The sequence below is a fragment of the Streptomyces sp. NPDC034086 genome (assembly GCF_055575515.1).
Genome location: NZ_JBVISM010000003.1, coordinates 113,843 through 225,167, shown reverse-complemented (window position 1 = coordinate 225,167; position 111,325 = coordinate 113,843). Strand labels below are relative to the sequence as shown.

General features: G+C 72.8%; 103 protein-coding genes, 1 tRNA gene and 2 pseudogenes (2 of these 106 cut by a window edge). 62 read left to right on the top strand and 44 right to left on the bottom strand.

Going from position 1 to position 111,325, the window contains the following annotated elements:
- Both ACZ514_RS10925 and ACZ514_RS10920 read right to left on the bottom strand, forming a co-directional pair.
- Window positions 1-437 (bottom strand): annotated as a pseudogene (locus tag ACZ514_RS10925) (heterodisulfide reductase-related iron-sulfur binding cluster) (its annotated part extends 1,780 nt beyond the left edge of the window); the annotation flags it as partial.
- A 110-nt stretch (window positions 438-547) separates the two neighbouring features.
- Window positions 548-1,111 (bottom strand): sugar transferase, encoded by a 564-nt coding sequence (locus ACZ514_RS10920; RefSeq protein ID WP_468163701.1) that lies wholly within the window; start codon window positions 1,109-1,111, stop codon window positions 548-550.
- 249 nt (window positions 1,112-1,360) lie between these two features.
- Between ACZ514_RS10920 and dnaK the strand changes: the two genes are divergently transcribed.
- From dnaK to ACZ514_RS10900, 4 genes are read left to right on the top strand one after another with little or no spacing between them, the layout of a single operon-like run.
- Window positions 1,361-3,205 carry a molecular chaperone DnaK gene (gene dnaK / locus ACZ514_RS10915; protein WP_468163699.1) on the top strand — a complete coding sequence of 615 codons (1,845 nt, stop codon included), beginning with the start codon at window positions 1,361-1,363 and terminating at the stop codon, window positions 3,203-3,205.
- The gene (gene grpE / locus ACZ514_RS10910) at window positions 3,205-3,867 is read left to right on the top strand and encodes a nucleotide exchange factor GrpE (RefSeq protein ID WP_388933285.1); all 663 of its coding nucleotides are present in this window, start codon (window positions 3,205-3,207) and stop codon (window positions 3,865-3,867) included. Before dnaK ends, grpE begins: the two co-directional genes overlap by 1 nt.
- Window positions 3,868-3,906: 39 nt before the next feature.
- Window positions 3,907-5,082, top strand: a complete 1,176-nt coding sequence (gene dnaJ, locus ACZ514_RS10905) for a molecular chaperone DnaJ (protein WP_468163695.1) — start codon at window positions 3,907-3,909, stop codon at window positions 5,080-5,082.
- 1 nt (window position 5,083) lies between these two features.
- Entirely contained in the window at window positions 5,084-5,548 is a 465-nt protein-coding gene (locus ACZ514_RS10900) for a heat shock protein transcriptional repressor HspR (RefSeq protein ID WP_467890142.1), read from the top strand.
- Between the two features lie 106 nt (window positions 5,549-5,654).
- On the opposite strand, the gene ACZ514_RS10895 is transcribed toward ACZ514_RS10900, so the two are convergent.
- Window positions 5,655-6,686, bottom strand: a complete 1,032-nt coding sequence (locus ACZ514_RS10895) for a helix-turn-helix transcriptional regulator (RefSeq protein ID WP_468163693.1) — start codon at window positions 6,684-6,686, stop codon at window positions 5,655-5,657.
- 282 nt (window positions 6,687-6,968) lie between these two features.
- On the opposite strand from ACZ514_RS10895, the gene ACZ514_RS10890 reads away from it, so the two are divergent.
- Window positions 6,969-7,283, top strand: a complete 315-nt coding sequence (locus ACZ514_RS10890) for a Rieske (2Fe-2S) protein (protein ID WP_030228709.1) — start codon at window positions 6,969-6,971, stop codon at window positions 7,281-7,283.
- A gap of 174 nt (window positions 7,284-7,457) precedes the next feature.
- Here the strand turns inward: ACZ514_RS10890 and ACZ514_RS10885 are convergent, their stop codons facing one another.
- Window positions 7,458-7,862: a pyridoxamine 5'-phosphate oxidase family protein gene (locus tag ACZ514_RS10885; RefSeq protein WP_468163691.1), complete on the bottom strand. Its 405-nt coding sequence runs from the start codon at window positions 7,860-7,862 to the stop codon at window positions 7,458-7,460.
- A gap of 159 nt (window positions 7,863-8,021) precedes the next feature.
- Here ACZ514_RS10885 and clpB point away from each other — a divergent pair, with 159 nt between their 5' ends.
- Both clpB and ACZ514_RS10875 read left to right on the top strand, forming a co-directional pair.
- Window positions 8,022-10,628, top strand: a complete 2,607-nt coding sequence (clpB, locus tag ACZ514_RS10880; protein WP_468699444.1) for an ATP-dependent chaperone ClpB — start codon at window positions 8,022-8,024, stop codon at window positions 10,626-10,628.
- Between the two features lie 142 nt (window positions 10,629-10,770).
- Window positions 10,771-11,310, top strand: a complete 540-nt coding sequence (locus ACZ514_RS10875; protein WP_467890155.1) for a type III secretion system chaperone family protein — start codon at window positions 10,771-10,773, stop codon at window positions 11,308-11,310.
- A gap of 12 nt (window positions 11,311-11,322) precedes the next feature.
- Here the strand turns inward: ACZ514_RS10875 and ACZ514_RS10870 are convergent, their stop codons facing one another.
- Both ACZ514_RS10870 and ACZ514_RS10865 read right to left on the bottom strand, forming a co-directional pair.
- Window positions 11,323-12,474, bottom strand: a complete 1,152-nt coding sequence (locus ACZ514_RS10870) for a hypothetical protein (RefSeq protein WP_468699445.1) — start codon at window positions 12,472-12,474, stop codon at window positions 11,323-11,325.
- Window positions 12,475-12,482: 8 nt separating this feature from the next.
- A complete protein-coding gene (locus tag ACZ514_RS10865; protein WP_469124554.1) occupies window positions 12,483-13,670 on the bottom strand; it encodes a pyridoxal phosphate-dependent aminotransferase in 1,188 nt (395 codons plus the stop codon).
- A gap of 737 nt (window positions 13,671-14,407) precedes the next feature.
- Here ACZ514_RS10865 and ACZ514_RS10860 point away from each other — a divergent pair.
- From ACZ514_RS10860 to ACZ514_RS10820, 9 genes are all read left to right on the top strand, one after another.
- The gene (locus ACZ514_RS10860; RefSeq protein WP_388933309.1) at window positions 14,408-14,926 is read left to right on the top strand and encodes a DUF2617 family protein; all 519 of its coding nucleotides are present in this window, start codon (window positions 14,408-14,410) and stop codon (window positions 14,924-14,926) included.
- A 200-nt stretch (window positions 14,927-15,126) separates the two neighbouring features.
- Complete coding sequence (locus ACZ514_RS10855) at window positions 15,127-16,767, top strand: polyamine aminopropyltransferase (protein ID WP_468163681.1); 1,641 nt, start codon at window positions 15,127-15,129, stop codon at window positions 16,765-16,767.
- Between the two features lie 54 nt (window positions 16,768-16,821).
- Complete coding sequence (locus ACZ514_RS10850) at window positions 16,822-17,670, top strand: SRPBCC family protein (protein WP_469124553.1); 849 nt, start codon at window positions 16,822-16,824, stop codon at window positions 17,668-17,670.
- 19 nt (window positions 17,671-17,689) lie between these two features.
- On the top strand, window positions 17,690-18,478 hold the full coding sequence (locus ACZ514_RS10845) for an aldose epimerase family protein (RefSeq protein WP_468163677.1): 789 nt from the start codon (window positions 17,690-17,692) through the stop codon (window positions 18,476-18,478).
- Window positions 18,479-18,499: 21 nt separating this feature from the next.
- The gene (pyrE, locus tag ACZ514_RS10840; RefSeq protein ID WP_467890173.1) at window positions 18,500-19,063 is read left to right on the top strand and encodes an orotate phosphoribosyltransferase; all 564 of its coding nucleotides are present in this window, start codon (window positions 18,500-18,502) and stop codon (window positions 19,061-19,063) included.
- A 301-nt stretch (window positions 19,064-19,364) separates the two neighbouring features.
- Window positions 19,365-20,387 carry a class II fructose-bisphosphate aldolase gene (gene fbaA, locus ACZ514_RS10835; protein WP_388933322.1) on the top strand — a complete coding sequence of 341 codons (1,023 nt, stop codon included), beginning with the start codon at window positions 19,365-19,367 and terminating at the stop codon, window positions 20,385-20,387.
- Window positions 20,388-20,665: 278 nt separating this feature from the next.
- Window positions 20,666-21,544: a ScbR family autoregulator-binding transcription factor gene (locus ACZ514_RS10830; RefSeq protein WP_469124552.1), complete on the top strand. Its 879-nt coding sequence runs from the start codon at window positions 20,666-20,668 to the stop codon at window positions 21,542-21,544.
- Between the two features lie 77 nt (window positions 21,545-21,621).
- Window positions 21,622-22,329 carry an AfsR/SARP family transcriptional regulator gene (locus ACZ514_RS10825; RefSeq protein ID WP_468163673.1) on the top strand — a complete coding sequence of 236 codons (708 nt, stop codon included), beginning with the start codon at window positions 21,622-21,624 and terminating at the stop codon, window positions 22,327-22,329.
- Between the two features lie 103 nt (window positions 22,330-22,432).
- Window positions 22,433-24,352 (top strand): helix-turn-helix domain-containing protein, encoded by a 1,920-nt coding sequence (locus ACZ514_RS10820; protein ID WP_468163671.1) that lies wholly within the window; start codon window positions 22,433-22,435, stop codon window positions 24,350-24,352.
- Window positions 24,353-24,397: 45 nt separating this feature from the next.
- On the opposite strand, the gene ACZ514_RS10815 is transcribed toward ACZ514_RS10820, so the two are convergent.
- Window positions 24,398-25,606, bottom strand: a complete 1,209-nt coding sequence (locus ACZ514_RS10815; protein ID WP_468163669.1) for an IS701 family transposase — start codon at window positions 25,604-25,606, stop codon at window positions 24,398-24,400.
- Window positions 25,607-25,881: 275 nt separating this feature from the next.
- On the opposite strand from ACZ514_RS10815, the gene ACZ514_RS10810 reads away from it, so the two are divergent.
- The 5 genes from ACZ514_RS10810 to ACZ514_RS10790 all read left to right on the top strand — a co-directional run bounded on the left by ACZ514_RS10810 (window position 25,882) and on the right by ACZ514_RS10790 (window position 30,816).
- The gene (locus tag ACZ514_RS10810) at window positions 25,882-27,033 is read left to right on the top strand and encodes a CE1758 family FMN-dependent luciferase-like monooxygenase (protein WP_469124551.1); all 1,152 of its coding nucleotides are present in this window, start codon (window positions 25,882-25,884) and stop codon (window positions 27,031-27,033) included.
- A 128-nt stretch (window positions 27,034-27,161) separates the two neighbouring features.
- Window positions 27,162-27,575 carry a DUF3151 domain-containing protein gene (locus ACZ514_RS10805; RefSeq protein WP_468163665.1) on the top strand — a complete coding sequence of 138 codons (414 nt, stop codon included), beginning with the start codon at window positions 27,162-27,164 and terminating at the stop codon, window positions 27,573-27,575.
- Between the two features lie 129 nt (window positions 27,576-27,704).
- On the top strand, window positions 27,705-28,553 hold the full coding sequence (locus ACZ514_RS10800) for a tryptophan 2,3-dioxygenase family protein (RefSeq protein WP_388933342.1): 849 nt from the start codon (window positions 27,705-27,707) through the stop codon (window positions 28,551-28,553).
- A complete protein-coding gene (gene kynU, locus ACZ514_RS10795) occupies window positions 28,546-29,766 on the top strand; it encodes a kynureninase (RefSeq protein WP_468163663.1) in 1,221 nt (406 codons plus the stop codon). The genes ACZ514_RS10800 and kynU overlap by 8 nt, the downstream gene beginning before the upstream one ends.
- A 171-nt stretch (window positions 29,767-29,937) precedes the next feature.
- Entirely contained in the window at window positions 29,938-30,816 is an 879-nt protein-coding gene (locus ACZ514_RS10790; protein WP_468163661.1) for an alpha/beta hydrolase family protein, read from the top strand.
- 24 nt (window positions 30,817-30,840) lie between these two features.
- Here ACZ514_RS10790 and ACZ514_RS10785 read toward each other — a convergent pair whose 3' ends face one another.
- Window positions 30,841-31,518 (bottom strand): macro domain-containing protein, encoded by a 678-nt coding sequence (locus tag ACZ514_RS10785; RefSeq protein ID WP_468699451.1) that lies wholly within the window; start codon window positions 31,516-31,518, stop codon window positions 30,841-30,843.
- Window positions 31,519-31,689: 171 nt separating this feature from the next.
- Here ACZ514_RS10785 and ACZ514_RS10780 point away from each other — a divergent pair, with 171 nt between their 5' ends.
- Window positions 31,690-33,324 (top strand): ADP-ribosyltransferase domain-containing protein, encoded by a 1,635-nt coding sequence (locus tag ACZ514_RS10780; RefSeq protein WP_469124550.1) that lies wholly within the window; start codon window positions 31,690-31,692, stop codon window positions 33,322-33,324.
- Between the two features lie 21 nt (window positions 33,325-33,345).
- On the opposite strand, the pseudogene ACZ514_RS10775 reads toward ACZ514_RS10780, so the two are convergent.
- The 3 genes and pseudogenes from ACZ514_RS10775 to ACZ514_RS10765 form a co-directional block, all read right to left on the bottom strand.
- Window positions 33,346-33,573 (bottom strand): annotated as a pseudogene (locus tag ACZ514_RS10775) (carboxymuconolactone decarboxylase family protein); the annotation flags it as partial.
- 153 nt (window positions 33,574-33,726) lie between these two features.
- Window positions 33,727-34,356 carry a DUF6879 family protein gene (locus ACZ514_RS10770; RefSeq protein ID WP_469124549.1) on the bottom strand — a complete coding sequence of 210 codons (630 nt, stop codon included), beginning with the start codon at window positions 34,354-34,356 and terminating at the stop codon, window positions 33,727-33,729.
- 213 nt (window positions 34,357-34,569) lie between these two features.
- Window positions 34,570-35,853, bottom strand: a complete 1,284-nt coding sequence (locus tag ACZ514_RS10765) for an adenylosuccinate synthase (RefSeq protein ID WP_388933359.1) — start codon at window positions 35,851-35,853, stop codon at window positions 34,570-34,572.
- Between the two features lie 184 nt (window positions 35,854-36,037).
- On the opposite strand from ACZ514_RS10765, the gene ACZ514_RS10760 reads away from it, so the two are divergent.
- Window positions 36,038-36,856: a diacylglycerol kinase gene (locus tag ACZ514_RS10760; RefSeq protein ID WP_469124692.1), complete on the top strand. Its 819-nt coding sequence runs from the start codon at window positions 36,038-36,040 to the stop codon at window positions 36,854-36,856.
- A 118-nt stretch (window positions 36,857-36,974) separates the two neighbouring features.
- Here ACZ514_RS10760 and ACZ514_RS10755 read toward each other — a convergent pair whose 3' ends face one another.
- The 7 genes from ACZ514_RS10755 to ACZ514_RS10725 all read right to left on the bottom strand — a co-directional run bounded on the left by ACZ514_RS10755 (window position 36,975) and on the right by ACZ514_RS10725 (window position 44,412).
- Window positions 36,975-38,192 (bottom strand): cytochrome P450, encoded by a 1,218-nt coding sequence (locus tag ACZ514_RS10755; protein ID WP_469124548.1) that lies wholly within the window; start codon window positions 38,190-38,192, stop codon window positions 36,975-36,977.
- Window positions 38,193-38,217: 25 nt separating this feature from the next.
- Window positions 38,218-38,877 (bottom strand): response regulator, encoded by a 660-nt coding sequence (locus ACZ514_RS10750; protein WP_469124547.1) that lies wholly within the window; start codon window positions 38,875-38,877, stop codon window positions 38,218-38,220.
- Complete coding sequence (locus ACZ514_RS10745) at window positions 38,874-40,202, bottom strand: sensor histidine kinase (protein ID WP_469124546.1); 1,329 nt, start codon at window positions 40,200-40,202, stop codon at window positions 38,874-38,876. Before ACZ514_RS10745 ends, ACZ514_RS10750 begins: the two co-directional genes overlap by 4 nt.
- Before the next feature lie 87 nt (window positions 40,203-40,289).
- Window positions 40,290-40,961: a response regulator gene (locus ACZ514_RS10740; protein WP_468699457.1), complete on the bottom strand. Its 672-nt coding sequence runs from the start codon at window positions 40,959-40,961 to the stop codon at window positions 40,290-40,292.
- The gene (locus tag ACZ514_RS10735; RefSeq protein WP_469124545.1) at window positions 40,958-42,268 is read right to left on the bottom strand and encodes a sensor histidine kinase; all 1,311 of its coding nucleotides are present in this window, start codon (window positions 42,266-42,268) and stop codon (window positions 40,958-40,960) included. The genes ACZ514_RS10740 and ACZ514_RS10735 overlap by 4 nt, the downstream gene beginning before the upstream one ends.
- Before the next feature lie 10 nt (window positions 42,269-42,278).
- Window positions 42,279-43,490, bottom strand: coding sequence for an acyltransferase family protein (locus ACZ514_RS10730; protein WP_469124544.1), 1,212 nt, complete (start codon window positions 43,488-43,490; stop codon window positions 42,279-42,281).
- Entirely contained in the window at window positions 43,483-44,412 is a 930-nt protein-coding gene (locus tag ACZ514_RS10725; protein ID WP_469124543.1) for an alpha/beta hydrolase, read from the bottom strand. The genes ACZ514_RS10730 and ACZ514_RS10725 overlap by 8 nt, the downstream gene beginning before the upstream one ends.
- Before the next feature lie 265 nt (window positions 44,413-44,677).
- Between ACZ514_RS10725 and ACZ514_RS10720 the strand changes: the two genes are divergently transcribed.
- Window positions 44,678-45,157 carry an HIT family protein gene (locus tag ACZ514_RS10720; protein ID WP_468163639.1) on the top strand — a complete coding sequence of 160 codons (480 nt, stop codon included), beginning with the start codon at window positions 44,678-44,680 and terminating at the stop codon, window positions 45,155-45,157.
- A gap of 16 nt (window positions 45,158-45,173) precedes the next feature.
- On the opposite strand, the gene ACZ514_RS10715 is transcribed toward ACZ514_RS10720, so the two are convergent.
- The 5 genes from ACZ514_RS10715 to ACZ514_RS10695 all read right to left on the bottom strand — a co-directional run bounded on the left by ACZ514_RS10715 (window position 45,174) and on the right by ACZ514_RS10695 (window position 49,513).
- Complete coding sequence (locus tag ACZ514_RS10715; RefSeq protein WP_469124542.1) at window positions 45,174-45,809, bottom strand: LysE family translocator; 636 nt, start codon at window positions 45,807-45,809, stop codon at window positions 45,174-45,176.
- Between the two features lie 5 nt (window positions 45,810-45,814).
- Window positions 45,815-46,270 carry a nuclear transport factor 2 family protein gene (locus ACZ514_RS10710; protein WP_468699462.1) on the bottom strand — a complete coding sequence of 152 codons (456 nt, stop codon included), beginning with the start codon at window positions 46,268-46,270 and terminating at the stop codon, window positions 45,815-45,817.
- 81 nt (window positions 46,271-46,351) lie between these two features.
- Window positions 46,352-48,136 (bottom strand): serine/threonine-protein kinase, encoded by a 1,785-nt coding sequence (locus ACZ514_RS10705; protein WP_469124541.1) that lies wholly within the window; start codon window positions 48,134-48,136, stop codon window positions 46,352-46,354.
- A 278-nt stretch (window positions 48,137-48,414) separates the two neighbouring features.
- Entirely contained in the window at window positions 48,415-48,891 is a 477-nt protein-coding gene (locus tag ACZ514_RS10700) for a MarR family winged helix-turn-helix transcriptional regulator (RefSeq protein WP_468163631.1), read from the bottom strand.
- Complete coding sequence (locus ACZ514_RS10695; RefSeq protein WP_468163629.1) at window positions 48,884-49,513, bottom strand: DJ-1/PfpI family protein; 630 nt, start codon at window positions 49,511-49,513, stop codon at window positions 48,884-48,886. The genes ACZ514_RS10700 and ACZ514_RS10695 overlap by 8 nt, the downstream gene beginning before the upstream one ends.
- Before the next feature lie 163 nt (window positions 49,514-49,676).
- Between ACZ514_RS10695 and ACZ514_RS10690 the strand changes: the two genes are divergently transcribed.
- From ACZ514_RS10690 to ACZ514_RS10680, 3 genes are all read left to right on the top strand, one after another.
- A complete protein-coding gene (locus ACZ514_RS10690; protein ID WP_468699464.1) occupies window positions 49,677-51,029 on the top strand; it encodes an aminotransferase class III-fold pyridoxal phosphate-dependent enzyme in 1,353 nt (450 codons plus the stop codon).
- Between the two features lie 108 nt (window positions 51,030-51,137).
- Window positions 51,138-51,809 (top strand): GntR family transcriptional regulator, encoded by a 672-nt coding sequence (locus ACZ514_RS10685; protein ID WP_468163624.1) that lies wholly within the window; start codon window positions 51,138-51,140, stop codon window positions 51,807-51,809.
- Between the two features lie 101 nt (window positions 51,810-51,910).
- Window positions 51,911-52,561 carry a hypothetical protein gene (locus tag ACZ514_RS10680; protein ID WP_468163622.1) on the top strand — a complete coding sequence of 217 codons (651 nt, stop codon included), beginning with the start codon at window positions 51,911-51,913 and terminating at the stop codon, window positions 52,559-52,561.
- 188 nt (window positions 52,562-52,749) lie between these two features.
- On the opposite strand, the gene ACZ514_RS10675 is transcribed toward ACZ514_RS10680, so the two are convergent.
- A complete protein-coding gene (locus tag ACZ514_RS10675) occupies window positions 52,750-53,475 on the bottom strand; it encodes an SLATT domain-containing protein (protein WP_468163620.1) in 726 nt (241 codons plus the stop codon).
- A gap of 274 nt (window positions 53,476-53,749) precedes the next feature.
- Between ACZ514_RS10675 and ACZ514_RS10670 the strand changes: the two genes are divergently transcribed.
- From ACZ514_RS10670 to ACZ514_RS10640, 7 genes are all read left to right on the top strand, one after another.
- A complete protein-coding gene (locus ACZ514_RS10670; RefSeq protein WP_388933403.1) occupies window positions 53,750-54,094 on the top strand; it encodes a YbaB/EbfC family nucleoid-associated protein in 345 nt (114 codons plus the stop codon).
- Window positions 54,095-54,220: 126 nt separating this feature from the next.
- A complete protein-coding gene (gene recR / locus ACZ514_RS10665) occupies window positions 54,221-54,820 on the top strand; it encodes a recombination mediator RecR (protein ID WP_363057095.1) in 600 nt (199 codons plus the stop codon).
- Window positions 54,813-55,460, top strand: coding sequence for a DUF5063 domain-containing protein (locus ACZ514_RS10660; RefSeq protein WP_468163618.1), 648 nt, complete (start codon window positions 54,813-54,815; stop codon window positions 55,458-55,460). The genes recR and ACZ514_RS10660 overlap by 8 nt, the downstream gene beginning before the upstream one ends.
- Window positions 55,461-55,675: 215 nt before the next feature.
- Window positions 55,676-56,956: an aspartate kinase gene (locus ACZ514_RS10655; RefSeq protein WP_007264986.1), complete on the top strand. Its 1,281-nt coding sequence runs from the start codon at window positions 55,676-55,678 to the stop codon at window positions 56,954-56,956.
- Window positions 56,953-58,023 carry an aspartate-semialdehyde dehydrogenase gene (locus tag ACZ514_RS10650; protein WP_468699466.1) on the top strand — a complete coding sequence of 357 codons (1,071 nt, stop codon included), beginning with the start codon at window positions 56,953-56,955 and terminating at the stop codon, window positions 58,021-58,023. The genes ACZ514_RS10655 and ACZ514_RS10650 overlap by 4 nt, the downstream gene beginning before the upstream one ends.
- 217 nt (window positions 58,024-58,240) lie before the next feature.
- On the top strand, window positions 58,241-58,993 hold the full coding sequence (locus ACZ514_RS10645) for a SigE family RNA polymerase sigma factor (protein ID WP_469124691.1): 753 nt from the start codon (window positions 58,241-58,243) through the stop codon (window positions 58,991-58,993).
- Complete coding sequence (locus ACZ514_RS10640; RefSeq protein ID WP_469124540.1) at window positions 58,990-60,129, top strand: hypothetical protein; 1,140 nt, start codon at window positions 58,990-58,992, stop codon at window positions 60,127-60,129. Before ACZ514_RS10645 ends, ACZ514_RS10640 begins: the two co-directional genes overlap by 4 nt.
- Here the strand turns inward: ACZ514_RS10640 and ACZ514_RS10635 are convergent.
- Together ACZ514_RS10635 and ACZ514_RS10630 are read right to left on the bottom strand one after the other, a co-directional pair.
- Window positions 60,107-61,000: an SURF1 family protein gene (locus tag ACZ514_RS10635; protein ID WP_469124539.1), complete on the bottom strand. Its 894-nt coding sequence runs from the start codon at window positions 60,998-61,000 to the stop codon at window positions 60,107-60,109. The genes ACZ514_RS10640 and ACZ514_RS10635 overlap by 23 nt on opposite strands.
- A gap of 43 nt (window positions 61,001-61,043) precedes the next feature.
- On the bottom strand, window positions 61,044-62,879 hold the full coding sequence (locus tag ACZ514_RS10630) for a S9 family peptidase (protein ID WP_469124538.1): 1,836 nt from the start codon (window positions 62,877-62,879) through the stop codon (window positions 61,044-61,046).
- Window positions 62,880-62,988: 109 nt separating this feature from the next.
- Between ACZ514_RS10630 and ACZ514_RS10625 the strand changes: the two genes are divergently transcribed.
- From ACZ514_RS10625 to ACZ514_RS10610, 4 genes are all read left to right on the top strand, one after another.
- Window positions 62,989-63,156 (top strand): hypothetical protein, encoded by a 168-nt coding sequence (locus tag ACZ514_RS10625; protein ID WP_388933421.1) that lies wholly within the window; start codon window positions 62,989-62,991, stop codon window positions 63,154-63,156.
- A gap of 93 nt (window positions 63,157-63,249) precedes the next feature.
- Window positions 63,250-64,551: a cytosine deaminase gene (gene codA / locus ACZ514_RS10620; RefSeq protein ID WP_468163603.1), complete on the top strand. Its 1,302-nt coding sequence runs from the start codon at window positions 63,250-63,252 to the stop codon at window positions 64,549-64,551.
- A 9-nt stretch (window positions 64,552-64,560) separates the two neighbouring features.
- Window positions 64,561-65,154 (top strand): HD domain-containing protein, encoded by a 594-nt coding sequence (locus ACZ514_RS10615; RefSeq protein WP_469124537.1) that lies wholly within the window; start codon window positions 64,561-64,563, stop codon window positions 65,152-65,154.
- Window positions 65,155-65,184: 30 nt separating this feature from the next.
- On the top strand, window positions 65,185-66,318 hold the full coding sequence (locus ACZ514_RS10610; protein WP_468163599.1) for a hypothetical protein: 1,134 nt from the start codon (window positions 65,185-65,187) through the stop codon (window positions 66,316-66,318).
- On the opposite strand, the gene ACZ514_RS10605 is transcribed toward ACZ514_RS10610, so the two are convergent.
- Window positions 66,315-66,965, bottom strand: a complete 651-nt coding sequence (locus ACZ514_RS10605) for a TetR-like C-terminal domain-containing protein (protein WP_468163597.1) — start codon at window positions 66,963-66,965, stop codon at window positions 66,315-66,317. The genes ACZ514_RS10610 and ACZ514_RS10605 overlap by 4 nt on opposite strands.
- Window positions 66,966-67,065: 100 nt before the next feature.
- Here ACZ514_RS10605 and ACZ514_RS10600 point away from each other — a divergent pair, with 100 nt between their 5' ends.
- Window positions 67,066-67,878 (top strand): alpha/beta fold hydrolase, encoded by an 813-nt coding sequence (locus ACZ514_RS10600; protein ID WP_469124536.1) that lies wholly within the window; start codon window positions 67,066-67,068, stop codon window positions 67,876-67,878.
- Window positions 67,879-68,095: 217 nt separating this feature from the next.
- Here the strand turns inward: ACZ514_RS10600 and ACZ514_RS10595 are convergent, their stop codons facing one another.
- The 3 genes from ACZ514_RS10595 to ACZ514_RS10585 all read right to left on the bottom strand — a co-directional run bounded on the left by ACZ514_RS10595 (window position 68,096) and on the right by ACZ514_RS10585 (window position 70,868).
- Entirely contained in the window at window positions 68,096-69,502 is a 1,407-nt protein-coding gene (locus ACZ514_RS10595; protein WP_469124535.1) for a DNA-binding protein, read from the bottom strand.
- 253 nt (window positions 69,503-69,755) lie between these two features.
- Window positions 69,756-69,829, bottom strand: a tRNA-Pro gene (locus ACZ514_RS10590).
- Between the two features lie 100 nt (window positions 69,830-69,929).
- Entirely contained in the window at window positions 69,930-70,868 is a 939-nt protein-coding gene (locus ACZ514_RS10585) for a metallophosphoesterase (RefSeq protein WP_468163554.1), read from the bottom strand.
- Between the two features lie 68 nt (window positions 70,869-70,936).
- On the opposite strand from ACZ514_RS10585, the gene ACZ514_RS10580 reads away from it, so the two are divergent.
- Window positions 70,937-71,398 carry a GatB/YqeY domain-containing protein gene (locus tag ACZ514_RS10580; RefSeq protein ID WP_469124534.1) on the top strand — a complete coding sequence of 154 codons (462 nt, stop codon included), beginning with the start codon at window positions 70,937-70,939 and terminating at the stop codon, window positions 71,396-71,398.
- 109 nt (window positions 71,399-71,507) lie between these two features.
- On the opposite strand, the gene ACZ514_RS10575 is transcribed toward ACZ514_RS10580, so the two are convergent.
- Window positions 71,508-73,853 carry a transglycosylase domain-containing protein gene (locus ACZ514_RS10575; RefSeq protein ID WP_468163550.1) on the bottom strand — a complete coding sequence of 782 codons (2,346 nt, stop codon included), beginning with the start codon at window positions 73,851-73,853 and terminating at the stop codon, window positions 71,508-71,510.
- Window positions 73,854-74,249: 396 nt separating this feature from the next.
- On the opposite strand from ACZ514_RS10575, the gene ACZ514_RS10570 reads away from it, so the two are divergent.
- Window positions 74,250-74,600 carry a WhiB family transcriptional regulator gene (locus ACZ514_RS10570; protein ID WP_361602800.1) on the top strand — a complete coding sequence of 117 codons (351 nt, stop codon included), beginning with the start codon at window positions 74,250-74,252 and terminating at the stop codon, window positions 74,598-74,600.
- Between the two features lie 39 nt (window positions 74,601-74,639).
- Here ACZ514_RS10570 and bagB read toward each other — a convergent pair whose 3' ends face one another.
- Together bagB and bagA are read right to left on the bottom strand one after the other, a co-directional pair.
- Window positions 74,640-75,974: an ATPase BagB gene (gene bagB, locus ACZ514_RS10565; RefSeq protein WP_468163548.1), complete on the bottom strand. Its 1,335-nt coding sequence runs from the start codon at window positions 75,972-75,974 to the stop codon at window positions 74,640-74,642.
- The gene (gene bagA, locus ACZ514_RS10560; protein ID WP_468163546.1) at window positions 75,971-76,957 is read right to left on the bottom strand and encodes an ATPase BagA; all 987 of its coding nucleotides are present in this window, start codon (window positions 76,955-76,957) and stop codon (window positions 75,971-75,973) included. The genes bagB and bagA overlap by 4 nt, the downstream gene beginning before the upstream one ends.
- Before the next feature lie 46 nt (window positions 76,958-77,003).
- Between bagA and ACZ514_RS10555 the strand changes: the two genes are divergently transcribed.
- The 4 genes from ACZ514_RS10555 to ACZ514_RS10540 all read left to right on the top strand — a co-directional run bounded on the left by ACZ514_RS10555 (window position 77,004) and on the right by ACZ514_RS10540 (window position 79,579).
- A complete protein-coding gene (locus ACZ514_RS10555) occupies window positions 77,004-77,165 on the top strand; it encodes a DUF4177 domain-containing protein (RefSeq protein WP_007264966.1) in 162 nt (53 codons plus the stop codon).
- Entirely contained in the window at window positions 77,162-77,632 is a 471-nt protein-coding gene (locus ACZ514_RS10550; protein WP_468163544.1) for a RidA family protein, read from the top strand. Before ACZ514_RS10555 ends, ACZ514_RS10550 begins: the two co-directional genes overlap by 4 nt.
- 196 nt (window positions 77,633-77,828) lie before the next feature.
- Window positions 77,829-78,737: an NUDIX hydrolase gene (locus ACZ514_RS10545; protein ID WP_469124533.1), complete on the top strand. Its 909-nt coding sequence runs from the start codon at window positions 77,829-77,831 to the stop codon at window positions 78,735-78,737.
- On the top strand, window positions 78,734-79,579 hold the full coding sequence (locus ACZ514_RS10540) for an MBL fold metallo-hydrolase (RefSeq protein WP_469124532.1): 846 nt from the start codon (window positions 78,734-78,736) through the stop codon (window positions 79,577-79,579). Before ACZ514_RS10545 ends, ACZ514_RS10540 begins: the two co-directional genes overlap by 4 nt.
- A gap of 34 nt (window positions 79,580-79,613) precedes the next feature.
- On the opposite strand, the gene ACZ514_RS10535 is transcribed toward ACZ514_RS10540, so the two are convergent.
- Window positions 79,614-80,417, bottom strand: a complete 804-nt coding sequence (locus ACZ514_RS10535) for a nucleotidyltransferase domain-containing protein (RefSeq protein ID WP_468163538.1) — start codon at window positions 80,415-80,417, stop codon at window positions 79,614-79,616.
- A 148-nt stretch (window positions 80,418-80,565) separates the two neighbouring features.
- Window positions 80,566-81,240, bottom strand: coding sequence for a Crp/Fnr family transcriptional regulator (locus ACZ514_RS10530; protein ID WP_007264960.1), 675 nt, complete (start codon window positions 81,238-81,240; stop codon window positions 80,566-80,568).
- Between the two features lie 301 nt (window positions 81,241-81,541).
- Here ACZ514_RS10530 and nth point away from each other — a divergent pair, with 301 nt between their 5' ends.
- From nth to ACZ514_RS10515, 3 genes are all read left to right on the top strand, one after another.
- The gene (gene nth, locus ACZ514_RS10525) at window positions 81,542-82,354 is read left to right on the top strand and encodes an endonuclease III (RefSeq protein WP_469124531.1); all 813 of its coding nucleotides are present in this window, start codon (window positions 81,542-81,544) and stop codon (window positions 82,352-82,354) included.
- 155 nt (window positions 82,355-82,509) lie between these two features.
- Window positions 82,510-83,226 (top strand): NUDIX hydrolase, encoded by a 717-nt coding sequence (locus ACZ514_RS10520; RefSeq protein ID WP_468163534.1) that lies wholly within the window; start codon window positions 82,510-82,512, stop codon window positions 83,224-83,226.
- A 13-nt stretch (window positions 83,227-83,239) separates the two neighbouring features.
- A complete protein-coding gene (locus tag ACZ514_RS10515; RefSeq protein ID WP_468164348.1) occupies window positions 83,240-84,442 on the top strand; it encodes a MarP family serine protease in 1,203 nt (400 codons plus the stop codon).
- A gap of 79 nt (window positions 84,443-84,521) precedes the next feature.
- Here the strand turns inward: ACZ514_RS10515 and ACZ514_RS10510 are convergent, their stop codons facing one another.
- The 6 genes from ACZ514_RS10510 to ACZ514_RS10485 all read right to left on the bottom strand — a co-directional run bounded on the left by ACZ514_RS10510 (window position 84,522) and on the right by ACZ514_RS10485 (window position 92,716).
- Window positions 84,522-84,695, bottom strand: coding sequence for a hypothetical protein (locus tag ACZ514_RS10510; RefSeq protein WP_468163532.1), 174 nt, complete (start codon window positions 84,693-84,695; stop codon window positions 84,522-84,524).
- 139 nt (window positions 84,696-84,834) lie between these two features.
- On the bottom strand, window positions 84,835-85,794 hold the full coding sequence (locus ACZ514_RS10505; protein ID WP_468163530.1) for an alpha/beta fold hydrolase: 960 nt from the start codon (window positions 85,792-85,794) through the stop codon (window positions 84,835-84,837).
- Window positions 85,791-86,252: a phage holin family protein gene (locus ACZ514_RS10500; RefSeq protein ID WP_467890320.1), complete on the bottom strand. Its 462-nt coding sequence runs from the start codon at window positions 86,250-86,252 to the stop codon at window positions 85,791-85,793. Before ACZ514_RS10500 ends, ACZ514_RS10505 begins: the two co-directional genes overlap by 4 nt.
- 55 nt (window positions 86,253-86,307) lie before the next feature.
- A complete protein-coding gene (gene nhaA / locus ACZ514_RS10495; protein ID WP_468699481.1) occupies window positions 86,308-87,771 on the bottom strand; it encodes a Na+/H+ antiporter NhaA in 1,464 nt (487 codons plus the stop codon).
- A 210-nt stretch (window positions 87,772-87,981) separates the two neighbouring features.
- Complete coding sequence (gene acs / locus ACZ514_RS10490) at window positions 87,982-89,937, bottom strand: acetate--CoA ligase (protein WP_468163526.1); 1,956 nt, start codon at window positions 89,935-89,937, stop codon at window positions 87,982-87,984.
- Between the two features lie 244 nt (window positions 89,938-90,181).
- On the bottom strand, window positions 90,182-92,716 hold the full coding sequence (locus ACZ514_RS10485) for a SulP family inorganic anion transporter (RefSeq protein ID WP_469124530.1): 2,535 nt from the start codon (window positions 92,714-92,716) through the stop codon (window positions 90,182-90,184).
- Window positions 92,717-92,949: 233 nt separating this feature from the next.
- Here ACZ514_RS10485 and ACZ514_RS10480 point away from each other — a divergent pair, with 233 nt between their 5' ends.
- Window positions 92,950-94,260 (top strand): polysaccharide deacetylase family protein, encoded by a 1,311-nt coding sequence (locus tag ACZ514_RS10480; protein ID WP_468163522.1) that lies wholly within the window; start codon window positions 92,950-92,952, stop codon window positions 94,258-94,260.
- On the opposite strand, the gene ACZ514_RS10475 is transcribed toward ACZ514_RS10480, so the two are convergent.
- A complete protein-coding gene (locus ACZ514_RS10475) occupies window positions 94,217-95,230 on the bottom strand; it encodes an ATP-binding protein (RefSeq protein WP_468163520.1) in 1,014 nt (337 codons plus the stop codon). The two genes, ACZ514_RS10480 and ACZ514_RS10475, sit on opposite strands and share 44 nt — an antisense overlap.
- A gap of 109 nt (window positions 95,231-95,339) precedes the next feature.
- On the opposite strand from ACZ514_RS10475, the gene ACZ514_RS10470 reads away from it, so the two are divergent.
- Window positions 95,340-96,170, top strand: coding sequence for a Fic family protein (locus ACZ514_RS10470; RefSeq protein ID WP_469124529.1), 831 nt, complete (start codon window positions 95,340-95,342; stop codon window positions 96,168-96,170).
- A 489-nt stretch (window positions 96,171-96,659) separates the two neighbouring features.
- Here the strand turns inward: ACZ514_RS10470 and ACZ514_RS10465 are convergent, their stop codons facing one another.
- Window positions 96,660-97,529: an HAD family hydrolase gene (locus ACZ514_RS10465; protein ID WP_468163516.1), complete on the bottom strand. Its 870-nt coding sequence runs from the start codon at window positions 97,527-97,529 to the stop codon at window positions 96,660-96,662.
- A 491-nt stretch (window positions 97,530-98,020) separates the two neighbouring features.
- Here ACZ514_RS10465 and ssd point away from each other — a divergent pair, with 491 nt between their 5' ends.
- From ssd to ACZ514_RS10430, 7 genes are all read left to right on the top strand, one after another.
- Window positions 98,021-99,172 carry a septum site-determining protein Ssd gene (gene ssd / locus ACZ514_RS10460; protein ID WP_468164346.1) on the top strand — a complete coding sequence of 384 codons (1,152 nt, stop codon included), beginning with the start codon at window positions 98,021-98,023 and terminating at the stop codon, window positions 99,170-99,172.
- Entirely contained in the window at window positions 99,169-100,317 is a 1,149-nt protein-coding gene (locus ACZ514_RS10455; RefSeq protein WP_468163514.1) for a TadA family conjugal transfer-associated ATPase, read from the top strand. The genes ssd and ACZ514_RS10455 overlap by 4 nt, the downstream gene beginning before the upstream one ends.
- Window positions 100,314-101,198 (top strand): type II secretion system F family protein, encoded by an 885-nt coding sequence (locus ACZ514_RS10450; RefSeq protein WP_469124528.1) that lies wholly within the window; start codon window positions 100,314-100,316, stop codon window positions 101,196-101,198. Before ACZ514_RS10455 ends, ACZ514_RS10450 begins: the two co-directional genes overlap by 4 nt.
- Window positions 101,198-101,974, top strand: a complete 777-nt coding sequence (locus ACZ514_RS10445; protein WP_468699489.1) for a type II secretion system F family protein — start codon at window positions 101,198-101,200, stop codon at window positions 101,972-101,974. Before ACZ514_RS10450 ends, ACZ514_RS10445 begins: the two co-directional genes overlap by 1 nt.
- Window positions 101,975-102,046: 72 nt before the next feature.
- Window positions 102,047-102,244, top strand: coding sequence for a DUF4244 domain-containing protein (locus ACZ514_RS10440; RefSeq protein WP_468163508.1), 198 nt, complete (start codon window positions 102,047-102,049; stop codon window positions 102,242-102,244).
- Window positions 102,231-102,608 carry a TadE family type IV pilus minor pilin gene (locus ACZ514_RS10435; protein WP_469124527.1) on the top strand — a complete coding sequence of 126 codons (378 nt, stop codon included), beginning with the start codon at window positions 102,231-102,233 and terminating at the stop codon, window positions 102,606-102,608. Before ACZ514_RS10440 ends, ACZ514_RS10435 begins: the two co-directional genes overlap by 14 nt.
- 134 nt (window positions 102,609-102,742) lie before the next feature.
- Window positions 102,743-103,165, top strand: coding sequence for an Rv3654c family TadE-like protein (locus tag ACZ514_RS10430; RefSeq protein ID WP_469124526.1), 423 nt, complete (start codon window positions 102,743-102,745; stop codon window positions 103,163-103,165).
- Here the strand turns inward: ACZ514_RS10430 and ACZ514_RS10425 are convergent.
- Window positions 103,137-105,584 carry a DEAD/DEAH box helicase gene (locus ACZ514_RS10425; RefSeq protein WP_469124525.1) on the bottom strand — a complete coding sequence of 816 codons (2,448 nt, stop codon included), beginning with the start codon at window positions 105,582-105,584 and terminating at the stop codon, window positions 103,137-103,139. The two genes, ACZ514_RS10430 and ACZ514_RS10425, sit on opposite strands and share 29 nt — an antisense overlap.
- Before the next feature lie 82 nt (window positions 105,585-105,666).
- On the opposite strand from ACZ514_RS10425, the gene bldG reads away from it, so the two are divergent.
- The 5 genes from bldG to ACZ514_RS10400 all read left to right on the top strand — a co-directional run.
- On the top strand, window positions 105,667-106,008 hold the full coding sequence (gene bldG, locus ACZ514_RS10420; RefSeq protein WP_361602310.1) for an anti-sigma factor antagonist BldG: 342 nt from the start codon (window positions 105,667-105,669) through the stop codon (window positions 106,006-106,008).
- 102 nt (window positions 106,009-106,110) lie between these two features.
- Window positions 106,111-106,551 carry an ATP-binding protein gene (locus tag ACZ514_RS10415; protein WP_468163500.1) on the top strand — a complete coding sequence of 147 codons (441 nt, stop codon included), beginning with the start codon at window positions 106,111-106,113 and terminating at the stop codon, window positions 106,549-106,551.
- Window positions 106,552-106,829: 278 nt separating this feature from the next.
- Entirely contained in the window at window positions 106,830-109,232 is a 2,403-nt protein-coding gene (locus ACZ514_RS10410; RefSeq protein WP_468163498.1) for a sodium-translocating pyrophosphatase, read from the top strand.
- 175 nt (window positions 109,233-109,407) lie between these two features.
- On the top strand, window positions 109,408-109,968 hold the full coding sequence (locus ACZ514_RS10405; protein ID WP_468163496.1) for a small secreted protein: 561 nt from the start codon (window positions 109,408-109,410) through the stop codon (window positions 109,966-109,968).
- A gap of 158 nt (window positions 109,969-110,126) precedes the next feature.
- A protein-coding gene (locus ACZ514_RS10400; RefSeq protein WP_469124524.1) for a DUF7059 domain-containing protein crosses the window boundary here: on the top strand, window positions 110,127-111,325 show its 5' portion. Its footprint extends 316 nt past the window's final position; the window shows 1,199 of its 1,515 coding nt (coding positions 1-1,199); the start codon lies at window positions 110,127-110,129; its stop codon lies beyond the right edge, outside the window.

The window sequence follows — 111,325 nt, the reverse complement described above, 5'->3', positions numbered from 1 at the left end:
AAGCGCGACTTGCGACCCGCCCGCGAGGGAAGGTTGAGCAGGCGGATCACCGTCAGGACGGCGATGCCGACGACCGTCATCACGCCGATGAACTCGGTGTAGAGCTCGAAGGGCAGGAAGTCGCCGACGATCGGCAGCAGCCAGTCCGCCTGGAAGAGCTGGCCGAAGGCCTGCACCAGGGTGGGGGGCAGCGTCAGGAAGCCGATCGCGACGAACCAGTGCGCGAAGCCGACGATGCCCCACCGGTTCATCCGGGTGTGGCCGAGGAACTCCTTGACCAGGGTGATCGTTCGGTCCTTCGGGCGGTCCGTGCGGCTGCCCGCCGGTACGGGTTGGCCGAGCTTCACGAACCGGTAGATCTGCGCCACGGCTCGGGCGATCAGCGCGACGCCGACCACGGTCAGGACCAGCGACACGATGATCGCGGCGAGTTGCATGGGAGGGCTCCTCGGGCGGGACTTACTAAGCGGTAACTTATTGAGTCAAGGCTTGAGGTTACCCAGTTCCCGCGCCGCACTGTAGGTGAGCGTGCGGTGATCTGTGTCGCTCAGGCTTGCCTCTGTCGGTAGGCCGCCCGAGGGGTCTTCGCGAGGATCGCGAGATCCATCCCCAGCCAATGGCTCTCCACATAGTGCCGGTCCAGCAGCACCATCTCCTCCCAGGGTAGGTCGGAGCGGGCGCTGACCTGCCACAATCCGGTCATTCCGGGACGTACGAGCAGTCGTTCGGGGTGGTCGGTACGCGGCTCCGGGCGCGGCCCGACCAGCGACATCTCCCCGCGCACCACGTTGAGCAGCCGCGGCAGCCCCTCCAGCGCGCACCGCCGCACCAGCGCCCCCGTCCGCCCGGCGCCCTCGGTGCGCAGCCGCCAGGCCCCGAACGGCCGCCCGCCGAGCCCGAGCGCGGGCTCGCGTACGAGGACCCGCGCGCGGGAGGCCGCGTACAGGGCGGCGGCCGCCGCCAGCAGCGGAGCGGCGCACACCGCCAGCAGCAGCGCGGCCCCGGCCAGGTCGCAGACCCGCTTGGCGGGCGGCCGGGCGGGCCACCGGAGTCGGGGCCGGAGCCGCAGCCGCAGCCCCGGCCGCGCGGGGAGGGGGAGGAGCGAAGGCATGCCAGCACGCTGCCGGACGCCCGCGGCGGCCCCGGCGCGCCGCGCGGCGCGCCCGGGGCGCTGGAACCCGTTCGGGCGTGTTCCGCGGTCGAGGGCCTGCGGGGAGGGTCGAGGGGGTGGTTCCGCCGAGGCGGCCTGAGCGTAGGGGGAGCCTAAAGGTTGAGCCCCCTCGGCTCACCTCTGTTGACGCTCGCCCGGCCTTGGGGCATCCTTGAGTCTGTTCCACTCAAGTCAGCTGGAGGAATCGAAATGGCACGTGCGGTCGGCATCGACCTGGGCACCACTAACTCCGTCGTCAGCGTTCTCGAAGGCGGCGAGCCCACCGTCATCACCAACGCCGAGGGTGCCAGGACCACGCCGTCCGTCGTCGCCTTCGCCAAGAACGGCGAAGTCCTCGTCGGCGAGGTGGCCAAGCGCCAGGCGGTCACGAACGTGGACCGGACCATCCGCTCCGTCAAGCGCCACATGGGCACTGACTGGAAGATCAACCTGGATGGCAAGGACTTCAACCCGCAGCAGATGAGCGCCTTCATCCTGCAGAAGCTGAAGCGCGACGCCGAGGCGTACCTGGGCGAGAAGGTCACGGACGCGGTCATCACCGTCCCGGCGTACTTCAACGACTCCGAGCGCCAGGCGACGAAGGAGGCCGGCGAGATCGCCGGTCTGAACGTCCTGCGCATCGTGAACGAGCCGACGGCCGCCGCCCTGGCCTACGGCCTCGACAAGGACGACCAGACCATTCTCGTCTTCGACCTCGGTGGCGGCACCTTCGACGTGTCGCTCCTGGAGATCGGCGACGGCGTCGTCGAGGTCAAGGCCACCAACGGTGACAACCACCTCGGTGGTGACGACTGGGACCAGCGCGTCGTCGACTACCTGGTGAAGCAGTTCCAGAACGGCCACGGCGTCGACCTGTCCAAGGACAAGATGGCGCTCCAGCGTCTGCGCGAGGCCGCCGAGAAGGCGAAGATCGAGCTGTCCTCCTCCACGGAGACCACGATCAACCTGCCCTACATCACGGCGTCCGCCGAGGGCCCGCTGCACCTGGACGAGAAGCTCACGCGCTCGCAGTTCCAGCAGCTCACCGCGGACCTGCTCGACCGCTGCAAGACCCCGTTCCACAACGTCATCAAGGACGCCGGCATCCAGCTGTCCGAGATCGACCACGTGGTCCTGGTCGGCGGCTCCACCCGCATGCCGGCCGTCGCCGAGCTCGTCAAGGAGCTCACCGGCGGCCAGGACGCCAACAAGGGCGTCAACCCGGACGAGGTCGTGGCCATCGGCGCCACCCTCCAGGCCGGTGTGCTCAAGGGTGAGGTCAAGGACGTCCTGCTCCTCGACGTGACCCCGCTGTCCCTCGGCATCGAGACCAAGGGCGGCATCATGACCAAGCTCATCGAGCGCAACACGACCATCCCGACCAAGCGGTCGGAGATCTTCACGACGGCCGAGGACAACCAGCCGTCGGTGCAGATCCAGGTCTACCAGGGCGAGCGCGAGATCGCGGCGTACAACAAGAAGCTCGGCATGTTCGAGCTGACGGGCCTGCCGCCGGCCCCGCGCGGCGTCCCGCAGATCGAGGTCTCCTTCGACATCGACGCCAACGGCATCATGCACGTCACGGCCAAGGACCTCGGCACGGGCAAGGAGCAGAAGATGACCGTCACCGGCGGCTCCTCGCTCGGCAAGGACGAGGTCGACCGCATGCGCCAGGAGGCGGAGCAGTACGCGGAGGAGGACCTGCGCCGCAAGGAGGCCGCCGAGTCCCGCAACCAGGGCGAGCAGCTCGTCTACCAGACGGAGAAGTTCGTCAAGGACAACGAGGACAAGGTCCCGGCCGACGTCAAGGCCGAGGTCGAGGCCGCCGTCACCGAGCTGAAGGACAAGCTCAAGGGCGAGGACACCGCCGAGATCCGCACCGCGACCGAGAAGCTGGCCGCGGTCAGCCAGAAGCTCGGCCAGGCCATCTACGCCGACGCCCAGGCCGCCCAGGCCGCCGGTGACGCGGGCCAGGCCGGCGCGGCGGACGCCGCCGACGACGTGGTCGACGCCGAGATCGTCGACGACGAGAAGCCGAAGGGCGGCGCTGCCTGATGTCGGAGGAGACCCCGGGTTTCGACAAGGAGCCTGAAGTCCCCACCGGCGCCGGCGCGGACGACGCGGAGCCGAAGGCCGCCGACTCCTCCACGGAGGGCGAGGCGGCCCCGGCCGGGGACAAGGCCCAGGACGTGGCGCTGCTGGCGCAGCTGGACCAGGCCCGTACCGCGCTCGGCGAGCGCACCGCGGACCTCCAGCGGCTCCAGGCCGAGTACCAGAACTACCGCCGCCGCGTGGAGCGGGACCGGGTCGCCGTCAAGGAGATCGCGGTCGCGAGCCTGCTGACGGAGCTCCTCCCGACCCTGGACGACATCGGCCGGGCGCGGGAGCACGGCGAACTGGTCGGCGGCTTCAAGTCGGTGGCCGAGTCGCTGGAGACCGCCGCGGCCAAGATGGGGCTGCAGCAGTTCGGCAAGGAGGGCGAGCCCTTCGACCCGACGATCCACGAGGCCCTGATGCACTCGTACGCGCCGGACGTCACCGAGACGACCTGCGTGGCGATCCTGCAGCCGGGGTACCGGATCGGCGAGCGCACGATCCGCCCCGCGCGGGTCGCGGTGGCCGAGCCCCAGCCGGGCGCGGCCCCCGCGGCGAAGTCCGAGTCCGGTGACGGCGACACGCCGTCCGACAAGGACACGGATGCCCCCGACGAGGGCTGACGCACACCATGTAGGGATCCGAGAGGAGGGACACCCGGGATGAGCACGAAGGACTTCGTCGAGAAGGACTACTACAAGGTCCTCGGTGTCCCGAAGGACGCCACCGAGGCCGAGATCAAGAAGGCGTACCGGAAGCTCGCCCGCGAGTTCCACCCGGACGCCAACAAGGGCGACGCCTCGGCCGAGGAGCGCTTCAAGGAGATCTCCGAGGCGAACGACATCCTCGGCGACGCCAAGAAGCGCAAGGAGTACGACGAGGCCCGCGCGCTGTTCGGGAACGGCGGCTTCCGCCCCGGCCCGGGCGGCGGCGCCTCGTTCAACTTCGACCTGGGCGACCTGTTCGGCGGTACGCAGCAGGGCGGCCAGGGCGGCTTCGGCGGCGGCCTGGGCGACGTCTTCGGCGGCCTGTTCGGCCGGGGCGCCGGCACCGGTGCGGGCCCCCGCACCCAGCCGCGCCGCGGCCAGGACATCGAGTCGGAGGTCACCCTCTCCTTCACGGAGGCCGTGGACGGCGCGACCGTCCCGCTGCGGATGTCCTCGCAGGCCCCCTGCAAGGCCTGCTCGGGCACCGGCGACCAGAACGGCACCCCCCGGGTGTGTCCGACCTGCGTCGGTACCGGCCAGGTCTCCCGGGGCAGCGGCGGCGGCTTCTCGCTGACCGACCCCTGCGCGGACTGCAAGGGCCGCGGCCTGATCGCGGAGACCCCCTGCGAGGTGTGCAAGGGCAGCGGGCGCGCCCGCAGCTCCCGCACCATGCAGGTCCGGATCCCCGCGGGCGTCTCCGACGGCCAGCGGATCCGGCTGCGCGGCAAGGGCGCACCGGGCGAGCGGGGCGGCCCGGCGGGCGACCTGTACGTGGTGGTGCACGTCGGCACGCACCCGGTGTTCGGCCGCAAGGGCGACAACCTCACGGTGACGGTCCCCGTGACCTTCGCGGAGGCCGCCCTGGGCGCCGACATCAAGGTGCCGACCCTGGGCGGCCCGCCGGTCACCCTGAAGCTCCCCCCGGGCACCCCCGGCGGCCGCACCATGCGGGCCCGCGGCAAGGGCGCGGTCCGCAAGGACGGCACCCGCGGCGACCTGCTCGTCACGGTGGAGGTCGCGGTCCCGGCGGAGCTGTCGGACAAGGCCCGCGAGGCCCTGGAGATGTACCGGGACGCCACCGGGTCCGAGGACCCGCGCGCCCTCCTGTTCGAGTCCGCGAAGGGAGCATGACATGGACGGCCGCCGACGACAGCCCCGCTTCGGCGAGGGGGCGTACCAGCTCACCGACGAGACCCCGGTCTACGTGATCTCGGTGGCCGCCCAGCTCTCGGGCCTGCATCCGCAGACCCTGCGCCAGTACGACCGCCTCGGCCTGGTCTCCCCGGACCGTACCGCCGGCCGCGGCCGGCGGTATTCGGCCAGGGACATCGAACTGCTCCGCACGGTGCAGCAGCTGTCCCAGGACGAGGGCATCAACCTGGCGGGGATCAAGCGGATCATCGAACTGGAGAACCAGGTGGCCGCGCTCCAGCAGCGCGTCGCCGAGCTGTCCGCCGCCGTGGACGGGGCGGCCGCCGCCCTGCGGGCCCGCGAGGCCCAGGTGCACGCCTCGTACCGCCGCGACCTGGTCCCGTACCAGCCGCCCGTGCCGGGCAACGCGCTGGTCGTCTGGCGTCCCAAGCGCACCGGCGACTGACCTCCCCGAGCGCCCTGAAGGCCCCGTCAGCCCCCTCCCGTCGCGGAGCGGGCCCCGGCGGGGCCTTCCGCGCGTCACGGGCCCTGCGGGGCCCCTGGGGCCCGCCTCAGCCCTCCGGGAGCTCCGCCGGGTTCGTGCTGTGCAGGATCCCGGACTGGGCGATGAGGTAGCCCAGCTGGGCCCGGCTGCCGCTGCCCAGGGCGGCGGCCAGTTTCGCGATGTGCGCGCGGCAGGTGCGGACGTTCATTCCCAGCCGGCGGGCGATCGCCTCGTCCACGTGCCCCTCGATCAGCAGCTGGGCGATGGACCGCTGGACTCCCGAGATACCATCCGGGTGGTGCGTGTAGGTGACCTCGTCGCCCAACGGCACGGCCCGGCGCCACAGTTGCTCGAAGACCTTGATGAGGTAGTCCACCAGTCCCGGGTGCCGCAGTTCCAGGGCCACCCGCCGGTCGTCGCTGGCGGGGATGATGGCCACGGTGCGGTCGAAGATCATGAGACGCTCTATCAGCTCCTCCAGCGTGCGGATCTCCACCTTCCCCGTGGAGATCCGGTCCACGTAGGCGAGCGTGCCCTGGCTGTGCCGCACGGTGTGCTGGTAGAGCGTCCGGATGCTCACCCCGCGGTCGATCATCGGCGTGGCCCGCTCCAGGGACTCGCTGAGGACGAAGGTGGGGCGGGCGCCGCCCGGCTGCACCGTCAGGGCCTCGGTGTGGCACTCGGCGGTGGCCAGGTCGATGGCGGCGTTGATCTGGTCGAACCCCTCCAGCACCGTGATGGCGTGGGTGTTGGCGGGGCTCTGCGCGCTGATGGTGAGGAACGGCTCGAATGCATCGGTGAGATCTACGGCGGTGCGTCTGCGCTCCTGGATCTCGCGTTCGATCGGATGGAGCCGCTGGGCCAGCGCGATGGACGGAGGAACCGCGCGCAGCTGGTTCGCGTCGTCCGGGTCGGGTCGCAGCAGTGCGAATTCGAGCAGGCAGGGGGCGTTCACGACCTCGCCGCGGGCCACGCGGCCGGTGCTCAGGGCGGCCGCGTACAGTCGCGCTCCCTCGCTGCACATCTCGGTGACGGGGTGGTGATGTGTCGGGTTTATGTCGCTCTTGGGCAAATCTCCACCCCCCAGGGTCCTGAACATGTAAGAACATGATGCATCGTCCCTGTGGCACTGACGTGCCTGAATGAGCCATCGTCTGTCAGTGCGGGGGAGAGGATTCCATCAAGTGAGGACGAAGCCGACCATGTATAAGAGAATGCTTCGCTCGGCGCTTGCCGTTGTTTTCTCCGCCGTCGCGGTCTTTGGAGCAGTCGTCGCCGTCAGCGGTGACGAGGGAAGCGCTCAGGCTGGTGCCAGCTCGTTGGCCGGGACGGCGGCCGAGAGCGATTTCGGCTGGAACAGCACCCCTGCGAAGGCGTCCTGATGACCCCCGACGACCGCGACTTCCGCCGCGAGATGGCTTCCGCCTACCGTTCCGGGTGGCAGTTCATCGACCTCGCCACGGCGATCCCCTACGCCGGCGACTCGCTGATGGTCACCCTTTTCGGCCAGCCGATAGTCGTCGTGCGCGAGGAGGACGAGGACGTCCGTGCCTACCGCTGCCTGCGCCGCCCCCGGGGCGCACCGCAGCCCGTCCGCTGCGAAGTGCGGTACGGCATGGTCTTCGTCAACCTCGACCAGCGTGACCACCAGCTCTTCGAACCCGATATCACCACCGCCACCCCCCGCAGTGCCTGAGGCGATTCCCCCGTCGTTGCAGATCGCTCCAGGTGCTACCCCCACACAACGGCGCCATCGTGGACCTGACCACGATGGCGCCGTTGTGATGTGCGCGTCCAGTGGTTGAACCGGACAATCGCCCGGGGAACCGTCGGGAAGCGCTCGAGGACTCCCGCCGCCCGCCGTTCGCCCTCAGGCCCGGCCCATGGCCCGGTCGAGGGCGATCTCCAGGACCACCCGGTCCGGGTTCGGCGAGGGCGTCCGCCCGTACCGCTCCGCGTAGCGCGCCACGGCCTCCGCGACCGAGGCCTCGTCCGTGCGGATGACCGCGCGCCCCTCCAGGGTGGCCCAGCGCCTGCCCTCCATCTGGCAGACCGCGGCGCGCGCGCCGCCGCCGGGCGCCGCCAGGACGTTGCGGACCTTCTTGCTGTGCTTGTTGCTGATCACCCGCGCCAGCCCCGCCTCGGGGTCGTACGTCACGCCCACCGGCACCACGTGCGGGGTGCCGTCCGGGCGCGGGGTGGTCAGGGTGCAGACGTGCCGCTCCCGCCAGAAGGCGAGGTACTCGGGCGTCGGGTTGAGTACGTCATGGGACATGGGCCGAAGCGTACGCCCGCGGACCGGCCGGTCCGGCAGGAGAACGGCCTTGAGTGGAATAGACTCAACTTTGCAGATGCTGAACCTGTCAGAGTGCGTACGCCACCGCCCGTCGCGTGCCGAGCGCCACGCAGACCCGCAGGAGAGGAGAAACCGAGAATGGACGCCGAGCTGACCAACAAGAGCCGCGACGCCCTGAACGCGGCCACGAGCAGGGCCGTCAAGGACGGACACGCCGACCTGACCCCCGCGCACCTCCTGCTGGCCCTGCTCGCCGGTGAGGACAACGAGAACGTCACCGACCTGCTGGTCGCCACCGACGCCGACCAGGCCGCCGTCCGCGCCGGGGCCGAGCGGCTGCTCGCCGCCCTGCCCAGCGTCACCGGTTCCACGGTCGCGCCCCCGCAGCCCAGCCGCGACCTGCTCGCCGTACTGGCCGAGGCCGACGCCCAGGCCGGCCGCCTGGGCGACGAGTACCTCTCCACCGAACACCTCCTCATCGCCATCGCCGCCAAGGGCGGACCGGCCGGTGAGGTCCTGTCCGCCCAGGGCGCCACGGCGAAGAAGCTGCTGGACGCCTTCCAGAACGCACGAGGAGGACGGCGGGTGACCACCCCCGACCCGGAGGGCCAGTACAAGGCCCTGGAGAAGTTCGGCACCGACTTCACCGCCGCCGCCCGCGACGGCAAGCTCGACCCCGTCATCGGCCGCGACCACGAGATCCGGCGCGTCGTCCAGGTCCTCTCCCGCCGCACCAAGAACAACCCGGTGCTCATCGGCGAGCCCGGCGTCGGCAAGACCGCCGTCGTCGAGGGCCTGGCCCAGCGCATCGTCAAGGGCGACGTCCCCGAGTCCCTCAAGGGCAAGCGGCTCGTCTCCCTCGACCTCGGCGCGATGGTGGCCGGCGCCAAGTACCGCGGCGAGTTCGAGGAGCGGCTCAAGACCGTCCTCGCCGAGATCAAGTCGAGCGAGGGCCAGATCATCACCTTCATCGACGAGCTCCACACCGTCGTCGGCGCCGGGGCCGGCGGGGACTCCGCCATGGACGCGGGCAACATGCTCAAGCCCATGCTGGCCCGCGGCGAGCTGCGCATGGTCGGCGCGACGACCCTCGACGAGTACCGCGAGCGGATCGAGAAGGACCCGGCGCTGGAGCGCCGCTTCCAGCAGGTGCTGGTCGCCGAACCCACCGTCGAGGACACCATCGCGATCCTGCGCGGGCTCAAGGGCCGCTACGAGGCCCACCACAAGGTCGTCATCAACGACAGCGCCCTCGTCGCCGCCGCCACCCTCTCCGACCGCTACATCACCTCCCGCTTCCTCCCCGACAAGGCCATCGACCTCGTCGACGAGGCGGCCTCCCGGCTCCGCATGGAGATCGACTCCTCGCCCGTGGAGATCGACGAGCTCCAGCGCTCCGTGGACCGCCTGCGGATGGAGGAGCTGGCCCTCAACAACGAGTCCGACCCCGCCTCCCGCGAACGCCTCGACAAGATCCGCAAGGACCTCGCGGACAAGGAGGAGGAGCTGCGCGGCCTCACCGCCCGCTGGGAGAAGGAGAAGCAGTCCCTCAACCGCGTCGGCGAGCTCAAGGAGCGCCTGGACGACCTGCGCGGCCAGGCCGAGCGCGCCCAGCGCGACGGCGACTTCGACACCGCCTCCAAGCTGCTCTACGGAGAGATCCCGCAGCTGGAGCGCGAGCTGGCCGAGGCCACCGAGGCCGAGGCCGCGGCCGAGGCGTCGAAGGACTCCATGGTCAAGGACGAGGTCGGGCCCGACGACATCGCCGACGTGGTCGGCGCCTGGACGGGCATCCCGGCCGGCCGCCTCCTCGAGGGGGAGACCCAGAAGCTCCTGCGCATGGAGGACGAGCTGGGCCGCCGCCTGATCGGCCAGACCGAGGCCGTACGGGCCGTCGCGGACGCCGTGCGCCGCACCCGCGCCGGCATCGCCGACCCGGACCGGCCGACCGGCTCGTTCCTCTTCCTGGGCCCGACGGGCGTGGGCAAGACCGAGCTGGCCAAGGCCCTCGCGGACTTCCTCTTCGACGACGAGCGGGCCATGGTCCGCATCGACATGTCGGAGTACTCCGAGAAGCACAGCGTGGCCCGGCTCGTCGGCGCCCCGCCCGGCTACGTCGGCTACGAGGAGGGCGGCCAGCTCACCGAGGCCGTCCGCCGCCGCCCGTACAGCGTGGTGCTGCTGGACGAGGTCGAAAAGGCGCACCCCGAGGTCTTCGACATCCTGCTCCAGGTCCTCGACGACGGCCGTCTCACCGACGGCCAGGGCCGGACGGTGGACTTCCGCAACACCATCCTGATCCTCACCTCCAACCTGGGCAGCCAGTTCCTGAGCGGGCACGGCCCGGGTGAGCCCGTCACCCCGGAGGAGCGCAGGAAGGAGCAGGTCCTCGAGGTGGTCCGGGCGAGCTTCAAGCCGGAGTTCCTCAACCGCCTCGACGACCTCGTGGTCTTCTCCGCGCTGACCCGCGACGAGCTGACGCACATCGCCGAGCTCCAGATCGCCCGGCTCGCCAAGCGCCTCGCCGACCGCCGGCTCGTCCTGGACGTCACCCCCGGGGCCCTGGCCTGGCTGGCGGACAAGGGCTACGACCCGGCGTACGGAGCCCGGCCGCTGCGCCGCCTGATCCAGACGGCCGTGGGCGACCGCCTCGCGAAGGAGATCCTCTCCGGCGAGGTCCGCGACGGCGACACCGTACGGGTCGACGTGGCCGGCGACGGCCTGCTGGTCGGCCGGGCCGGGTAAGGGTCCGCCCGGACGGCGGGCGCCCTCCCGCGACGGCCGCCGCGCCCCCGTGTCCGCCCGGAGCGGATCGGGGGTGCGGGGCTGGACACGGGGTGGGCGCGATGGGGGAGGATGGCGGTATCCGCACGAAGGGAAGTACACGGTGAGCATCGACCCGGCCTCGATTCCGAACTTCGGGGGTAAGCCCGAACCGCAAGGCCAAGGACCGGCGGGCCCCGTCGTCCCCGACCAGGACCTGGTCAAGCAGCTCCTGGAGCAGATGGAGCTGAAGTACGTCGTCGACGACGAGGGTGACCTCGCGGCGCCGTGGGAGGACTTCCGCACCTACTTCATGTTCCGCGGCGAGGGCGAGCAGCAGGTCTTCTCCGTCCGGACCTTCTACGACCGTCCGCACGCCATCGACGACAAGCCGCAGCTGCTCGAGTCGATCGACGACTGGAACCGCCGCACCCTGTGGCCCAAGGTCTACAGCCACACGCACGACGACGGCTCCGTCCGCCTGATCGGCGAGGCGCAGATGCTGATCGGCACCGGCGTCAGCCTGGAGCACTTCGTGTCCTCCACGGTCAGCTGGGTCCGCGCGTCGATCGAGTTCGACAAGTGGCTGCTCGAACAGCTCGGCCTGGAGAAGGACGTCGACTCCGCCGAGGGCGACGACAAGAAGGAGGAGGACGGCGAGTAGCCGTCCCTCCCCTCACAGGGGTACCCGCGCGATCAGGAGCAGGTACGCCCCGTAGCCGTACGAGAGCCCGGCCAGGCCGGCGGTCACCGCGACCGCCGTGCGCGGCCGGGCTCTCGCCAGTGCGGCCGCCACCGGCAGCAGCAGCGGGAACGCGGGCAGCAGGAACCGGGGCTTCGACTCGAAGAAGCCCGCCCCGCCGAAGGTGATCACCAGCAGCGTCCCGGCGTACACGAGCAGCGGCAGCGGCGTCCGGTCCAGTACGGCCAGGACCGCCAGCAGCCCGGCGGCGGCCAGCGCGGCCAGCGTCACCCCGGCCGGGATCGTCACGGGTCCGCCGGACAGCGCCCGCCAGGCCGCCTCGAGGGTCCCGCCGCCGAAGTCGAAGCGCGAGCCCCACTGCCGCTGCACGGTGAAGTAGCCGAGGGGATCGTGCCGGTGCGCCCCGACGGCGACGACGTACGAGGCCCAGCCCGCGGGCGCGAGCAGCCCGGCCGCCCACACCGCGGGCGCGCGGTTGCCCCGTACCGCCAGCTCCCGCAGGGCCAGCACCGTCACGGCGGCGGCCACGGCGATCCCGGTGGGCCGGGTCAGTCCGGCGAGCGCCGCCAGGGAGGCCGCCCACAGCCAGCGCTCCCGCAGCAGCGCGTACAGGGACCAGGCGGCCAGGGCGCACAGCAGCGGCTCCGTGTAGGCGAGGCTCAGCACCACGGCGTGCGGCAGCGCCGCCCACAGCGCGACCAGCAGCACCCCCGCCCGCGCCCCCAGCAGCAGCTCCCCGATCCGGTACACGCCGACGGCGGCCACCGCCGCGGCCGTCCAGGCCACCACGAGCCCCGCGACGGGTCCGCCGCCGAGGAGGTCCACCAGCAGCGGGTACAGCGGGAAGAAGGCGTAGTCGCTCTGGATGGAGTCCGAGGCCGGCCACATCTGGGTGCGGCCGTAGCCGTGGGCGGCGATGGAGAGGTACCAGAAGGAGTCCCAGGAGCCGCCGAGCACCTTCACCGGGTTCCGGCCGTCCCACCACGCGCCCAGGGCGATCACCAGCACCCCGGCGCCGCGCACCGCGGCGAACACCCCGAGCGCGAGCCCGGCCGGCCGGGCCGTCCCCGGTCTTCGCCCCGTGCGCGCGGAGGCGGGCGGGGTCCGTCCCGTCGTCACGCCCATGCCGTGCCCTACAGCTGCCGGAGGCGGTCCACGGCCTCCTGGAGGACGTGGGTCTGCTTGCAGAAGGCCCAGCGGACCTGGGTGGCCCCGGCGGACGTGTCGTCGTAGAAGACCTGGTTGGGGATGGCGACCACCCCGCAGCGCTCGGGCAGGGCGCGGCAGAAGGCGAGGCCGTCCTTCTCGCCCAGGGGTGCGATGTCGGTGGTGACGAAGTAGGTGCCCTGCGGGCGGAAGACCTCGAAGCCGGCGGCGGTCAGGCCGTCGCAGAGGAGGTCGCGCTTGGCGGCGAGGTCCGCGCGGAAGGCGTCGAAGTAGGAGCCGGGGAGGGCGAGGGCCTCGGCGACGGCGTACTGGAAGGGGCCGGAGGAGACGTACGTCAGGAACTGCTTGGCCGAGCGGACCGCGGAGACCAGCGCGGGCGGGGCGGTGATCCAGCCGACCTTCCAGCCCGTGAAGGAGAAGGTCTTTCCGGCGGAGGAGATGGTGACGGTGCGCTCGCGCATGCCGGGCAGGGACGCCAGCGGCACGTGCCCGCCCTCGAAGACGAGGTGTTCGTAGACCTCGTCGGTGACGACCAGCAGGTCGCGTTCCACGGCGAGTTCGGCGATGACGGCCAGTTCCTCGCGGGTCAGGACGGTGCCCGTCGGGTTGTGCGGGGTGTTCAGCAGGAGCAGCCGCGTGCGCGGGGTGACGGCGTCGCGCAGGGCGTCGAGGTCGGGGCGGAAGTGCGGGGCGCGCAGGGTGAGCGGGACGCGGACCGCGCCGGCCATGGCGATGCAGGCGGCGTAGGAGTCGTAGAACGGCTCCAGCGCGATGACCTCGTCGCCCGGTTCGAGGAGGGCGAGGAGGGAGGCGGCGATGGCCTCGGTGGCACCGGCGGTGACGAGGACCTCGGTGTCCGGGTCGTAGGACAGGCCGTAGAAGCGCCGCTGGTGGGCGGCGACCGCGGTGCGCAGCTCGGGGATCCCGGGGGCCGGCGGGTACTGGTTGCCGCGGCCGTCGCGGATCGCGCGCACGGCGGCTTCGGCGATCTCGGCGGGGCCGTCGGTGTCGGGGAAACCCTGGCCCAGGTTGATCGACCCGGTGCGGGCGGCCAGCGCCGACATCTCCGCGAAGATCGTGGTGCCGAAGGAGGCAAGGCGGCGGTTGAGGAAGGGGCGGCTGCTGCTGCTCGCGGGTGCGCTCATGGGCGCCATCCTGCGGGGAACCTCTGGAGTAGCTCAAGTGTGCTTTCGAGGCGTTGGCGCGGGGGCATCCCCCCTGCACGCGGGCCACGGGGGTGCCGCGACCCGGGTGACCGGGGTGTGAGGAAGGGGGCGGGGCCGTGGTCCTTGTCCTGGTTCTCGTGGTGGCGGCGGTCGTGGGGATCGTCCTGTTGGTGAGGCACTTCTCCGAGCCGGGCGGCAGCCGGTCCGGCGGCTCCGGCTCCAGCGGGTGGGCGGCCGGCGGGGGGTCCTCGTCGTCCTGCGGGTCGTCGTCCTCCTGCGGGTCGTCGTCCTCGTCCTGCGGTTCGTCCTCCTCGTGCGGGTCCTCGTCCTCCTGCGGTGGCGGAGGCTGCGGGTCCAGCTGACACTGGTACGGGTGCCGCGGGCGGCGAACCGGACGATGAGGGAAGGGGGCGCGGATCCGGTGTGGAAGGGGCGCCCGCCGGGGACAACTTCCTTCGGGCGTCCGCTTGTTCGGGCCGGCACTACGGCGTACGGGCGGCGTCGTGTTGAACACGTGAACCGTGAAGCCCCCGGGGGGATGTAAACCCCGTCAAGTTGGGTAAAAACGCTGTGAGTGCCGTGCCTTTCATGATTCCCTCGGTTGAGTAGACCAGTCCCCGGACCTCTCCGGGACTTCCTGTGGACCGGTGCCGGTGTCCCCCCACCCGTTGACTACCGCTGGCGGGCCCCGGCCCATCTCCCTCGCGCGTTTGCGGAGCCGACTCATGCTCACGACCCTCCAGACCACCTACACCGACACGCGTGCCGCCGATCTCGCCTGGGCCCTGGGACGCGACCGGCTGCCCGCCCTGGCCGTACTGAACCTCCAGCTCGCGGACGCGAAGGTGGAGTTGCGCCTGCTCGGGGCCTCTCACCAGGTGCTCCTGGAGGAGGGTGAGGTGCTCTGCTCGGAGACGGTCGCCTGCATGCCCGGCAGCAGTACGCCGCTGCCGCTCGGCGTGGCGAAGCGGGTGGGCGACTACGAGTACGAGTTCGCCGCGCGGGTCGAGACGCTCTCGCGGGGCTCCTTCGCGGGACGGGCCCAGGAGCTGCTCGCACTGGTCGCGGACCATCCGAACGGGCTAGCCGGCACCTTTCCCGGTGACCCGCACGCGTTCACCGCGATGCTCGCCCAGCGCCACGAGGGGCAGGTCCGCTGGCGCACCTGGCACGCGTACCCGCAGGAGGGGCAGCTGGTGGCCACCCGCACCCGGGTGGGCGTACGCATGGGCGCGCCCGTCTAGGGCGCAGGGCGTGGGGACGCGGCCGTGCGCGGGGACGCGGCCGTGCGTGGGGACGCCGGAGCGGTCCTCCGGGCCGACTGCTCCAGGTGGGACGGTCGCGCGCGAGCCCGCCCCGATTACTCCAACTGGCCTGACCGACACGCCACTTACACCCATGTGGGTGACAGGGTGTCGGTGGGCGGTGACGTACGGTTCGCTGCATGATCGACCGTTCCGCCCCCCGCGGGCTGCTCCCGGCGGCGGAGCCGCGGGGCGTGCAGACCGTCCACGCCGCCCTGCCCGTACGCCCGCGGACCGGCCGACTCCTCGTGCTGGCGACGGTGTTCGTCTGCGCGGCCTGCGGGCTCGTCTACGAGCTGGAGCTGCTCGCCCTCGGCTCCTACCTCATCGGCGACTCCGTCACCCAGGCGTCGGTCGTGCTGTCCGTCATGGTCTTCGCCATGGGCGTCGGCTCCCTCCTCGCCAAACGCCTGCGCCGCCGGCCCGCCCTCGGCTTCGGCGCCATCGAGGCGGCGCTCGCCCTGCTCGGGGGCTTCTCCGCCATGGCCCTGTACGCCAGCTTCGCCTGGCTCGGCGAGTCCCGGACCGCACTCGTCGCCTTCTCCTTCGGCATCGGCGTGCTCATCGGCGCGGAGATCCCGCTGCTGATGGTCCTCATCCAGCGCATCCGCAGACAGGACGCCGGCGGGGCCGTCGCCGACCTCTTCGCCGCCGACTACGTGGGCGCCCTCGTCGGCGGGCTCGCCTTCCCCTTCCTGCTGCTGCCCGTGCTCGGCCAGCTCACCGGGGCCATGCTCACCGGCACGGTCAACGCCGTCGTCGGCGGCGGGCTCGTCCTGTGGCTGTTCCGCCAGGACCTCAGCAGACGCTCCCGCTGGCTGCTGGTCACCGCCAACGCGACCGTGCTCGCCCTGCTCGCCTGCGCCACCCTCCTCGTGGACGACTTCGAACGGGCCGCGCGCACCGCCGTCTACGGCGCGGAGGTACGGGTCGCCACGCAGACCGGGGTGCAGGAGCTGGTGCTGACCGGGCCGTCCACCGGGTCCCCGCGCTCCCTCGACCTCTTCCTGGACGGCCGGCTGCGGGTCAGCGGCTACGACGAGTACCGCTACCACGAGGCCCTGGTCCACCCCGCCATGACCGGCCCGCACGCCCGCGTCCTGGTCCTCGGCGGCGGCGACGGGCTCGCCGCCCGGGAGGTGCTGCGCTACCGGGACGTCGCCTCCGTCACCGTCGTCGAGCTCGACCCCGGCGTGGTCCGCCTCGCCCGCACCGACCCCATGCTCTCCGCGCTCAACGCCCGGGCGTACGAGGACCCGCGCATGGACGTGGTCACCGAGGACGCCTTCCGCTGGCTGCGGGGACCCGCCGCCCGGCACCGGTTCGACGTCATCCTCTCCGACCTGCCCGATCCCGGCATCACCCCGAGCACGAAGCTGTACTCGCAGGAGTTCTACGGGCTCGCCGCGCGGGCCCTGACGCCGGGCGGGCGCATCGCGGTGCACGCCGGCCCCCTCACCACGCGGCCGCGTACGTACTGGACCGTCGAGTCCACGCTGCGCGCGGCCGGGCTGCTCACCACCCCCTACAGCACCGGCGGCCGGCTCTCCGGCTTCGCCGCCGGGCCCGACCGCACCCAGGGCGCGGCCGACGCGCCGCCGCAGGACTGGGGCTTCGTACTGGCCGCCCACGACCGGGTCCCCGAGCTGCGCGTGGACCGCGGCACCCCCGCCCTGCTGGCCGTGTCGACCCAGGCGCTGCGGGACGCGGCCCGGGACGCCGCCCGGGCGCGGCCGTCCGGACTGCCGCCGTCCACGCTGCCGCATCCGCGATACCACTGAGCCGGGGCGTCGTGTCCGTGTGCACGGGCGGGTCCCGTCGGTAGGCTCGACCGCATGGAGCATCAGGTGTTCGTTCCGGTACCGGCAGAAGACGTCCGCGCCGTGCTGCGTGATCCCGCCCGGGTGGCCCGCTGCGTCCCCGGGCTCCAGCAGGACGCCGACACCGCCGCCGGGCCGCCGGCCGGGCGGCTCAAGCTCCGGGTCGGCGGGCACACCGTGACCTACCGGGGCGTGCTGTCCCTCGCCGAGCGGGACCCCGACCACTTCGCCGTCGAGGGCGAGGGCACCGAGGTCCGCGGCAGCGGCGCCGTCAGCCTCGCGCTCGTGCTGCGGCTGGTGCCGTACGAGGGCGGGACCCGGCTGGAGTTCAGCGGCGGAGCCACGGCGGACGGCCGGGCCGCCGCCTTCGACCCGCAGGCCACCGCCACCGCCGCCGGACGGCTGCTCGACCGCTTCGCCGCCAACCTGGCGGGCGCGGCCGGCGCCGCGGGCGATCCGGTGGCCGAGGCAGAGGAGGCGGAGGCGGCCGGGACGGAGGCCGGGCCCCGCCCGTCGGTGTTCGACACCGAGGTGCCGCCGCCGTCGCTCGACCCCTTCCTCGACGGCGATCTGACCGAGTTCGTCTCCTTCACCGAGGCGGGGAGGGCGGAGGAGCCGGACGCCGGTCCCGCCGGTCCCGCCGGCCCCGGACGTCCGCCGGCCGAGGCGGCCCACGCCCGCCGCACGATGATCGGCCGCAGCGCGGAGGAGGTCGACCACGCGCCCCCGCGCGGCCGCTACGCCCCGGTCCCGGCCCCCTCCTCCGCCACCGGCCAGAACGGCCTGCGCTGGATCGCCCCGGCGGCGGCCCTGGCGCTGGCCTCGGCGGTCGTGGTCGGAAGGGCGTTGCGCCGGCGCCGTTGACGCGCCGTAGGGTCGCCGTATGACTACGCAACTGAGCGCCGGAGGCGCGGAACTCACCATCGATCAGGACAACGGCTGCCGGGTCGGCGGTCTGCGCGTCGACGGCCTCGAGCTGCTGCGTCAGGGACCGAAGTTCGGCTCCTTCCCGATGGTCCCCTGGTGCGGGCGGACGGCGTACGGCCGGTTCCACGACGGCGCCGAGGTCCACCAGCTGCCGCTCAACCATCCGCCGCACGCCCTCCACGGTTTCGCCCGCGACGCGGCCTGGAAGACGGCCTCCGTCGACGGCACCAGCGCGGCCTTCACCTACGACCTCGTCGACCCCTGGCCCTACGCCGGCCGGGTGACGCAGGTCTTCGAGCTGGGCGAGGACGCGCTGACGATCCGGATGGGCGTGGAGACGTACCAGGACTCCTTCCCGGCACAGGCGGGCTGGCACCCCTGGTTCAACCGGGTCCTGACGGACGGCGGGGAGCCGGCCCGGATCGGCTTCGACCCGGCCTGGCAGGAGGAACGGGACGAGGACCACATCCCCACCGGCCGCCGCATCGACCCGAAGCCCGGCCCCTGGGACGACTGCTTCGGGATGCCCTACGGGGTCGACGTCACCCTCACCTGGCCCGGACAGCTGGACCTGAGGATCACCAGCCCCGCCGAATGGGTGGTCGTCTACGACGAGCAGCCGGAGGCCGTCTGCGTCGAGCCGCAGTCGGGCCCGCCGAACGGTCTGAACACCCTCCCGCGCCTGGTCACACCGGTGGACCCGCTGGAGATCTCCACGACGTGGGCGTGGCGCCGGCTCGGCTAGCCCGCACTTAAGCTCGTTGTCATGAGTGACGTCAACGAAGTAATGCCGTCCGGCACACGCGATGCGCTTCTGCAGCAGATCAAGGACAAGGCCGTCGTGCACGGCAAGGTGACGCTTTCCTCCGGCAAGGAGGCCGACTACTACATCGACCTCCGCCGGATCACCCTCGACGGCGAGGCGGCCCCGCTGGTGGGCCAGGTCATGCTGGACCTCACCGCCGACCTCGAGTTCGACTGCGTCGGCGGCCTGACCCTGGGCGCCGACCCGGTCGCCACGTCGATGCTGCACGCCTCCGCCGCGCGCGGTGAGCGCCTGGACGCCTTCGTCGTCCGCAAGGCGCAGAAAGCGCACGGCATGCAGCGCCGCATCGAGGGCACTGATGTGAAGGGCAAGCGCTGCCTGGTGGTCGAGGACACCTCGACCACCGGCGGCTCCCCGCTGACCGCCGTCGAGGCGGTCCGCGAGGCCGGCGGCGAGGTCGTCGCCGTCGCCACGATCGTGGACCGCGGCGCGGCCGACGCGATCGCCGAGGCGGGTCTGCCCTACCTCACCGGTTACCGGCTCGGGGACCTGGGTCTGGCCTGAGCCCCGCGCTACGGCCGCGGCCGTCTCGGATCGTGGGCGTGAAGGGGTGGCGGCCGGTCGTCGACCGGGGCCGGGAGAACGGCCGGCCACGGTCCCGGAGGCCAATGCTCCGGTCCTGACCTGCGCCTTTTCGGTCGGCCGGGGTGTTTCACGTGAAACACCCCGGCCAACCCGCTGAGCGAGGGGTGACGGGCGGGGTGGAGTGTCGCGCCGAGTCTGGAAAGATAGGCGCGACGGCGACGTCGCCCCCAGGTCAGGGCCCGCAATAAGCACACTCCCCGCACATCCAAGGAGCGGACAGATGCCCATCGCAACCCCCGAGGTCTACAACGAGATGCTCGACCGGGCGAAGGCAGGCAAGTTCGCCTACCCGGCCATCAACGTCACCTCGACCCAGACCCTGCACGCTGCCCTGCGCGGCTTCGCGGAGGCCGAGAGCGACGGCATCATCCAGATCTCCACCGGCGGTGCCGAGTTCCTGGGTGGCCAGTACAGCAAGGACATGGTCACCGGCGCGGTCGCCCTGGCCGAGTTCGCGCACGTCGTCGCCGCCAAGTACGACGTCACGGTCGCGCTGCACACGGACCACTGCCCCAAGGACAAGCTGGACGGCTACGTGCGTCCGCTCCTGGAGGTGTCCGCCGAGCGCGTCGCCCGCGGCCTGAACCCGCTCTTCCAGTCGCACATGTGGGACGGCTCCGCCGAGACCCTGGCCGACAACCTGGCCATTGGCCAGGAGCTGCTCGCCAAGGCCGCGGCCGCGAAGATCATCCTCGAGGTCGAGATCACCCCGACCGGTGGCGAGGAGGACGGCGTCAGCCACGAGATCAACGACGAGCTGTACACCACCGTCGATGACGCGATCCGCACCGCCGAGGCCCTGGGCCTGGGCGAGAAGGGCCGCTACCTGCTCGCCGCCTCCTTCGGCAACGTGCACGGCGTCTACAAGCCGGGCAACGTCGTCCTGCGGCCCGAGCTGCTCAAGGACCTCCAGGCCGGCGTCGCGGAGAAGTTCGGCAAGGCCTCCCCGTTCGACTTCGTCTTCCACGGCGGCTCGGGCTCCACGCCCGAGGAGATCGCCACCGCGCTGGAGAACGGCGTCGTGAAGATGAACCTCGACACCGACACCCAGTACGCCTTCACCCGTCCGGTCGCGGACCACATGTTCCGCAACTACGACGGTGTCCTGAAGGTCGACGGCGAGGTCGGCAAGAAGTCCACCTACGACCCGCGTACCTGGGGCAAGCTGGCCGAGGCGAGCATGGCCAAGCGCGTCACCCAGGCCTGTGCCGACCTGCGTTCCACGGGCACCAAGCTGAAGTAAGCGGCGAGGACCCGCAGGGGTCCGCCGGGACCTGAAGGGGTCCGCCGGTCCGTCTCGGGCCGGCGGACCCCTTTTTCCGTACGCCCCGCGCCGTGGATCCGGCCGGTCACGGCTCGGACCGGCTGGGATCCGGCGCGGATGCTGTGCGGATTCGGTACGGATTCGCCCGAGGTGACATACGCCGGTGGACGTGGGGGGCGGCGATGGTGTGGAATCTAGGCAGAGAAACGTACCCGCCGGGATGTAATGCCGGCGGGCCAGGAGAGGCGACGCCGGCGATGAAGACAGTGCGACCCCAGGTGAAGCAGGACCGGGCGGTGCGCACGCGTCGGGCGATCCTGGAGGCGGCGGCGCTGGTGTTCGAGGAGTACGGCTACGACACGGCCAAGCTCTCGGACATCGTCAACATCGCCAAGGTCACCAAGGGCGCGCTCTACTTCCACTTCGACTCCAAGGAAGGCCTGGCCCAGGCCGTCATCGACGCGCAGAACGAGTCGCAGCCGCAGATGCGGCCGCAGCAGTACAAGGCGCAGGAGTTCGTGGACATCGGCATGGTCTTCTCGCACCAGCTGCGGCACGACGCGCTGATGCGGGCCAGCGCCCGGCTCACCCTGGACCACGCCGGCCGCAGCCTCGACCGGGTGACCCCGTACCAGACCTGGATCGAGCTGCACGTCCCCCTGCTGGAGGAGGCCCAGCGGCGCGGGGAACTGCTGCCGAACGTGGACCCGTGGATCCCGGCCCGTCTGATCGTGGGCGCGTTCGCGGGACTGAACACCATGTCGTACACGCTGGGGCTGGACCTGGACGCGCAGGTCTCGGAGCTCTACACGCACGTGATGCCCGGCGTGGTGGTCCCTGCCGTGGCGATCCGGCTGGACACGGCTCCCGGGCGGGGGGCGCGGGCGCTGTACGGACCGCAGGGCACGCACGAGTGCCGGTACGGTTGCCCGGGCGGCGTGCCGCCCCGCGAGGGCGAGGCGCCCGAGGACGCGGGCGCGGGCGCGGCCGCCGGGATGGCGCGGGCGTCCGCCGAGCGCGGCCGGGCGTCCGCCGAGGGGACCCGGGCGGCCGCCGAGGGGACCCGGGCGTCCGCCGAGGGGACCCGGGCGGCCGCCGAGGGGACCCGGGCGGCCGCCGAGGAGGTCTCCGCCTGAGACCGTCCCGTCCGCCCCCTTCCCAAAAAGATCCTTCCGGGTATGATTTTTCTGCTCGCCTGCCCAGGGAGATCACTGTGGACATTGAGGTACTCGGCACACCACGGGTCACCGAGAACGGTGTGCCCATCACGGCCCCCACGCCGGAGGCCCGGCATGTCCTGGCGGTCCTCGCCGCCTGTCCCGACCGGGTCGTGCCCGCTTCCGTCCTCGCGGACGAGCTGGCCCGCCGCGTCCCGCCCGAGCACGCCCACGCCGCCCTGCACACCGCCGTCCGCAGGCTCCGCGAGCGGTTCGCGGAGGCGCTGGGCGCCGGCTCGGTACGCACGCCCGAGACCGTGCTGTCCACGCGGCCCGGCGGGTATCTTCTCGACTCCGGCGGCGGCCGCTGCGACGTCCGCGAGTTCGAGCGCGAGGCGGGCGCCGGCTACCGGGCCATGGGGCGCGGCGACGCCGCGCAGGCCGCCGCGAGGCTCCGCCGGGCCCTGGACCTGTGGACCGGCCCCGTCCTGGACGGCATCGACGCCGGGACCTGGCTCAGCCGCCGCATCGCCTGCCTCGACGCCGACCGGCTCTCCGTGCTCGGCCAGTGGGTCGAGGCGGAACTCGCGCTCGGACGCCACCGCGAGCTGCGCCTCGCCCTCGCGGGCCTGCGCGGCGCGGGAGCGGGCCGCCCCGGTGACGCGTACCTGGCGGCCCTGCACCGGGCCGAGGCCCGGGTCGAGGCCGCCCGGACGGCCCGCCCGGCCCCCGGGCTCACCCTGAGCTGCACCGCCCGCACCTGACCCCGACTCCGGCCGCCGGGCAGCTGCTTGACCCCTCGCCCGGCGGAACCTAGGTTCGGGTCCGGGGACGGAAAACGGCTGGTCGGGTGGGGGGAGCGGCGGTATGCGCGGGGACGGGGGCGGCCCGCTGGCCGTACTGGAACTGCTCGCTGCGGACGCCCCGCAGAGCCGCTACGAGACCCTGCTCGCCGAGGCCCGCCTCGCGGGCGCGGACGAAGCCGAACTCGCCGCCCTCACCCGGGCCGTGGACCTCGCCCGCTCGGTACGGGCCCGCGCAAGCAGCGGCAAGCAGCGCGAGGCCGCGCTCACCGCCCTCGTCGACACCGCCCACGACCTGACCTCCCCGTACGACATCGACGGCCTGCTCCGCCTGATCACCCGACGGGCCAGACGCCTCCTCGGCTTCGACATGGCCTGGCTGTCGCTGAGCCGCCCGGACGGGTCCGCGTACGTGCGCACCTCCGAGGGCGAGACCACCGCGCTCAACGTCGGCCTCGAACTCGGCACCGGCCGGGGGCTCGGCAGCATCGCGCAGGCCCGCCGCTCCCCGGTGTGGACCCCGGACTACCTCGCCGACACCGGCATCGCGCACGCTCCCGGCATCGACGCCGTCGTCGAGGCGGAGGGCCTGCGCGCGATCATCGCCGTGCCGCTGCGGCGCGGGGACTCCACCCTCGGCGCCCTCTACGGATCCGACCGCGCCGTACGGGAGTTCACCCCGGACGAGATCGGCATCATGCTCTCCCTCGCCGACCTGGCCGCGGTCGCCATCGAGAAGGCCCGGCTGCTGGAGCAGACCCGCGACGAGGTCACCGAACTGGAGGCCTACGGCTCGCGCACCCACACCGCCCTCACCCGGGTCCGCCACCTGTGGGAGTGCCACGCCCGGCTGGCCGGGCTGGTCCTGGACGGCGCCGGTCTCGCCACCGTCGCCCGGGCCACCGCCGACGCGCTGGACGGGGTGCTCCAGGTGCGTGACCCGGGCGGGCGGCCGCTGACCGCGACCGGGGAACTGCCCGGCCTGGACGAGGAGGCGGTGACCAAGGGCGCCCTCCAGGCGCTCACCGACCGGCGTCCGGTGCGCCTGCCCGGCGAGCTGTGGCTGGCCCCCGTGCTGGCGGGCGCAGAGGACCTCGGGGTGCTGCTGCTCAGCGCCTCCGCGCCGCTCGCCGAGGAGGACGTACGGCTGCTCCAGCTGTCCGCCCAGTCCGTCGCCTCCCTGATGCTGATCCAGCGGGGCACGGCCGCCGCCGAGGGCCCCGTCCACGACGAACTCCTCGCGGACCTGCTGGACCGGCCGCACTCCGTCGACCTGCACCTGCTGGAGCGCACCCGCCGGCTCGGCATCGACCTCGACCGCCCGCACGTGGTGGTCGTCGCCCGGCCGGAGGGCGGCGAACTCGGCAAGGCCGTGGCCTGGGCGTCCTCGTACGCCTACCGGACGGGCGGGCTCAAGGGCGTCCGGCGGGGCTGCATCGTCCTGGTCCTGCCCGGGACCGACGCCTCCGCCGCCGCGCACCGCGCCTCCGCGGAGCTGTCGCCGCTGCTCGGCCACGCCGTGTCCACCGGGGCCGCCGGGCCGACCGGGAGCGCCGGCGAGGTGGCCCGCGTCTACGCCGAGGCCGTGCGCTGCCTGGACGCGCTGACCGCGCTCGACGGGGTGGGCGGCACCGCCTCCCTGCGCGAACTGGGCTTCCTCGGCATGCTGCTGTCCGCCGACCACGACGTGGAGTCGTTCATCGCGGGGACGATCGGTCCCGTCCTGGAGTACGACGCGGACCGGCTGACGGAGCTGACCCGCACCCTGGAGGCGTACTTCGCCTCGGGCTCCAGCCCCACCCGCGCCGCCGAGGCCCTGCACGTGCACCCGAACACCGTCTCCCGCCGCCTGGACCGCATCACCGAACTCCTCGGCCCCACCTGGCAGGAACCCGCCGGCGCCCTGGAGATCCAGATGGCCCTGCGGCTGCGCCGGACCCGCACGGTCCTGCACGACCGCCGCGCCGCCGCCGACCGGGCCTGAGGCCCCCTACCGGCCCTCCGGCACCCGCGGCGGCGGGGCGGTGCCTCACGCCGCCGCGTAGTGCTCCGTGCCGGTCAGGGCACGGGCCGCGTGCGCGACCGAGGCCAGCGTGACGTGCCGGTGCCAGCCGGGCAGGGCCCGGCCCGCGAAGTCCCGCAGGCCCGCCTCCCGTCCGCTGTGCTCGGCGGCGGAACCGACCCGCCGGCCCTGCTTCGTCAGCCGCAGCAGCGGGCCCACGGGGAGCCGTACCAGGTCCGTCAGCCACAGCTGCGCCGGAGCGCGGCGCGGGTCGGTCCACTCGCCGACCAGCAGCAGGTGGCGGCGGCGGGCCGGCGCGGGGTCGGGCATCATCACCCGCACCGCGACCGCCAGGGTGCTGCGGTGACGGCCCCCCGGGAACGCCGGGTCCGGGTCGGTCCACTCCACCGGGGTGCACAGCCCCTTCACCGCCTGCAGGACGTCCCGCGCGGGGCGCGGACCCGCGCCGTGGCCCGGCAGTGCCGGGTCGGTGACCAGCAGCGGGGTGGCCGGCCCGATGCGGGCGATGACCGGCAGTCCGGCCTCCGCGAAGCGGTTCATGGTGGAACGGCTGCCGATCCGCTGGATGTCGAGCACCACCGGGCGCCGGTTGCCGCTGCGCCGCACGGTCTCGATGACGGCGGTCGCCGCGGACTCCTCGTACGCGGCCTGGGCATCGGCCGGCTCCAGCGGTTCGGGGCCGTCGCCCTCCGGCAGGTGCATCCGCCACCCCACCGGACTGACCAGCGCCGCCGAGGCGAACCAGGTCCCGAAGGCCTGCTGCCCGCGGAACATCTGCCCCTGGTGCGGGTCGAAGCGGTGCGCCACCCCCACCGAGTGCTCCCCGCCCTTCGGGATGGCCATCGGCTGCGCCACCCACGCGGTCAGGGGGGTGGCCGCCTGGAGGAACCCGGCGAGCGAGGCGCGGATCGGCTCCCAGTCCCAGGTGGAGCCGGAGATGAAGTGGTGCATGCTCTGCTCCGCGGCGCCGCCCCCGAACTGCCCCGCGATACCGCGCATCGACTTCCGGCCGGGCAGCGCCAGCAGGCCCCGCACGTACTGCCGGCCCTTCTCCCGCTGGTCCTTGCGGCGCAGCGAGCACAGGACCGCGGAACACAGGTCGTCGGCCGCCTCGTGGACCGGGTCCCGCCGCACCGGCAGCGCCGTTCCCGCCGTGAGCGGGTCCCGCCGGACCGGCACGGCCGTTCCCGTCCCCCTGCTGTCGATGCTGCTCATGACCGCTTTCACGACATGCCCCCCTCGGCGTGCGTCCACTGCGCCTCTACCGTCCGCCGAGCACCCCTCTTCCGGGGAGGTGCGCCGGCCACCGCACTTCGCCGGAACGTGGTGGGGCCGCCACACCCCCGCCGGACTTGACGGACTGCCCGGGCGTACCTGGTCCGGTCCCCGCGCGTCGGGCACGGTCGGATCGCGGGGCCCACGGGCCGCGGTGCCGGGCCCGCCCCGGCGCGGTGCCCCGTACGGCGGCGGTGCGACACGGGAGGGGCGGGGTGCAGTTCGGCGTCTTCTCGATCGGTGAGGCCGTCCCCGATCCGTCGACCGGCCGCACGCCGACCGAGCACGAGCGGATCCGGGCCATGACCGCGCTCGCCGTGCGGGCGGAGGAGGCGGGCCTCGACGTCTTCGCCACCGGCGAGCACCACAGCCCGCCCTACGTGACCTCCTCGCCGCCGGCGCTCCTCGGCTACCTCGCCGCGCGCACCCGGCGGCTGATCCTGTCGACCGCCACCACCCTGGTCACCACCAACGACCCGGTCCGCGTCGCCGAGGAGTACGCGCTGCTCCAGCACCTGGCGGGCGGCCGCCTCGACCTGATGACGGGCCGGGGCAACACCCCGAACTGCTACCCCTGGTTCGGCCAGGACCTGCGCCAGGGCATCGCGCTGGCCCGGGAGAACTACGCCCTGCTGCACCGCCTGTGGCGGGAGGAGGACGTCGACTGGCGGGGCCGTTTCCGGGCCCGCCTCGACGGCTTCACCTCCGTGCCCCGCCCGCTGGACGGCGTACCGCCCTTCGTGTGGCACGCGTCGGCGCGTTCGCCGGAGATCGCGGAGCAGGCCGCCTCCTACGGCGACGGCTTCTTCGCGGACAACCTGTCCGCCCCCGTCGAGCAGTACGCGCGGCTGGTGGAGCTGTACCGCACCCGGTACGAGGAGCACGGCCACGGCACCGCCCGGCAGGCCGTCGTCGGGCTCGGCGGGCAGGTCTTCGTACGGCCGCGCTCGCAGGACGCGGTGCGCGCGTTCCGCCCGTACTTCGACCGGTCCCGGCCGCACGGCGGGCGCTGGTCCCTGGAGGAGTGCGCGGCCCGGACCCCGCTGGCCGTGGGCAGTCCCGGCCAGGTCATCGAGAAGGTGCTCGGCTTCCGGGAGGTCTACGGGGACTACCAGCGCCAGCTCTTCGCCGTGGACCACTGCGGGCTGCCGCTGGAGGCGGCCCTGGAGCAGGTCGACCTGCTGGGCGAGCGGATCGTGCCGGTCCTGCGCCGGGAACTGGCCGCCTCCAGGCCCGCGGGCGTGCCCGCGGCCCCCCGTCACCCGGCGGCCGGCCCGGCCCCCCGCCACCCGGTGGCCGGGCCGGATGCGGGCCGGGAGCGGCGCGCGGGCCGGGGGGCGTGCGCCGCTTCCCGGTCCGGCGCGTGACCCGGTCCCGACCGCCGCCCGGCGGCCGCCCGGCCGCGGCCCGGCCCCCGCCCGGCCGCCGCCCGGGCGCGGCCGTTCGGTCGCCGGCCGCTTCGCCGCCGGGCGCCGTCGTCGGCCAGACTGGGCCCATGTCGATTCACCAGAACCTGCTCGGGGGCCCCGCCCCCACCCACCTGCCCGACGAGCCCGCGCCCCGCGAGGCGCTCGCCGCCGGGACCGACCCGGCCGAGGTGGCCGCCGCGCACCCCACCTCCTCGCTCGCCTGGGCCGCCCTCGCCGACCAGGCGTACGCCGCCGGCCGGACGGTGGAGTCGTACGCGTACGCCCGTACCGGCTACCACCGCGGCCTCGACGCGCTGCGCCGGGCCGGCTGGAAGGGTCACGGCCCGGTGCCGTGGGAGCACGAGCCGAACCGCGGCTTCCTGCGCGCCCTGCACGCCCTGGCGCGGGCCGCCGGCGCCATCGGGGAGAAGGAGGAGTACGAGCGCTGCTCGGTCTTCCTGCGCGACTCCTCGCCGACGGCGGCGGACACGCTCGCATAACGCTGTCGAGGCTCGCCCTAGAGGGTCTCCGGGTCCCCTGCTTATGATGCGTGGCAGGGGACCGGGGCTCCACTTACCTCACCGGAAGGAGCGGACCGCTACCCGGAAGCACGTGTCGAGGAGACAGAAATGTCGCACGCCCTTGATGCCTCCGGAGCCGGTTCGGACACCCCGAACCTCGACTTCGACGGCACCACTCCGTACGAGGACTACGTCCAGGCGGACGTCCTCACCCACCTCCAGCACCTGCGCTCGGACGACCCCGGCGAGATGGTGTTCCTGGTGACGACCCAGGTCATGGAGCTGTGGTTCACGGTCATCGTCCACGAGTGGGAGACGGCCGCCCGCGCCCTGCGCGAGGACGACGTCCCCGTCGCGATGGACGCGCTGAAACGATCCCTCCGCGAGCTGGAGGCCCTGAACGCCTCCTGGCGGCCGCTGGCCCAGCTCACCCCCGCGCAGTTCAACGCGTACCGCGCGGCCCTCGGCGAGGGTTCCGGTTTCCAGTCGGCGATGTACCGCCGGATGGAGTTCCTGCTCGGTGAGAAGTCGGCGTCGATGCTGGTCCCGCACCGGGGCGCGCCGCGGGTCCACGCCGAACTGGAGAAGGCCCTCCACGAGCCCAGCCTGTACGACGAGACCCTGCGCCTGCTGGCCCGCCGCGGCCTTCCGGTTCCCCGGGCGGTCCTGGACCGGGACCTCGCCCTGCGGTACGAGCCCTCCGCCGAGGTCGAGGCCGTCTGGACGGCCCTGTACGCGGACCCGTCCGGCCCGCACGCCGACCTGCACCGCCTCGGCGAGGTGCTGACGGACGTCGCCGAGCTGGTCTGGCGCTGGCGCAACGACCACCTGGTCGCGACGCGCCGGGCGATGGGCGCGAAGACGGGAACGGGCGGCTCGGCCGGGGTGACCTGGCTGGAGAAGCGCGCGTCGAAGAACGTCTTCCCGGAGCTCTGGACGGCCCGCAGCCATGTCTGACCCCGGCCTGACCCCCCTGAACCCCATACCGGAGCTCCAGGAACGGGCCGCGAGGCTCGACGCCGAGGACGGGCTCGGCAAGCTCCGCGCGCGCTTCACCCTCCCCGAGGGGGTCGTCTACCTCGACGGGAACTCCCTCGGCGCGCTGCCGGCGGGCGTTCCCGGCGCCGTGGCCGACGTCGTGCGGCGCCAGTGGGGCGAACTCCTCATCCGTTCCTGGGACGAGAGCGGCTGGTGGACCGCCCCGCAGCGGATCGGCGACCGCATCGCCCCGCTGATCGGCGCCGCCCCCGGTCAGGTGACCGTCGGCGACTCCACCAGCGTCAACCTCTTCAAGGCGCTGGTCGGCGCCGCCCGCCTGGCGGCGCCCGGCCGGACCCGGATGCTGGTCGACGCCACCACCTTCCCGACGGACGGCTACATCGCCGCGTCCGCCGCCCGGATGACCGGCCTCGAACTCGTCCCGGTCGATCCGGCCGACGCGGCCGGCGCCTTCGGCGACGACACCGCCGTGGTGCTGCTCAACCACGTCGACTACCGCACCGGCCGGCTGCACGACCTGCCCGCCCTCACCGGCGCCGCGCACGCCGCGGGCGCGCTGATCGTGTGGGACCTGTGCCACAGCGCCGGAGCCCTGCCCGTCGGCCTCGACGCGCACTCCGTCGACCTCGCGGTGGGCTGTACGTACAAGTACCTGAACGGCGGCCCCGGTTCCCCGGCCTACATCTACGTGGCCGAGCGGCACCAGGGGGCCTTCGACTCCCCGCTGCCCGGCTGGAACGGCCACGCCGAGCCCTTCGCGATGACCCCGGAGTACGTCCCCGCCGACGGTGCGGCCCGGGTGCGGGTCGGGACCCCGGACATCCTGTCCATGCTGGCGCTGGAGTCGGCCCTCGACGCCTGGGAGGGCGTCGGCATCGAGGAGGTGCGCGCCAAGTCCCTCGCGCTGACCGACTTCTTCCTCGAGTGCGTGGCCGCGTACGTCCCGGCGGGGCGGGTCGAGCCGGTGACCCCGGCCGAGCACGGCCGGCGCGGCAGCCAGGTCTCGCTGCGGGCCGAGGGTGCCCGCGAGGTGATGGCCGAGCTCATCTCGCGGGGTGTCGTCGGGGACTTCCGCGCCCCCGACGTCCTGCGGTTCGGGTTCACGCCGCTCTACGTCGGCTTCGCCGACGTGGAGCGCGCGGCGCGCACACTGGGTCACGTTTTCGGGTGACGCGGTAGCGAAACGTCACACCGCGGGGCGGGCGGGGCTACGGCTCCGCCCGCCTCCGTGCGGGCCCGGTCCGGCGGCCGGCGGGGCGTGCGGGGCTGGTACGGTCCCGCTCTGTCGGAACACCGGAACATCTGTCCCCCCTGTCCCACGCGTTACCGAGAGGTCGAGCCGATGACGGACCCCGCAGTCGAACGGGACGCCGCCGAGGCCGCCTCGGCCTTCGCCCACCCCCCGGTCGCGCCCGACGCGAGCGCCGCGTACGGGGACCACCCCGACCAGGTCATCGACTTCTACGCCCCCCGGGGCGCGGGCCAGGCGGGCTCCGCCCCGCTGGTCGTGGTCCTGCACGGCGGGGCCTGGCGGGCCCCCTACGACCGGCAGCACATCACCCCGTTCGCGGACCTCCTCGCGCGGCGGGGCTTCGCCGTCGCCAACGTCGAGTACCGGCGCGGCAGCTCCCTGCCCCACCAGGACGCCGAGGGGCCGGTGGCCGGGCGCTGGCCCGAGACCTTCGACGACGTGGCCGCCGCCATGGACGCCCTGCCCGGCCTGGCCGCGGCGGCCCTGCCCGCCGCCGACTCCCGCCGGACCGTGGTGACCGGCCACTCGGCGGGCGGCCAGCTCGCGCTGTGGGCGGCGGCGCGGCACGTCCTGCCGTACGGGGCGCCCTGGCGGCTGTCCGCCCCGCCGCCGCTGCGCGGTGTGGTGGCGCTGGCCCCGATCGCGGACTTCGGGGCCGCGGAGGAGCTCGGCGTGTGCGGCGGCGCGTCGGCGCAGCTGCTGGGCGGGCCGGAGCACTGGGAGGCCCGGCTGCCCTTCGCCGATCCGGCGGCGCTGCTCCCCACGGGCATCGCCACCGCCGTGGTGCACGGACGGGAGGACATCGTGGTCCCGCCGGCGGTGGCGGAGTCGTACGTGGCCGCGGCCGCGAAGGCGGGCGAGATGGTCGGCCTGACCCTGGTCGAGGGCGTCGGCCACTTCCCCCTGATCGATCCGGCGGCGGACGCCTGCGCGGTGGTCGCGGAGGAGATCGCCCAACTCGCCTGGTAGCCGCCCGGGGTGCGGTGCGGCCGGTCAGCGGCGGGACGCGGTCCGCCGGGGCGGGGTGATGCGGACGCGCTTCCCGGCCGGGGCGCCCTCCATGTCGTCCAGCTGCGCGGTGACCGTCGCGCGCAGGTCGTCGTAGTCCTCGAAGCGGTGGTCGTTGAAGAGCGTGTAGCCCGTCCACATCAGGTTCGCGCAGACCCGCGCCGGCACGCGGCCGGTCCGGGCGCCCATGCCGACCAGCGCCACCGAGCGTATGCTGCCGGGCCGCGTCTCGTTCTGCTGGTGGATCGCCTGGAAGGCGGCCGCGCAGGCCAGGGCCACGTTCAGGGTCTCGCTGACGTTCTGCGAGGACGTCTCCATCGTCGGTGTCGAGATCAGGAACCGCGGGGTGACCGCCCCGGACGGCACGCACACCGCGCTCCCCACCGGGAGGCTGCCCCCGAACCGGTCGCGTATCGCCCGCTGCACGCGCAGCTGGATGCCGGCTCCCAGGAACCGCTTGACGGCCGCGTCGACCCCGCCGTCCATCCGGCCCCGGGAGTTGGTGGGGCTGACCCACGCGTCGACGTCCTCGTCGAGGATCGATCCCCGGCGGATCTCGACCCCGGGGGTGTCGGCGAAGGCGGCCCGCCAGGCTTCCACCACACCGGCGTCGATGTCGGTCAGTACGACCCTGAGCGCAGGCTGCACGCGGTCCTCGGTCATCATCCACTCCTCTTGGGCATCGCTCTTTCGGAACCGCTCACCACGTTAGCGGCGGCCACTGACAATCGACCGCGGCACAGAGCCTCATGACGGTCAATCAGCGCTGTCAGTGCCCGCTGCTAGCCTGCGGAAAGATTCGAAGTCCGGTTCGACATTTCGGAGTTCCTCACCATGCCCGAAAACAACTCCCCGGCCCCCGCCGGACAGCCCGACCCGAATGACCCGCTGGCCCTGGCCGAATTGTTCAAGGGCGGCGGCGAACCGTGGTTTCCGCTGCTCAAGCCGGTCATCGAGGCACAGCCGGGCGCCGCCGCGTTCATCGGTGCGGGCCGCAGCCCGGACGTCGTGCCCGTCCGCGAACTGACCTTCCAGGCGCTCAAGCCGAATCCACCGCACAAGTGGAAGGTCGTCGTCTTCGGGCAGAATCCGTATCCGAGGCCGGAAAGCGCCACGGGCATAGCCATGTTCGACAACACCTTCCACGACTGGAAGGACAGCCAGTTCGGCAGGGTCGTCAGTATTCGCTGCCTCATCAAAGCGGCGGCGATGTGGAAGTACGGAATTCCGAAGAAGACGCCGATCGCCGGGATACGCGCGCTCCTGGAGGAGCGGGACACCGTACAGCCGCCGGAATGGTTCCAGGCGATGCTCACCCAGGGCGTGCTCCTGCTGAACGCGGCGCTCACCGCGGAGTGCGGCGGGCCGCGGGGCGGGGCCGATCCGCACACCGCCTTCTGGCGGCCGGTCGCCGAGCGGATCGTCGAGGAGATCCTCAAGGCCAAGAAGGACGCCGACGAGGAGGACCGCGGCGTCGTCTTCGCCTGGTGGGGGGCACACGCGCGCAGCCTGAAGAAGGTCGTCCTCGAACTCCAGAAGAAGTACCCGGAGGTCGAGGTCCGGCACATCGACCACGCCAATCCCGCGGCCCAGGGCGACGTCTTCTGCGACGGCGACCACTTCGCGACGGTCAACGACGCCCTCGCGTCCGTGGGCGCCGAGCCGGTCGACTGGCTGCCGGCCAAGGGGTGGGACGAGCGGGCCGCCACCGGGACCGGCGGGACGGGCGGTGCGGACGTCGCCGCCCGCATGGGCGCCTTCATCGCGTCCACGATGGAACTGCACCAGCTGTACCTGGAGCGCCTCGCCGGCGTCAAGGACGAGGGCCTCGTCCTCCCCGCGATCACCGGGGTGTTCGACACCCCGCTCATGGAGTTCCGGGAGGCCGTCGCGGCCGTCACCGGGCTGCTGCCCGGTCTCGGCGGGCACGTCGACCGGGCGTACGCGTTCGGCAAGGCGCGGGCGGACTGCGCGGCCGGCGGGCTGTCCGCCGACGCGGTCTCCGCCCTCCACCTCTACACCTGCGAGTCCGCGTTCTACCGGGAGCTCAACGCGGCCCTGCGCTGCCCGGACCGCTCGCGCCTCGACCCCTACCTGCCGTACCTGCGGCTGCTGTTCGCGGCGGTCTCCGGACTGCCCGCCCGCACGGAGCCGCTGTACCGCGGTGTGGCACTGGACCTGCGGGCGCAGTACCCGCTGGGCCGCACCGTCACCTGGTGGGGCGTGTCCTCCTGCACGCCCAAGCTCGGCGTGGCCCGGGGGTTCCTCGGCAGCCGCGGCAAGCGGACGCTCTTCGAGGTGGTGCCCGCCCGGGCCGTGGGCATCCGCGACTTCTCCGCGTTCACCGAGGAGGAGGAGTTCATCCTCTCCCCGGGGACCCAGCTGAAGGTCACGGACGTGCGGACCGCGCGCGGCGGCCTGTGCACCGTGCGGCTGACCGAACTGGAGGAGCAGACCCTGGTGTCCTGACCCGGCGCCGGCCGCCGGGCCTCAGTCCCACCGCTGGTCGGCGAGGGAGGCCACCGGCTGGGGCTTGCCGATCACGGCCAGCGCGATGAAGAAGCCGATCTGGCCGATCGCGACGGTGAGGGTGGCCAGCGCCTTCTCGTCGTCGTGCTTCGCCACCTCGGCGTACAGCGCGTCCGGGACGCGCTCCCCGCCGTGCGGGGCGGGCTGGAGGGTGGCCTCCACCAGCGCGAGCGCGGCACGCTCGGCCTCGCCCGGGTCGGACATGCGCGAGACCCGGGGGCGGTGGCGGTGGCGGAGGTGTTCGTCATGGCTGCTGCTCTCCTTCGGTCGGTGTCTTCACCGCACTGACGGACGGGAGAGCGCGGATGTGACAGGTCCGGGGAGGACAATCCGGAACGTTCCTCACGCCGCCGGGGGCGGGGGCAGGTGCGCGACGGAGTGGGTGAAGTACGTCCGCAGGTCCTCGGCCCTCGCGTAGGCCCGTCTCACGTACACCTCCCAGGGTCTGACGATCGCCGGGTCCTCGTACCGGCGGCTGCCCGTGTGGACGCCGGCGGGAGTGTGGAGGACCTCGTACAGGACGCGGCCGTCCAGGATCACGATCTCCGGCAGCGGACCGCCGCCCGCCGCCTCGGCGAAGGAGAACTCCTCGGCGGACAGCACCCGCGTCTGGTGGCCGGCCTCGGCGCGCATGTGCAGCCAGTGCAGCTGCCACTGCACGTACGGGGACAGCGGCTCCTCCACCACCCGCAGCCGGCGGAGGGGCGAGCCGTTGCGGCTGTCGTCGTCGGCGGCCCTGCGCGCGGTGGTGCGTTCCGCCTCGATCAGCCGGAGCGCCTCCCGCCAGTCGCCCCGGCGCAGCGCCTCGCGGGCCGGATCGCCGGTCTCCTCGACGTGCTGGAGCCGCTCCAGCCACCAGGAATCGCCGTTGCGGATCGCCGCGCGGCGGGCCCGCAGGTCCTCGGCGTAGGCGTCGGCGCCGAGCGCCTCGCCTCGGGTCGCCGGGAGCGCCGGCGCGCGGAGATCGTGCATGGAATCCCCAGCCGTGGGTGACGAATGGGCCGACTGTACCGAACGTGATCCACCGCACGCGGTACGTGTCCGCGCGGGTCTGCCGAATCGTGTCTTCAGCTCCCGGGCACGCCGAAGGGGCGGGGTGCGCGGTGCGCTCCCCGCCCCTTCGGACAGGTGGCCGTCGTGGCCGTCGTGGCCGTCGTGGCCGTGCGGCCGTCCCGGCCGTCGTGGCTAGAGGAACGAGTTGATCTCGATCGTCTCGGTGCGGCCGGGGCCGACGCCGATCGCGGAGATCGGCGCGCCCGACATCTCCTCCAGCGCCTTCACGTAGTTCTGCGCGTTCTTCGGCAGGTCGGAGAAGGTCTTGGCCTTGGTGATGTCCTCGGACCAGCCCGGGAGGGTCTCGTAGATCGGCTTCGCGTGGTGGAAGTCCGTCTGCGAGTACGGCAGCTCCTCGACGCGCTTGCCGTCGATCTCGTACGCGACGCAGACGGGGATCTCCTCCCAGCCGGTCAGCACGTCCAGCTTGGTGAGGAAGAAGTCCGTCAGGCCGTTCACGCGGGTGGCGTAGCGGGCGATCGGCGCGTCGAACCAGCCGCAGCGCCGGTCGCGGCCGGTGGTCACACCGCGCTCGCCGCCGATGCGGCGCAGCGCCTCGCCGTCCTCGTCGAACAGCTCGGTCGGGAACGGGCCCGCGCCGACGCGGGTCGTGTAGGCCTTGAGGATGCCGATGACGCGGCTGATCTTCGTCGGGCCCACGCCGGTGCCGGTGCAGGCGCCGCCGGCGGTCGGGTTCGAGGAGGTGACGAAGGGGTACGTGCCGTGGTCGACGTCGAGCAGGGTGCCCTGGCCGCCCTCGAAGAGCACGACCTTGTCGTCGTCCAGCGCGTTGTTGAGGATCAGGGTCGTGTCGGCGACGTAACCCTTGATCTGGTCCGCGTACTGGAGCATCTCCTCCACGATCGCGGAGGCCTCGATCGCGCGGCGGTTGTACAGCTTCGCGAGGAGCTGGTTCTTCCCCTCGAGGGCCGCTTCGACCTTCTGGGTGAGGATCGACTCGTCGTAGAGGTCCTGGACGCGGATGCCGATGCGGTTGATCTTGTCCGCGTACGTCGGGCCGATGCCGCGACCCGTGGTGCCGATCTTGCGCTTGCCGAGGAAGCGCTCGCCGACCTTGTCGAGGGTGACGTTGTACGGCGTGATCAGGTGCGCGTTGCCGCTGATGAGCAGCTTGGAGGTGTCGATGCCGCGCTCGTTCAGACCGCGCAGCTCGGAGAGCAGGACGGCCGGGTCGACGACGACACCGTTGCCGATGACCGGGGTGCATCCGGGGGAGAGGATGCCGGACGGGAGAAGGTGCAGCGCGTACTTCTGGTCGCCTACGACCACGGTGTGGCCGGCGTTGTTGCCACCCTGGTAGCGCACTACATAGTCAACGGATCCACCGAGCAGGTCGGTGGCCTTTCCCTTGCCCTCGTCACCCCACTGAGCTCCGAGCAGCACAAGAGCGGGCACAGGCGTACACCTCTTCCGGATGGGGCATGTCCAAGGTCAGGGGGCGTACGACGATGTACACCGCAGGCTGAGCCGTCGGACCGGTACCCCGGAATAGACGAAGGCCCTGGCGCAATAGCGCAAGGGCCTCTTGCACAAAGATGCTACCCGAGGAAGGACCGAGGTGTCGGCTCCAGAGCCCGCCATGAGCCATGCGGGCGCGCCGGTAGGCGGCCTGCTCGTGCTCGTCGACCCGGTCGCCCGCCGTCTTGACGGCGAGTCCGTGCGAATCGCGAAGGATGTGTTGTCAGCGGGAGCCGCGGCGAAAATCTGCCTCCCGGATTCGCAGGAGGAATTCGCGCGGGCCCTCGCCCGCCGGGGTCATCGGCGGCCGGTGATCGTGGGGGACGACCGGGCACTGGTGCTGGCCGTGGGGCTGCTGCACCGGGAGCCGGAGCCGGGGGACGGAGTGGTCTCGCTGGTCCCGGTGGGGGCGCCCGGGTCCCTGGCGCTGGCCCGCTCGCTCGGGGTGCCGCTGTCGGCGGTGCTGGCGGCCCGGGCGGCGCTGGACGGGGTGGCCCGGCCGCGTGACCTGCTGGTCGACGACGGGGGCGGCGTGGTGCTGGGCGGGCTGCGGATCAGCCCGCCGGTGACCGCCGTACGGCGGGGCGGGGGCTACCGCTCGCTGCTGCGGACGCTGCTGCCGGGCCCGGCGGCTCCGCTGCGGCCGGTGCAGCGGCTGCGGGTGGAGGTGGACGGGGTGGTGCTGGCCGACGGGGACCGGCCCGTGGAGGACGTGGCCGTACGGACCGCCGGGGGCGGGGCGGGGCCGGCGGAAGTGGTGGTCCGGCTGGCGGGTGCGCTGCCGCTGACGGGCCGCGCGGAGGCGGTCACGGTGTCCGGAGTGTCTGGTATGTCCGAGGAGGACTTCCGCTACCGGGCCGACCACGCCCTGGCCGGCCCGGTGCGCCGTCGTACCTGGACGGTGCGGCGGTCCGCGTGGTCGCTGACACTGCCCGGGTGAGGCGGCGTACGGCCGGCCCGAGCGGGGGCGCACCCGGTGGGCGTCGCCCCGCTCGGCGCGGCCGGGCTCGGTGCGCCCCCGCTCGGCGCGGCCGGGCTCGGTGCTGCGCCCGCAGGCCCTAGAACTCCACCAGCAGCTCCCGCAGGCCCCGGATCACATAGCCGTCCTGCCACCGCGGCTCCCGCACGAGCCGCATCGGCGGGCCGCCCGCGTCGAGCAGTGCCCCGAAGGAGGCCACCAGCTCCAGCCGGGCCAGGGGGGCGCCCAGGCAGTAGTGGATCCCCGCTCCGAAGGTCAGGTGTGGATTGTCGGCCCGCTCGAGGTCCAGCGCGTCCGGGTCCTCGAAGCGCGCCGGATCCCGGTTCGCGGACCCGAAGAGCAGCGCCACCTCGGCTCCCCGGGGGATGACGGTGTCCCCGACCTCGATGTCGTCGAGCACCCAGCGCTCGAACATCTGGAGGGGTGTGTCGTAGCGCATCAGTTCATCCACAGCTGTGGACAACTTTTCCGGATTCACCGTTCCGGGGCCCGCCCGCAGGGCGGAAAGCTGCCCGGGGTTGCGGAACAGGGCCCACCAGCCGTTCACCGTGGTGTTCACGGTCGCCTCGTGCCCGGCGTTCAGCAGGAGGACACAGGTCGAGATCATCTCCTGCTCGCTGAGCCGGCCGGCGTCATCGTGGGCGACGATCAGCCCGGAGATCAAATCCGCACCGGGCTCCTTGCGGCGCTCGGCGATCAGCTCGCGCAGGTACGCGCTGAACTCCACGCTCGCCGTCACCGCCCGCCGCGCGGTCTCCGCGTCGGGCCGCAGCTCGAACATCCCGCAGATGTCCGCCGACCAGGGTCTCAGCAGCCCCCGGTCCGCCTCCGGGATCCCCAGGAGCTCCGCGATCACCGCCACCGGCAGGGGTTCGGCGACGGCCGTGAGCAGGTCCCCGCCTCCGGCGTCCCGCAGCCCGTCGACCAGTTCCCGGGCCAGCCGCTCGACCGACGGCGCGAGCCGCTCCACCCTGCGCGGGGTGAACGCCTTCGACACCAGCCGCCGCACCCGGGCATGCGCGGGGTCCTCCAGGTCCAGCAGGCCGTTCCCGTTGAGCACGTGGAACGGCTCGTGCTCCGGCGGCGGGGCCTCGCGCCCGAACTCCTCGTGACTGAACCGGTGGAGGTACGTCCTCCCCAGCCGCCGGTCCCGTAGCAGGGCGCTCACGTCGGCGTAGTGCGGCACCAGCCACTGACCCGTCGCCTCGCACCACACAGCCCGGCCCTGCTCCCGCAACTCCCGGTAAGCGGGGTACGGATCGGCGACGAAGGCGGCGTCCCACGGATCAAAACCCATCCCCGCACCCTAAGGGCGCCCCGCTCTAACCGGGCGTCACCAGCCGGGTTTCATAGGCGTACACCGCGGCCTGGGTCCGGTCCCGCAGCCCCAGCTTCACCAGGATCCGGCTCACATGCGTCTTGACCGTGGACTCCGCGACGAGCAGCCGGTCCGCTATCTCCCCGTTGGACAGCCCTTGCGCGATCAGCACCAGCACCTCCGTCTCCCGCTCCGTCAACTCCGCCACTCCTGACGGGTCCGCGGCCCTCCGCACCTCCGACAGCTTCGAGAACTCCGCGATCAGCCGCTTCGTCACCGACGGGGCCAGCAGTGCCTCTCCGGCCGCCACCACCCGCACCCCCTCCGCCAGCTGCCGGGCGGAGGCGTCCTTCAGCAGGAACCCGGACGCCCCCGCCCGCAGCGCCTGGTACACGTACTCGTCGAGGTCGAAGGTCGTCAGGACCAGCACCTTCGCGTCCGAGTCCGCCGCCACGATCTGCCGCGTCGCCTCCAGGCCGTTCAGCTCCGGCATCCGGATGTCCATCAGCACCACGTCCGGTCTCAGGGCCGCCACCTGCGCGATGGCCTGCCTGCCGTCGACCGCCTCTCCGACGACCTCGATGCCCTCCATCGCGTTCAGCAGGACGGAGAAACCCTCGCGGACCATCATCTGGTCGTCGACGATCAGCACCCGGATCGTCATACCGGCTCCTCCTCCGACCGGGGCCGATTGCGCACCGGTATGAAGACGGCCACCTCGTACCCGCCCGCCGCGGTCTCCCCGGCCGTCATCTCCCCCTCCAGCATGGCCACCCGCTCCCGCATCCCGGTGATCCCGTGCCCGGCGCCCGGAGAAGGCCGGACGTCACCGGCCGCCGGGCCGTTGACCACCCGTATCCCCAGCCCGCCCAGCACGTACGACACCTCCACCCCGGCCACCGCCCCCGGGGCGTGCCGCAGGCTGTTGCTCAGGGCCTCCTGGATGATCCTGTACGCCGACAGCTCCACGCCCTGCGGCAGCTCGCGCACCGCCCCCGTGACCGTCTTGTCCACCCGCAGCCCCGCCTCCCGCACATTCGCCAGCAGCCCGTCCAGGGAAGCGAGCGTCGGCTGCGGGGCGTCCGGCGCCTCGTAGTCCGCGGACCGCACCACACCCAGCACCCGGCGCAGCTCCGTCAGAGCCGCCACCGCGTTCTCCCGGATGGTGACGAAGGCAGCCTCCAGCTCCGGCGGCGGATTCTTCACCCGGTACGGGGCCGCCTCGGCCTGGATCGCCACCACCGACATGTGGTGCGCGACCACGTCGTGCAGCTCCCGCGCGATGGTCGTCCGTTCCTCGAGCAGGGTCCGCCGGTCCCGCTCCACGGCCGTCTCCTCCTGCTGGGCGATGACCGCCCGCCGCGCCTCCCTGCGGGTGTTGCGGACCGTCACCGCCAGCAGGGCGACCGCCGAGAAGAAGGCCATCGGCGCGACCGTGGTGCCGTCCCCGTCCCCCACCAGGACCGGAAGGACCGTCCCGTACAGCAGGGTGATGACCCACATCCACCCGGCGGCCCGGGGCCGGACCCGCACGGCCACGAAGGTCATGACGGCCAGGGTCGCGAGGAAGGTGCTCGGCGACCAGGGCCAGGTCATGGTCCGGTCGGAGACCATCGACAGGGCGGTGGTCACGGCCAGTACCACCCAGAACGCACCCGCGGGCCGCACCAGGGTCATCAGTACCGGTGCCGCCGCCAGGAGCCCCAGCAGCAGGAACTGGAGCGGCGGACCGCCGTACAGGCCGTCGCTGCTCGCGAGCACGGTGACGAAGAACGCCGTGGCGACCACCACCACATGCGGCAGGTAGGCCGCCTTGGCGCGTATCCCCCGCGGCAGCCGGCGCACCAGAGGTCCGTCCGTACGCATCGGGGGAAGCGGCCGGTAGGCGAAGGCATCGGTGAGCAGGTCGTCCCGCAGGCTCTGGATCAAGCCTGAAGCCAGCCGCAGTTCGGGGGGCCGGGGGCTCACCCCGGTGGTCGTCTCGGTCATGTCCAAACCGTAGGCCGCCGCCGCCCTCGACCGCGTCGCCGCTGAAGGGGATATGTCGGCCTCCCTCTCAGGTACTACGCGGGGCCCTCAGTAGCCCGCCGGGCGGACCAGCCCCGTCTCATAGGCGAACACCGCGGCCTGGGTCCGGTCCCGCAGTCCGAGCTTCAACAGGATCCGTCCCACATGGGACTTCACCGTCTGCTCGGCCACCACGAGGTGCGCCGCGATCTCCGCGTTGGACAGGCCCTGGGCGATCAGCGACAGCACCTCGGTCTCCCGCTCCGTCAGCTCCTCGATCCGCGCCCTGGACGGTGCGCGCGGAGCGCCCAGCCGGGAGAACTCGGTGATCAGCCGTCTCGTGATGTTCGGTGACAGCAGGGCCTCCCCGGCCGCGACCACCCGCACGGCCTCGGCCAGCTGGGCGGCGGAGGCGTCCTTCAGGAGGAAGCCGGAGGCGCCCGCGCGCAGCGCCTCGTACACGTACTCGTCCAGGTCGAAGGTGGTCAGCACCAGGACCTTCACCGCCGAACCCGGTGTGCCCGTGATGACGGAGGTGGCCTCGATGCCGCCCATCCCCGGCATGCGGATGTCCATCAGGACCACGTCCGGGACGAGTTCGCCGGCCTTCGTCACGGCGTCCGCGCCGTCCACGGCCTGGCCGACCACCTCGATGCCGGGCTCTGCGTTCAGCAGGACGGTGAAACCCTGCCTGACCATCATCTGGTCGTCGGCGATCATCACCCTGATCGGAGTGCTCATACGTCCTTCTTCATGTCGGAGGGCTGACCTCCCGGCGGATCCAGCGGGAGGACGGCGCTCACCTCGTACCCGCCGCCGGGCCGCGGGCCCGCGGCCAGTTCGCCCCCCAGCATGCCCGCCCGTTCCCGCATGCCGAGCAGCCCGTGCCCGGTCCCGGGCGAGGGCGGGGCGGGCCGGGTCGGGGCGGAGTTCGCGACGCACAGGTGCAGGTCGCGTGGCCCGTAGGCGATGCCCACCTCCACCCGGGAACCGGGGGCGTGCCGCAGGCAGTTGCTCAGGGCCTCCTGCACGATCCGGTAGGCGGTGAGTTCCACACCGGGGGCCAGCGGCCGCCGTATGCCGGCGATCTCCGCGGTCACCTCCAGCCCGGCGCCCCGCACGTTGTCCACGAGGGCGTCGAGCTCGGCGAGGGTGGGCTGCGGATGGTGCGGGTCCGCAGGATCGTCCGCCTGCTCGGAGCGCAGTACGCCGAGGACGCGGCGCAATTCCGTGAGGGCCTCCAGCGCGTTCTGCCGGATGCCCGCGAGGTTCTCCTTCAGCTCCGCCGAGGGGTTCTCCACCAGGTGGGGGGCCACCTGCGCCTGGATGGAGATCACCGACATGTGATGGGCGACCACGTCATGGAGCTCGCGGGCGATGCGGCTGCGCTCCTCCAGCAGCGTCCGCCGCGCCCGCTCCTCCTCCGTCAGCGTCTCCTGTGCGACGAGCCGGCCACGGGCCAGCCGCGTCGCCCGCAGGGCGTATCCGAGGAGCCCGGTGAAACCGAAGACGAGGCCGGACAGGAAGAAGCTGCTGGCGCTCAGCTCCGGCCTGAAGAACAGTTCGGCCAGCCCGGTGAAGGCCAGGGAGACGGCCACGACCGCTCCGGTCACCCGGGCCGGCACCCGCAGGGCGACCAGCAGGACCAGCGGGATGAAGGAGAGCACCGCACCCGGCATCCACGGCCAGGTCTGCCCTTGCCCGACGTGATCGTGGATCACGTAGGCGATCAGTCCCGTCGTGATCAGGCCGAGCCACCAGGCGGCGACCGGCCGCGACAGCGCGAGCCCGATCGACAGCCCGGTCAGGAGGGACATGACCACGGGTGGTCCGCCCGTGACGTGGTAGTGCTCGAAGAGCTGCTGGTTGGTCAGGAAACCGAAGAAGACGGCCAGGTACACGACCACCACCTGCGGCAGCCGGCTCAGCCACCGGGGCCGCGACATCTTCGGCAGCGGATCCCGCCGCAGGGTGAACAGTTCCTGGAGCAGGGCGGCGCCAGCCTCGGCGGTCGACGGCTCGGCGGGCGGGACGGATCGCTGGGTCACACGGGCCAGACTAGGCATGGGCGGTCTCCCGGCCGGACGGACTCAGGGGGCCGCGGGGCCGCGACGCCGATCCGGTGCGGACCGTCCGCGGGGACCGGCGGCCGCGCGGCCGCTCGTGGACGTGGAAAGCGGCCCAGCAGACGGCCAGGGCCGCCGCGAACACCGGAAGCCACAGCAGCCGGGCGGCTATCCAGCCCGCCGTGCCGGGAACCGTGTGCAGGCCGGGCAGGTCGGACGGGGCCAGCAGCCCGAGAGCGGTGACGGACATCATCGCGGTCTGGTGCCAGAGGAAGACGGTCATCGCGGACAGGTTCATCAGGGCCACCTTCGCCCAGGTCCGCGGCCGGCTCCGCATGGCCCCCGCCAGCGGACCGCGCACCAGCAGGGCCAGCCCGCACTGGGCCAGCCCGAAGGCCACGGCGGCAAGCGTCGGAGGGTTCAGGTTGGACACCGCCGCCCCGGGCACCCCCACCATCGACGCCGGATATCCACCCCACAGGACCAGTGCGGCGGTGGCGGCCGCGCCCCCGCCCAGCAGCAGCAGGGCCGGACGGCGCCGGGTGAACGAGCCCCCGGCCCAGGCGGCGCCCAGGGTGTAGGGGACGAGCCAGCCCGCCGCGACATTGACCCAGCCGATCCACTCCGGCCCGCCCAGGCCGAACCTCCACACGTCGACGCCCGCGACCACGGCCACGGGCCACAGCGGGCTGAGTCGGGCCACCAGCGGGGTGGCCGCGGTCAGCGCGGCGAACACCAGCAGGAACCACAGCGGCGACCACACCAGCCGGAGCAGGGTCCGGACGGTGTCCCACTCCGCGCCGCCCAGCATCAGCCCGGCCGCCACGACGGCCCACAGCACGAGCACCGCCGCCACCGGACGGAACAGCCGGCCCAGCCGCCGGCCGGCCCAGCTCCCGTACGTGATCCCGCGCGCCCGCGCCGCCGCGTAGCCGTGGGCCGCGACGTGCCCACCCACCAGGAAGAACACGGCCAGGGTCTGGAACACCCAGGAGACCGGCGCCAGCCAGGGCATGTGGGCCAGCGGACTCGTCCCGCGCAGACCCCCGTCCGTACTGGTCAGCGAGGTCACGAGCCAGTGCCCGAGGACCACCCCGAGGATCGCCAGCGCCCGAAGGGCGTCCACGGACCGGTCCCGGTGGGCCGGGGTCGCGCTGTCCACGCGGTCCGCGAGGTCCGCCCAGCGGCGGTGCAGCCTACGCATGCGGGGCCTCCGTTCCGAGGACGACGCGGGCCAGGCCGACGAGGGACTCGGTGCCGGGCCTGAGGTAGTCGCTGTGCCCGGCGGAGCCCGCCGCGAAGGGGCGCGCCCCGAACGCGGGATCCACCGGATCGGTGCCGAACCCGACCCCGCCGAGCCGGACGTGGGGAACCCCGCCGATCCAGTCACCGGAACCCCGCCCGGCCCACACCCGGGCGGTGGTCGGCAGCTCCGAGACGGAGGCCGCTCCCGTGCCCGGGCTGCCGTACAGGGCCATGTCCGTGACCTCGGGACCGGTACGGGTCCGCCCGCAGACCACCGAGCCGTACGAATGGCAGAGCAGGGAGACCCGGGCACCGGCCGGGATCAGGCCCCGCAACCCGGAGAGGAAGACCCGCAGTTCGGCCGCGGCCCGGTCGGCACGGGCGGCGGTCAGGACGGTGGTGCTCACCGTGGCCGGCGTGTCGTAACCCAGCCAGGCCACCACCGCCGAGCGCGGATGCTCGGCCCGGAGCCGCTGCTCGAGGGAGCGCGCCCCCTCGCGGAAACGCTGGTAGGTGTCCAGGTTCGTATCGGAACCCGGTACCAGGACCGCGATCCGGTCCGCACCGCCCAGATCGCCGAACACCTCTATCGCGCGGCCCTGTCCGCGGCCGTCGAAGGCGAGGAACTGCGCTCCGGAGCCCGCCATCTCGCGCAGCCTGGACGCCCGGCCGTCGTGGCCCGCGTCCGCGGCCGTCCGCGCCGCCTCGGTGATGCCGGCGAGGGCGGCCGCGTACCGGGTCTGCGGGGTGGCGGACTCGGGGACGGCACCCGGCACCGGTGCCGGGATCCGCGGGGACGCGGCGGCGGACACCGGGAGCACGACGGCCGCGGCGACGAGACCGGCGAGCAGGGTGCGGCGGAGACGGTTGCCAGTGCTCATGTCGGGTTCCTCTTCCTGTCCTTCGCCCCAAGGACGGGCAGGTGCCCGCTCCCGCGAACGAAGTTAGGAATCGGGACCCCTCGTCGGCGTCACGCTGCGGAGCGGACCTCAGAGGTGGCTCTCAGGTATGACCGGCAGTACCCGAGAGCCAGCGCACAGCCGCTCTCCACCGGTTCACGAGCCCGGCGCCGACGCACCAGCACCCCGCCCCGCAGCAGCGCCGACGGCAAACGGGCCTGCTGGGGCCGCCGGTTAGGGTCTAGGGATGAACGACACCGACTGGCGCCGCGACCGCATCGGCAGCGCCCACCGCGGCGAGAACCCCACCGTCCTGCGCCGCCTCGACGCCGGATTCGCGGTCATCGGGGACCGGCAGTTCCTGCCCGGGTACTCGGTGCTGCTGACCGACGATCCCGCCGTGACCCGCCTCTCGGAGCTGGCCCCGGCGCGCCGGGTCGCCTACCTCACCGACCTGGAGCGGCTCGCCGAGGCCGTCGAGCGCGCCTGCGCGCGGCTCGACCCGGCCTTCCGCCGCGTGAACATCGAGATCCTCGGCAACACCGACCCGTACCTGCACGCCCACATCTGGCCCCGCTACGACTGGGAGCCCGAGGACCTCGTCCGGATGCCGGTCTGGCTCTACGAGGACGAGGAGTGCTGGCGCGGCGACCGCCACGCGCTGGCACCCCGCCACGACGGGACGAGGACCGCCATCACCGAGGAACTCGACCGCCTGCTCGCCTAGGCCCCCTACCCGGGAGCTACGTCGAGGACGTGGCCACGCGCACGCCGAAGCCGATCAGGACGATGCCCGTCACCCGGTCCATCGTCCGGCGGACGCGCGGCCGCGTGAAGAACCGCCGCGCGCGCGACAGGACGTAGACGTACGTGCCCAGCCAGGCGAGCGTCAGCAGCACGTGGACCAGGACGAGGAGCGCCATCCCCGCCGCCGGGCTCAGGTCCGGCGGCGCGAGGCTGGGCAGCAGACCGGTGTAGAACACGGCGATCTTCGGGTTGAGGGCGTTGCTGACCAGGCCGGTGCGCCAGGCACCGCCCCGGCCGCGCGTGGTGCGGCCGCCCGGTTCGGGGGCGGCGTCGTCCAGGACGGCCCCGGCGCCCGGGCGGCGCAGGGACTGCGCGCCGAGGAAGCAGAGGTACGCCGCTCCCGCCAGCTTGACCACGAGGTACACCTCGGCCGAGGCGGCGAGCAGCGCCGCGAGCCCGGCCACCGTGAGGGCGCCCCACAGCAGCAGCCCGGCGGCGATCCCGCCGACGGTGCGCAGCCCGTCGGCCCGTCCCCTCGAGACGGCCCGCCGGGTCACGATGGCCATGTCGGGGCCGGGCACGAGGGTCAGCAGGGCGAGGACGCCGGTGGCCGCGGCGAGTTGCGTGAGCACACGGCTCAGTCTGCCACCAGGGGTTCGACGTAAACGGCTCTCCAGCGGGGCGCAGGGTCCTGTCCAGGGCTCGTCCAGTACTCGCGCGCTCCGACGACCTGTCCGTCGCGCACCGTCCACAGTGATACCGCCCGGTAGAGGACGTGGTCCTCGGGTATCTCCACCTCGGTGACGACGAGGTCTCCGTCCGCGAGGATGCGCAGGACCTCGACCGAGCCGATGGACCGCTCTTCGGCGCCGTCCGCGCCGCCCGTGCCGTCCGCGCCGACGGCTCCGCCCGCGCCGCCCGTGCCGTCCGCCTCGTCCCTGAGAACGGCGATGAAGTTGGTTCTGCCGACGATCCGCTCACCGCTGACCGGCCATTCGATGACCGCGTCCTCGGCGACGAGCCCGGCCACGCCGTCCCAGTCGCGTGCCTCGATCCGCTCCCACAGTCGTGCCACTACCTTCAAGGGCTCCATGTGCCGCAGTGTGCGATGGGCGCCTCGTACGCAACAAGGTCTGTTTGCAGGCTTATTGACTTCGACACAAACGGCTTCCCGCTACTCCCTGTCATACCTGAGAGGGGGGTTGGCTCCCCCGTCCAGCTCGCGGAGCAGGCTTCCGTCGGACAGCAGCAGCAGTCGGCTCCAGCCACCCGGGGTACAGGTGGGAGGGGTTCCGGAGGTGACGGTGGAGGCGTCGAGTTCCACCGGGTCCGGGGCGCTGCGCAGAGAGGCCCGCCAGGAGCAGGAGTACGCCGGGTTCTCGACCCGCAGGGTCATGACGGAGTCGCCGACGGCGCCGGGCGTGAGGGTGAGGCGCCAGCTGGTGGAGCCGGAGGTGGCCCGCCAGGTGCCGGCGTAGGCCTGCGGGAGCCGGCCCGCCGGGGTCCCGTTTCCCGGGCTGCCGGCGGCCGGAGCGGATGCGGAACCGGACCCGGACCCGGACCCCGATCCGGAAGCGGATCCGGGCCCCGGGGCGCCCGGACTGCCGGTGGCCGTCACCGGCGGCGGGGACGTGGGGTCCTCGCTCATCACGGCGTACACCGTGCCTCCCGCGGCCGCGGCGACGACGACCGCGACGGCGGCGAGGAACCCCGTCGACGCGGTCCCCGGGCGGGACGGGGGAACGGCGGGCGGCGGCCCGTAGGGGTGGTGGCCGTGGCCCGGGAAGCCGGCCGGGAAGGGAGTGGTGGCGGAGCCCGCGGCCGGCGCGGGCGGTAAAGGCGGGACGGCTGAGGGGGGAGGGGCCACCGAGGCCACCGTGGCCGCCGCGTCCAAAGGAACCAGAGGAACCGACGGGGCCACAGGAGCCACAGGAACCGACGGGGTCACAGGGGCCACCGGAACCGCAGAGCCACCCGGGACCGTCGGGGCCCACGGGGTGACGCCGCCCGGCCCCGCGCCGGGAGCGGACGCCGGCCCGGCGTCCTCGCGGTCGAGCAACCGCACGGCCTGCCGCCCCAGCTGCGCCACGAGCGGTGTCGGCAGCCAGGGTTCCAGGGCCCGCCCGTCGGACACCGTGTCGCCGGCCCCCACGCGGGCCAGGACGGCCTCCGGGTCCGGCCGCGCGGCGGGATCCTTGTGCAGGCAGTCCGCGACGAGCTCACGCAGCCCCGCCGGTACGCCGCCCAGGTCGGGTTCGGCCTCGACGATGCGCAGCAGCAGCGCGGCGGTCCCGCCGGGGTGTTCCGCGTCGCCGAACGGTAGCCGTCCGGAGGCCGCGTAGGCGAGGACGGCGCCGAGGCAGAAGACGTCGCAGGCCGGGGTGACCGGTTCGCCGCGCACCTGCTCGGGGGCCATGAACCCGGGCGAGCCGATGAGTTCGCCGGCCCGGGTCATCCCGCTGTCGGCGTCCTCCAGGGGGCGGGCGATTCCGAAGTCGATGACGCGGGGGCCGTCGAGGGTGAGCAGTACGTTGGAGGGCTTCAGGTCGCGGTGGATCAGCCCGGCGCGGTGGATGTCCTGGAGGGCGTACGCGAGTCCGGCCGCGAGGATCCGTACCGTGCGGGCGGGGAGCGGGCCGAAGTCGTGGGCCACGACCTGGCGCAGGCTCGGTCCGGCGACGTAGCCGGTGGCGAACCAGGGGGTCGCCGCCTCGGTGTCGGCGTCGAGGACGGGCGCGGTCCAGTCGCCGCCGACGCGCCGGGCGGCGGCGACCTCCTGGCGGAACCTGGAGCGGAACTCCTCGCGGAGGGCCAGGCCGGGGTGGACGAGCTTGACCGCGACGGTGCGGCCGCGATCGGAACGCGCGAGGTAGACCTGCCCCATGCCGCCGGCCCCGAGCCGGGACAGGAGGCGGTAGGGGCCGATGTGGTGCGGATCGGCGGGGTGGAGCTGTTCCATCGCCGGGTGGTCCCTTCCCCCTGGGCGGCCGGACGGGCCGAGCGTAGTGCGGTGCGGCCCGCGGCGGGAGGGAGCCGGCGGGCGCGCGGCCATGGCCACGGCCGCCCGCCGGGTTCAGGAGGCGTCCTCGTCCCGCGACGCGATGGCCGCGGGGTTCAGGAGGCGTCCTCGTCCCGCGACGCGATGGCCGCGGGGTTCACGAGGCGTCCTCGTCCCGCGACGCGATGGCCGCGGGGATCACGAGGCGTCCTCGTCCCGCGACGCGATGGCCGCGGGGCTCAGGAGGCGTCCTCGTCCTCCGACGCGATGGCCGCCAGGGCCGCCGAGAGGCGTTCCAGCGCGGCGGCCGTCTCGGCCAGGCCGGCTTCCCCCAGGGCCGCCGTCAGCCGGGTCGCCAGCTCCGCGTGGCCCGGGTCGATGCGGGCGATCGCCGCGCGGCCCGCCTCCGTCGGGCGGAGCAGCTTCGCGCGCCGGTGGGCCGGGTTCCGGACGTACTCGGCGAGACCGTCGGCCGCCAGCAGGTCGGCGACCCGCTGCACGCTCTGCCGGGTGATCCCCATGGCGCGGGCGATGCCGGCGACCGGCAGGGGCTCCCGCAGTACGGCGCCCAGCACCTGCCAGCGCGCGGCCGTCAGTCCGGCCGGGCGGGCCAGTTCCTCCGAGACGGAGAGGAACTGGCCGTTGAGCCGGAAGACGCCGAGCGCGGTGCGGCTGAGGAGGTCCTGCCGGGCCGGCACGGAGAGCGGGTCAGGCATCGCCCGCCTCCGCGGCCGCCATGAGGACCGGGAACGCGCTCGCGTCGGAGTCGTGGAAGAGCCGGTACCAGGCGTCGAGCACGTCCGGCTTGTACACCCCGAGCCGGGCGAAGACCTCGCGGGCGAAGGCCACCGGCTCGGTCGGACCGGCCGTGATCAGGTCGCCCGCCGTCACGGCGTCGGCCTCCGCGTACTGCCCGGCGCCGCCGTACCCGGGCTGCCCCGCGAGGTAGGACGCGGCGGCGCTGGTGTGCGGGCGGTCGTCCAGCAGGCCCTCCCGCGCGAGGCCCGCCGTGGCTCCGCAGATGGCCGCGACCGGCACTCCGGCCGCCAGGAACTCGCGGGCTTTGGCCGCGAAGGGGGCCAGGTCGTCGCCGGTGTCCCAGAGGGCGGCGCCGCTCAGGACCAGCAGCGAGGAGTCCTCGGGCCGCAGGTCGGCGAGGGACAGGTCGGGCAGGATCCGGACCCCGCCCATCGTGGTCACGGGGGTGCCGGCGGCCAAGCCGACGGTGCGGATCGCGTGGCCGCGCTGGGCGAGGTGCGCGGTGGTGTGGCCGGTCTCCCAGTCCGCCCAGGTGTCGTAGACCGCGAGGTGGACGGGCTTGGCGGGGGTCTCGGTCATGGTGCTCGCCTCCGGACGCAGGACGAAGTTTATGACAGTAGGCTGTCATTTTGGGAGTGTGCTGTCAATGACCGCGCCGGCAGACAGACTGCCGAGAGCCGCCCCCCACCCGCATACAGTCCGCCGATATCCCTTCCGACCTGCGCACTTCTAGCGTGACCGCATGACCCCTCATGTCACCGGCGCGTCCGTCAAGGCCGCCGACCGCGCTCACGTCTTCCACTCGTGGTCCGCCCAGTCCCTGATCGACCCGCTGGCCGTGGCCGGCGCCGAGGGTTCGTACTTCTGGGACTACGACGGCAACCGCTACCTCGACTTCTCCTCCCAGCTGGTCAACACCAACATCGGCCACCAGCACCCCAAGGTGGTCGCGGCCGTCCAGGAGCAGGCCGCCAGGCTCTGCACCCTGGCGCCGGGCTTCGCCGTGGACGTCCGCTCCGAGGCCGCACGCCTCATCGCCGAGCGCACCCCGGGCGACCTCGACAAGATCTTCTTCACCAACGGCGGCGCCGAGGCCGTGGAGAACGCCGTCCGCATGGCCCGGCTGCACACCGGCCGTCAGAAGGTGCTCTCCGCCTACCGCTCGTACCACGGGGCCACCGCCGCCGCGATCAACCTGACCGGCGACCCGCGCCGCTGGCCCTCGGACACCGCCTCCGCCGGTGTCGTCCACTTCTGGGGACCGTTCCTCTACCGCTCGCCCTTCCACGCCACCACCGAGGCCGAGGAGTGCGAGCGCGCCCTCGCCCACCTCGCCGACACGATCGCCTTCGAGGGCCCGCAGAGCGTGGCCGCGATCATCCTCGAGTCGGTGCCCGGTACGGCCGGGATCATGACCCCGCCGCCCGGCTACCTGGCCGGCGTGCGCGAGCTCTGCGACCGCCACGGCATCGTCTTCGTCCTGGACGAGGTCATGTCGGGCTTCGGGCGCACCGGTGCCTGGTTCGCCGCCGACCACTGGGACGTCACCCCCGACCTGATCACCTTCGCCAAGGGCGTGAACAGCGGCTACGTGCCGCTCGGCGGCGTCGCCATCTCCGCCGCCATCGCCGAGACCTTCGCCACCCGCCCCTACCCGGGCGGGCTGACGTACTCCGGCCACCCCCTGGCCTGCGCCGCCGCCGTCGCCACGATCAACACCATGGAGGAGGAGGGCGTCGTCGCGAACGCCGCCCGCGTCGGCGCCGAGGTGATCGGCCCGGGGCTGGCCGACCTCGCCGAGCGGCACCCCTCCGTCGGGGAGGTCCGCGGGCTCGGCGTCTTCTGGGCGCTGGAACTCGTACGCGACAAGGAGACGCGCGAGCCGCTCGTCCCGTACAACGCCTCGGGTGCCGCCAACGCCCCCATGGCCGAATTCGCGGCCGCCTGCAAGGCGTCCGGGCTGTGGCCCTTCGTCAACATGAACCGGACGCACGTCGTCCCGCCGTGCACCGTGACGGAGGCCGAGGCCAAGGAAGGCCTGGCCCTCCTCGACGAGGCGCTGACGGTGGCCGACCGCCACACGGTCGGGGCGTGAGGGTCCGGACAGCGGGCGACATATCCGCATACCGGCTCTAGACCGCTCGGTTTCGGCCGCGTTGCCTGGCCTAAGGTGTCCGAAGTTCTACGGAGGAGACGGACCCTTATGCCAGGCAGCCGGAGCGGAGGTGTCACCCGCAACACGCTTCGGCAGCAGATAGCGGACGCGCTGCGTGACGAGGTGCTCGCGGGGCGTCTCCCTCCGGGGACCGAGTTCACGGTGAAACAGATCGCCGAGCAGTACGAGGTCTCGGCCACCCCGGTCCGCGAGGCGCTGGTCGACCTCTCGGCGCAGGGACTGCTGGAGTCGGTGCAGCACCGGGGATTCCGGGTGCGGGTCTACACCGTCGACGACTTCCGGGGGATGATCGAGGCCCGGACGCTGGTCCTCGACGGGATCTTCCGGCGGCTCGTCGAGCGCGGCGCCCCGCTCGGCACGGGAGAACTGCTGGTCTCCGTGCGCCGCCGTGCGGAGGAGGCGCGGCGGGCGGCGCGCAGCGGTTCGCTCGAAGTGCTGATCGGCTACGACCTGCGCTTCTGGCGGGAGCTGAGCGAGCTGGTCGGCAACCCCTACATCTCGGACTTCCTGCACCGCATCCGCGTGCAGTGCTGGGTCTTCTCGGTGCCCCACCTCCAGGAGGCCCCCGAGCTGCGCGCCGCGCTCTGGGACGGGCACAACGAGCTGGTGGACGCGGTGACGCTGGCCGACGCCGACGAGGTACGGCGCATCGTGCGCGCGTACAACCAGCACGGGCTGGACTGGGCCGCGAGCCTCTGACGCCGCCGGCCCGCCCGGCTAGGTCCCCCCGCACCCCTTCGCGGAGCGTGTCCGGAGCATTACCCTGGCCCGATCGGCGGCAACGACTGATCGGAGCCCACGTGGCCTGTGACCTGTGGCTGGTCCCTCTTGTCGACGTGCTGTGCCACAGCCCCGACAACCCCTTCGCGGAAGAGATCGCCTCGTACGACAAGGCGCTGGGCGAGGCGGGTCTGCCGTCGGTGCCCGTGTTCGCGTACATGCCGGGCCTGAGCGGGGACGTGGCCCCGGTGGCCGGCTTCGACTACGACGCCCTGCACTTCCTGCGGCGGGCGTACCTGCTCCAGGTCTGCGGGCTGCCGGTGACGCCGGTGGACGAGCTGGGCGGGGACTACGAGCAGCTGCTGGAGATGTTCGAGGGCACGGCGCAGCAGTCGCACCTGGTGTGGCACTACGACCACGCGGGGGCGTACGTCCCGGTGGACTTCGCGGCTCCGCTGGCGAACGAGGAGCTGCTGGCCGGGGGCGGCCCGCTGGGCTCGGCGCAGGGGCTGCTGCGGGAGCTCGCCTTCGTCGCCCCCGCGATCGGGATAGACCCGGCGAACCCGCCCGCCGCTCCGGCGCCGCCCGGGGGGCCGACCTCGCTGGAGGAGCCCGCGGGACCCGTGCCGTACGACGAGAGCCCCTTCGCCCGGGAGCGGCACGTGTGGCTGGGCCTGCACGCGGCGGCGACCCGCAGCCTGGGCCAGGGCTCGATGATCATCTTCAGCTGACCCGCCTGACCCGCCTGCCCTGCCTGACCCGCCTGACCCGCCTGCCCTGCCTGACCCGCCTGACCCGCCTGACCCGCCTGCCCTGCCTGACCCGCCTGACCCGCCTGCCCTGCCTGACCCGCCTGACCCGCCTGCCCCGCCCCACCGGTGCACCGGCGCGCCGTCCCGAGAGCGGCGCGTCCCCGTGCTCAGCGCGGCTGCTCCGGGGGCCGCTGCCGGGGCATGTTGGGGCGGGTGCCCGGCGGCAGCGGGAAACGGGCCGGGGGGACGCCCGGGTCCGGGCGGGCGGGCGCCCCGGCCAGGGACTGCATCAGAAGCGGCGCCGACCCGGCCCGGAACTCCACCATCCAGTCGGCCGTCTCCGAGCGCACGAGCTCCGTGATGTCCTCCGAGAAGCGGCGCAGCACCGTCAGGCACCGCTCGGCGGCCTCACTGGCCGTCCCCTCGGTGGGTCCCAGTACCTCGCGCACGTTCTCCGAGGCCCAGTCGAACTGGAGCGTCTGCAGCCGCCGCTGCACGGCCTGCGCCGTCGCCACGTCCCGCATCCAGCCGGAGGTCAGCCCGAAGAACCGGTCGCAGGCCAGGCAGGCCGCGGCCAGCAGCAGCGACAGGTAGCCGTACGAGGCCGCGCCCGGGGCGGAGCCCGTCAGCTCCAGCAGCGGCATCGCCGCGCCCGTGACGGCGCCGACGGCCGCGCCCGCCCGCAGCGTCCGCGCGCCCCGGCGCTTCCAGGCCCGGTCGGACAGGTACCACTCGGCCGTGCGCAGCGCATCGGCCTCCACCCGCCGGTAGAGCTCGTCGAGCCGCTCGGCGGGCTCTCCCCAGTCCCCGAGAGGGAACGGCCGCCCGGTGAGGTCGCCGTCCTCTGCGGGATCCCGGGGTGGCCCCTCGGGCTGCATCTCCGGCTGACTCACCCGGCACTCCCTCTGCCTGCGCTGACGTGTGATGCGCGTGTGCGCAATGGTGCGCATGCTCTTCCTACCTTCGAATGACACGCGATGGACAACGAATCCCGCGTTTTCCGCCCGCAAGGAGGGCTTCATCAGGGACGCGCACGCCCGGCTTCTCACCCGAAAGAGTTGGTCCTCCCGGCGTAGGGCGCGGCGCCCGGGGAGCACGTAGGCTCGGATTGACCGAGCCTTCCCCGAAGGCGATCCGCAGCCGTTGTGACGTACGGAGTGAGTACCTGTGATTCCCGGTGGTGGCCAGCCCAACATGCAGCAGCTGCTTCAGCAGGCCCAGAAGATGCAGCAGGACCTCGCGGCGGCCCAGGAGGAACTGGCCGTGGCGGAGGTCGAGGGCCAGGCCGGCGGCGGTCTCGTGAGGGCGACCGTCACCGGTTCCGGCGAACTGCGCGCCCTCGTCATCGACCCGAAGGCCGTGGACCCGGAGGACACCGAGACCCTCGCCGACCTGGTGGTCGCGGCGGTCCAGGCGGCCAACGAGAACGCACAGGCGCTCCAGCAGCAGAAGCTGGGGCCGCTGACCCAGGCGCTGGGCGGCGGCAGCGGCATCCCCGGTCTGCCGTTCTAGTCCCGCCGCCCGGCAGACCTCCCGCCGCCCCCAGACCCAGACCCCCGCGGAGACCGGCGGATCCCCGCGAAACCCCGCGAAACCCCGTAGACACCCCTCCCGCCCGACACGAAAGAAGGCAGTCCGTTGTACGAAGGCGTGGTCCAGGACCTGATCGACGAACTGGGCAGGCTGCCCGGCGTCGGGCCCAAGAGCGCGCAGCGGATCGCCTTCCACATCCTGCAGGCCGAGCCCACCGACGTGCGGCGCCTGGCGCACGCACTGCTGGAGGTCAAGGACAAGGTCAGGTTCTGCGCGGTCTGCGGGAACGTGGCGCAGGAGGAGCGGTGCGGGATCTGCCGTGACCCGCGCCGGGACACGACGGTCATCTGCGTGGTCGAGGAGCCGAAGGACGTCGTCGCGATCGAGCGGACCCGGGAGTTCCGGGGCAAGTACCACGTCCTCGGCGGGGCGATCAGCCCGATCGAGGGCGTCGGACCCGACGACCTGCGCATCCGGGAGCTGCTGGCGCGACTGGCGGACGGGACGGTGACCGAGCTGATCCTCGCGACCGACCCGAACCTGGAGGGCGAGGCCACCGCCACCTACCTCGCCCGCATGATCAAGCCCATGGGCCTGAAGGTCACCCGCCTGGCCAGCGGGCTCCCCGTCGGGGGAGACCTGGAGTACGCGGACGAGGTCACGCTCGGGCGGGCCTTTGAAGGAAGGCGACTTCTCGATGTCTGACGCAACGCTGCACGCCCAGGGCCAGGATCCGGACGACTTCGCCGTCCAGATCGCGGACCAGATCGAGTCCTTCATCGTCGCGGTCACCGAGGTGGCCAAGGGCGAGGACCCGGACAGCGCCGTTCCCTTCCTCCTCCTGGAGGTGTCCCAGCTGCTGCTGGCGGGCGGCCGGCTCGGCGCGTACCAGGACGTCCTCCCCGAGGAGCGCTACGAGCCCGACCTGGGCCCGGAGCCGGACGTGGACGACCTGCGCGAGCGGTTCGCCCTGATGCTGGAGCCGGTCGACGTCTACTCCGAGGTCTTCGACCCCTACGAGCCGCGCAAGGCCCCGGTCGCGCACCGGATCTCCGACGACCTGGCGGACGTGGTCGCCGACCTGCGGCACGGGCTCATCCACCTGCAGGCGGGCCGGGTCACCGAGGCCCTGTGGTGGTGGCAGTTCTCCTACTTCACCAACTGGGGCCCGACGGCCTCCGCCATGCTGCGCGCCCTCCAGTCGCTGATCGCCCACGTCCGCCTCGACCAGCCGCTCGCGGCCCTGGACGGCCTGGACACGGACGAGGACATGACCGAGGACGACCTCGCGGAGCAGGCCGGCGCGGTCATGGCCGAGGAGCTCGGGCAGCTGGGCCGCAAGTAGCGGGCGCGACGACCGGGTGGTTCCGGCCGGTTCCTGGTGGTTCCGGCCGGTTCCTGGTGGTTCCGGCCGGTTGATGGTGGTTCCGGCCGGTTGATGGTGTCCGGGGGCAACCGTTCCGCTGATCTTTTCATCTCATGATGTGGCACGAGGCGGTCGGATCCCGGCCGCTCGTTAGACTGCACCAGCAAATGAGACGGACCGAGCGAGGAGCGCACGTGGGCCTTGTCGTGCAGAAGTACGGAGGCTCCTCCGTAGCCGATGCCGAAGGCATCAAGCGCGTCGCCAAGCGGATCGTGGACGCCAAGAAGAACGGCCACCAGGTGGTCGTCGTGGTTTCCGCGATGGGCGACACGACGGACGAGCTGATCGATCTCGCCGAGCAGGTATCCCCGATGCCTGCCGGGCGTGAATTCGACATGCTGCTGACCGCCGGAGAGCGGATCTCCATGGCCCTGCTGGCGATGGCGATCAAAAACCTGGGCCACGAGGCCCAGTCGTTCACGGGCAGCCAGGCGGGCGTGATCACCGACTCGGTCCACAACAAAGCGCGCATCATCGATGTGACGCCGGGCCGTATCCGCACCGCGCTGGACGAGGGCAACATCGCCATCGTCGCCGGCTTCCAGGGAGTGTCCGCGGACTCCAAGGACATCACCACCCTCGGCCGGGGCGGCTCGGACACCACCGCCGTCGCGCTCGCCGCGGCGCTGGACGCCGAGGTCTGCGAGATCTACACCGATGTCGACGGCGTCTTCACCGCGGACCCCCGCGTCGTGAAGAAGGCCCGGAAGATCGACTGGATCTCCTCCGAGGACATGCTGGAGCTGGCGGCCTCCGGCTCGAAGGTGCTCCTGCACCGCTGCGTCGAGTACGCGCGCCGCTACAACATCCCGATCCACGTCCGTTCGTCCTTCTCCGGACTGCCGGGTACCTGGGTCAGCAACGAGAAGCCCGAGTCGCAAGGGGACGAGCAGGTGGAGCACGCCATCATCTCCGGAGTCGCCCATGACGTCTCCGAAGCCAAGATCACCGTCGTCGGCGTTCCGGACAAGCCGGGCGAGGCCGCGGCGATCTTCCGCGCCATCGCGGATGCCGAGATCAACATCGACATGATCGTCCAGAACGTGTCGGCGGCCTCCACGGGCCTCACGGACATCTCCTTCACCCTCCCCAAGACCGAGGGCCACAAGGCCATCGACGCCCTGGAGAAGGCGAAGGCGCAGATCGGCTTCGACTCCCTGCGCTACGACGACCAGATCGGCAAGATCTCCCTGGTCGGCGCGGGCATGAAGACCAACCCGGGCGTCACCGCCTCCTTCTTCCAGGCGCTGTCCGACGCCGGGGTCAACATCGAGCTGATCTCCACGTCCGAGATCCGCATCTCGGTCGTCACCCGCCAGGACGACGTCAACGCGGCCGTGATCGCCGTCCACACGGCCTTCGGCCTCGACTCCGACAGCGACGAGGCCGTCGTCTACGGAGGCACCGGACGATGAGCCCGCACCGGTCGGCCCCGGCGCTCGCCGTGGTCGGGGCGACCGGAGCGGTCGGATCGATCCTGCTCCAGATCCTGTCCCAGCGGGCGGACGTCTGGGGCGGCATACGCCTGATCGCCTCCCCGCGCTCGGCCGGCCGGATGCTGGCCGTCCGCGGCGAGGAGACCGAGGTGGTGGCGCTCACCGAGGACGCCTTCGAGGGCCTCGGCGCCGGCGACGTCGTGCTGTTCCTGACGCCGCCGGAGGTGTCGGCGCGCTGGGCCCCCGTGGCCACCGCGCGCGGCGCCGTCGTGGTGGACCAGTCCGCCGCCTTCCGGGAGGACCCCGGGGTGCCCCTGGTGGTGCCCGAGGTGAACGCCCACGCCGTACGGAACCGGCCGCGCGGGATCGTCGCGGGCCCGGACTGCGTGACCGCCGCGATGATCGCCGCCGTGGGCGCGCTGCACGCCGAGTACGGGCTGGCCGACCTGGTCGTCTCCTCCTACCAGGCCGCGAGCCGGGCGGGCCGGGCCGGCGCGGAGGCGCTGCGCAGACAGCTGACCCAGGTCGCCGGCAGTCCCCTCGGGGAACTGCCCGGGGACGTACGCCGCGCCGTGGGCGAGGACACCGGGCCGTTCGCGGCGCCGCTCGCGCTGAACGTGGTGCCGTGGTCCGGCGAGCTGCGGGCGGACGGCTGGTCCTCGCACGAGCTGGCCGTACGGGCGGAGACCCGGCGCATCCTCGGCCTGGAATCGCTGCCGGTCGCCGTGACCTGCGTACAGGTCCCCGTGGTGACCGGGCACTCCCTGACGGTGCGGGCGCGCTTCGAGCGGGAGGTGGCCGCGGTGCGCGCCCGGGAAGTCCTGGAGGCCGCGCCGGGCGTGGTGCTCGTCGACGACCCGGCGGCGGGGGAGTTCCCGACCCCGGCCGACGCGGCCGGGACCGATCCGGCCTGGGTGGGGCGGCTGAGGGGCTCGCTCGACGATCCGAGGGCCCTGGAGTTCTTCGTGTGTGCGGACAATCTACGCAAAGGCGCGGCATTGAATGCGACTCAGATCTCGGAACTGATCGCGGGTGAATTCGCGTAATTCGCTTTGTAGGATCGGTGGCGATCCCTTGATCAAGGTGATGGTCCGACTGCCGCCTGGATGAACGGGGCAATCGGGAAGAGCGGGTACGCATGAAGGCAATCGGAAAATTGCTGAAGACTCTGCCTCGCGCGTACAACCCTGACGGGGGGACGCGTGTCCAACGGGCGTGGCAGAGGCACTGTTGGACGTGGCCGTCCTACCGGCGCGCAGCGGGATCGTCGGCTCGCGGCGGCGCCCAGGCGCGCCCGGCGGCGGTTTCCCCGTGATCGTGCCCGTCCCGCCGGCCAGCGTGCCGCACCTCGCACCGCCGACCCGGGGCGGCCGCGTGCCCTCGCCCCGCGATAGCGCGGACACCCCGACGAGCCCGCAGACGGCCGGCGCGCTCCCGCCGGAGGCCTTGGTACCGGCCGATACCGCAGCCGTCGGGGATGCCGGTGACGTCGGCGATGTCGGCGAGCGGCCGGTCGTGGCCGGTACCACCGTCGACCACCTCACCGAGACCTACCAGGCCCACTACCGCTCCCTCCTCGGCCTGGCCGCGCTCCTCCTCGACGACACCGCCTCCTGCGAGGACGTGGTCCAGGAGGCCTTCATCCGCGTCCACTCGGCCCGCAAGCGGGTACGGGACCGCGACAAGACCCTGGCCTATCTCCGTCAGACCGTGGTGAACCTTTCGCGCTCCGCGCTGCGCCGCCGCATCCTCGGGCTCAAGCTCCTGTCGAAGCCCATGCCGGACATGGCCAGCGCGGAGGAGGGGGCGTACGACCAGCTGGAGCGCGACGACCTGATCAGGGCGATGCGCGGACTCCAGCGCCGTCAGCGCGAGGTGCTCGTCCTGCGCTACTTCGCGGACATGACGGAGGTCCAGGTAGCCGAGACGCTCGGCATATCGCTCGGCTCGGTCAAGGCGTACGGATCGCGGGGCATTGCCGCGCTGAGGGTGGCGATGGAGGCTGCGCAGTCATGAGGGACGACCGCACGAACCCGCCCGGCCCCGCCGGGACGGTCACGGCCGACGAGCAGGCGCTGCGCGGCCTGCTGGCCGGGGCCGTTCGTGGACTGGAGCCTTCCGAGGGTGCCCTGGAACGGCTGCGGCACGCGGTGCCCGCCCGCCGGGCCCGTAAACGGCAGGCCCTCCTCGCCACGGCCGCCGCTGCGCTGCTCGCCGGCACCGCGGTCCCGGCCGCGCTGCACCTGGGCTCCGACGAGGGGACGGCGGCCGGGCACTCGGCCATGGCCGGTCACGGGCAGTCGCAGGACGGCAAGCCGGGCGACCTCTCCGGCCCCCGCGGGAACGACTTCGGGGACGTGGCCGGGCCCCGGCCGGTGGCGTCCGCGGGCACGGGCCGGGACGCCGGCGCCGGGCGCCCGTCCCCCCGGGCGAGCGGCTCCCCCTCGGGCGGCGCGGTGGCGGGTCCCTCCAGCACCGGAACGGGCGCCCCCGCCGACGGCGCCGGCCACGGCCCGCTGCCGCCCCTGGGGGCCGGGCCCGGAGCGCCGGGGTGCACGGCCGACCAGCTGGGCGTGTCGGGCAGCGCCCGGCCGCCCGGGAGCGACGGCAAGGTCTACGGCAGCTTCAAGGTCACCAACGTCTCCGCCCGCGGGTGCACGGTCTCCGGCCCGGACACCGTGACGGCCGCCTCGGTGGCCCCCGCCGGCCCGCCGCCCGCGCAGGCGGCCGCGCCGCCGGTGACGGTGACCGGCCACACGGCGGGGGACCCTGCGAGCGCGCTGCTCCCCGACCCGTCCGCCGAGGCACCGGTCGTGCTGCTCCAGCCGAACAGTGCCTACGAGGTGCGGTTCGCCTGGGTGCCGTCCGCCCAGTCCTGCCCGGCGGCCACGCCCGGCCCGTCGCTCAAGCCGCAGCCCGCCAGCGGAGAGCAGGGCGGTGCCGCGGGCGGCACGGCCGGCGCCGGCGAGCCCACGGGCGCGGACGAGGCGCCGGCCAAGGACCCGCAGAGCGGTTCCGGGAACCCTGAGGGTGCCGGAGTGGAGGTTTCCCACGTCCCGGGCACGGGTGCTCCCGTCACCCAGACCACCATCCCGGAGGCCTGCGGCGGCACGGTCTACCGGACGGGGCTCATTCCGCCGGGCGCGCCGTAGCCGGTGCCGGTTCCCCGGCCGGTGCCGGTGCCGGTTCCCCAGCCGGTGCCGACGCCGGTTCCGCGGCCGGTGCCGACGCCGGTTCCCCGGCCGCCCGCGCCGCCGGGGCAGGAGCCCCGGCCGGCAGGAGCCCCGCCTCCGCGTCGCGCAGGGTCTCCACCTCGCGCCGGTAGAGCCGGAACCACATGAAGAGCACGAAGACGACGAAGACGAACCACTCGCCGGTGTAGCCCAGGTTCTGGAAGGCCTTCAGGTCCAGCCCGGTGTTGGCCGGCGCCTTCGCCGGCACCGGGGTCATGCCGTCCGCCGGCGTCGGCACCGTCAGCCAGGCGTCGTACAGCGGATCGTGCACCAGGTTGACCAGCGTGGCCGCACTGATCACCCCGAGCTGGCCCGGCGGCAGCCCGCCCTGCGCGTGCACGCCCTTGGTGCTCGAGCTCTCCGAGGACTGGAGGGCCCCCGTCACCTCGACCCGCCCGGCCGGCGGGGCCGGTGCCTTCGCCGGGTCCGCCGTGCCCGGCAGCCAGCCCCGGACCACGGGAATCGTCTTGCCGGAGTCGGCGCGCAGCAGCGTCAGGACGTAGAAGCCGGGCTTCCCGTCGAGTTCCCGTTCGGGGACCAGGAGCTGCTGTCCGTACTCTCCGGCCGTGGAAGCGAGCTGTCCGGAGGTCGTGGTGTCCACCGGGAGCAGCGAGTCCAGCGGGGCGGCCGCCCGGCTGGCGGGACGCTCGGCCGCCGCCTCCTTGTGGCTGCCGACGCGGTCCTCGAACCGGCCGAGCTGCCACGTCCCCATGAACAGGCAGAAGGGGATGGCGAGCGCGACGAAGACGTTGATCCCCCACCAGCGCGGGGTCAGGAGAAACCGGTGCACCCCACCAACGGTACGGGGGCTGCACCGGCGCTCCGGTGCCGGGTCAGCGCGGCAGGCCCCGCGGCAGGTGCTTGAGCGCGAATTCCAGGTCCATCCGGACCTGCTTGATGCGCTCCTCCACCACCAGCGAACCGTGCCCCGCGTCGTACCGGTACACCTCGTGCACCGCGCCGCGCGCCGCGAGCCGGTCCACGTAGTTCTCGATCTGCCGGATCGGGCAGCGCGGGTCGTTCACGCCCGCCGCGATGTGCACGGGCGCCTTCACCGCGTCCACGTAGGTCAGCGGCGAGGACGCCTCGAAGCGCTCCGGGACCTCCTCCGGGGTGCCCCCGAAGAGGGTGCGGTCCAGGGACTTCAGGGCCTCCATCTCGTCGTGGTACGCCGTCACGTAGTCCGCCACCGGTACGGCGGCCAGCCCGACCGCCCAGTCGTCGGGCCGCACGCCGATGCCCAGCAGCGTCAGGTAGCCGCCCCAGGAGCCGCCGGACAGCACCAGCCGCGCCGGATCCGCGAGGCCCGAGGTCACGGCCCACTCGCGGACCGCCGTGATGTCCTCCAGTTCGATCAGGCCGACCCGGTGCTTGAGGGCGTCGGTCCACTCACGGCCGTAGCCCGTCGAGCCCCGGTAGTTGACCCGCACCACCGCGAAACCGTGGTCCAGCCAGGCCGCCGGGGTCGCGGCGAAGGCGTCGGAGTCGTGCCAGGTGGGACCGCCGTGGATCTCGAAGATCGTCGGGAACGGGCCGTCCCCGTGGCCCACGGGCTGCTGGGCGAGCGCGTGGATCCGCCCGCCGGGTCCCTCGACCCACACGTCCTCCACCGGTACCGAGCCGGGCGGACGCATGCCCGGAGGGTCCAGGACGACGCCTCCGGCCGTGGACCGTACGGCGGCCGGTTCGGCCGCCGAGGACCACTGGTACTCCACCGTGCCGTCCGGGCGCGCCGTCGCACCGGACACGGTCCCCGGCGGAGTGTCCACCCGTACGAGTTCCCGCGCGGCCAGGTCGTAGCGCCACAGCTCGCTGCGCGCCTCGAAGTCGTGCGCGATGAGCAGCGCGGTCCCGTCCGGGTACCACTCGGCGCTCACGTCGCCCGGCAGGTCGATGGCCAGGTCCTCCTCGGACCCCGTGGCCACGTCCCACACCATCGGCTCCCAGCGGCCGCGCCGCTGGTGCCCGACGAGCAGCCGGGTGTCCCCGGCGACCGGGGCGAAGCCGAGCACCTCCAGGCCGAGTTCCTCGGTGCCGCCCCGGGAATCGTCCAGTTCCGCGACGGTGGCGCCGTCGAGGGTGACCACGCGCAGGGCCGAGTGCATGGCGTCGCCGTGCTCGGTGTGCTCGATCGCGAGCAAGGTCCCGTCGCGGGACAGGTCGCCGACTCCGGCGGACTCGCGGTGCCGGTAGATCACCTCCGGGGCCCCGCCGCCCGGGCGTACGACGTGGATCGTGGTGCCGTCCTCGTCGGTGGACCGCCCCACGACCGCCGTGCCGTCACGGCCGATGGCGAGCCCGGCCGGATAGGCGGGCTCCAGCCCGGGCGTGGCGGGCTCGTCGGGTCCGCCCGCGAAGGGCTGGCGGACCCAGGTGCCGAACTCGTCGCCGTCGGTGTCGGAGAACCACCAGATCCACTCCCCGTCGGGGGAGAGGGCGCCGTCGGTCGTGCCGTTGGGGCGGTCGGTGGCCTGCCGCTGCGTACCGGTGGCCCGGTCCCAGGCGTAGAGTTCGTAGGTCCCGGTGGCGTTCGAGACGAAGAGCGAGCGGTCCGGGGCGTCCTCGGCCCAGTCGGGCAGTCCCACGCGCGGCGCCCGGAAGCGCTTCTCCCAGTCGGGCATCCCGGAAGCGGAGTCGGTGCCGGGGGTCAGGTCGCTGTCGCTGGTCATGCGCTCCATTCTCACGGCTCGTGCCGCACCGGGCGGCCGGGATGCCGAGTGCGCCGAACGGGCGCATGGTGGTGTGCGTACGACGAGCGTTTCCGAGAGGGTGTTGATCATGGCCAAGAAGGCTCGTACCGGGCACCACGGCCACCAGGATTCCGAACGCGCGCTGGCGAAGAACACGGCGGCCGAGGCACGCGCCAAGGCGGCGGGCAGGGAGGCCCAGTCGCTCTCGGCGAAGACGCGCGGCATGCAGCAGAAGGCACAGGCCAAGCGGGGCTGAGCCCGGCACCCGTCAGTCGGCGCGTTTCACGTGAAACGAGGGGTGTGCGTTGTTTCACGTGAAACGCCGGGCCGCGTGCGTACCCTGGGCCGCATGCGGATGATCGTCCGAGGAGCCCGGCTGCTGCACGAGCACGGCCTGTCCGACGTCGAGGTCAACGAGGACGGCCGGATCGCCCGGGTGATCCCGCACGACGACCAGAAGGAGCCGCCGGCCACCGGCGTGCTCATCGAGGCCCACGGCGGACTGCTCACCGCCCCCTTCGTCGAACCCCACATCCACCTGGACACCGCCCTGACCGCCGGGCAGCCCCGCCCGAACGTCTCCGGCACGCTCTGGGAGGGCATCGCCTGCTGGAGCGAGCGCAAACGGACCCTGACCCGCGAGGACGTGGTCGCGCGGGCCACCGAGGTGCTGCGCTGGCAGGCGGCCAACGGCGTGCTGCACGTCCGTACGCACTGCGACGTCACCGACCCGTCCCTCACCGCGCTCGACGCGCTGCTGGAAGTCCGTGACCGGGTGCGGGACATCATGACCCTGCAGATCGTCGCCTTCCCCCAGGAGGGCATCGTCTCCTTCCCCGGAGGCGAGGTGCTGCTGCGCGAGGCCGTCGCGCGCGGGGCGGACGTCGTCGGCGCGATCCCGCACTTCGAGGACACCCGCGAGGACGGCGTCGCCTCGCTGCGGACCGCCTTCGCGGTGGCCGAGGAACACGGCCTGCGCGTGGACGCCCACTGCGACGAGATCGACGACGAGCAGTCCCGCTTCGTGGAGGTGCTCGCCACCCTGGCCCTGCGCACGGGCCTGCGCGAGCGCGCCACCGCCTCCCACACCACGGCCATGGGCTCCTACAACGGCGCCTACAGCTTCAAACTCCAGCGCCTGCTGGCCCGTTCCGGCATCAACCTGGTCGCCAACCCCTTCGCGAACCTCAACCTCCAGGGCCGCTTCGACGCCTACCCCAAGCGGCGCGGCCTCACCCAGGTCAAGGAGATGCTGGCCGCCGGGGTCAACGTCGCCTTCGGCCACGACGACGTGATGGACCCCTGGAACGCGCTCGGCACCGCCAACCCGCTCCAGACCGCACTCGTCGGCCTCTACGCCGCCCAGCTCACCGGCGCCGACGACATCCCGCTCGCGTTCTCGATGGTGACGGACCGCGCGGCCCGCGTCCTCGGGCTGCCCCCTTCCGCGTACGGCATCGCGGCGGGCGCCCCCGCCTCCTTCGTCCTCCTCCCGGCGCCCGGCCCCGAGGAGGCGATCCGCCGGCAGGTCCGGCCCCGGTACGTGGTCTCGCGCGGCAGCGTCCTCGCCGAAACCCCGCCCGCACCGGCCCGGCTGTGGTGGCCGGGGGAGGCGGGCCCGTCGGAGGTGGACTTCAGCCCACGCGTCTAAGGTCGGTCCATGACGTGGACCCTTCACAACCTTGACTCGGACACGGCCCGTTCGGCCTTCGAGATCGCCTCGGAGTACGCCGACGCAGCCCTCCTCAACCACTCCGTGCGCTCCTACGCCTTCGGCGCCGAGTACGCGCGCGTGCACGGCCTCGCGTACGACGCCGAACTCCTCTACGTCAGCGCCCTGCTCCACGATCTGGGCCTGACCGCGCCCTTCGACAGCCACACCCTGCCCTTCGAGGAGGCCGGCGGACACGTGGCCCGGGTCTTCACGGCGGGCCTGGGCTGGCCCCCGGCCCGCCGCGCCCGCGCGGAAGAGGTCATCGTGCTGCACATGCGGGACGACGTCACCTCCGCCCAGGACGTGGAGAGCCACCTGCTCCAGGTCGGCACGAGCGCGGACGTGTCGGGCCTGCGCGTGCCCGACTTCGACCCGTCCTTCCTGACGGGCCTCCTGGAGCACTGCCCCCGCCTCGGCTTCGGCCCGTCCTTCCTCGCCCTGGTCGAGGACCAGGCGAGCCGCAAGCCCACCTGCGCGGCGGCGGCCTACGTCGCGGGCGGCGCGGCCAAGCGCATAGCCGCCAACCCGCTGGACGCGTAACGCCCGCCAGGCCGCCGCGTTGAGCGGTGCGTGAACCCCACCCACCCGTCAGCGCAGTACCCCTTCTCGGACGCGGCCACGCTGTCCTTCCGACCCCTGAGCTTCGCGCAGCTGAGCCGTGGCTGGGTCGTCGACGTCAGAGCCGCCGATCTCGTCCCGCTCGCGGCCTCCGTGGACAGCGCGCGCCGCCTTCGGGCCCGGCGGGGGTTCCTGACGGACAGCGAACCCAACCTCGGGCTGGCCGCGATGCTGCGTCACCGCCCCGCGGACTTCGGGTTCGTGGGGCACATCGTGCTGGGCGCCGATGCCGTCGAGCTGGTCCCCGAGCCGGGGGCGTTCTCCGATCACATCCACGTCATCGGGCCGGAGTGCATCGACGGACTGCAGCGGCTGCGGATCATCGCGGAAGCCGTCGGGTGCCTGCCGACCGCCAACCTCGAACAGGCCGTTCTCCGGGTCGAGATCCTCTGCGGCAAGGAGCGCCGACGGGCGCGGGTCCTGTACGACGCCGCCGATCGCTACCTGAACCCCTCGACTGCGCAGGACGGTCTGATCCGGTGCCCCCACGTCCTGCGGCTGATGGACGCGGACTGGGAGAAGGGCACGTTCGACCCGCGCCGCGGCGTCACCACAGGCCCACGCGGTGAGCACTTCACCATGGCCGAGGTGACCCAGTCCCTGGCCTGCCTCGCGCCCCAGCGCTCCCCGGCAGCAGCGCACCTGGCGGCCACGCCCGAGGGACGCGAGGCCTTGTGGGGCGGCATCGGCTCCGCCCTCTACGGGCAGCTGTTCCACGCGGGAGTGACGCCGCTCGGTGTCGTCCGCGCGATGGAGGCCTGGCAGCGGGCGCGGGCCGCTCTGGATTCCCTGCCCGGGCGGCTCAAGCGGGGGCACGGGCACCTCATCCAGTACGCCCCGGCCCTCGTGTGCTGGATGGCGTGCCGCCGGCTGCCCCTGGACGCGCTCCACGACCTCCGCTCGGGCTACCGGTGGGACGAGGCCATCTCGTTCCGGCTGCCCGCCGCGACGGAGGCTGCCGCCGAGCTCCTGGTGGGCCGCTACCGGGCCGTCCGGCCCGGCCGCGGCCCCTACAAGCCGGAGGCACCCACGATGGACCTGTGGCTCGAGCTCCTCGAGGGGGTCGCCCCCCAAGCCCCTCTCTAGAGCCCCCGCTCGATCATGGTGATCACGTCCTGGCCCGCCTCGTGGGCCTGCTCCGGGGTGATGCCGCGGAGCGGGCCGTCGATGATCAGGGAGGCCAGGCCGTGGACCGCCGACCAGGCGAGGAACTCCGCGCCCGGGCGACGGGACTCCGGCAGCACGCCGGTCTCCACGAGGGCGTCCAGCGAGGCGCCGAGCAGCTCGAACGGTGTGAGCCCGCCCGCCCCGGCGGCCGTGGCGTCGGCGGCGTACGTCATGTCGTCCGGGACGTGGAAGGCCGTCCGGAACCAGCCCGGCTCGGTCACGGCGAAGCGGATGTAGCCCGTCCCGACCGCCCGGAAGCGGGCCCGGGCCCGCTCGGCGGGGGTCCCGGCGGCGGGCAGCGCGTCGATCTCCGCCTCCATGGCCAGGGCCACCCGGGCCATCGCGGCCTGGGAGACCCCGTGCACCAGGGCGCCCCGGTCGGCGAAGTGGCGGTAGGCGGCGTTCGGCGACACCCCCGCGCGCCGGGTGGCCTCGCGGAGCGAGACGGAGTCCGGTCCGCCCTCGCGCGCCAGTTCCAGGGCGGCTTCGAGCAGTGCGTTGCGCAGGTTCCCGTGGCGGTAGGTGCTGCGTTTGGGCGGCGGAGGCGGTTCGGTTTCCGAAGGCATGGGCTCTCGATTCCTCGCTACATGTGGACGGCGTCAACTTCCAGGTATAGCCTATGAGCGCGATGTGGACGCCGTCCACATGACTGGAGGGGGTCACACCGTGCAGAAAGCCGTTTCCCGCGACGGGACCGTCATCGCCTACGACCGCACCGGCGAGGGTCCCGCCCTCGTCCTCGTGGGCGGCGCCTACCAGGTGCGGGAGGACCCGAGGTGGGCCACGCTCGCGGACCTCCTCGGCGACCGGTTCACCGTCGTGACGTACGACCGGCGAGGCCGCGGCGACAGCGGCGACACCTCCCCCTACGCGGTGGAGCGCGAGATCGAGGACCTGGCGGCCGTCATCGCCGAACTCGACGGCCCCGTACGCGTGATGGGCATGTCCTCGGGCGCCGTCCTGGCCCTGGAGGCCGCCGCGCACGGCGTTCCGATGAAGGAACTGGCCCTCTACGAACCCCCCTTCGTCATCGACGACAGCCGTCCGCCGGTCCCCGCCGACTACGTCGACCAGCTGGACGCGGCCATCGCCGAGGGCCGGCGCGACGACGCCGTCACCCTCATGCTCACCACCGCCGTGGGTGTCCCGGCCGAGTTCGTCGGCCAGATGCGCGCGAGCGGCATCTGGAACCACTTCGCGGCCCTGGCCCACACCCTCCCGTACGACGCCCGCGTCATGGGCGACACCATGTCCGGCCGTCCCCTGCCGGCGGACCGCTGGGCGGCCGTGCGGATCCCCGTCCTGGCCATCGGCGGCGGCGCGAGCGACCCCTGGCTCCAGTCGGGCGCCCGCGCCCTCGCGGCCCTGCTGCCGGCCGGCCACCACCGCACCCTGCCCGGCCAGACGCACGACGTGGACCCCTCCGCCCTGGCCCCCGCCCTGGCCCAGTTCTACGCCCCGGCCGCCCCCGCGTCCTGACGACCGCACCGCCCGACACCTCGCGACAGCGCCGGTCAGGAGCCCGATCCACTGAACGGATCAGGCCCCTGACCTGACTGGGGCGCGATTCTCGTGTCCCTGGCCGTCGGGGCGCTCGCGCGTTGGGCGTACGGGGCATGGACCAGGAAGCGCCGACCGCCTCCGAGGTGATCAGCGACAGCCCGCGCCGAATCGCGCGTCCGCGGTAAGACGCGGCTCAGTCGCCGAGCAAGCGCCGGAGCTCGTCCAGGGCAAGGCGCGTCGCCTGGGCGGCGGCGCCTGCGTCGAACTGGACGCCTTCGGACGCCAGGACGTCGGCGGGTGAGCCCGTGCTGGTGGGGTCGGTCCAGCGGAAGCCGGGGCTGACCTGGCCCGCCGTGTTGAGGACCCGCCAGGCGTTGGGGCATTGGCCGCAGGTGGCCAGGTGGGTGCCGACCGGGACGGCGTGGCTGCCGATCACGGCGGCCACGTCCCCGTACGTCGTCCACCGGCCCGCGGGGACGGCCGCCAGGAGTGCGTGCAGGCTCGTCCAGTCCTTGCCGGTGCCGGTGCCGTTGAGCTGCCTGGCCAGGCCCGCGAGGTGGGTGCCGGCCAGTGCTCCCCACTCGGCGGGGTCGACGGTGTCCGGGACGTGGGCGGTGTCGACGTCCCACCAGGTGGTGCCCTGTATGCCGTCGGCCTTGCGGCCGGTCACGCTGGTGAAAATGTGGTTGGCCAGTCCGGTCGGGGTGTAGGCCTTGCCGTCGCCCTTCCACGTCAGTGGCTTGGCGGTGTTGTTGTTCCACGTGGCACTTGCCCGACTGCTGTCCTCACCGACCCAGGCCAGGATGTCCTCGCGGATGCCTTCGGTCACTCCGTGCCTCGGCGTCAGCCGGAGCAGGGCCCCGTCCGGGATCAGTCCGGCGCCCGCGATGACGTGCACGGCGTTCTGGGCCCGCGAACGTTCTTCCAACTTCTGGGCCGCGGCCTTGGCCTCGATCCTGGCCGGAGCGAGAGTGAACTCCTCCACCTCCGGGGTGGGGTAGACCTTGGTGAAACCGGCGACGAGCTGGTCCTTCACCTTCCACAGGCCCACCTGGATGAGGTCGATGTCGAGGTTCATCTCCGACAGCCACACCACGGTGTGGGTGACCTGCTTGGGGAAGTCGCCAGCGATGATCACCTGCCGGGGACGCTGGAGCAGTTCGGGGCTCCAGTCCCCGTCCACGTGGTCCAGGAGGCGCCGGCGGCAGGTGTCCAGTTCGAGGTTCTCTCCCCGCCCCTTCCGGAAGTCGCGGTGCGCCTGGGCCAGCGTGTCGAGGTCGAACCGGGACACCAGGGCGGCGTAAGTGATCGCCTGGAGGTGGACGTCACGGTCGGCGGTACCCCGCTTCAGCTCGACCACCACGAGGCGCCCGGTGGCGTCCAGGCCCAGGACGTCCAAGCGGTCGCGCGCCGGCACCCCGTCCGTGTCGGCCCACCGGTCGAACTCGGAGGTGATCACGAGCACCGATTCGCCGAGGACCTGAGGGTGCGCGATCACCCACTCCTGGAGGTGCTGCCGTTCGAGGAGGCCTTGCGCTGCCAGCGTGGTCGCCGAGACCGGCGTGGCCGAGCCCCCGTCAACGGTGAAGAGATGATCCACGCTGTCCCCCTGGCCCGATGTGTCAGCCAGGCGCCCTCACGTCGGCCGCCTCGAGCCTATGTGCGAGTCGCTCCCCGGGTCAGTTCGTTGCGATAGATCGTTGGAAGGGTCCGGGAGGCGACGGGGAGCCGGATCCCGAAGTCGGCTCCGCGCCCGGCGAGGGCCCGCGCAGATGGCTCCCACGACCGGCCCGCAAACCACTCAAGGGCTTGACCCGCGATGCGGATCAAGCCCTTGACCTGGTCTTACGAAGTCGGGGTGGCGGGATTTGAACCCACGACCTCTTCGTCCCGAACGAAGCGCGCTGCCAAGCTGCGCTACACCCCGATCGTCGCCCTGAAGTGCTGCTGTCCTGGCGACATCGATTACTTTAGCGGACCCTCGCCCTGAGACGAAATCCGGTTTCACGCGGGCCCGGCGCGGGTGGTCAGGCCTTCGGGGCCAGGGTCAGGAGCGTCGCCTCCGGGGGGCAGGCGAAGCGGACCGGGGTGAAGCGGTTGGTGCCGCAGCCGGCCGAGACGTGGAGGTAGGAGCGCCGGCCCTGGGTCTCGTACGTGGAGAGGCCCTTCACCCGCTTGGTGTCGAGGTCGCAGTTCGTGACCAGCGCCCCGTAGAAGGGGACGCAGAGCTGGCCGCCGTGGGTGTGCCCGGCCAGGATCAGGGGGTAGCGGTCGGCCGTGAAGGATTCCAGCACCCGCAGGTACGGGGCGTGCACGACGGCCATCGAGAAGTCCGCGTCCGCCTCCGGGCCGCCCGCGACCCGCTCGTAGCGGTCCCGCTTGATGTGCGGGTCGTCCAGTCCGGTGAAGGCCAGCTCCAGCCCGTCGATCTTCAGCCGGGCCCGGGTGTTGGTGAGGTTCAGCCAGCCCGCCGCGTCGAAGGCGTCCCGCATCCCCTCCCACGGGTTGTGGACGGCGCCGACGACCGGCTTGTTGCCGTTCAGCCCGTGCCGCCCCTGTGCCTTCTCGATCAGGTAGCGCCCAGGGTTGCGCAGCCGCGGCCCGTAGTAGTCGTTCGACCCGAAGACGTACACGCCGGGGAAGTCCATCAGCGGGCCCAGCGCGTCGAGCAGCTCGGGCACGCCTTCCGTGTCGGAGAGGTTGTCGCCGGTGTTCACGACGAGGTCGGGGCGCAGCCCCGCCAGGGACTGCAGCCAGGCGCGCTTCTTGCGCTGGCCGGAGACCATGTGGATGTCGGAGACCTGGAGGACCCGGAGCGGCCGCGCCCCGGCGGGCAGTACCGGGACCGTGATCCGGCGCAGCCGGAAGGACCGGGCTTCGAAACCGGCGGCATAGGCCACACCCGCGGCCCCCACCGCCGCGATGGAGGCGGTCACCTTCAGGGGGACTCCGTAACGCGCACGCATGCCCCCATCGTCGCAGACCCGGAAAACGGGTGGGCGCCACGGTGCCCGCACCTGGCAGACTCAAGGGCATGACCACGCTCAAGGCCAAGCTCCAGGAAGACCTCACCACCGCCATCAAGGCGCGCGACGAACTCGGTTCGTCCACCCTGCGCCTGACCCTCGCCGCCATCACCAAGGAGGAGGTCGCGGGCAAGGAGGCGCGCGTGCTCTCCGACGAGGAAGTCCTCAAGGTGATCGCCAAGGAGGCGAAGAAGCGCCGCGAGGCCGCGGAGGCCTTCGCCCAGGGCGGCCGCGCCGAGCAGGCCGCGCGGGAGACGGCGGAGGGCGAGTTCCTGGACGCCTACCTGCCCAAGCAGCTCAGCGATGACGAGCTGACCGCGATCGTGGCGCAGGCCGTCGAGGAGGCCCGGGCGGCGGGTGCCGAGGGGCCGCGGGCCATGGGCGCCGTCATGAAGATCGTGAACCCGAAGGTGGCGGGTCTGGCGGACGGCGGCCGGGTCGCCGCCGCCGTCAAGAAGCAGCTTTCGTAGGGAGCGGCAGGGACCGGCAGGGACCAGTAGGACCAGCAGCACCAGCAGGGAGGGCCCCGGTCGGTGATCCGACCGGGGCCCTCCCTTTCCTTCTGTCCCGCCCGTGCTCCTACGGGGTCTCGCCGCCGCCGATCAGGCCGGGCTCCACCGGGACGACCGGGTCGGTCGGGGTCTCGGGGATCCGGCCGCCGCCTCCGGTGAGGGTTCCGCCGGTGGACCCGGTGGTGGTGCCGCCGGGGCGGGTGTCGCCGGGCTTGTTGTCACCGCCGGGCTTCGTGGGCTTGCCGGGCTTGCGGGGGGTGGCCGGCGGGGTCGTGCCGCCCCGGCCGCCGTTGTTGCCGCCGGTGCCGCCCCCGGTGCCGCCGCCTCCGACCGAGGGCTCGGGGACGCTGACTCCCGCGAAGCTCGGGGCCTCGCGGCCGGCCAGCGCTCCGGTGACCGCGTCCTTCCAGATCGGGCCGGGCAGACCACCGCCGAAGACCTTCGGGTAGTACTGGCCGCCGATGGTGATGTCCTCCATCGAGATCTTCTTCGACCCGCCGGAGCCGACCCACACCGCGCCGGACAGGTTCGGGGTGTAGCCCACGAACCAGGCGTTGTAGCGGTTGTCGGTGGTACCGGTCTTGCCCGCGTTGTCGCGGTCGCTGAGGCCGGCCCGCTCACCGGTGCCGGAGTCGACCACCCCGCGCAGCAGGTGGTTGATGGTGTCGGCGGTGTCCTGGGACATCGCCCGGTCGCACTTGGACTTCGGCACCGCGAGCGCCTTGCCGTGCGCGTCGGTGATCGACTCCAGGGCGATCGGGGTGCAGTAGACGCCCCGGTTGGCGAAGGCCGCGTACGCGTTGGCCATGGTCAGCGGGGACATCTCGGCGGAGCCGAGCGCGATGGACGGCTCCTCGGGCAGCTTCACGCCGCTGGCCGGGACCACGCCGAGCTTCTGCGTCATCTCCATCACCGGGCAGAGCCCGATGTCCGAGATCATCTGCACGAAGTAGGTGTTGATGGACTTCTCCATCGCCGTCTTCAGCGCGTACGGGCCGACCTCGTCGCGGGTCTCGTTCTCGGCCGTCTGCATCTTGCCGTTGCCGAGCGGCAGGTTCTGCCAGGCCGGGCCGGAGCAGCGCGCCACCGGGCTCGGGTACTCCATCTTGTTCGGGGCCGAGTAGACCTTCGTCGGCTCCACGCCCTGCTCCATGGCGGCGGCCGCGATGAACGGCTTGAATGTGGAACCCACCTGGAAGCCGAAGTTCGAGCCGCCCATCCGCTTGTCCACGGAGTAGTTGATCTGCGTCTCGTTCTTCCCGAAGCCGTACGGCTTCGACTGGCCCATCGCCAGGACCCGCCCGGTGCCCGGCTGGACCATGGTCACGGCCGTGGCGATCGAGTCGTCCTCGTTGACGTGGTCCTTGATCGAGGCGTTGGCGGCCTCCTGCGACTGCGGGTCCAGGGTGGTGCGGACGGTCAGTCCGCCCTGGTTCCAGATCTTCGCCCGTTCCTCGCGGGTCTTGCCGAAGACCGGGTCCGAGAGGAAGGTGGCGCGCACGTAGTCACAGAAGAAGCCGGCGCCCTTGACGGCGGTGATGCAGCCGTTCTTGGGCCGGGTCACCTTCAGCGCGACCGGCTTCGCCTTCGCCTCGTCCGCCTCGGCCTGCGAGATGTCCTTCACGTCCGCCATGCGCTGGAGGACGACGTTGCGCCGCTTCATCGCCTCCTGACTGTCGTTCACCGGATCGTACCGGCTCGGCGACTGCACGAGGCCGGCCAGCAGCGCCGACTCCTCCAGCGTCAGGTCCTTGGCGGGCTTGCTGAAGTAGCGCTGGGAGGCGGACTCGATCCCGTACGCCCCCTGCCCGAAGTAGGTGATGTTGAGGTAGTTCTCGAGGATCTTCTTCTTCCCGAGCTCCTCCTCGACCTGGATCGAGTACTTCAGTTCGCGGATCTTGCGGCCGAGGCTCTTCTCCTGCGCCTCGCGCACCTTCGTCTCGTCGTCGCCGGCTTCCTCGACGAAGACGTTCTTCACGTACTGCTGCGTGAGCGTGGAGGCGCCCTGCGCCGCCCCGCCCTCCTGCGCGTTGCGGTTCACCGCGCGCAGGATGCCCTTGAGGTCGACGGCGCCGTGCTCGTAGAAACGCGAGTCCTCGATGGCGACGATCGCCTTCTGCATGTACGGCGACATGGCCGTGAGCGGCACGACCTGACGGTCCCGTGAATAGACGGTGGCGATCAAGCCACCCTCGGCATCCAGGATCGTGGTGCGCTGGCTCAGCGGAGGCGTCTTCAGATTGGCCGGGATCTCATCGAAACCCTCGACCGTGCCCTTGGCGGCGAGGCCCAGCGCACCAGCGCCCGGGATCGCGATACCGGCAAGTACGACTCCGGAGAGAACCGACACACCGAGGAACTTGGCGGCCTGCTGCGGCCCCGTCAGCCCTGCGCCCGAGCGCTTCTTTCCCATGGAGGGCAGCCTACGTTCTCAATCGCCGGACACGCGCGAATGCCTTGGCCTAAGCTGTCCCCAACTGTCACAGCAGCGCGGTGCGACATCAACCCCTCGGCTTGATTTTCACCCTCCCGAATGGGGTGGACTCATGTCCGAATCTCGCCCTTCCCCCTGACGGCCGCTTACCGGAGCCTCCCCGATTTCACCCGAATCGCCGGAATGGCCGGGCATGTCGCCGGATCACTCCGTCGGGTGATCTGCCGCTTACCCATAGTCCGTTCGGACCATTCAAGATTGGGCCCGTCGGGGGTGTTGCACTGTGTCCACCTTCCGTAACGTCCTCAACTGGCAGCGGTGAATATGCCGCTACCGCCGTGGGGGAGCCTCGATTCGGGAGAGGACGGCACCGGGATGGGCTGGGTTACCGACTGGAGTGCGCAGGCAGCCTGCCGCACTACCGATCCGGATGAACTGTTCGTTCAAGGAGCGGCACAGAACAGGGCCAAGGCGGTGTGCACCGGATGTCCGGTGCGGACCGAGTGCCTGGCCGACGCACTCGACAACCGCGTCGAGTTCGGAGTATGGGGCGGAATGACCGAGCGGGAACGGCGCGCCTTGCTGCGCAGGCGTCCCACCGTCACCTCGTGGCGACGGCTGCTCGAAACCGCCCGCACGGAGTACGAGCGCAGTACGGGCATCCTCACCGTGGATGTCGACGCGGAGATCGACGTGACGTACGAGACCTACGCGGCAGCCGGGTAACCCCCCGGGCACCGCGTCGGCACCCCCTCGTACGTACGTCTACGCTCCGGCCGGAACCCCGGCCGAGAGTCGCTCTCCGATGGCCCGCAGCCCGGCGAGGTCGTGGACATCGCCGGGCAGGGCGGCCACTTCGGCCACCGCCACCTCGGGGTGGAGAGAAGTGAAGCGGTCGCGTGTGCGTTGCTCGCGCGCGATCACCTGCATCCGCTCGGCGTGCAGGCGCAGCAGTCCTGCCGTGATCCGGTCCACGTCGTCCACGTCGTCCACCACGTCGTCCACGTCGGCCGTGCCCTCCGCGTCGGCGGTCGTCGTCCCGCCCGTGTGAGCCGCGCCGTCCGTGCCGGGGGAGCCGTCGCCGGCGGCGTCACGAAGTCCAGCTTTCCCGGACTCCTGATCGACAATGCCGCCCTCTTCAAGATTCTCCGCGGCGGCCAGCGCCCGCTCCGCCGACAGCTGTTCCGCGTCGCTCCCGTGCACCCGGTTCAGCACCAGGCCCGCCAGCGGCATCCGCTCCGCGGCCAGCCGCTCCACGAAGTACGCCGCCTCGCGCAGCGCGTCCGGCTCGGGAGCCGCGACCACCAGGAACGCCGTGCCGGGAGCCTGGAGCAGCCGGAAGGTCGCGTCCGCGCGCGTCCGGAACCCGCCGAACATGGTGTCCATCGCCGCCACGAAGGTCTGTACGTCCTTCAGCAGCGAGGCACCCATCAGCTTGCTCAGCGTGCCGGTCATCATCGACATGCCGACGTTGAGGAACTTCATCCCCGCCCGGCCGCCGACCTTCGCCGGAGCCATCAGCACCCGGATGAACTTCCCGTCCAGGAACGACCCCAGCCGCTTCGGCGCGTCGAGGAAGTCCAGCGCGGACCGGCTCGGCGGGGTGTCCACGACGATCAGGTCCCAGTCGTCCCTGGCCCGCAGCTGCCCGAGCTTCTCCATCGCCATGTACTCCTGCGTGCCCGCGAAGCCGGCCGACAGGGACTGGTAGAAGGGGTTCGCCAGGATCGCCCGTGCCCGCTCGCCGTCCGCGTGCGACTCGACGATCTCGTCGAAGGTCCGCTTCATGTCCAGCATCATGGCGTGCAGTTCGCCGACGCCGCCGGTACCGCCCTCTATGCCCGGAACCCGGCGCGGGGTGTTGTCCAGCGAGTCGATCCCCATCGACTGGGCCAGCCTGCGCGCCGGGTCGATGGTCAGCACCACCACCCGCCGCCCGCGCTCGGCCGCCCGTACGCCCAGCGCCGCGGCCGTCGTGGTCTTGCCGACGCCGCCCGCGCCGCAGCACACGATGATCCGGGTCCCCGGGTCGTCCAGCAGCGCGTCGACCGCCAGCCGCCGCGGCGTGTCCAGCCCCATGCTCTCCCCGCCCTCGCTCATGCGGCGTCCACCTGCTTGCGCAGCTCCGCCGCCAGCTCGTACAGCCCGGCCAGTTCCATCCCCGAGCCGAGCAGGGGGAGTTCGTACGTCGGCACGCGCAGCCCCGCCAGCACCGCGCGCTGCTCCCGCTCGAGCTCGACCCGGCTCGCGTGCTCGGTGGCCTGCGTGAGGAGCGGCTCCACCAGCCGCTCGGCCAGCCCGCCCCGTCGCGCACCGCCCAGCCCGGCCCGGGACAGGGCCTTGGCGATCTCCGCGCGGCGGCCGTCCGCCGCCGCGCGCAGGGTGTCCTCGTCGAGGTGGTGCGGGCGCACCATGTTGACGATCACCCGGCCGACGGGCAGACCCGCCGCCACCAGTTCGTCGATGCCGTCCGAGGTCTCCTGGACGGGCATCTCCTCCAGCAGGGTCACCAGGTGCACGGCCGTGTCGGGGGACTTGAGCACCTTCATGACGGCCTGGGCCTGGTTGTGGATCGGCCCGAACCGGGCCAGCCCCGCCACCTCGTCGTTGACGTTCAGGAACCGGGTGATCCGCCCGGTCGGCGGCGCGTCCATGATCACGTGGTCGTAGACGAACCGCCCGGCCTTGTCCTTGCGCCGGACCGCCTCGCACGCCTTGCCGGTCAGCAGGACGTCCCGCAGACCGGGCGCGATCGTCGTCGCGAAGTCGATCGCGCCGAGCTTCTTCAGGGCGCGGCCCGCCGAGCCCAGCTTGTAGAACATCTGGAGGTAGTCCAGCAGCGCCCGCTCGGCGTCGATGGCGAGCGCGTACACCTCACCCCCGCCCGCGCCGGGCGCGACGGCGATCTTCCGCTCCTCGTAGGGGAGCGCTTCCGTGCCGAAAAGCTGTGCGATGCCCTGCCTGCCCTCGACCTCCACGAGAAGAGTCCGCCTGCCCTCGCGCGCGAGGGCCAGCGCGAGTGCCGCGGCGACCGTGGTCTTGCCGGTGCCGCCCTTGCCGCTGACCACCTGGAGCCTGCTCACAGCGTCCGAGCCTAACCACTCCCGCTCAGGCATTACGCTCGCCCCCATGACCAAGAAGTTCGAATACGCGACGGTCCCCCTGCTGGTTCACGCCACCAAGCAGATCCTGGACACCTGGGGCGAGGACGGCTGGGAGCTCGTCCAGGTCGTGCCCGGCCCGAACAACCCCGAGCAGCTCGTGGCCTACCTCAAGCGGGAGAAGGCATGAGCGGCGCCGTCGAGGCCCGGCTCGCCGAGCTCGGCCTGACCCTGCCCGAGGTCGTTCCGCCGCTGGCCACGTACCAGCCGGCGGTCCGGTCGGGCGCGTACGTGTACACCGCGGGCCAGCTGCCGATGGTGCAGGGCAAGCTCCCCGTGACCGGCAAGGTCGGCGCCGAGGTCTCCGCGGAGCAGGCGAAGGAGCTGGCGGCGACGTGCGCCCTCAACGCGCTGGCCGCCGTCAAGTCCGTGGCCGGTGACCTGGACCGGATCGCCCGTGTGGTGAAGGTCGTCGGCTTCGTCGCCTCGGCCCCCGACTTCACGGCGCAGCCGGGCGTGCTGAACGGTGCGAGCGAGCTGCTGGGCGCGGTGCTCGGCGACAAGGGCGTGCACGCGCGCAGCGCGGTCGGCGTGGCGGTGCTGCCGCTGGACGCGCCGGTCGAGATCGAGATCCAGGTCGAGCTGGCCGACTCCTGACGCCCGGGCCCCGCGGTGTGCGGCCTTGCCGGACGTTCCGGCGTGCCGCCCGCGGGGCGGGGCGCCGTGCCGGTTCCGCCGCCGCGCGGGGCCGCGTCCCCAGGCGCGGGGCCGTGCGGGAGGGGCCGGCGTCCAAGATCGGCCCGGCCGGGGCCGGGGCCTCGAACATCGGGCCGGATGGCCGTAGCATCCCGCCATGCCGAATGGTCAGCACGGTCAGCCCTCGCCCAGCCAGCCGCCCGCGGGAGGGCAGTGGTACCCCCCGGAGTGGCCGGACCGCATCCGCGCGCTCGCGGACGGGACCCTCACCCCGGTGGAACCCAGACGCGCCGCCACCGTGATGCTGCTCCGTGACACCACCGCCGGCCCGGCCGTGCACATGCTGCGCCGGCGCTCCTCCATGGCCTTCGCCGGCGGCGCGTACGCCTACCCCGGCGGCGGTGTCGACCCCCGCGACGAGGACCACCGCATCGGCTGGGCCGGACCCGGCCAGGAGCTGTGGGCGCGGCGCCTCGGCACGGATGCCGCCGCCGCCCAGGCGATCGTCTGCGGAGCGGTGCGCGAGACCTTCGAGGAGGCCGGGGTGCTGCTCGCGGGCGAGACCCCGGACACGGTCGTCGGCGACACCACCGGTGACGACTGGGAGGCCGACCGCGAGGCCCTCGTGGCGCGCGAGCTGTCCTTCGCCGAGTTCCTCGACCGGCGCCGCCTGCTGCTGCGTTCCGACCTGCTCGGGGCGTGGGCCCGCTGGATCACCCCGGAGTTCGAGCCGCGCCGTTACGACACCTGGTTCTTCGTGGCCGCCCTCCCGGAAGGCCAGCGCACCCGCAACGCCTCCACCGAGGCCGACCGGACCGTCTGGATCCGCCCCGCCGAGGCCGCCGCCGGGTACGACAAGGGCGAGCTGCTGATGATGCCGCCGACCATCTCCACCCTGCGCTCCCTGGAGCCGTACGGCAGCGCCGCCGACGCGCTCGCGGGGGCCGGTGCGCGGGACCTCGCCCCGGTCCTGGCCGAGGCCTCGCTGGAGGACGGCGTGGTGGTGCTCAGCTGGCCGGGCCACGACGAGTTCACCAAGCGCGTCACCCTCGGAGGCTCCGCATGAGCGACGCAGTGGCCCTCCCCGGCCAGCCCCGCGGAGTCGTCGCCTCCGGGCCCGCCACGGCCCGCGCGGTCAACGTCCTGGCGCCCAATCCCTCGGCCATGACCCTGGACGGCACCAACACCTGGCTGGTCTCCGAGCCCGACTCCGAGCTGGCCGTCGTCATCGACCCCGGCCCCCGCGACGAGACGCACCTGCGGGCCGTCATCGCCACCGCCGAGCGGGCCGGCAAACGGGTCGCGCTGACCCTCCTCACCCACGGCCACCCCGACCACGCCGAGGGCGCCGGCCGCTTCGCCGAGCTCACCGGTACGAAGGTCCGCGCCCTCGACCCCGCGCTGCGCCTCGGCGACGAGGGCCTGGCCGCCGGGAACGTCATCCGCACCGGCGGCCTGGAGCTGCGGGTGGTGGCCACCCCCGGGCACACGGCCGACTCGCTCTGCTTCCACCTGCCGGCCGACCGGGCCGTCCTGACCGGCGACACGGTCCTCGGCCGCGGCACCACCGTCGTGGCGCATCCCGACGGCCGCCTCGGCGACTACCTGGACTCCCTGCGCCGCCTGCGCTCCCTGACCGTCGACGACGGGGTCCACACGGTGCTCCCGGGGCACGGGCCGGTCCTGGACGACGCGCAGGGCGCCGTCGAGTTCTACCTCGCCCACCGGGCGCACCGCCTCGCACAGGTCGAGACGGCGGTGGAGAACGGTTTCACCACGGTGGAGGCCGTCGTCGCCCACGTCTACGCGGACGTGGACCGCTCGCTGTGGCCGGCCGCCACGTGGTCGGTCGAGGCCCAGCTCGAGTACCTCCGCGATCACGGACTGATCCCGGGAGGACCCGAATGAGCCCGCGGAGGACCGGCCCGGCGGGGGCGGCTGCCTAGGCGCGCGGCGTCTTCGTCCCGAGCCGGGCCGTGTACTCGTCGGCGAGCCACGGCCCGAGGTCGTCGAGGTAGGCCCGCGCCACGGCCGGATCGTCGACCGGGTCCAGCGCCACGGCTGCGGCGCGCCGCAGCTGGGCGGCCCGCTCCGGGTAGTACGCGCCGAAGACCTCCGCGGATTCGGCGAGGTCGCTGGTCCAGCCGCCCCACCGGGGCATGACCAGGGTGAAGGCGGTCCGCACCAGGTGCCGAGAGAAGAACCGGTTCATCCTGAGGAACTCGGCGGGCTCCGAGGCGGCCTCGAACCGGGCCCGCCACCGCGGCAGCAGGGCGGCCAGGTCGCCGTTGGTCTCGCGGGCGAGCACGGCGTCGGGCCGGTACCGGGGCAAGTGCTCGGCGAGGTCGTCGCCGAGCAGCGGGGTGCACAGGCAGGCGAGGAACCAGCCGAGGTCGTAACGTTCCTGCTCGCTCAGCAGCCGCTCCTTGCCGTACAGCAGGATGCCGACCCCGTCGATCTGCGGGAAGTCCTGGTCGAGCCCCCGCCCGAGCACCTCGGCGGTGTCGTGGTCCTCGTCGCCCGGCTCCCGGTGCAGGGCGATCAGCAGGTCGAGGTCGCTGCGCCCCGGCCGGGCCGTCCCGCGCGGTACGGAGCCGTAGAGGTAGGCGCTGTGCAGCCGGCGCCCGTACGCCTCCGCGGCGCGTTCGCGGGCGGCCGCGACCGGGCCCGCGAACTCGGGCCGGACCCGCCCCAGGGACCCCTCCCGCTCGAAGTAGCCGTACGCGTCCAGCCCTCTGCGCTCCATGGCCCTACTCTGCACGTCCCCGGCCCTGGCCGGCCGGCATTGGCGTCCCGGTGTCCCGTCCCGGGTACCGCGCAGGCGCCGGGTACGAGCGGAGGGGCCCCGTCCGTACCCGGACGGGGCCCCTCCGCGAAGACACCCGAAGGCGGCGTCAGCGCGAGCGCTTGGCGAGCCGCTCCACGTCCAGCAGGATCACGGCACGCGCCTCCAGGCGCAGCCAGCCACGGCCCGCGAAGTCGGCCAGCGCCTTGTTCACGGTCTCGCGGGAGGCGCCGACGAGCTGGGCCAGCTCCTCCTGCGTCAGGTCGTGGACGACGTGGATGCCCTCCTCCGACTGCACGCCGAAGCGGCGAGACAGGTCGAGGAGCGCCCGGGCGACACGGCCGGGAACGTCGGAGAAGACCAGGTCGGACATCTGGTCGTTGGTCTTGCGCAGGCGCCGGGCGACGGCGCGCAGCAGCGCGGTCGCGACCTCGGGCCGGGCGTTCAGCCACGGCTGGAGGTCACCGTGCCCGAGGCCGAGGAGCTTGACCTCGGTCAGGGCGGTGGCGGTGGCGGTGCGGGGGCCCGGGTCGAACAGCGACAGCTCGCCGATCAGCTCGCCGGGACCGAGGACGGCCAGCATGTTCTCGCGGCCGTCGGGGGAGGTGCGGTGGAGCTTCACCTTGCCCTCGGTCACGACGTACAGCCGGTCACCGGGATCGCCCTCGTGGAACAGGGCGTCGCCGCGCGCGAGGGTCACCTCGGCCATGGAGGCGCGGAGCTCCGCGGCCTGCTCGTCATCGAGCGCCGCGAAGAGCGGGGCGCGCCGCAGAACGTCGTCCACGAGTCTCTCTCCTATGTCGACCAGCCAGTGGGGACCGCTCCCCATTTTGCCGGACGGCTCAAACAGTGCGATCAATCACAAGGATGCCGGACGGATGGGTGTGCTGTGCGGCGCGAGGCCGATCGGGGTGGTGTTACCTGAGGTCCGGGCGGGTGTCGGCGCCCGGCCTTAGGCTGGTCGGGTGTCCAATAAGCCGGTGAGAGCACAGGCCAAGGGGTCCGCGGGAGTGACGGCGGGCCTGAATTCTGCCGTGGGCGAACAAGCCCGAGCAGAGACGTCCGAAAAGGTCCGACCTGTCCCGTTGGGCAAAGGTTCGGCCAAGAAACCGGCGGCGGCGAAGCCGGAATCCCGTCTGGCGATGGTCCGACGGGCCCGCCGCATCAACCGCGAGCTCGCCGAGGTCTACCCGTACGCCCATCCGGAGCTGGACTTCCGCAATCCGTTCGAGCTCCTCGTCGCGACCGTCCTCTCCGCGCAGACCACCGACCTGCGCGTGAACCAGACGACCCCGGCCCTCTTCGCCGCCTACCCGACGCCCGAGGACATGGCCCAGGCCGTACCGGAGGACCTGGAGGAGATCATCCGGCCGACCGGGTTCTTCCGGGCGAAGGCGAAGTCACTGCTCGGCCTCTCGCGGGCGCTGCGCGACGACTTCGGCGGCGAGGTCCCCGGCCGGATCGAGGACCTCGTCACCCTCCCCGGGGTCGGCCGCAAGACGGCCAACGTGGTGCTGGGCAACGCCTTCGGGGTCCCCGGGATCACCGTCGACACCCACTTCGGCCGGCTGGTGCGCCGCTTCAAGTGGACCGAGCAGGAGGACCCGGAGAAGGTCGAGGCGGAGATCTGCGCGATCTTCCCCAAGAGCGAGTGGACGATGCTCTCCCACCGCGTGGTCTTCCACGGCCGCCGCATCTGCCACGCCCGCAGGCCCGCCTGTGGTGCCTGCCCCATCGCCCCGCTCTGCCCGGCCTACGGCGAGGGCGAGACGGACCCGGAGAAGGCGAAGAAGCTGCTGAAGTACGAGAAGGGCGGCTACCCGGGCCAGCGCCTCTCCCCGCCTCCGGACTACCCGGGCCTCCCCGCGCCGCCGCTGGGAGCCCGTACGGAGCCCTGAGCACGGCCGGTACGAGCCGTCGCGCCCCCCGGGCCCGGAGGGACCCCGGGGGGCGCGCGGCGGGCGCCGCACGCGCCCCCGACGGAACGAATCCGGACCCGGGCCGCGTTCAGCGGTCAGACGGTGTCGACAGAGGAACGCGGACAGGGGTGCCCATGACGCGCGGTACGCAGGACGAGACCACGGCAGCCGCCCGGGAGGGCGACGGCCTGGCCCTCACGACGGCCGGTCTGCCCGCCTGGCTCGACCCCGTCGTGGAGGCCGCCCGGAGCGTCCGGCCGCGCCAGCTCAGCCGCTTCCTGCCCCCCGAGGACGGCCGCGGCCGGCAGTCCGCCGTGCTGATCCTCTTCGGCGAGGGCCCGCGCGGCCCCGAGCTGCTGCTCCAGGAGCGCGCCGGCAGCCTCCGCTCCCACGCCGGGCAGCCCTCCTTCCCCGGCGGCGCCCTGGACCCGGAGGACGGCGACCCGCACACCACCGGCCCGCTGCGCGCCGCCCTGCGCGAGGCCGAGGAGGAGACCGGCCTGGACCCGGCCGGGGTGCAGCTCTTCGGGGTGCTGCCCCGGCTCTACATCCCGGTCAGCGAGTTCGTCGTGACCCCCGTGCTCGGCTGGTGGCGCGAGCCCTCGCCGGTCGGCGTGGTGGACCCGGCGGAGACGGCCCGGGTCTTCACGGTGCCCGTGGCGGATCTCACGGACCCCGCCCACCGGGTCACCGTGGTCCATCCACGCGGGCACGAGGGGCCCGGATTCACCGTGGAATCCGCCCTGGTCTGGGGTTTCACCGCCGGCGTCATCGACCGGATCCTGCACTTCGCGGGCTGGGAGCGACCGTGGGACCGCTCACGTCGCGTGCCGCTCGACTGGCACGCATGAGACGGTGACCCTCGTGAACGTGCTGGACATCCTGTTGCTGGTCGCCGCCGTGTGGTTCGCGATCGTCGGCTACCGCCAGGGGTTCGTCGTCGGCGTCCTGTCGGTGATCGGCTTCCTCGGCGGTGGTCTCATCGCCGTGTCCCTGCTGCCCCTGATCTGGGACCGGGTGACCGACAACGGCACCCAGGTGTCCACCACGGTCGTGGTGATCGCCGTCGTCGTGATCATCATCTGTGCCTCCATCGGCCAGGCGCTCACCACCCACCTGGGCAGCCGGCTCAGACGCCACATCACCTGGTCGCCCGCCCGTGCGCTGGACGCCACCGGCGGTGCCCTGGTCAACGTCGTCGCCATGCTGCTCGTGGCCTGGCTGATCGGCTCCGCGCTGGCCGGGACCTCGTTGCCCACCCTGGGCAAGGAGGTCCGCAACTCCAAGGTGCTCCTCGGGGTGTCGCGCGTGCTGCCCGACCAGGCGAACACCTGGTTCTCCGACTTCACCTCCACGCTCGCCCGCAACGGCTTCCCGCAGGTCTTCAGCCCGTTCTCGAACGAACCGATCACCGAGGTGAAGGCGCCCGACCCGGCGCTCGCCCGCAGCGGGGTCCCCCAGCAGGCCAAGCTCTCCATCGTGAAGGTCGTCGGCACCGCGCCCAGCTGCAGCAAGGTCCTGGAGGGCACCGGCTTCGTCTTCGCGCCCGGCAAGGTGATGACCAACGCCCACGTCGTCGGCGGGGTCGTGGAGCCGACCGTGCAGGTCGGCGGCGAGGGCAAGCTCTACGACGGCAAGGTCGTGCTCTACGACTGGGAGCGCGACATCGCCGTCCTGGACGTGCCCAGGCTGAAGGCCCCTGCCCTGGAGTTCACCGACAAGGACGCGACGAGCAGCAGCGACGCGATCGTCGCGGGCTTCCCGGAGAACGGCGCCTACGACGTCCGCGCGGCGCGCGTCCGCGGCCGGATCAACGCCAACGGCCCGGACATCTACCACCGGGGCACCGTCCGCCGCGACGTGTACTCCCTGTACGCGACCGTCCGCCAGGGCAACTCCGGCGGTCCGCTGCTGACGCCCGAAGGCAGGGTCTACGGAGTCGTCTTCGCCAAATCGCTCGACGACCCGAACACCGGCTACGCCCTGACCGCGGACGAGATCCGCGAGGACATCCGCATCGGCAAGACCGCCGAGCGCCGCGTCGACACCCAGGGCTGCGCCCTCTGACCCGTACGGGGCCGGGGGCGCCGCTCCGGATCCGTGATCCCCCGCGTACGCCCCCGGGTGCCCGTCCCTCGGGTGCGTCCTACATGCGGGGATGGCGCAGCCGCGCCGAGACCCAGCGGGCGCGCCGGCGCAGGATGCGCGGGATCCCGAGCCGGGGGTCGTGGCCGTCCCGGCCGGTCCTGTCGTGCGTGCCCGGCGCCGTGGCCGAGCGTCGTTCGCGTGCGGTGTCACCGTGGTCGTGCGTCCAGCCCATACAACGAGCTGTGCCCGGGCTCCAAGGTCCGTAATCCCGTACGCGGCGCCCAATTGGCCTATGCGCCGGGCATGTGAAGGTCCGTAAGGCCGTCGTACGGGGCCGGCTGTCGGTTCGTCAGGCCCCCGCCGGCGATCCGTCAGCGATCGGGTTCGGGGTCCTTGAGCCAGTTCAGCAGCTCGGTGGTGAAGCCGTCCGGGTCCTCCTCGTGCGGGAAGTGCCCCAGGCCGTCGAAGAGCCGCCAGCGGTAAGGGGCTTCGACGTACTCACCGGAACCGGCCGCGCTGCGCGTGCGCATCACCGGGTCCAGCGAGCCGTGCAGGTGCAGCGTCGGCACCCGTACGGGCCGCTTCATCCGCCGGTAGAACTGGAGTCCGTCCGGGCGGGCCATCGACCGCATCATCCAGCGGTAGGGCTCGATCGAGCAGTGCGCGGTGGACGGGATGCACATCGCCCGCCGGTACACGTCCAGGTCGGCGTCCTCCGGGAGCAGCGGGCCGGACCAGTCCCGGATCAGCCCGGCCACGAGGGCACCGTCGTCGGCGACCAGCTGCCGCTCCGGGATGAACGGCCGCTGGAACCCCCAGATGTGCGAACTCGCCCGGGTCTGGCCGAAGTCGGCCATCATCGCCGAGCGCCAGCGGCGCGGGTGCGGCATGGAGGAGACGACCAGCCGCCGCACCAGCTTCGGACGCATCACGGCCGCCGTCCAGGCGAGGTAGCCGCCCAGGTCGTGTCCGACGAGGGCCGCGTCCGGCTCGCCGAGGGACCGTACGACCCCGGTGATGTCGAGCGCCAGGTTCGCCGGGTCGTAGCCGCGCGGGGTGCGGTCGCTGCCGCCCACCCCGCGCAGGTCCATGGCCACCGCGCGGTATCCGGCGTCCGCGAGGGCGGCCAGCTGGTGCCGCCACGTCCACCAGAACTGCGGGAACCCGTGCAGCAGCAGCACCAGCGGCCCGTCGCCGGCCTCCGCGACGTGGAAGCGGGCGCCGTTGGCGGCGACGTCCCGGTGCGTCACCGTCCTCCCGCCGGGGAGGTCGAGCCGTACCGCCGTGGCGGCGGTGGGCGGAGTACCGGAGTCGGCCGAGGGCGCTGTCATGAGGACGAGCGTGCCACACCCACAGCCTGGTCACTCACCGCGCGGGGATGCGGCTTGACGGTTCCGACGAGGGCCGCGGTCTGCTTGACCGAGTCCATGGTCTTCACCGGCGGCTTGATCTTCTTGAACTTGGTCACCGCCAGGAGCCCGATCAGCCCCGCCAGCAGCCAGAACGCGCCGCCGACGATGAGGAAGGACCAGGCCAGCCCGAGACCCAGATTGTGGATGCCGTAGGCCGCGGCGAAACTCAGTACGGGGAGGGAGAAGAGCACGAGCACGCCGGCCGCGATCGCGGCGCCGCTGCCGATGCCCGCACGCTTGACGTCCTGCTTGATCTCGACCTTCGCGAGGGCGATCTCGTCGTGCACCAGGGCGGACATCTCGGCGGTGGCCGAGGCGACCAGCTGGCCGAGTGTGCGCTCCGCTCCCGGAGCCCCTTGGTCCTCCACTGCGCTCATCCCTGTCTCCCTCTGTCGTCGTCCCGCCGGCGGCTGTCCTCCGTCGTCCCTCAGATCATGCCGGACGGTCGGCGCGGGTGCTGGACCCGCCCGCCGCTTCGTCTTCGGCCGTGTCAGACGCCGTGGCCCGCCCGAGTGCCACGGCTTGGGCCCTGCGGCGGTGTTCGGCGGCCTTCTCCTCGAAGATCTTCGCCATCCGCAGGTGGTACTCCGGGTTGTCCTGTTCGTAGATGTCCGGGATCCCGTCGAGGTCGTCGTCGCGCTCCTCGGCCTCGGTCAGCGCCCGGTACTTGCGGTCGCGCAGCTTGAGCATGGCGCTCGCGATGACCGCCGCGATGAGGGAGCCGATCAGTACGGCGGCCTTGACCTCGTCGGTGAGGACCTGGTCCCCGTCGAAGGCGAGTTCACCGATGAGCAGGGAGACGGTGAAGCCGATGCCGGCGAGCGAGGCCACGGCGAGCACGTCGGGCCAGGCGAGGTCCTCGTTCAGCTCGGCCTTGGTGAAGCGGGCGGCCAGCCAGGTGCCGCCGAAGATGCCGACCGTCTTTCCGACGACGAGGCCGAGCACCACGCCGAGGGTCTCGGGGCGGGTGAAGACCTGAGCGATGGATTCGTCCGAAAGGGAGACACCGGCGGAGAAGAGGGCGAAGAGCGGCACGGCCAGTCCGGCCGACAGCGGGCGCACGAGGTGCTCGATGCGCTCGCCGGGGGAGTGCTCCTCGCCCTCCTCGCGGGTGCAGCGCAGCATCAGGCCCATGGCCACGCCGGCGATGGTGGCGTGGACGCCGCTGTTGTACATCAGGCCCCAGATGACCAGGGCGAGCGGGACGTAGACGTACCAGCCGCGGACTCCGGCGCGCAGCAGGAACCAGAAGAGGACCAGGCCCGCGACCGCGCCGCCGAGTGCGGCGAAGTCGAGGTCGCTGGTGAAGAACACCGCGATGATCAGGATGGCGAACAGGTCGTCGACGACTGCCAGGGTCAGCAGGAAGGCGCGCAGTGCCGAGGGCAGCCAGGTGCCGATGACCGCGAGGACGGCGAGGGCGAAGGCGATGTCGGTGGCGGTCGGGACGGCCCAGCCGGCACTCGATCCGTCCCCCACGGTGTTGACCAGCAGGTAGACGAGCGCGGGCACCGCCATGCCGCACAGGGCGGCGATCACCGGGAGGGCCGCGGCCTTGGGGTCGCGCAGGTCGCCCGCGACGAGTTCGCGTTTGAGCTCGATGCCGGCGACGAAGAAGAAGACGGCGAGCAGGCCGTCGGCGGCCCAGTGCTGGAGCGAGAGGTCCAGGCCGAGGGAGGCGGGACCGATGTGGAAGGAGCGGACGCGGTCGAAGCTCTCCGCCAGTGCGGGGATGTTCGCCCAGGTGAGGGCGGTGATCGCGGCCGCCAGCAAGAGGACGCCGCCGACGGTTTCCGTGCGCAGGGCGTTCGCGACGTAGCGGCGCTCGGGCAGGGAGAGGCGGCCGAGGAACTTGAACCGGCGGTCGGGGCCGGGTGTGTGCGCGGGAGTGGCCACGGTGGGGACCTCCGGGTGGTCGACGGCATGACTGTGCAGTTGCCGACCAGACTTCCCGGCGCACCCTGGGGACTTTCGGACGTCTCTTGACGCTTCTTTGATTTTACAGGGTGTGCCCGGTCGTACCAGATGATCTTCGTCTTGAACGGACGGAGGGCGCCCGGGCGCGTTGTGCGCCGGACGCCCTCCTCAGGCCGGGTCCCGCCGGTCTCAGTCCTCGTCGGAGCTGCTGGGAAGCTTCGTCTGGATCAGGTCCATCACCGAGGAATCGGCCAGCGTGGTGACGTCGCCGACCGCGCGGTTCTCCGCCACGTCGCGCAGCAGCCGGCGCATGATCTTGCCCGACCGCGTCTTCGGCAGCTCGGCCACCGGCAGGATGCGCTTCGGCTTCGCGATGGGGCCGAGGGTGGCACCGACGTGGTTGCGCAGCTCCGCGACCAGGCCCTCCGTCTCGGAGGCGGTGCCGCGCAGGATCACGAAGGCCACGATCGCCTGTCCCGTGGTCTCGTCGGTCGCGCCGACCACCGCCGCCTCGGCGACCGAGGGGTGGGAGACGAGCGCCGACTCGACCTCGGTCGTGGAGATGTTGTGGCCGGAGACCAGCATGACGTCGTCGACCCGGCCGAGGAGCCAGATGTCGCCGTCGTCGTCCTTCTTGGCGCCGTCGCCCGCGAAGTACTTGCCCTCGAAGCGCGACCAGTAGGTGTCGATGAACCGCTGGTCGTCACCCCAGATGGTGCGCAGCATCGACGGCCACGGCTCGGTGAGGACCAGGTAGCCGCCCCCGCCGTTCGGGACCTCGTTCGCCTCGTCGTCCACGACGGTGGCCGAGATGCCGGGCAGGGCGCGCTGTGCCGAGCCGGGCTTGGTCGCGGTGACCCCCGGGAGCGGAGAGATCATCATGGCGCCGGTCTCGGTCTGCCACCAGGTGTCGACGATCGGGCAGCGGTCGCCACCGATGTGCTTGCGGTACCACATCCAGGCCTCGGGGTTGATCGGCTCGCCGACGGAGCCGAGCACGCGCAGGCTGGACAGGTCGAACTTCGCGGGGATGTCGTCGCCCCACTTCATGAACGTACGGATCGCGGTGGGCGCGGTGTAGAGGATGGTGACGCCGTACTTCTGCACCACCTCCCAGAACCGGCCCTGGTGCGGGGTGTCGGGCGTGCCCTCGTACATCACCTGGGTGGCGCCGTTGGCGAGCGGCCCGTAGACGATGTAGGAGTGCCCGGTCACCCAGCCGATGTCGGCGGTGCACCAGTAGACGTCGGTCTCCGGCTTGAGGTCGAACACCGCGTGGTGGGTGTACGAGGCCTGGGTGAGGTAGCCGCCCGAGGTGTGCAGGATGCCCTTCGGCTTCCCCGTGGTGCCCGAGGTATACAGGATGAAGAGCGGGTGCTCGGCGTCGAAGGCCTGCGGTGTGTGCTCCGTTGACTGGCGGCCGACCAGCTCGTGCCACCAGACGTCCCGGCCCTCGGTGAAGGCGGTGTCCTGGCCGGTGCGGCGTACGACGAGGACGTGCTCGACCTGCGGGCACTTGGCGACGGCCTCGTCGATGGCGGGCTTGAGCGCGCCGGGCTTGCCGCGGCGGTAGCCGCCGTCGGCGGTGATCACCAGCTTGGCGTCGGCGTCCTGGATGCGGGAGGCGACGGCGTCGGCGGAGAAGCCTCCGAAGACCACCGAGTGGGCTGCGCCGACCCGGGCGCACGCCAGCATCGCGACGACCGCCTCGGGGATCATCGGCAGGTAGACGGCGACCCGGTCGCCGGCCCGGACACCGAGCTCGGTGAGGGCGTTGGCGGCCTGGGAGACCTCGTCCTTGAGCTGGGCGTAGGTGATCGAGCGGCTGTCGCCGGGCTCGCCCTCGAAGTGGATGGCGACGCGGTCGCCGTTGCCGGCCTCCACGTGGCGGTCCACGCAGTTGTACGCGACGTTCAGCCTGCCGTCGGCGAACCACTTGGCGAAGGGCGGGTTGCTCCAGTCGAGCGTCTGGGTGGGCTCGGTGTCCCAGCTCAGCCGGCGTGCCTGCTCGGCCCAGAAGCCCAGCCGGTCGGCGTCGGCCTGGGCGTAGGCGGCCTCGGTCACGTTGGCGGCGGCGGCCAGATCGGCGGGCGGTGCGAACCGCCGCTCCTCCTTGAGCAGATTGGCCAGGCTGTCAGTGCTCACGACATCTCCCTTTCCCAGAGTTCTCGTTGTCCCCGGGCATAGCTGTGTCTCCGGGCATAGCTCATCAGTCGGATGTCCAGGTGACAAGGGCTAGCCGAAAATTGGTTTAGACCTATATCACGACTGGGGGCGTCCGCCGGACGTCCGCCGCATGCGAACGAACGGCCCCTTTCCGCCACGGGTGCGAGAAGGGGCCGTCAGCTTGCACGGATACGGGAGGGTATCGGTTCGAGCGGGTTGTGGATCAAGCGTTCTGGTCGACGCTGTCGAAAACCCGACAGTCGAAGAAGTCCTCTCCCTCGGACAGCAGGTAGGCCTGCGCCTCACCCACGTGGAAGTACATCCCGTGCAGCTCCAGCGTGCCCTCGGCGAGCCTGCGCGCCACCGACTCGTGCGCCCGCAGGTGGTCCAGCTGCTGCACCACGTTGGTCAGGCAGAGCTGTTCCACGGCGTCCGCCGGGAGCCGCCCGGAGATCCGGGCCCAGGCGTGGTGCCGGCTGCCCATCCGCTCCAGGCTGGGACGGCCGTGCCGCAGCCAGCGCGTCAGGGGGGTCATCGGGGCTTCCGGGTGGGAGTTGAGCAGGGCTTGCATGGCCCCGCAGCCCGAGTGCCCGCAGACCGTGATGCTGGCGACCTCGAGCACGTCGACGGCGTACTCGATGGCCGCGGCGACCGAATCGTCGGTGGCCTCGGCGCCGGGCAGGGGGACGAGGTTGCCCACGTTCCGGACGGTGAACAGGTCGCCCGGGCCGCTTGCCGTGATCATGCTGGTGACCAGCCGGGAGTCCGCGCAGGTCAGGAAGAGCTGGGAGGGCCGCTGCCCCTCACGGGCCAGCCGTGCCAGCTCGTCGCGGACGCGCGGGGCGGTGTCCCGCTGGAAGGCGCCGATCCCACTGGCCAGTTGGCCTGCGCCGCGTCGCCGGGGCGCCGGGGCGGAAGCGGGCGATCCGGCCGCCGCGGGTGCCCCGGCGGCCCCGGCCGCGCCGGGGGTCGTACGCCCTTCCGTGCCTCCGGGGCGGCCCGCGTCACCGGCGTCGGCCGACAGGCCGGCGGCATGCCCCGCGCGGTGGTCGCAGTGGTTCTGCCAGGGCGTCCAGGGGCGGCAGCACTGGTGCGCCGCGCGCCCGGAGTCGGTCCGCCGGTGCCCGCCTCCGCCGCCCGCACCGGGGAGGAGGGGGTCGGGGCCGGGAAACGGGTCCGTTTCCGTGCCCGGCCCCGGCCCCGGATCCGGCCCCGACCCCGGCCCCGTGCCCGCGAGCACCCGCCCGCCGCGGCCGGTGAGTTCCAGCGATCCGCCGTGTGCCCGGTGGGAGTTCTGCCAGTCGTGCAGGGTCTCGTAGGCGGCGTGGTCCATGAACGAGCCGTCCAGCTCGAGCACCACGTGCCCGCCGTGCGGGATCTGGCTCAGCACGCGGCTCAGCCTGGGTACGGCCAGGAAGGTCAACTGGCCGCGGGCACAGACGTGGTGCCCGCCGTCCAGGTCGGTCAGGGTGATCCGGGTCCGGGTCAGCCGGTGCAGGGCCAGGGCCACGGCGACCGCGATGCCCACGGCCACGCCCTCCAGCACCCCGCCCAGCACCACGGCCGCGATGGTCGTCGCGTAGACCAGCACCTCGCGGTGCCGGTTGACGGTGCGCAGGTGCGTGATGCTGACCATCTGCACACCGACGGCCATCACCAGGGCGGCCAGCGCCGCGAGCGGGATGAGGTCGAGGACGGGCACGAGCAGCCCGGCCGCGAGCACCACCCACAGCCCGTGGAACATGGCCGATTTTCTGCTGACGGCGCCGGACTTGACATTGGCCACGCTGCGCACGGCCACGCCCGTGATGGGCAGTCCGCCGAGCAGCCCGGAGACGATGTTCGCCGCGCCCTGGCCGCGCAGCTCGCGGTCGAGGTCGGCGCGGGGCGGACGGTTGTCCGTACCGCGCTCGGACGCGATCAGCTTGTCGGTGGCGACCGAGGACAGCAGGGACTCCACGCTGCCCACCAGGGTGATGGTCAGGACGGCGGCGATCAGACCGAGGACCGGTCCCTCGGGCAGCTCGGGCAGCGCGTGGCTGCGCCAGGACGGCAGGTCGACCCGGGGCAGGGAAAGCCCGGCCAGGGCCGCGAAGGCGGTGGCGGAGGCGACGGCCGCGAGCGCGGCGGGGACCTTGCGCAGGGCGCGCCCCGCCCGCCCGGGCAGCCGGCTCCAGCCCAGCAGCACACAGACCGTCAGCACGCTCACCGCGAGCGCCGCCGGATGCGGATCGGCCAACTGGGCGGGCAGCCCGAGGACGTTGGCCACGGCGGAACTCTGCGGGCTGCCGCCGAGCACGATGTGCAGCTGGGCCAGCGCGATGGTCACGCCGATTCCGGCGAGCATGCCGTGCACGATCGCCGGGCTCACCATGAGGGCCGACCGGGCGGTGCGCAGGAGTGCGAGCCCGAGCTGGCAGACGCCGGCGAGCACGGTGATGGCGCATGTGGTGCGCCATCCGAAGCGCTGGATCAACTCGGCGGTCACCACGGTGAGTCCGGCGGCCGGTCCGCTCACCTGGAGCGGGGCTCCGCCGAACCGGCCGGCCACGATCCCGCCCACGGCCGCGGCCACCAGCCCCGCCTGGAGCGGGGCGCCGGTGGCCAGCGCGATGCCGAGGGAGAGCGGCAGAGCGATCAGGAAGACGGCGATGGACGCGGACAGGTCGGCGGGCAGGTCCTTGAGGGGACCGCGCGTCTGCGGGGCGGTCGGGGCGGGGGCCGGGGCGGTGGCTGGGGCTGGCGTTGTGGCTGTCATGGGTCCCGTCTCCTCTGAGGAGGGGTGAAGCGGCGGGAGTTTCAACACTCGGTAAATGAACGGTAATGGAGAGTAAAGAGCCGTGGTGAACAATACGGGCAAATGGCCTAGGAATTAGCACTCAGGGATGAATAAGCATTTTGTCTGGCTTGTCGTGTCTTCGTCTGGGCGGACCGCATGGGACGTTGCGTCGCGGAAGTGCTGCGATGGAACTGCGAGGGAGAGGTGTGCGGATGATCGCCGCCACGAAGAAGATCGCCGGCGGCCTCGTCGCCACGGCACTGGTCCTGTGCGCCGCGGGGTGCAGCGGTTCCGGGCCCGCCGAGTCGGGGACCTCGGGCCCGGGCGCGAGGAAGGCTCCCGCCGCCCCGGACGCTCCCGGCAGCCTCAACCGCCTGATCGGGGACGGCTCGACCGCCTACACCGGCTCGCAGCCGAACGTCCGGGCGCCGCAGAAGCTGAAGCCCGGCGAGAAGCCGCCGCAGTTCGTGGTGTTCTCGTGGGACGGCGCGGGCGAGGACAGCCAGAAGCTGTTCTCGCACTTCCGTGAGGTGGGCAAGCAGTACAACGCCCGGATGACCTACTTCCTCAGCGGTGTCTACCTGCTGCCGGAGGAGAAACGTTCCCTCTACACGGCGCCGCAGCACGCGGCGGGCCTCTCCGACATCGGCTTCGGCGACCTCCAGGGCATCAAGGACACCGCCACCCAGGTCCGCGCGGCCTGGCTGGAGGGCAACGAGATCGGCACCCACTTCAACGGCCACTTCTGCGGCCCCGACGGCGGCGTCGGCACCTGGTCCGTGGCGGAGTGGAAGAGCGAGATCAAGCAGGCGAAGTCGTTCGTCAAGAACTGGAAGACGAACGCGGGCCTGAAGGACATGGCCCCGCTCCCCTTCGATTACGACAAGGAGCTGATCGGGGCGCGCACCCCCTGCCTCGAAGGCCAGAAGAACTTCATGCTGGCGGCCAAGGACATGGGGTTCCGCTACGACTCCAGCGGCATCAGCAAGCAGATCTGGCCCAAGAAGACCGACGGGCTCTGGGACCTGCCGCTCCAGCTGGTGCCCATGCCCGGCCGTGCCTTCGACACGCTGAGCATGGACTACAACTACATGGTCAACCAGTCCGGTACGACGACCCAGGGCGACCCGTCGCAGCACCAGTACTGGGGCGACCAGATGCGCGACGGACTGCGGCAGGCCTTCGACCGCGCCTACCAGGGGAACCGCGCCCCGCTGATCATCGGCAACCACTTCGAGTCGTGGAACGGCGGCACCTACATGCGGGCCGTCGAGGAGTCCATCAAGCACATGTGCACCAAGCCGGAGGTGCGGTGCGTGCCGTTCCGCGAACTGGCCGACTGGCTGGACGCCCAGGACCCCAAGACGCTGGAGTGGCTGCGCACCCTCGACGTCGGCGAAGCGCCGAAGGAGGGCTGGACCAAGTTCCTCACCGCGGGGCCGCCGGCGCCTCCGGCCGCCCCGCCGGGCGCGGACAAGGTCAAGCCGGCTGAGGAGCGGGCAGCGATGCAGGACGAGGGCTGACCAGGGCCTCGTGGAGGACGAAGCCGGGGTCGATCTGGGCCGCCAGGTCGACCCCGGTCTTGGCGTTCCCCCAGCTCTCGGCGTTGCGCAGGTGGAAGTGCACCATCTGCTCGGTGTACCGGCCCCAGTCGCGGGCCGCGTAGGAGTCCTCCGCCGCGTCCTGGAGCGCCTGGAGCGCGAGCCGGTTGCTCGCCTCCAGGAGTTCGAACCCGGCCGGGCGGCCCCGCTCCATCGCCCGCACCCAGTCGGAGTGCCCGAAGGTGACGAGCAGGTCCTCGCCGACCTCGTCCTGGAGGAACTCGATGTCCTCCGGGCCCTGCACCTTGTTCCCGACCACCTTGAGCGCCACCCCGAAGTCCCGGGCGTACTCCTTGTACTGGCGGTAGACCGACACGCCCTTGCGGGTCGGCTCCGCGACGAGGAAGGTGACGTCGAAGCGGGTGAACATGCCGGACGCGAAGGAGTCCGATCCGGCCGTCATGTCGACGACGACGTACTCGTCCGGGCCGTCGACCAGGTGGTTGAGGCAGAGCTCGACCGCCCCGACCTTCGAGTGGTAGCAGGCCACGCCCAGATCGGACTCGGTGAAGGGGCCCGTCGCCATCAGCCGGACGGAGTCCCCGTCGTCGAGGGTCACCGTTCGCGCGCAGGCCTCGTAGACCGGGTTGTCCTCGGTGATGCGCAGCAGACGGGAGCCGGCACCGGGCGGCGTGGTCTTGATCATGCTGTCGGCCGAGGCGATCCGCGGGTTGGAGCCGCGCAGGTACTCCTTGATCAGGGGCAGGTGCGCGCCGAGGGCGGGCAGTGCGGCGGCCTCCTCGTCGGTGAGTCCGAGGGCGGCCCCGAGGTGCTGGTTGATGTCGGCGTCCACCGCGACGACGGGCGCTTCATTGGCTGCGAGGTGGCGGATGAAGAGGGACGACAGCGTGGTCTTCCCGCTGCCGCCCTTTCCCACGAAAGCGATCTTCATGTTCACCAAGAGTAGCGGCACGATAGCGGCGTGTGGCCGAAGTGAGTGAAGAAGACCACTCCAAGGAGGGGTCGGTGCCGAGGCCGCGGAGTGCGTAGGCTCCCTACTTATGAGTAGCGCTTCTGACCCGCTGGCGGCCCTCGGATCCCTCCCGGGAGTCGCAGAGTCCGTGGATTCCGTACGCAAGGCCGTGGACCGGGTCTATGGGCACCGGGTGATGCGCCGGCGCAGCGGGGAGATCACCTCGGAGGCCGCCCTGCGCGGCGCCCGGGGCAGCGCGGCGCTGTCCGGTGCCGACTGGGCCCTGGAAGAGGTGCGCCGCCGCACCGACTTCGGTGCGGAGGACGAGGCCCGCACGGTGGGCGCCGCGCTGCGCCTGACGGCGGAGGCCGGGCAACTGCTCAGCATCTGGCGGCAGTCGCCGCTGCGGGTGCTGGCGCGCCTGCACCTGGTCGCGTGCGGGGCCACGGGCTCGGACGGTGACGGTGACGTGGTCGGCCGGCCGCGGCTGGCGGGCGAGCCGGTGGACGAGCCCCTGGTGGACCTGCCGCTCCCGGACGCCGAGGAGGTGGCGGGCCGGCTGGACGGCCTGTCCCGCCTGGTGATCGCGGGGGGTTCCGCCCCGGCGCTGGTGACGGCCGCGGTGGTGCACGGGGAGCTGCTGGCCCTGCGCCCCTTCGCCTCGTACAACGGGCTGGTGGCGCGGGCGGCGGAGCGGATCGTGCTGATCAACAGCGGGCTGGACCCGAAGGCGATCTGTCCGGCGGAGGTCGGCCACGCGGAGCAGGGGGCGGAGGCCTACCTGAAGGCCTTCGAGGGCTACGTCTCCGGCACGGCGGAAGGGGTGGCGGCGTGGATCGGGTACTGCGGCCGCTCGGTCGAGCTCGGCGTGCGCGAGTCCACGGCGGTCTGTGAGGCGCTCCAGCGGGGCGCGGCCTAGGAAAGGTGCCGGCTCGGCAGGGGGAGCGGCTGGGCCGCCGGCTCGGCGGAGCGGGCGGCTGGGCGCAGGGTTGCGGCGACACCGTGCTGCTTTGGTGTCGCCGCTGGCATTCACGCCCAGTTACCAAGCGTCCTCGATGGTGCCCATCAGGCCGGGAACTTTGCCCGTGGCCTGGTGCGGCTGGCCCGTAATCGACGGGTCGACGTCGCGTGGGTGCTCGGCGTTCCTGCTTCGGTCCGTGGGCCTTACTGCGTTTTAAAGATGATCCTCTCGGATGTTCTTTGGTCTCGCGGGCCGTGACTCCTTTGTACTCCGCTTCGACGCCGAGCGAAACCCCTGGCCGGAGTTCTTTACTTTCCAGGGCAAAGTGGGCTGGATCGGACACCCCATATCGTCCTGGACCGGGACGTTTCCCTTTCGGCGGTGAGGGCCTCGGCGAGGGTGGCGAGGCCCTGGGCGGGGCCGGCTTCCGCCCGCCCCGCGCGGCCCTCAGGCCGAAGCGGGGGAGACGCCCACGCGCCGGCGGCTGGCGTACCAGACCACCCCGGCGGTGGCCGCCGCCGCACCGATCGCCGCCGCCGCGACGAGGGCGGGGCGCGTCGGCATCGACAGCCCGGGCAGGCGCTGCTTCAGCCGCACCGGCTTGTTGAAGACCAGGACCGGCCACTCCCGCGCGACCGCTTCCCGCCGCAGCGCTCGGTCAGGGTTGACCGCGTGGGGGTGTCCCACGGCCTCCAGCATCGGCACATCGGTGACCGAGTCGCTGTACGCGTAGCAGCGCGCGAGGTCGTACCCCTCGGACTCGGCGAGATCGCGGACGGCTTCGGCCTTCGTGGGGCCGTAGGCGTAGTACTCGATCTCCCCGGTGAAGCAGCCGTCCTCGCCGACCACCATGCGGGTGGCGACCACGCGGTCCGCGCCGAGCATCGAGCCGATCGGCTCGACGACCTCGGCCCCCGAGCTCGACACGATCACCACGTCACGGCCGGCCGTGTGGTGGGCCTCGATGAGGGAGGCGGCCTCGTCGTAGATGATCGGGTCGATCAGGTCGTGCAGCGCTTCGGCGACGATCTCCCGGACCTGCTGGACGTTCCACCCCTTGCAGAGGGCGGACAGGTACTCCCGCATCCGCTCCATCTGGTCGTGGTCGGCGCCGCCGGCCAGGAAGATGAACTGGGTGTACGCGGTCCGCAGCACGGCCCGCCGGTTGATCAGGCCACCCCGGTAGAAGGACTTGCTGAACGTCAGAGCGCTCGACTTCGCAATGACCGTCTTGTCCAGGTCGAAGAAGGCGGCGGTCCTGGGCGAGGAGTGCGGCAAGGGCTGATTTTCCACGAGCCGAGCATATGCGCCCACCATTCGGCGTAAGGTGTGGCGCGTGGGTTTGCCTGAGAAGGCTCTCGGGTACACCATGGAAGTCACGGATCGTTCGCGACCGTGCTAACCCGGTCTGGCTCCTCCCCCCCCGAGTCGGACCGTGGGGACGACCCCCGCTCTCCCCCCCGGCGGGGGTCGTCGCATGTCCGGACGCGGTTCGCGTCCCTTCGCACCTTCTGCGGCGATCATCTCCTCGGCCCTCCGTCCTTGATGGGCCCGCCTGACACAGGCCTTCACCCTCTCAGACTCGTCACGGTGCGTAGTGGTTCCGCAGCGCTCCGGAAGTCACCTGATGGGGTGGCGAAGTTATTCACAGGCGTCTTCTTGTCCACAGTTTTCAAGCAAGATCCACTTCTTTTTCCGGATCCCTCCACCGTGATTCCAGCCGCGAAGTCCGCGGCCCGTGGATTTGCAGTGAGAAGGGGGCGGAGATCGTGGCTGGATCGAAGTCGTGTGAAGCGCAGGCACCCGTGGTGGCCGGCGGGGGAGGACCGCCCGTCCGGGGCGCGGGGACCGTGCCCGGAGGCGGGCGGCCGCTGATCCTCACCGAGGACCCGCTGCTCCTGGACGACCTGCTGCGGTTGTGCGCCGCCGCGGGAGCCGAGCCGTACGTGCACCACGCGGTGCCGGAGCGGACCGGAGCCGACGGCGACGCGGGCGGGGGCGCCCCCGGCGTGACGGGCACGCGCTGGGATTCCGCACCGCTCGTCCTGGTCGGCGACGACGCCGCCCGCCGAGTGCGCGGAGCACCCCGCCGGGACGGGGTGTTCCTCGTCGGCCGGGACCTCGACGACCCCTCCGTGTGGCAGCGTGCGGTGGAGATCGGCGCCCAGGAGGTCCTGCGCCTGCCCGACGCCGAGAGCCTGCTCGTCGACCGCATCGCCGACGTGGTGGAAGGCGCCGGACGGCCCGCCCTGACCGTCGGGGTCATCGGCGGCAGCGGCGGTGCCGGGGCGTCCACCCTCGCCTGCGCCCTCGCGCTCCGGGCGGCCAAGGCCGGCGAGCGCACCATCCTCATCGACGCCGACCCGCTCGGTGGCGGCATGGACGTCCTGCTCGGCGGTGAGGGCGCCGAGGGGCTGCGGTGGCCGGACTTCGCCGCCTCGCGCGGCCGGGTCGGGGCCGGAGCCCTGGAGGAGTCCCTCCCCGAACTGCACGCGCTGCGGGTGCTGAGCTGGGACCGCGGGGAGCGGGTGGTCGTGCCGCCCGCCGCGATGCGGTCGGTCGTGGCCGCCGCCCGCAGGCGCGGCGGCGTCGTGGTGGTCGACCTGCCCCGGCGGGTGGACGAGCCCGTGGCGGAGGTGCTGGCCCAGCTGGACCTGGTGCTGCTGGTGGTGCCGGGCGAGCTGCGGTCGGTGGCTGCGGCGGGGCGGGTGGCGGCCGGGGTGCGCATGGTGGCCCGGGACGTGCGCGTGGTCGTGCGGGGCCGCTGTCCCGACGGGCTCGACGCCGAAGCCGTGGCGGGGCTGCTGGGAGCGCCGCTGGCCGGTGAGGTGCCGGTCGAGGTCGGGCTTCCGGGCCGGGTGGCCGAGGGTGAACCGCCGGGCGCGCGGGGCACGCTGGCCCGCTTCTGCGACGGCTTCTGGCAGCGGGCGCTCGGCTCCGCCCAGGGGGTGCCGGCATGAGCGCGGTACTGCTGGACGCGGTGCGCCAGCACCTCGCCGAGAGCGGGGCGGAGCCCACGCCCGCCCGGGTGGCGGCGGCCCTGCGCGCCCAGGGGCGGCTCCTCGGGGACGCCGAGGTGCTGGGAGTGGCCGCCGAACTGCGGTCCGAGCTGGTGGGCGCCGGGCCGCTGGAGCCGCTGCTCGCCGACCCCGGGGTCACCGACGTGCTGGTGGCGGCCCCCGACCGGGTGTGGGTGGACCGCGGCGGCGGGCTGGAGCTGACCTCGGTGGCCTTCGCCGACGCCGAGGCCGTGCGCAGGCTGGCCCAGCGGCTGGCCGCCGTCGCGGGACGGCGGCTGGACGACGCCCGGCCATGGGTGGACGCCCGCCTGCCGGACGGCACCCGGCTGCACGCCGTGCTGCCCCCCGTGGCGGTCGGATCGGCGTGCCTGTCACTGCGGGTGGTGCGGCCGAAGGCGTTCACCCTGGACGAGCTGGTCGCCGCCGGGACCCTGCCGCCCGGCGGACACCGGCTCCTGCGGGCGATGGTCGAGGCCCGGCTGTCGTTCCTCGTCTCGGGCGGTACCGGGACGGGCAAGACCACCCTCCTCAGTGCCCTGCTGGGCCTGGTCGGACCGGGTGAGCGGATCGTGCTCGCCGAGGACTCCGCGGAGCTGCGCCCCGACCACCCGCACGTGGTGCGGCTGGAGACCCGGCCCGCGAACCAGGAGGGGGCCGGCCTGGTCACCCTCGCGGACCTGGTCCGCCAGGCCCTGCGGATGAGGCCCGACCGGCTGGTGGTGGGAGAGGTGCGCGGCGCCGAGGTCGCCGACCTGCTCGCCGCCCTGAACACCGGGCACGAAGGCGGCTGCGGCACGGTCCACGCCAACGCCGCGGGGCACGTGCCCGCCCGCCTGGAAGCGCTCGGGACGGCCGCCGGGCTCGACCGGGCCGCCCTGCACAGCCAGCTGGCGGCCGCGCTGACCCTGGTGGTCCACCTGGTCCGGGACCGGTCCGGGAAGCGGCGGGTGGCCGAGGTGCACGTGCTGGAACGGGACCGGGCCGGGCTGGTGGTGACCGTTCCCGCCCTGCGCTGGGGGGCGCACGGCTTCCTGCGGGAGGCGGGCTGGGCGCGGCTCGCCCCGCTGCTGGGAGGTGCGCGGTGATCACCGGACCGCTCGGGTCGGTGCCCGTGTTCGCCGGGGTGCTGTGCGCCGGGGCCGCCGCATGGGGGCTGGCCGGGGGTGAGCGGCTGTCCCGGCGGGCCAGGCTGGTCCTGGCCGGGGGCGGACCACTGGTGCCGGGCGGGCCGGCGCCCGGGCAGCGGCTGGCGGCCGCCCTGCGCATCCGGGTCACCGTGTGGCGGGAGTGGGCCGGCCTCGTGGCCGGGGCGGTGGTCGCCGCCCTGGGCGGGTCGGTGATCCCGTTGCTGCTCGGCGCGGCTTCGGTGCCGCTGCTGCGGCGCTGGCTGCGGGCCAGGGAGCGGGAGCGGGCGCGCGCCGCCCGTGCCGCGGGGGTGGTGGCGCTGTGCGGGGCCGTCGTGGGGGAGCTGCGGGCCGGCGCCCAGCCGGGGCAGGCGCTGACCGTGGCGATACGCCGTACGGCGGTTGGCCCCGGCGGCCCGGGCGCGGCGGAGGCGGGGGTCCTGGCCGCCGCCGCCTTCGGCGGGAACGTGGCCGAAGCCCTGCACCAGGCGGCGCGCGAGCCGGGCGCGCGGGGGCTCGCCGGGATGGCGGCCTGCTGGCGGGTGTCGGTGGACGGGGGAGCGGGCCTGGCCGCCGGCCTCGACCGGCTGGAAGGGGCGTTGCGGGCGGAGCGGGACCGGGAGGAGTCCCTGCGGGCCCAGCTGGCGGGTGCCAGGTCCACGACGGTGGTGCTCGCCCTGCTGCCGCTGGTGGGGCTGCTGATGGGCACCGCGCTGGGAGCGGATCCGCTGAGGGTGCTGCTGCACTCCCCGGTCGGGTGGGGCTGCCTGCTGGCCGGCGGGGTGCTGGAGGCGCTGGGGCTGCTGTGGTGCCGGCGGATCGTGCGGACGGGGGAGCGGTGATGGACGGCTCCGCGGTCCACAGGCTGGGGACGGCGCTGTGCGTGACCGCGCTGGTGTGGTGGCCGGCCTCGGCGGTGGCGGCACGGCTGGGGAGGCGGGCGGTCCGGAAGAGGACCGCGGCCCTCTTCCGGACCGGGCCGGTACGGAGGGGCCCGGTACCGGGGCCGGGCGTTCGGGCCGCGGCGCTGTCCTGGGCGGGGCCGGCCGGAGCGCTGCTGGCGGGATGGGTGCTGGTCGGCGGGACGGCCGGGGTCCTGGTCGGGTGCGGGGCGGCGTTCGCGGCGCGGCGGGCGCTCGCGCGGGCCCGGCCGTCCGCGGGGCCGGATCCGCGGGAGGCGGAAGCACAGTTGCCGTTCGCCGCGGATCTGCTGGCGGCCTGTCTCGCGGCGGGCGCGGGACCGGTCGAGGCGGCCGAGGTGGTCGGGGAGTCGCTGGGCGGCCCGGTGGGCGAGCGGCTGGCGCTGGCGGGCGCGGAGCTGCGCCTGGGCGGCGAACCGGGGGCCGCGTGGGGGAGGTTGGCGGAGATACCGGGCGCCCGGGGGCTGGCGGAGTGCCTGGAGCGCGCCGCGCGGACCGGGGCGCCCGCCGCGGAGCCGGTCTCCCGCCTCGCGGCGGCCCTGCGGGCGGACCGCTCCCGGCGGGCGGGTGCCCGGGCGCAGCGGGCGGCGGTGCTCGTCACCGCCCCGGTGGGGCTGTGCTTCCTGCCCGCGTTCCTCGCGGTGGGAGTGGCGCCGGTGGTGATCGGAATGGCCTCCGGACTGCTGTCGGAACGGTGAGGCGCATGGGCCGGGGCGGCGGAATCGAAAAGCTGAAATCAGATCAAGAACGTAATCCCACAGGAGGGTGTCATGAGGATCATCCGGATTCGGGTGCGGGCGGCGCTTAAGGGCGGTGGAGGTGATGCGGGAATGTCGACTTCGGAATACGCCATGGGCACGATCGCGGCGTGTGCGTTCGCCGCGGTTCTGTACAAGGTGGTGACGAGCGACGTCGTCTCGACGGCACTCCAGTCGACCATCGGGAAGGCGCTCGATGTGCCCTTCTGAGCGAAAGGGGCGGCTCTCCGAGGACCGCGGATATGTGACGGCTGAGGCGGCTGTGGTCATTCCGGCTCTGGTGCTGTTCGCGGCGCTGCTGGTGTGGGCGCTGATGGCGGCGGCCGCGCAGATCCGGTGTGTGGACGCCGCGCGGGCGGGTGCCCGGGCGGCCGCCCGGTCCGAGCCCGTGGAAGCGGCGGCCGGGGCGGCCCGGGAGGCCGCCCCGGCGGGGGCGGAGGTGCGGCTGGAGCGGTCCGGCGACCTGTGGCGGGTCCGGGTGGCCGCTCCGGCACCCGGCCCGGCCGTACTGCCCGTACGGCTCGGGGCGCTCGCGGTGGCCCTGGCGGAGGACAGCGTGGGGCCGCCGCCATGAGCCGGGGCGGGGAGGGGCGTCCGGGGCCGGGCCGGGGGATGCCACCGGGACGTGACGGGCGCCCGGGCCGGGACGCGCCTCCGGAACGGGGGCCGGGTCGGCGCGAGTGTCCGCGGGACCGGGGCGTCGCGACGGTGTGGGCCACCGTGGTGGCCGCGGTGCTGGTGGCGGTGTTCGGGGGCGTGCTGCTGCTCGGGCAGGCGGTGGTGGCCCGGCACCGGGCGGGTGCGGCCGCCGATCTGGCGGCCCTGGCGGCGGCCGCGAGCTGGGCGCACGGCCCCGAGCGGGCCTGTGCGGCGGCCCGGCGGGTCGCCGGGGCCCAGGGGGCGGTGCTGCCGGCCTGCCGGGTGGGCGGTGAGGTGGTGGAGGTGCGGGCCGGCGTCCGGGCCGGCCCCTTCACCGCCGAGGTCGCGGCCCGGGCGGGGCCGCCGGTGGCCTCCCCTGCCGGGGACCCAGGGGACCCAGGGAGCCCCGGGGAGTCCGGAGAGGCCGGGGACCGCGGGAAGTCCGAAGACCCCGGGCCGGCGGTCAGGGAGCCGCGGAGAGGAGGCGGGTGAGGAGTCGTACGGCACCGCGCTTGTGCAGGGGGTCGTTGCCGTTGCCGCACTTGGGGGACTGGATGCAGGAGGGGCAGCCCGCCTCGCACTCGCAGGCGGCGATGGCGTCCCGGGTGGCCGTCAGCCAGGCCTTGGCCGTCTGGAAGGCCCGTTCCGCGAAGCCGGCGCCGCCCGGGTGGCCGTCGTACACGAAGACCGTGGGCAGCAGGGTGTCCGGATGCAGCGGGACGGAGACCCCGCCGATGTCCCAGCGGTCACAGGTGGCGAACAGCGGGAGCAGGCCGATGGAGGCGTGCTCGGCGGCGTGCAGGGCGCCGCCGAGGATCTCCGGGCCGATCCGGGCCTCGTCCAGCTGGTCCTCGGTCACCGTCCACCACACGGCCCGGGTGCGCAGGGTGCGCGGCGGCAGGTCGAGCTTGGTCTCGCCGAGCACCTCGCCGCTGATCAGTTTGCGGCGCAGGTAGGAGACGACCTGGTTGGTGACCTCGACGGAGCCGAAGCAGAGCCTGGCCGCGCCCCAGGGGATCTCGGTCTCGGTCTCCAGGATGGAGATGGAGGTGGTGTCGCGGGCCGTGGTGGAGAAGGGCGGGTCCGCCTCTTCGACCAGGGCGGCGGAATCCTCCAGGTCCAGGTGTTTCACCAGGTAGGTGCGGCCCTGGTGGAGGTGGACGGCGCCGTCGTGGACGGCCGTGTGGGAGGCGGATTCATCGACGGTGCCCAGCAGACGGCCCGTCGAGGCCTCCACGATCTGCACCGGGCGGCCCCCGCCGCCGCGGATGTCGGTCAGGTCCGACGCCCGCTCCCGGCGGGTCCAGTGCCAGGCCGTGGCGCGGCGCCGGAGCAGTTTCGCCGCCTCCAGCTGCGGCATCAGGCCGCGGGCCGCGGGGCCGAAGAGGTCCAGGTCGGCTTCGGTCAGGGGCAGCTCGGCGGCGGCCGCGCACAGGTGCGGGGCCAGCACGTACGGGTTGTCGGGGTCCAGGACGGTGGCTTCCACCGGCTGGCGGAACAGGGCCTCGGGGTGGTGGACCAGGTAGGTGTCCAGCGGGTCGTCGCGGGCGACCAGCACGGCCAGGGCGCCCTGGCCCGAGCGTCCGGCGCGCCCGGCCTGCTGCCACAGCGAGGCCCGGGTCCCCGGGTAGCCGGTGATCAGCACGGCGTCCAGGCCGGACACGTCCACGCCCAGCTCCAGGGCGGTGGTCGCGGCCAGTCCCAGCAGTTCCCCGGAGTGCAGGGCCCGCTCCAGGGCCCGCCGTTCCTCGGGCAGGTAGCCGCCCCGGTAGGCGGCGACCCGCCCGGGCAGGGACCGGTCCACCGCCGCGAGCCGCTCCTTGGCGATCACGGAGATCAGCTCCGCCCCGCGCCGGGAGCGGACGAAGGCCACGGTCCGTACGCCCTGGACGACCAGGTCGGTCAGCAGGTCGGCGGTCTCGGCGGTGGCCGTCCGGCGCACCGGGGCGCCCTTCTCGCCCTTCAGCTCCGTCAGCGGCGGCTCCCACAGGGCGAAGACGACCTCGCCGCGCGGGGAGGCGTCGTCCGTGATCCCGGTGACCGGGACGCCGGTCAGCCGGGACGCGGCGGCGGCCGGGTCGCCGGCGGTGGCGGAGGCCAGCAGGAAGACCGGCTCGGATCCGTAGCGGGCGCACAGCCGGCGCAGCCGCCGCAGGACCTGGGCGACGTGGGAGCCGAACACGCCGCGGTAGCTGTGGCACTCGTCGATGACGACGTAGCGCAGCGCCTTCAGGAAGGAGGACCAGCGGGGGTGGGAGGGCAGGATCCCCCGGTGCAGCATGTCGGGGTTGGTCAGCACGTAGTTGGCGTACTGGCGCACCCACTCGCGTTCCTCGACGGGCGTGTCCCCGTCGTACACGGCCGGCCGTACGGCGTTCTTCAGCGGCGCGGCGAGCTTCCGGACGGCCCGCAGCTGGTCGGCGGCCAGAGCCTTGGTCGGGGCCAGGTAGAGGGCGGTCGCACCCCGCCCGTTGGGTGCCTCGGCGCCGTCCGCGAGCGCGGACAGCACGGGCGCCAGGTACGCCAGGGACTTCCCGGAGGCGGTTCCGGTGGCGACGACCACCGATTCGCCGTCCAGGGCGTGCTCGGCGGCGGCCGCCTGGTGTTCCCACGGATGGTCGATCCCCGCGTTCCGGATCGCGGCCACGACATCCGTTCGGATGCGATGCGGCCAGACCGCATGACGTCCCGCCCGAGGGGGCAAGTGCTCCGTATGGGTGATGCGCGCAGCCCGGGAAGGCCCCCGTGACAGGCGGTCCAGGACCGTGCCGGGAGCGGGTCGTGGATCGGCGGGTGCCGTGGGCGGACCGGGGCGGTGAGTGTTGGCCATTGGAACCGAGTGTGTCACTGGCGTGCGGGACAATGGTCCCAAGGCGTCGTGCGCGCCTGCCGGTAAGTGATTGAATGCCATCGCGGCAGCCGATCCCCTCCCCTACCTTCGGACGGGGAGGCCCCTGGGGGGCGCCGCTCGATAGCAAGGTGCTGGAGGATCCGTGGACCTGTCCCTGTCGACTCGCACTGTCGGCGACCGCACGGTCGTAGAGGTCGGTGGCGAGATTGATGTGTATACCGCGCCCAAGCTGCGCGAGCAGTTGGTGGAGTTGGTGAACGACGGCAGCTACCACCTGGTTGTCGACATGGAGCGAGTGGACTTCCTCGACTCCACCGGCCTCGGTGTGCTCGTGGGAGGCCTCAAGCGCGTCCGTGCGCACGAGGGCTCGCTGCGTCTGGTCTGCAACCAGGAGCGCATCCTGAAGATCTTCCGGATCACCGGTCTGACCAAGGTGTTCCCGATCCACACCACGGTGGAGGACGCCGTTCAGGCCACCGACTGACGTACGGCTCCGGATACCGAGGAGCCGAGAGGAGCGGGGGTGCCGGGCCGAGGTCGGTCCGGGCCCCTGTCAAGGCACGCCCGTAGTCCGAGGGGGACGCACATGGCCACCGTTGAACTGCGCTTCAGCGCCCAGCCCGAACACGTCAGGACGGCCCGCCTCGTCGCGGCCGCCGTGGCGCGCCGGGCAGGGGTGGAGGAAGCCGTACTCGACGAGGTGCGCCTCGCCGTCGGGGAGGCCTGTTCGCGTGCCGTCGGACTGCACCGCAGCAACGGACTGACCGCGCCCGTGCGCGTCGTGCTGACCGAGGAGGAGAAGTCGTTCTCCATCGAGGTCGGCGACGAGGTGCCCGGACCGGCCGGCGGCTCCGCCGAGTCGGTTCCGGGCATCGCCGCCGTCCTCGACCCGGACACGGAGGGGGAGGACGAGATGGGTCTCGCGGTGATCAGCGGGCTCGTCGACGATGTCTCCGTGACCAGTGGGGAATCGGGCGGGACGATCCGGATGAGCTGGCCCGTGACCGCGGTGCCCCCGCTTCCGTAGCACCCTTCCCACCCTATCTTCCGATCTTCATCCATTTCCTCGGATCTTTGCCAAGGCCCTGCTGAGCAGGGCCTTTTTCGTTTTCCCGGAAAATCCTCCCGGGTGCTGATCCATCGTCAATGCCTTTGTCCCATTACCTCTTTCGAGGGTAATGGAGTGACGTGATCTATTGCTGAGGAGCCACAGTTCGCCAATTCCGTTTGACGCGCACTGTTTTGATCAGGTCCGGCTCCCTACAATCCGTCCACATCTTGAGCTCATCACGTCAAGGAGGACGAATGACGGGGCTCTTCACCCCTATCGCTCCGGATCACGCCCATGATCTGGCAGCCGCAGTACTCACTGATGACAACCGCATCATCGTGTTCGTCATCGCGGGCGTCGCCCTGGCCGCGCTCGTCGTCGCGCAGGTCCTGGTCCGCCAGGTCCTCGCCGCCGACGAGGGCACCGACAGCATGAAGAAGATCGCCGCGGCCGTACAGGAAGGCGCGAACGCCTATCTCGGCCGCCAGTTGCGCACCCTCGGCGTCTTCGCCGTGGCGGTCTTCTTCCTGCTCTTCCTGCTCCCCGCCGACGACTGGACGCAGCGGGCGGGACGTTCCGCCTTCTTCCTCGTGGGGGCCCTCTTCTCCGCCGCCACCGGCTACATCGGCATGCGCCTCGCGGTCCGCGCCAACGTCCGCGTCGCCGCGGCCGCCCGCGAGGCCACTCCCGCCGAGGGCGAACCCGCCAAGGACCTGACCGACGTGGCCCACAAGGCCATGAAGATCGCCTTCCGCACCGGTGGCGTGGTCGGCATGTTCACGGTCGGCCTGGGCCTGCTCGGTGCTTCCTGCGTCGTCCTGGTCTACGCCGCGGACGCCCCCAAGGTCCTCGAGGGCTTCGGTCTCGGCGCCGCCCTGATCGCGATGTTCATGCGCGTGGGCGGCGGCATCTTCACCAAGGCCGCCGACGTCGGCGCCGACCTGGTCGGCAAGGTCGAACAGGGCATTCCGGAGGACGATCCGCGCAATGCCGCGACCATCGCCGACAATGTGGGCGACAACGTCGGCGACTGCGCGGGGATGGCGGCCGACCTCTTCGAGTCCTACGCCGTCACCCTCGTGGCCGCGCTCATCCTCGGCAAGGCCGCCTTCGGCGACCTGGGCCTGGCCTTCCCGCTGATCGTGCCCGCCATCGGCGTCATCACCGCCATGATCGGCATCTTCGCGGTCGCCCCGCGCCGCTCCGACCGCAGCGGCATGACCGCGATCAACCGCGGCTTCTTCATCTCCGCCGTGATCTCCCTCGTGCTCGTGGCCATCGCCGTCTACAGCTACCTCCCGGCCACCTACAAGGAGCTCGTCGGCGTCGAGGACGCCGCCATCGCCAACCACAGCGGGGACCCGCGCGTCCTGGCCGTCGTCGCCGTCGCCATCGGCATCGTGCTCGCGGCCCTGATCCAGCAGCTGACCGGCTACTTCACCGAGACCAACCGCCGCCCCGTCCGGGACATCGGCAAGTCCTCGCTGACGGGTCCCGCCACCGTGGTCCTCGCCGGCATCTCCGTCGGGCTCGAGTCCGCCGTCTACACGGCGCTGCTCATCGGCCTCGGCGTCTACGGGGCCTTCCTGCTCGGCGGCACGTCGATCATGCTGGCGCTCTTCGCCGTGGCCCTGGCGGGCACCGGCCTGCTCACCACCGTCGGCGTCATCGTGGCCATGGACACCTTCGGCCCCGTCTCGGACAACGCCCAGGGCATCGCGGAGATGTCCGGCGACGTCGAGGGCGCGGGCGCCCAGGTCCTCACCGACCTGGACGCCGTCGGCAACACCACCAAGGCCATCACCAAGGGCATCGCCATCGCCACCGCGGTCCTCGCCGCGTCCGCGCTCTTCGGCTCGTACAACGACGCCATCACCGGCGCGGTGAAGGAGGTCGGAGCCAAGGCCGGGGAGATGAACCTCAGCCTCGACATCGCCCAGCCCAACAACCTCGTCGGCCTGATCCTCGGCGCGGCCGTCGTGTTCCTCTTCTCGGGCCTGGCCATCAACGCCGTCTCCCGCTCCGCGGGCGCCGTCGTCTACGAGGTGCGCCGCCAGTTCCGCGAGCACCCGGGGATCATGGACTACTCGGAGAAGCCCGAGTACGGCCGCGTCGTGGACATCTGCACCAAGGACGCGCTGCGGGAGCTCGCCACGCCCGGCCTGCTCGCCGTGCTGACCCCGATCGCGGTCGGGTTCACCCTCGGCGTCGGCGCGCTCGGCTCCTTCCTGGCGGGGGCCATCGGCACCGGCACCCTGATGGCGGTGTTCCTCGCCAACTCCGGCGGAGCGTGGGACAACGCGAAGAAGCTCGTCGAGGACGGCCACCACGGCGGCAAGGGCAGCGAGGCCCATGCCGCGGTCGTCATCGGCGACACCGTCGGCGACCCCTTCAAGGACACCGCCGGCCCGGCCATCAACCCGCTGCTGAAGGTCATGAACCTGGTGGCCCTGCTGATCGCCCCGGCGGTCGTGCAGTTCAGCTACGGCCCGGACACCAGCCCGGTCGTGCGGGCCGTCGTCGCGGTGATCGCCCTCACGGTGATCGTCGGCGCGGTGTACGTCTCCAAGCGCCGCGGCATCGCCGTCGGCGACGACTCGGGGAGCGCGAACGCCGAAAGGGTGGCCCAGCCGGCCGGCCCGGCGGTGGTCTCCTGACGCTCCAGGGCCCCTGAGGCCGGCTCCCGCGGTACTGGCGGGGCGACCCCGGCTCGATGATGCGCCCGAACGGCGGACGGGCGGCGCGGACTGACGCGCCGTCCGTCCGCCTTTGCGCGTGCGCTGTTGGCAGGCGTGTATCTTCCGGCCGAGAGCCTTCGAAGGGACCAATCCGGTGAACAAGAAGCTTGCGGCCGCGGTGTCCGGCGGTGCGGTACTGATGCTCGTCCTGTCCGGCTGCGGCGGTGGGGACGACGGCGACAAGAAGGCCGACGCCTGGGCCAAGAAGGTCTGCGACAAGTGGGAGCCAGAACTCACCAAGATCAAGACGACCAATGACGAGCTGAAGCGGGTCGCCACCCAGAGCAGCAAGCCCGAGGAGGTCCAGAAGACCGACTCGGCCGCCTTCCAGACCCTCTCCGACGCCTACAAGACCATGGGCGGCGCCCTGACGGCGGAGGGTGAACCCCCCGTCAAGGACGGCAAGGCCGCGGCGGATTCCGTGGTCAAGAGCTACGGCGAGATCTCCAAGCGCTACACCGATCTCAAGACGAAGATCGACGCGCTCGACCCGAAGGACCAGGGCAAGTTCGCGGACGGCCTCCAGGAGGTCGCCGGCGGACTCACCGAGGTCGCGGCGAACGAGACGGCGGCCAAGGAGAAGCTCAACTCGAGCGGCCTCAAGGTGATCTACAGCCAGAAGGGCTGCCAGGTCACGACGCCCGCCAACGGCTGACCGGCGGGGTTCCACGCGCCCGGCGCACCTCGTGCGTCCCGCGCGCTGCGTGCGCCGCGGGCGGCCGCGGCGAGCCGGCGGGTGCACGGCACCGGCAGTTCGTGTCCCGCGCGCGGGGGTTCGTACGGATCGCCGGTCCCAGCGGCCACAATGGTCGGGTGAGTACCACCAGCCTTCCCAAGCCCGACCGCGCCGCCGAGCTCCGCGAGGCCTTCCTCGCCGCGGGATTCACCGCCGACGGACTGCTCGACCTGCTCGGAGCCCCCGCCTACGCCGCGCTGGCCCGCAGCGAGACGGTCCCCGCCCTGCGGGCCACCCGCGGGGCGGGTGACGAGGCGCTCGCGGCTCTGATCCGGCTGTTCCTGCTCCAGCAGCCGGAGCCGTACGCGCGTGCCGCCGCCGCGCTGCCCGTCGAGGCGGCCGTCGCCGACGGCTGGCTGCGCCGGGAGGGCGACGAGGTCCACGCCACCGTCGACGTACGCCCGTACGGCGGGCCCGACGGCGAGGACTGGTTCATCGTCTCGGACCTCGGCTGCGCCGTCGGCGGCGCCGGCGGGATCGGCAGCCGTGAGGAGGGCGTGGTGCTCGGCGTCGGCGGCGCCTCCACCACGCTGGCCGGGATCACCGTGCGCCTGCCCGTCGCCTCCGCGCTCGACCTCGGCACCGGATCCGGGATCCAGGCGCTGCACGCCGCCCAGCACGCGACCCGGGTCACCGCGACCGACGTCAACCCGCGCGCCCTGGAATTCACCCGTCTGACGCTGGCGCTCTCCGGGGCGCCGCGGGCCGAACTGCTCGCCGGCTCGCTGTTCGAGCCCGTGGGCGACGCCACGTACGACCTGATCGTGTCGAACCCGCCCTTCGTCATCTCGCCCGGCGCGCGGCTCACGTACCGGGACGGCGGAATGGGCGGTGACGACCTGTGCCGGACCCTCGTCCAGGAGGCGGGGGGCCACCTCAACCCGGGCGGGTACGCGCAGTTCCTCGGCAACTGGCAGCACGTGGAGGGGGAGGACTGGCGCGACCGGGTCCGCTCCTGGGTGCCGCGCGGCTGCGACGCCTGGATCGTGCAGCGTGACGTGCAGGACGTCACGCAGTACGCCGAGCTGTGGCTGCGCGACGCGGGAGACCACCGCAGCGACCCGGCCGAGTACGCGGCGCGGTACGAGGACTGGCTGGACGAGTTCGAGGCCCGCAAGACGAAGGCCGTCGGCTTCGGCTGGATCACGCTGCGCCGCACGGACGCGGCCGAGCCCTCGATCGTCATCGAGGAGTGGCCGCATTCGGTGGAGCAGCCGCTCGGCGACACCGTCCTCGCGCACTTCGCCCGCCAGGACTACCTGCGCGACCACGACGA

What these genes read in the sequence shown, in the direction of transcription:
- ACZ514_RS10920 (WP_468163701.1), bottom strand. Translation starts at nt 1,111, where the DNA reads ATGCCTTCGCTCCTCCCCCTCCCCGCGCGGCCGGGGCTGCGGCTGCGG.
- dnaK (WP_468163699.1), top strand. Translation starts at nt 1,361, where the DNA reads ATGGCACGTGCGGTCGGCATCGACCTGGGCACCACTAACTCCGTCGTC.
- grpE (WP_388933285.1), top strand. Translation starts at nt 3,205, where the DNA reads ATGTCGGAGGAGACCCCGGGTTTCGACAAGGAGCCTGAAGTCCCCACC.
- dnaJ (WP_468163695.1), top strand. Translation starts at nt 3,907, where the DNA reads ATGAGCACGAAGGACTTCGTCGAGAAGGACTACTACAAGGTCCTCGGT.
- ACZ514_RS10900 (WP_467890142.1), top strand. Translation starts at nt 5,084, where the DNA reads ATGGACGGCCGCCGACGACAGCCCCGCTTCGGCGAGGGGGCGTACCAG.
- ACZ514_RS10895 (WP_468163693.1), bottom strand. Translation starts at nt 6,686, where the DNA reads ATGTTCAGGACCCTGGGGGGTGGAGATTTGCCCAAGAGCGACATAAAC.
- ACZ514_RS10890 (WP_030228709.1), top strand. Translation starts at nt 6,969, where the DNA reads ATGACCCCCGACGACCGCGACTTCCGCCGCGAGATGGCTTCCGCCTAC.
- ACZ514_RS10885 (WP_468163691.1), bottom strand. Translation starts at nt 7,862, where the DNA reads ATGTCCCATGACGTACTCAACCCGACGCCCGAGTACCTCGCCTTCTGG.
- clpB (WP_468699444.1), top strand. Translation starts at nt 8,022, where the DNA reads ATGGACGCCGAGCTGACCAACAAGAGCCGCGACGCCCTGAACGCGGCC.
- ACZ514_RS10870 (WP_468699445.1), bottom strand. Translation starts at nt 12,474, where the DNA reads ATGGGCGTGACGACGGGACGGACCCCGCCCGCCTCCGCGCGCACGGGG.
- ACZ514_RS10865 (WP_469124554.1), bottom strand. Translation starts at nt 13,670, where the DNA reads ATGGCGCCCATGAGCGCACCCGCGAGCAGCAGCAGCCGCCCCTTCCTC.
- ACZ514_RS10860 (WP_388933309.1), top strand. Translation starts at nt 14,408, where the DNA reads ATGCTCACGACCCTCCAGACCACCTACACCGACACGCGTGCCGCCGAT.
- ACZ514_RS10855 (WP_468163681.1), top strand. Translation starts at nt 15,127, where the DNA reads ATGATCGACCGTTCCGCCCCCCGCGGGCTGCTCCCGGCGGCGGAGCCG.
- ACZ514_RS10850 (WP_469124553.1), top strand. Translation starts at nt 16,822, where the DNA reads ATGGAGCATCAGGTGTTCGTTCCGGTACCGGCAGAAGACGTCCGCGCC.
- ACZ514_RS10845 (WP_468163677.1), top strand. Translation starts at nt 17,690, where the DNA reads ATGACTACGCAACTGAGCGCCGGAGGCGCGGAACTCACCATCGATCAG.
- pyrE (WP_467890173.1), top strand. Translation starts at nt 18,500, where the DNA reads ATGAGTGACGTCAACGAAGTAATGCCGTCCGGCACACGCGATGCGCTT.
- fbaA (WP_388933322.1), top strand. Translation starts at nt 19,365, where the DNA reads ATGCCCATCGCAACCCCCGAGGTCTACAACGAGATGCTCGACCGGGCG.
- ACZ514_RS10830 (WP_469124552.1), top strand. Translation starts at nt 20,666, where the DNA reads ATGAAGACAGTGCGACCCCAGGTGAAGCAGGACCGGGCGGTGCGCACG.
- ACZ514_RS10820 (WP_468163671.1), top strand. Translation starts at nt 22,433, where the DNA reads ATGCGCGGGGACGGGGGCGGCCCGCTGGCCGTACTGGAACTGCTCGCT.
- ACZ514_RS10815 (WP_468163669.1), bottom strand. Translation starts at nt 25,606, where the DNA reads ATGAGCAGCATCGACAGCAGGGGGACGGGAACGGCCGTGCCGGTCCGG.
- ACZ514_RS10805 (WP_468163665.1), top strand. Translation starts at nt 27,162, where the DNA reads ATGTCGATTCACCAGAACCTGCTCGGGGGCCCCGCCCCCACCCACCTG.
- ACZ514_RS10800 (WP_388933342.1), top strand. Translation starts at nt 27,705, where the DNA reads ATGTCGCACGCCCTTGATGCCTCCGGAGCCGGTTCGGACACCCCGAAC.
- kynU (WP_468163663.1), top strand. Translation starts at nt 28,546, where the DNA reads ATGTCTGACCCCGGCCTGACCCCCCTGAACCCCATACCGGAGCTCCAG.
- ACZ514_RS10790 (WP_468163661.1), top strand. Translation starts at nt 29,938, where the DNA reads ATGACGGACCCCGCAGTCGAACGGGACGCCGCCGAGGCCGCCTCGGCC.
- ACZ514_RS10785 (WP_468699451.1), bottom strand. Translation starts at nt 31,518, where the DNA reads ATGACCGAGGACCGCGTGCAGCCTGCGCTCAGGGTCGTACTGACCGAC.
- ACZ514_RS10780 (WP_469124550.1), top strand. Translation starts at nt 31,690, where the DNA reads ATGCCCGAAAACAACTCCCCGGCCCCCGCCGGACAGCCCGACCCGAAT.
- ACZ514_RS10770 (WP_469124549.1), bottom strand. Translation starts at nt 34,356, where the DNA reads ATGCACGATCTCCGCGCGCCGGCGCTCCCGGCGACCCGAGGCGAGGCG.
- ACZ514_RS10760 (WP_469124692.1), top strand. Translation starts at nt 36,038, where the DNA reads ATGAGCCATGCGGGCGCGCCGGTAGGCGGCCTGCTCGTGCTCGTCGAC.
- ACZ514_RS10755 (WP_469124548.1), bottom strand. Translation starts at nt 38,192, where the DNA reads ATGGGTTTTGATCCGTGGGACGCCGCCTTCGTCGCCGATCCGTACCCC.
- ACZ514_RS10750 (WP_469124547.1), bottom strand. Translation starts at nt 38,877, where the DNA reads ATGACGATCCGGGTGCTGATCGTCGACGACCAGATGATGGTCCGCGAG.
- ACZ514_RS10745 (WP_469124546.1), bottom strand. Translation starts at nt 40,202, where the DNA reads ATGACCGAGACGACCACCGGGGTGAGCCCCCGGCCCCCCGAACTGCGG.
- ACZ514_RS10740 (WP_468699457.1), bottom strand. Translation starts at nt 40,961, where the DNA reads ATGAGCACTCCGATCAGGGTGATGATCGCCGACGACCAGATGATGGTC.
- ACZ514_RS10730 (WP_469124544.1), bottom strand. Translation starts at nt 43,490, where the DNA reads ATGCGTAGGCTGCACCGCCGCTGGGCGGACCTCGCGGACCGCGTGGAC.
- ACZ514_RS10725 (WP_469124543.1), bottom strand. Translation starts at nt 44,412, where the DNA reads ATGAGCACTGGCAACCGTCTCCGCCGCACCCTGCTCGCCGGTCTCGTC.
- ACZ514_RS10720 (WP_468163639.1), top strand. Translation starts at nt 44,678, where the DNA reads ATGAACGACACCGACTGGCGCCGCGACCGCATCGGCAGCGCCCACCGC.
- ACZ514_RS10710 (WP_468699462.1), bottom strand. Translation starts at nt 46,270, where the DNA reads ATGGAGCCCTTGAAGGTAGTGGCACGACTGTGGGAGCGGATCGAGGCA.
- ACZ514_RS10705 (WP_469124541.1), bottom strand. Translation starts at nt 48,136, where the DNA reads ATGGAACAGCTCCACCCCGCCGATCCGCACCACATCGGCCCCTACCGC.
- ACZ514_RS10700 (WP_468163631.1), bottom strand. Translation starts at nt 48,891, where the DNA reads ATGCCTGACCCGCTCTCCGTGCCGGCCCGGCAGGACCTCCTCAGCCGC.
- ACZ514_RS10695 (WP_468163629.1), bottom strand. Translation starts at nt 49,513, where the DNA reads ATGACCGAGACCCCCGCCAAGCCCGTCCACCTCGCGGTCTACGACACC.
- ACZ514_RS10690 (WP_468699464.1), top strand. Translation starts at nt 49,677, where the DNA reads ATGACCCCTCATGTCACCGGCGCGTCCGTCAAGGCCGCCGACCGCGCT.
- ACZ514_RS10685 (WP_468163624.1), top strand. Translation starts at nt 51,138, where the DNA reads ATGCCAGGCAGCCGGAGCGGAGGTGTCACCCGCAACACGCTTCGGCAG.
- ACZ514_RS10660 (WP_468163618.1), top strand. Translation starts at nt 54,813, where the DNA reads ATGTCTGACGCAACGCTGCACGCCCAGGGCCAGGATCCGGACGACTTC.
- ACZ514_RS10650 (WP_468699466.1), top strand. Translation starts at nt 56,953, where the DNA reads ATGAGCCCGCACCGGTCGGCCCCGGCGCTCGCCGTGGTCGGGGCGACC.
- ACZ514_RS10640 (WP_469124540.1), top strand. Translation starts at nt 58,990, where the DNA reads ATGAGGGACGACCGCACGAACCCGCCCGGCCCCGCCGGGACGGTCACG.
- ACZ514_RS10630 (WP_469124538.1), bottom strand. Translation starts at nt 62,879, where the DNA reads ATGACCAGCGACAGCGACCTGACCCCCGGCACCGACTCCGCTTCCGGG.
- ACZ514_RS10625 (WP_388933421.1), top strand. Translation starts at nt 62,989, where the DNA reads ATGGCCAAGAAGGCTCGTACCGGGCACCACGGCCACCAGGATTCCGAA.
- codA (WP_468163603.1), top strand. Translation starts at nt 63,250, where the DNA reads ATGCGGATGATCGTCCGAGGAGCCCGGCTGCTGCACGAGCACGGCCTG.
- ACZ514_RS10615 (WP_469124537.1), top strand. Translation starts at nt 64,561, where the DNA reads ATGACGTGGACCCTTCACAACCTTGACTCGGACACGGCCCGTTCGGCC.
- ACZ514_RS10605 (WP_468163597.1), bottom strand. Translation starts at nt 66,965, where the DNA reads ATGCCTTCGGAAACCGAACCGCCTCCGCCGCCCAAACGCAGCACCTAC.
- ACZ514_RS10585 (WP_468163554.1), bottom strand. Translation starts at nt 70,868, where the DNA reads ATGCGTGCGCGTTACGGAGTCCCCCTGAAGGTGACCGCCTCCATCGCG.
- ACZ514_RS10580 (WP_469124534.1), top strand. Translation starts at nt 70,937, where the DNA reads ATGACCACGCTCAAGGCCAAGCTCCAGGAAGACCTCACCACCGCCATC.
- ACZ514_RS10575 (WP_468163550.1), bottom strand. Translation starts at nt 73,853, where the DNA reads ATGGGAAAGAAGCGCTCGGGCGCAGGGCTGACGGGGCCGCAGCAGGCC.
- ACZ514_RS10570 (WP_361602800.1), top strand. Translation starts at nt 74,250, where the DNA reads ATGGGCTGGGTTACCGACTGGAGTGCGCAGGCAGCCTGCCGCACTACC.
- bagB (WP_468163548.1), bottom strand. Translation starts at nt 75,974, where the DNA reads ATGAGCGAGGGCGGGGAGAGCATGGGGCTGGACACGCCGCGGCGGCTG.
- ACZ514_RS10555 (WP_007264966.1), top strand. Translation starts at nt 77,004, where the DNA reads ATGACCAAGAAGTTCGAATACGCGACGGTCCCCCTGCTGGTTCACGCC.
- ACZ514_RS10550 (WP_468163544.1), top strand. Translation starts at nt 77,162, where the DNA reads ATGAGCGGCGCCGTCGAGGCCCGGCTCGCCGAGCTCGGCCTGACCCTG.
- ACZ514_RS10545 (WP_469124533.1), top strand. Translation starts at nt 77,829, where the DNA reads ATGCCGAATGGTCAGCACGGTCAGCCCTCGCCCAGCCAGCCGCCCGCG.
- ACZ514_RS10540 (WP_469124532.1), top strand. Translation starts at nt 78,734, where the DNA reads ATGAGCGACGCAGTGGCCCTCCCCGGCCAGCCCCGCGGAGTCGTCGCC.
- ACZ514_RS10535 (WP_468163538.1), bottom strand. Translation starts at nt 80,417, where the DNA reads ATGGAGCGCAGAGGGCTGGACGCGTACGGCTACTTCGAGCGGGAGGGG.
- ACZ514_RS10520 (WP_468163534.1), top strand. Translation starts at nt 82,510, where the DNA reads ATGACGCGCGGTACGCAGGACGAGACCACGGCAGCCGCCCGGGAGGGC.
- ACZ514_RS10510 (WP_468163532.1), bottom strand. Translation starts at nt 84,695, where the DNA reads ATGGGCTGGACGCACGACCACGGTGACACCGCACGCGAACGACGCTCG.
- ACZ514_RS10505 (WP_468163530.1), bottom strand. Translation starts at nt 85,794, where the DNA reads ATGACAGCGCCCTCGGCCGACTCCGGTACTCCGCCCACCGCCGCCACG.
- ACZ514_RS10500 (WP_467890320.1), bottom strand. Translation starts at nt 86,252, where the DNA reads ATGAGCGCAGTGGAGGACCAAGGGGCTCCGGGAGCGGAGCGCACACTC.
- ACZ514_RS10485 (WP_469124530.1), bottom strand. Translation starts at nt 92,716, where the DNA reads ATGACAGCCACAACGCCAGCCCCAGCCACCGCCCCGGCCCCCGCCCCG.
- ACZ514_RS10480 (WP_468163522.1), top strand. Translation starts at nt 92,950, where the DNA reads ATGATCGCCGCCACGAAGAAGATCGCCGGCGGCCTCGTCGCCACGGCA.
- ACZ514_RS10475 (WP_468163520.1), bottom strand. Translation starts at nt 95,230, where the DNA reads ATGAAGATCGCTTTCGTGGGAAAGGGCGGCAGCGGGAAGACCACGCTG.
- ACZ514_RS10470 (WP_469124529.1), top strand. Translation starts at nt 95,340, where the DNA reads ATGAGTAGCGCTTCTGACCCGCTGGCGGCCCTCGGATCCCTCCCGGGA.
- ACZ514_RS10465 (WP_468163516.1), bottom strand. Translation starts at nt 97,529, where the DNA reads ATGGTGGGCGCATATGCTCGGCTCGTGGAAAATCAGCCCTTGCCGCAC.
- ACZ514_RS10455 (WP_468163514.1), top strand. Translation starts at nt 99,169, where the DNA reads ATGAGCGCGGTACTGCTGGACGCGGTGCGCCAGCACCTCGCCGAGAGC.
- ACZ514_RS10445 (WP_468699489.1), top strand. Translation starts at nt 101,198, where the DNA reads ATGGACGGCTCCGCGGTCCACAGGCTGGGGACGGCGCTGTGCGTGACC.
- ACZ514_RS10440 (WP_468163508.1), top strand. Translation starts at nt 102,047, where the DNA reads ATGAGGATCATCCGGATTCGGGTGCGGGCGGCGCTTAAGGGCGGTGGA.
- ACZ514_RS10435 (WP_469124527.1), top strand. Translation starts at nt 102,231, where the DNA reads ATGTGCCCTTCTGAGCGAAAGGGGCGGCTCTCCGAGGACCGCGGATAT.
- ACZ514_RS10425 (WP_469124525.1), bottom strand. Translation starts at nt 105,584, where the DNA reads ATGGCATTCAATCACTTACCGGCAGGCGCGCACGACGCCTTGGGACCA.
- ACZ514_RS10415 (WP_468163500.1), top strand. Translation starts at nt 106,111, where the DNA reads ATGGCCACCGTTGAACTGCGCTTCAGCGCCCAGCCCGAACACGTCAGG.
- ACZ514_RS10410 (WP_468163498.1), top strand. Translation starts at nt 106,830, where the DNA reads ATGACGGGGCTCTTCACCCCTATCGCTCCGGATCACGCCCATGATCTG.